Genomic DNA, 115,343 nt, shown 5'->3' on the forward strand with positions numbered 1-115,343 from the left:
AACTAGATTTAGAGCACGATGAAGTCTATTTATATTGGCATCAACGCCATCATAATGACCCTGTTTGCCAATGGTTTAGAGAGCTAGTTAAAAGCAAAGTATTTAAAATATAAATAACCGCTATTCATTATGAGCATATTCTTTGAATTGCCATTCACCATTACGATCTATTTAATACGAATCATTCTTAATAATGTTAAAAATTAAATAAAAGATCAACAATGATAAATATGCTCCCATTTAATAAAAAGTCTCTCCCTCTTATTGTCAGTACTTTATGCGCCAGTATGTCATTCGCTAGCCTGGCCGAACAAGCTCCCGATACATCAGAAACAATCGAAGTTTGGGGCACAACTATTACTAACAATTCGTTATTACAAGACGACATTGAAAGAAAACAAGCAAATCACTTAAGCGACTTATTACGCGACCAAGCTGGTATTGACGTGGGTGGCTCGCATTCAATAGTCCAAGGCATTAATATTCGTGGCGTTGACGACTTAGATTTAAATATTACCGTTGATGGAATTAGCCAAAACAACAACATGTTTCATCACTCGGGTAACTTATTAATTAACGCTGATATTTTAAAAGCGGTTGATATAAAAGTAGGTACTAACTCAGTGCTTACCGGTGGCCTTTCAGGCGGTGTTGCCTTTGAAACCAAAGACGCTAAAGATTTACTAGAGCCAGGGCAAGGTTTTGGTGCTCGTTTATATACAAATTTAGGCACTAACGACTATGCTGGAGGCTCTGCCGCATTATATGGCCAACTAACTGATAACGTAGATGCCCTAGCCTACTACACCTCTACAGACAGAAATAATTTTGAAAACGGCAATGGCAAAGAAGTAACCGGTAACGAAGGTCGTACAATTGACGGAATATTCAAACTTGGTTGGGATGTAAACGAAAGCAATCGTTTAGTATTTTCTTACGATAGATATAACGACGAAGGCGATTACTACGTAAAAACTAACTTTGGTGCTGGCTTTGCTGAAGACTCAAACGCTAAAACAGAAGATATTGACTACACTCGCACAAGTACATCACTTGCTTATGAGCTAAATAAAGGCGATGCAATTACTCTGCGTGCCAGCGTTTACCGTAACGAATTGAGCTATATTGCATTAGGCACAGAAGGCAACTCTGAGCATACAGGTTATACAGCACTTGCAACATCAAAATTAGCACTGGCTGGTTTTGAGCATACTTTACGCTACGGCGGTGAAGGCTATGAGCAAGTATCAAAACGTATTGCAAACCACGTTCAAACTAACAAAGACACAGCTGACTCTCATGCTATTTATATTGAAGACGAAATAGCCCTAACCGAACAGTTATTTGTGACCCCAGGCGTGCGCTACAACTATTTTAAAGTAGATATGTACTCTGCTGGTACTAACGATTCATTAAATAAATCGTGGAACGAACTAACGTTTGGTTTAGCTGCTAAATACCTTGTTAATGATAACTGGAGCATAAGCGCAAGCTCTACTGAGTTATTTCAAGGGCCTGGCCTTCGTGAAAGTTACGTTGATTACAGCACTAACTTTGATAAAAACCTAAAAGCAGAAACAGGTGTAAATAACGCCATCGGATTTGCCTTCAAAGAACGTAATGTATTGGGCTTAGATTCTTTAGGCTTTTCACTTAATGTGTTTAAAACCCGCATTGAAGATTACATAGATAACTGGGCAATAGGTAAAGGCCGCCCAGTTGGTACTTATGCTAACTCGGGCGATTACGATATTGATGGCTTTGAATCCACGTTCTCACTTCGTAAAGCGCTCTTTAGTGCGCGTTTAAGCTACTCGAAATCTGATTCAGAACAGTTAGAAACGCATGAACAATTACGCTACGAAGTAGGCGATAGTATTTCATTAAATTTAGGCTACGAAGTCCCTCAGTATGATTTAAAGTTTAACTGGACCAGCCTAATTAACAGAACGGATGATTCGGTATCAAGCGGTGCTGATATCCATAAAGTAGGCTATCAAGTTCATAACATCAGCATGCAGTGGCTACCAAGTCAGCTTGAAGCACTTAGCATGACCTTAGGTGTTGAGAATATTTTTGACAAAACCTATTACTCACACGCGTCATACTCAAGCGACACCGTGCAAGATTACGAAGCAGGTCGCAATGTAAAATTAAGCGCGTCGTACGTTTTTTAATTTAAAAGCTCAGTAATAATTTAAGGCTCAATATTTTATTGAGCCTTTTACTGTTTAAGGAGGGCGTACCTTAAACAGTGGCAATTAAACGGCAATCAATATTAGGGTCATATTATAATGTCTAACTGGAAGCAAAACTTACAAAAATTCCGCTATGTAATGGATGCACTACTCCTTATAAGCTTTATGCTAGTAAGTGCACCACAAGCAACGGGCGTACCTTTACATGAATGGTTTAGTTTGTTTTTTATAGTGCCATTTGCAATTCACTTATTACTACATTGGGATTGGATACAGCGCAGCTTTAAGCGCTTATTATCTAAATTAAGTGCTCGAGAACGTTTTAACATAGTGTGGGATTACCTACTTTATATAATGATGTTATTGGTATTTGTGAGTGGCTTTTTAGTGTCGGTTGCTTTACTACCAGCACTTCACATTAGTTTAAACATTCAAGATTTTTGGTCAAAGATGCACCACGATACAGCCACCTTAATCATGCCAATGTTAGGCGTACACTTAGCTCTTAATTTGAGCTGGATTGTAAAACTAACCAAACGTATGTTTGCCAAGGAGGCTAAATAATGAAGCACTTAAAACAACAGTGGAAAACCCGCACCAGCATCGTTTTAATTGTATCTGTTTTAGTGAGCCTGATATTGGTGACTTTGGAGCGAACAGATTGGGCTATGCAAATAAACCTACAAGGTTATAGCCACGGCTCACCTGAAGGAGAAAAGCCAAATATAGCACCGGTATTGATGTATATTTTACCATTTGTAAAAGAGCTTATTTTAATAGGCGTACCGATGTTACTTACTTTAGGGGTAGCCAAACTAGCAGGCTTAATAAAAGGAATGTTTAAAAACAAAGCCTGAATACGAATGCAACATATATCAAAATCCGGCGTTTATAGATACATTGAAAAATTAGTATGTCTATAAGCGCAGCTTTTTATGAATTATAAACCAAGTATTAACACACACCAATACACCTATTTTATATTTATCGCGTTCATAATGTGGACGGCTTTAATTAGTTTTAAAGCCAATGCTGAAACGCTCATTCCTTTTCAGTCGCAGTGGTTAAAAAACCACTATGGCGAGCGCACAGCGCACTTTAAGCTGCAACCTTTACGTAAAGGCGATATTGTATTTGTTGGTGATAGCATTACTGAGCAAGGATTGAATTGGGCCATTAGATTTAACGACCTACGCGTAAGAAACCGCGGTATTAGTGGCGATATGACCTACGGTGTTTTAGCGCGTTTAAACGAATTAAAAGCAGCCCCTCCTAAAGCTATATTTTTAAAAATTGGCGTAAACGATATTTTTAATTTTCACTATATAAAGCAAGTAAAAAACCTATCGTCGATAAGTGAAAATATCGAAAAAATAGTGACTCAGCTCAATGAGGCGCTACCTAATACACAAATTTATGTACAAAGTATTTTGCCAGATCATCGCGATTTTATAACTCAAATGGCGCAAACGGTTAACAAGCAAATTAAAGCAATTAAGCACGCACGATTTACCTACATAGACTTACACCCAGCATTTTTAGGCGCACAAGGCACGCTTAATGAAGCGCTCACTACCGATGGTACCCATTTAAACGAGGCAGGCTATGCCCTTTGGGCTAAGCAACTTGCACCTATAATGAAGACATTAAAATGAAGTACTTATTAATTGGTATGTTAATGGCGGTAAGCTTTACTTGTACAGCCAATAAAGTGCCTGCAAAAAGCTACCCTAACGGCGCGACTAAAGCCGTTATTTTTAGTTACGACGATGGCGTTACACAAGACAGAAAGCTCGTGGCGCTATTTAATAAATACCAGGTTGTTGGCACATTTAATTTAAACTCAGGATTATTTGCTAAAAAGCTACCATGGATGAAAGCCTTTACCGGTAAAGAAGGCGAATATATTAAACAAAGTGAAGTAAAAGCACTTTATAAAGGTCATGAAATAGCAAGCCATAGTTACTCACACCCCGGCTTTGCGGACTTAGATACAGCAGAGCTGAAATTACAATTAGCCCGTGATAAGCAAATTTTATCGCCAATTAAAGGCAGCCCTTTGCAATCATTTGCGTACCCTTTAGGCTCGTACGATAAAGCTGCGATGAAATTAGTAAAGCAAGCTGGCTTTACTAATGCCCGAACAGTAAACGACACCCTTAATTTTGAACTCCCTACTAACTACATGGCGTGGCACCCAACCGTTCACCACTCAAACGCAATGCCATTAATAGAGCAATACTTAGCGCTAAACAGCAATAAACTCACTGTGATGATGATTTGGGGCCATTCGTGGGAGTTTGATAAAAATACAAAAAACAATAACTGGGATTACGCCGAGCAGCTTATTCAGACACTCTCAAATAAAGATGATATTTGGTATGTATCGGCTGGAGAGTTCATCGCGTTTTTAGAGGGTAAGTAAGCGTACGGAGCTTTTAGTGCTAAGTAAAGCTCACATAAGCACATTCAAATGTAGTAAGAGTAATTAATTCATCCAGCGGGCTGGCTCGCACCGACACACCTTTCGCTAGGGGGTTTTGAATTCCCCACGCCTACCACTTTCATCACGCTGGCGTCATTTTGCTTTAACTTTCTAAACACGAGAAGATAAAGACAAACCACTTTAGAGCTAAGGATTATTTATATGCCTTCGTCTCTATGCCAAGAATTATACAAACAATGGCGTCAGCAGAAAGCCTTTTATAACATTAGCAATTAAACCACTCATGTAATAATGTTTGTCTGTTTTCACTGCGTTAATTGCACTTAGCTTTATCTAGGCTTTATAAGCATTCGCATTTTTAATGCTATCAAAATCGTTAAAGCGCACGTTATGCTGCGCCATTACTTTAAGTATTTTTTTACTTAGCATTTGGCGTAAATAAAACGGCTGATTTGGCACAAAATGATGAATGGTATGTGTTTTACCAAAGTTAAAACAAAATAAGTGAAACGGCATAAATAAACGACTCGTTAGTACATGAGTTTGCTCAAGCATGTTATTAACGCCGCCATAGTAATGCATGCTTGAGGTAACAAAGTTAAGCGAGCTTGAGCGAATAATATTAGGCACAATGAGCACAACCATCAAAAATTCGAACACGTTCATTATACTTAGTACCCAGCTAGGCGAATTAAGCGAAAGTGGTATAAATAAATCAACAATATGAAATACAATAACGCTATATAAAATAGCGAAATACGCAGTCGCTATCGGAAACCCCGCATTAAAAACACTCGAAAAACTAAAGCCATTAATTTCTTTTCTAAAACGTTTAGTAGAAATAATTAGCCCTAATAACCCATCTACAATAACTAGCGCACGTAAAAATGGATTTTTAATACCGTTTCCCACCAAGCGTTCTTCTAGGTCTTGTTGTGTGCCTGAGGTTTTGTGATGGTGTAAATGCATTTTACGTCTGTACCATGGGCTAATAGTATTTGGCCGCATTAACCATACTGTTAGCATCATAAAATTATGCATAAACGGCTGATTGCTAAAGTATTGTTTATGTATAAGGTCGTGCTCTAACTCATGGGAAATAGACGCAGCAATAGCCGCAAGCACTATACACACCCAAGCGGGTATTAGGGCTAAATAATATAAAACACCAACACCAATTAATGCGCTAAGCGACAGCAATAAAATAATTAACCCTAAGGTATTTTGATGTGCAAGTAATGGGTATTTTTGACGAAGTAATGCTTCTTCCGCTTTTATGGCTTTCACAATCGCCTGAATATTTTGCTTGGCACTTAATTGAGTCATATCTAATATCTTAAAAGCCTTGTTGTACAAATAATACCTGAATTAAACGCAAAATCGGCATAAAGCAGGAAGAATTATTATAATACGATTCACTATTATCAATAGTTCAATTGCTTATTTATTCAATCGCATAACAGTTTAATAGCACTCATAACCCAAAATATTCGCTTTATATATCAGCCCAAAAAGACTTAAAAAATTTACCGATGGAGTCTCCTTGCTATAAACGATTAATTATCAACCAGTTGTTTATGCAAATAAAAGAAAAGGCTTGCCGCCCCCTCTTTTGTTTGTATAATGCGGATACAGAATAAGAGGTATATAAGTATCCTTTTTATTTTAAGTGGTTTTTCTTTATCTTTTTATGCTTAAAAGATTAAAGAAAAATTATGCCAGCGTGATGAAATTGGTAGACATGGGGGATTCAAAATCCCCTTCCGAAAGGAGTGCCGGTTCGAGTCCGGCCGCTGGTACCACTTTTTGAACCTCAGCTAATTATTGGCTGAGGTTTTTTTATGCCTAAAATTTAACTAGTAATCTATACCAATTCGCTTTACTAAGTGAGCTACTTTTAGTTAAGAAAACCGTGTCGATAACAAGGTAAAACCTAGTTAAGCTGAAGCAAAAGCCACAAGCCACAAGCCTTCCATTAAAGCCATCAACGTAATTAGAAAGGTACATAAATCTAATTAGCATGCGAGTTATGCGTCTTGCTCTTGATTTGTTATATTCCCAATTCGATTATTTAACTCTTCGTCACTAACATCTTCTTTATGTGTACCAATGATCCATATATGACCAAATGGGTCTTGTAGCGTGCCGGTCCTATCACCATAAAACTGATCATGTACGGGTCTTATTAGTGTTGCACCAAGCTCAATTGCTTTTTTAAATACGGTATCAACATCTTCAACATAAAGCATAAGGCTTAGCGCTGTACCACCGAGCTCTTTTGGGTTTTTTAAATGCTCTTCAGAACCATTATCTGAAAGCATAATATGCGAATCACCAATTATTATTTCTGCATGGGCTATTCCACCATCAGGTAAAGGCATCTGCATTACGTGTTCAGCATTAAATGCATCACAATAAAAATCTATCGCTTTTTGTGCGTCATTCATAATTAAATAAGGTGTAACTGAATGAAACCCTTTTGGTATTGCTGAGACTGCCATAATATTATCCTTTACTTACGCGGTGATTTTTAATATTTAATTAACTAAATATGCGTTTAATTGCCCCTAAATTTAAGCTTAGCTCATACAAAAAATTGCGTTACTTTTCGAGGTTTAAACGCTTATGCCAAGCAGCAATACTTTCATCAGGGTATTCTTCAAACTGCTTGTCACCTTTATTAATGGGCGCATTTACCCAATTTGCTTTACTACCAAGCATTAAATGAGTGCGCTCTGGCGGTATGGGTAACTCACTATCTATTGCACCAGCAAAGGGATGAACTTGCTCAGGCCAACGTGCATCGTATAACCACAAGTTAGCACTACAATGCTTACAAAAATGACGCTCTGCAGGGCTGATTTTATCGCCTATTTTTGCATGATAAATAGTTATGTGTTCACGCCCTGTAACCTCAAGCGTGCTGTATTGCGCGTTTAAATTAATAACAAACCCGCCGCTCCCTGCGGTTTTACGGCATATAGAGCAGTAACATAAATTGTAAGGATAAGGGTGTTTTGAGTTGACCGTAAATACCACTTTGCCACAGTGACAAGCGCCATTAAGCTTCATAATATATCCAATTTTTTATTGTTGGCTTGAACTAATACCTTAACTAGGTGAGCTTAAAAAAACCACAACAATTACATGCTGTGGTTTTTTAATTATTGAGCTTACTAACGTTTCCAATATCTTAAATTACGTAATGTATTTATAAATTTATCGCCTGAATGTACCTCTAAATCTATCCAACCATCATCTGCTTTTCCATCAAGGCCTGCCGCTTTAAATAAAGGCTTAGCCTCATTTGTAAAGCCTATAAATTTCATATGTGCGTACGCATCACTTACAAAGTCTTTAGCTTCTGCAATGGCAGCTAGTTTTTCAGCTCCATCTTCGGTGGTGAGTACAAGTACCGCATCGTATAAAACCGATGGACCACCATTAATAACCTGATCAGCTTTAAAGTGCTTACCTTTACTGCATTTAGCACCGCCAACTTGTGGGGCAATAATTTCAAAGTTTGCACCTTCACTTTTAAGTGCATTGGTAACCGATTCAAAAATTTCTGCATTAAAGCCATCACTTACTAAAATACCTAATTTACGGCCTTTAAAGGTATTAGGCGCATTTTTCAAAATACTTAACGCATCAGATACAGGTAAGTCTTTACGTGTTGGCATTGCTGCTTCAGCTGGGTCTGGCATTTCTTGCAAGCCAAGTCCTTCGGCAACTTTATTTGCGAGGGTTTCGTCAATATTTAACAAGTGCGATACCAAACGTTCTCGTATTGGCAAATGCTCAACTTTAGACAGCTCAAACACGTACGCAGATTGAATATGCGCCTGCTCTACCTCTGTTTGACTTAAATAAAATTGACGAGCTTGACTGTAATGATCGCTGAATGTTTCTGAGCGATAACGCAGTTTGTCACCGCCGCTTACTTCAGGTTCCTTTGAGCTTTTAAAGCCATGTACTGGGCATTCGCGCGGGTTTTTTTCGCCTGCGCTCCATGAATTTGGCTCATAATTAACACGCCCTTTTGGATTGTGCATTGCCATGTGGCCATCTTGCTGAAAATGACGCATTGGACATTTAGGCGCATTGACCGGAATATGCGTAAAGTTAGGACCACCTAAACGCTTGGTTTGAGTATCTAAGTATGAAAAGTTACGACCTTGCAGTAGCGGGTCGGGTGTAAAGTCGAGCCCCGGTACAATGTTTTGAGTACAAAATGCTACTTGCTCTGTTTCTGCAAAAAAGTTGTCTACAACACGGTCAAGCACCATACGGCCAACAATTTGCACTGGTACTTGCTCTTCAGGTATAAGCTTGGTGGCATCAAAAACATCAAATTCAAATTCATCAGCAAATTGCTGATCAAACACCTGTACACCTAGCTCCCACTCAGGGAAGTCGCCGTTGCCAATAGATTCCCACATGTCTCTGCGATGAAAATCAGGGTCCGCGCCGTTTAGCTTAAGTGCTTCGTTCCATACTACCGATTGCATACCGCCTTTTGGTTTCCAATGAAATTTAACAAATTTTTCATCACCTTTGGCATTAATAAATTTAAAGGTATGAACACCAAAACCTTCCATAAAGCGCAAAGAGCGTGGAATAGCTCTATCAGACATTGCCCACATAACCATGTGCATTGACTCAGGCGATAAGCTCACAAAATCCCAAAAGTTATCATGTGCTGTTTGCGCTTGTGGAAAACCACGATCAGGCTCGGCTTTAGCTGAATGAACTAAGTCTGGAAACTTCATCGCATCTTGAATAAAGAATACCGGTATATTGTTACCCACTAAATCCCAGTTTCCTTCTTGGGTATAAAATTTTACCGCAAAACCACGTACATCACGTGCTAAATCTGGAGACCCTTTATTACCTGCAACCGTAGAAAAGCGAGTAAATACTGGGGTTTTTTCACCTTTTCGCTGAAAAATATCTGCACAGGTTAAATCTTCAAGCGTGTCGTAAGTTTCAAAATATCCGTGTGCACCATAGCCTCTGGCGTGCACTACACGCTCAGGAATGCGTTCGTGATCAAAGTGAAAGATCTTCTCGCGCATTATGTGATCTTCTAATAATCCTGGGCCACGCTTTCCTGCACGTAATGAGTTTTGATCGTCACTTACAGGGCAGCCCTGCGCGGTGGTCATGGTAGGGTGTTCATCCGACGCTTTTTGATGCAATTCACCGCCATGCCCTTTATTACCTGCGTATTTAAATGATTCAGCCATGTTTAGTCCTTCATACAGTTTGATTTAATGGGTCAATAGTTTTTATGAGCTTTAAAGCTAAAAGCGACTATGCAAATGCAAAATAAAGACCAGCCATCCAACCTAGTAAAAAAGGGCTGTACAGATAACAATGTAGTATTTGAGGTGATTTATAAAAGAAAAGGTTACACAGGTATGTAACTTTTTCACACAAAAAAAGAGCACTTAAAAGTGCTCTTAGGTTTATGCATTTTTAAATTTAATTAATCTTTGCTTTCGTTAACTAAAATAACTTTACGATGTGGGAAAGGTATTTCAATGTTGTTTTCATCAAGTGCTTTTTTAATTAACTCTGGCACCGTGTAAAGAATATCGAAGTAATGCTCGCCCTTACAAAATGGCCTTACTAAAAAGTCTACTGAGCTGTTGTTAAGTGTTTCTACTTCAACAAAAGGAGCTGGATCTTTTAATATGTGTGGGTGCGCTGCAAGTACGGCATCTATAACTTTACGTACAGCCGTTGTATCTTCACCGTAAGCAACACCAAAATGCATATCAACACCACGAATTGGATGATGTGAATGGTTTATAATTTGCGCGCCCCAAATTTGACTATTTGGTATAATAACCTGTTGATTATCGAACGTTTGTAAAATAGTAGTAAACATATCTACTTCTGTTACTTTACCAAAACGCCCTGCAGCCTCAATAAAGTCATTTACTTTATAAGGTCTAAATATTAGCAACATAACGCCTGCTGCAAGGTTCGACATTGCACCTTGTAACGCCAAGCCTATAGCAAGTCCCGCAGCACCTAGCAAAGCAATAATAGAGGCTGTTTGTACACCAAAGCGATTTAACACAGCAATAATAACGAACGCTAATATGATGTAGCGAGCCATGCTGCCTAAAAAGCGAAAAAGCGTATCATCTAGATGAGTGTATTTGTGGCATAACCCAATAATTAAATTGCGTACTTTGCCCGCTAACCATAAGCCCGCAAGTAAAATTGCAATTGCTAGTAATATGTTGGTTGCCCACGTAATTGCAGCGGGTAAATATTGATTAATATCAATGTTGTTTATTATGTCTTCCATTGTTTTTCCTGTTTTAAAAACTTTTAACTAATTTTAGCTAGTTTTGCTATACCAAGCGCAACAGTTTAACAAAAAATTAACCAGAGTACGAATATAGGTTCAGTTTTACATGTATAAGCACTTTGAAGGAGGGATTTCTTAACTACTGCTTTTAAAACGATGGATTAATAAAATATAATTTTAAGCCCTATTTAGCACCAATATTTAATTAAAGATTATACCCAGTAATATCTTGCTATAACGCAGTTTGACTCATATAGTCAGCAAATTATCACACCTTATTTTTAACATCTTTGTTTATGAAATCTTCTGCTCCTGTTAGTGATTTTGGTACTTTATTAGGTTATGCACCTGGTAATGTTGCTGTTTACTCATCTGATTATGATACGGCTGACGAAAGCATTTATCCTAATCGTAGCGCCTATCGTAGTTACCTAGACGGTATTTACATGGGCTATAAATGGCAATGCGTTGAGTTTGCCCGTAGATGGATGTACCTCAACCATGGTTATATTTTTGATGACATAGCCATGGCTTACGATATTTTTGAGCTGCGTTCAGTACGCGATGTAAATAGCCAAAACAGATTGCCACTAAACGCGTTTAAAAATGGTGCTAAACATCACCCTCAAGTAGGTAGTTTACTTATTTGGGAAGAAGGCGGCGAATTTGAAGAAACAGGCCATGTTGCTGTCATTGTTGAAGTGCATGAAGATAAAATACGTCTTGCTGAGCAAAATGTAGGGCATCAAATATGGCCAACAAATCAAAACTGGTGCCGTGAACTAAAAGCAAAAGTAACTAAAGATGGCGACTATTGGATTGAGTGCTCTCACAGCGACGCCACTATTTTAGGCTGGATGACACAAACTGATGAAACAGAATATGCTGAGCCAACGTCTGATCTAAACACTGATTTATTTATTATAGAAGCCCATAAAGCAGTAGATACAGGCCAAGCAAACAAGTCATGGTTAAATATTGCGAATGACGATGAAGCTGCCTACGTAGAAATGATGCAAGGCCATAAACTTACATCAGTAGATGAGGATCAACATAATTACTTTGCAATATCTCAAACGGCGCAGCAAAGCATTGAGCATGCAACAAATGAGCTGCATGGCTTATTTATGCATGCAACCGACTATGTATTGCAGCACCCTGAGTTATTAAAAAAGTTTAATTTACCCGATGTTGTGCTTAATAAAATTCGCCAATCGTGGGATAACCGCTTAAACCAATTAATTACCAGCCGGTTTGACTTTGCCTTAACAGCAGCAGGTTTAAAAGTTTACGAATACAATTGCGATTCGGCATCGTGTTACATGGAAAGCGGCAAAGTTCAGGGTAAATGGGCAAAACACTTTGGCGTTAAAACAGGTGTAGATGCAGGCCAAAATTTATTTAAAGACCTCGTAAAAGCATGGCGTAAAAGTGAGGTAAAAGGTCTTGTTCATATTCTGCAAGATGATGAACCAGAAGAACATTACCACGCATTATTTATGAAAGAAGCTATTGAAGCCGCAGGCTTTGAATGTAAGTTAGTAATTGGCTTAAGCACACTTAGCTGGAATGAGTCAGGCAACATAGTAGATGCAGATGGCGCACAACTGAGTTATGTGTGGAAAACGTGGTCGTGGGAAACCGCACTTGATCAAATTCGTGAAGAGTGTGAAGCTGACCAATCATTAGGTGATAACTTTGAACCACAATTCAAAGCTGGTGAAACGCCACGCTTAGTCGATGTATTACTACGTAAAAATATCATGGTGTTTGAACCACTGTGGACATTAATTCCAAGTAACAAGGCTATTTTGCCAATACTGTGGAGCTTATTCCCTAATCATAAATATTTACTTAATACCGCGTTTGAGCTTAACGACGAGTTATTACAAACCGGATATGTAGTTAAACCAATAGTGGGACGCTGTGGCGCTAATATTCAACTCGTTGATGAGCAGCAACAAGTTATTGAAAAAACAATGGGGCACTTTGCCGAGCAAGACCAAATATACCAACAACTATTTGCACTGCCTAAAGTAGATGACTACTTTGTACAAATATGTAGTTTTACCGCCGCCGGAAAATACTCTGGTGGTGGCGTGCGTGTTGATAAAAGCATGATCATAAACGGCCATAGCGATTGTATGGCGCTGCGTATTAAATAAATAATACTAAGCCCGCAATTTTGCTGCGGGCTTAAGTTTGTGTAGCCCTTCCCTCTTTTAAATTTTATAGCTATCTCGAGCGAGTTACTCCTGATAGAGTAAATTTATTAAACACCACAAATTAAGGTATTTCATGGCGAATCAATTTAATGTACTCGGCACACGCTTAAAACTATGTTGCGGTAATGGTGGCTACACACGTGAAGGGTTTTGTTATGTACCAGAATCAGATCTTGGCAATCACAGTGTGTGTGCAATTATGACTGATGAGTTTTTACAGTTTTCAAAATCACAAGGTAACGATTTAATAACCCCGAACCCTCTTTACGATTTCGAAGGTTTAAAAGCCGGTGATAAATGGTGCTTGTGTGCAGTAAGATGGCTTCATGCTATTTCAGCAAACGTTGCGCCACCGGTGGTACTTGAATCCACAAATAAAAAATCATTAGAAATAGTGCCGCTCGATGTTTTAAAAGCGCACGAATATAAAGCCAACGTTTAAATACACTTAAGCGTTATTAAATTAAAGTCTGCAGATTTTACAAATGTATGCAGGCTTTTCAAAAACCCAATCACCCCTCCAGCTTCTAAAATCTCAAATAAAAACATAACCCCATGTTTTTAAATTACTTTTAAAAACAATCAACTTACGGCATAACAGTTGCTTCATTAAGTTTAAGTCATGCTCATAACGCAACATATTATATGAGCAACACATTACTTAATGTAGGAGAAATTATGAGTAACAATAACGAATCAAACAAAACAACTAAATTTACCGCGCCAGGTATGAGTGACGAATCAGCCCAAAAAACAATAGCTACCCTCGATAACCGCATGGTTGCATTGATAGATTTACAGCTTACTTTAAAGCATATTCACTGGAACGTAGTGGGACCTAACTTTATTGGCGTACACGAAATGATAGACCCACAAGTAGACATTGTGCGCGAAATGACAGATACAATTGCAGAGCGAATTGCGACTCTTGGTGCAGTACCTGTTGGCACACCAAAATCAATTGTAGATCGCCGTACTTGGGACGAATACTCTGTAGGCAAAGGCCTAGTCACCGAGCATTTGGCTGCGCTTGATAAAGTATATAACGGCGTTAATGCCGATCACCGTAAAGCAATTGAGACTCTTTCTGAGCTAGATCCGGTCTCTGAAGATATGATCACCAGCCAACTAGCCGATTTAGAGCAATTTCAGTGGTTCATACGAGCACATTTAGAATCATCTACAGGCGAATTACAGAGCTAATACATCTAAAGTAAGAAAGCCCAGCATTATTATGCTGGGCTTTTTTTTGCGTAAAAATCTATTTATCGCTACCTAGTGTATCGCCCCCACCCCAGCTAGTACAAAATCAATATAAAAACAATAGAGAATTGGTATTACCAAAATGATTTTTAATTATTTTAACCTCTCCACTATTTCGCAAATTTATAAATCATTTAGAACTTTTAATGGTCGCTCTTCCAATTCAATATCACTTAAAAAGTAAACTAAACACGTATAAAAGTACGGCATAAAATTTAAAAATAGTACTAACAAATGTATTAAATAGTACAAATAATATATAAAAATGCCTTTGGTAAAGATACTTCAATAAAATTCATTCAAAATACAAAAAATAAAAACACACTATAAGCCATTAAATTTATTAAATATAAGAAAAATAAAAGAGGTTTTTGTAATACATATTGTGAAATTTTGGTAAACAAAGGTTGTAAATAAAGTTGAATTGGATTAATTTCAACCATACCACCTGTATGACACACTACAGGAAAGAAACAGTTAAATTGGTTAACCAAGCCAAGTAACAACACACACACAATGACGCAAGTCGTACCCAAACGGGAGAGATACATGAAACTCAATCAAATTACTTCAACATTAATTAATAAACATAAAAGAAGTAGCTCTACAGCAATCAGTGCCGCAGCCCTTTTACTAATGGCTTCTTCAAATATTGCAGCGCAAGAGGCTCCCGCAGCTTCAGAAACGGCAGCTGCAGACATTGAGGTTATTGAAGTAAAAGGCATGCTAGGTAGTATGAAAGCCGCCGCTATGCTTAAGCGTACTGACGGACGTATTGTAGATGCAATTGTTGCTGAAGATATTGGTAAGTTACCTGATAATAATATTGCAGAAGCACTGCAACGTATTACTGGCGTATCTATTAATACCGATTTTGGTGTGGGTGACAGTGTTTCGATTCGTGGCTTACCTCAAAACCGTGTTGAATTAAATGGTCGCTCTACTATTGGTGACTCTCGTGACGGCATTAGCTTGCAAGATTACCCATCAAGCTTCTTAAAAACAGTAGAAGTAGTTAAGTCTCCTACTGCCGATATGATTGAGGGTGCATTAGGCGGAACAGTTAGTTTAAAAACAGTTCGCCCATTAGAGTTAGATAAACTAACAGGCGCAGTTTCATTAGATGGTGAATACGCTGATAAGACAGAAAATGTAGCTCCTATTTTTAGTGGTTCAATTGGTAACAACTGGGACTTTGATGAAATGGGTACCTTTGGTGCCATTGCTATGTTTTCATTCCAAGATCGCGAAATTCGCCAAGATGAAACGTCTAGCCGTGTTAAACCTCAAGATATCGAAATTAATGGCCAAGAAGGTAATACACCTAGTGGCAACGCTATCGTAAGAGACGAGCACAGTGTTGAACAATATGTAGAACAACGTAAACGAACTGCTGTAAATTTATCTCTTCAATGGGCACCACAATCTGGTAATGGCATGGTGTATCTTGATTTAAGCGGCACAAAGCGCTCAGGTGAACAAGCTGGTAACTCTATTTTAGGTGTCGCAGGTTCGTTATCAACAGATGCAAATACAACTCAAGATGCTAACGGCGTAAATAATTACACGTTAACAAACGAGTTTGGTATTCCTAAAACATACAGTGACTTTCGTGAAACTGACTCGTTTTCAAATGCACTTGGTGCAGAGTGGAATCTTACTGACAGCATCAAAATCTCTGGTGAAATTGCGGTAGCATCATCAGAAAGCGTAAGACCTGATTCTGAATTTACACTTCGCCCAATCGAAAAATCAACATTTGAAGCAAGTGGCGGAACTCAGCTAACAAATCATTTATATGATGGTGCATTCTCTCAAAACGGTAATAAATTACCAAGCATCATTCATTCAGATCCTAATGCATTTACTGACCCACAAAACTTAGCACTTCGTACGTTTAAAAGTGAAGATAGAAGAACAGACAATGACGAAACAGCTATTCGTTTTGATGTTGAAATGTTTGAACCTCTCAGCAGCTTAAGCTGGGTATCTAAAGTAAAAGCGGGTGTACGTGTTACTAACCGCGATTACGAATATGAGCAATACAAAGTAGAAATTAAAGACATTTATAAAAATGCATTTAACGACTCAGACGGTTCGTTAGCCACTTTATGGGTTGATGACTACAACGCTGCTTTTTCAAATAGCTTTACAACAGTTAGCCACGACAACTCTTTTGACCAACTAGGTCATTCGGGACAAAACGACCTACTAACCTTTTTAAGCTACAACGGTTTATCTAACCCGGCCAATACTTACGCTCAACTTCAGCAGTTACTTGCAGGTACTAACCTAGCGTCAACGGGGAGTCTCTCAGATAACCAAGAGTTCCAAGAAAGCGCATACCGCAACGTAGTTGAAGATACAGCTGCCGTGTATATATCAGCGTACTTAGACTTTGATAACATCACTGCGATTGTGGGTGGTCGTTATGTAACTACAGATTTAGAATCTAGCGTATTTCTTAATGGCGAAAAAGTAACTGGCGACAATGACTACAGCGACTTTTTACCAAGCTTAAACGTTACGTATAACTACTCAGACGAAACATTATTCCGCTTTGCTGCTGCAAAAGTTATGCGCCGCGCTGACTTTAGCGAACTAAGCCCTGCATTTGACGTTAATAACGACATTACAGGTGCAACGCAAGGCTCTATTGATTTAGAACCATATCGTGCAACGCAATACGACTTATCTGTAGAGCATTACTTTGACCAAGGTAACGTAATTTCTTTCGCAGTATTTTATAAAGATGTTGAATCTTTCTTAAGTAACGAAAGTAGCTGTGTAGCTGCATCAAGCACTTCAACAGGTCAAAACGTAACTCAATGGAACCAAGTATGTCAGCTTGACGTTGCAGGTGTTTCACAAGATAACCTAGTTTACTCGGATGCAACTGACTTCCCAGTAGATGCTGATGGCTTTAACCATGTTGCAGGCTTACGTGACGCAGGACTAACGGGTATCGATACTGTTAAAAATGTAAATGGTGAAAACGGCTCAGTACAAGGCTTTGAAGTTGGTTATCAACAGTTCTTTACAGACCTACCTGGTGCATTTTCTGGCTTAGGCATTAACGCAAACTACACATACGCAGACAGCGAACAACCAAACGGTAACCCGTTATTAGATATTTCTAAAAATACGTATAACTTACAAGTATTTTGGGAATACGAAGGTTTCTCTACTCGCCTAGCTTATAACTACCGTGACAGTTTCTTAGATACTGAAAACGAGAAACGTGTAGAAAATATTAACTCAGACGGCAGTATTTCAGCAGAAGGTACTGTTTACGGTAATAACTACCGTGACGACAGAGGCCAGTTAGACTTCTCAGCAAGCTGGGACATTAACGAAAACGTGACCTTAGTAGGTAATGCGACCAACTTAACGGGTGAGCCTTCTATTTACCTATCTGAACTAGGTGGTGCTTGGAAGTACACTGAAGCGGATCGCCGTTACAGCTTTGGTATTCGCGCTAAATTTTAATTTTCCCTAAAAACTAAAGCCTGCTTTTATGCAGGCTTTTTTACGTCTATAAAAAAGTGGCTTTATATTACGTAAAAAACACACCCACCTAGCTATACTTATTTGAATATTAAATTTACTATCAAAACGTTGTAACTATTAGCAGGAAAACTAAAGTGCTGTCGCGTTTATATAATTTTATGCCCGGTTTAAATACATTGCTGCACTATGAACGCCAATGGTTTGCTGATGATGTAAGGGCGGCGCTATCAGTAGCGGCAGTGGCTTTACCTGTTGCCATTGCTTACGCACAACTAACCGGTGTTAACGCCGCCGTAGGGTTATACTCTTGCATACTGCCAATGATGCTATATGCACTTTTTGGTACTTCAAAACAATTAATAGTCGGCCCTGATGCCGCAACCTGCGCCGTTATTGCCGCTGTAGTAACACCTCTTGCTGCAGGTGACAGCTTTAAGCATTGGCAACTTGTTGTCACCATGACCGCTATGACCGGCTTTTGGTGCTTTATAGCCAGTAAATTTAAGTTAGGTGTATTAGCCGACTTTTTATCTAAACCTATTTTAATGGGCTTACTAAACGGCGTAGCCATCACTATTATTGTGGGTCAATTTTCTAAAGTATTTGGTTTTACTTTTGATGAGCGCTACTTACTTGAACGCCTCGGTGGTGTGCCCACGTACCTAGCGCAAACACACGTTCCAACCTTATTAATGGCTTTGTTTACACTGGTGGTCTATTTTGCCATGAAACGGATAAAGCCCACGTGGCCTGCATCTATGTTTGCTATTACCTTTGGTGCGCTTTTGGTATGGATTTTTGATTTAAAACAATTTGATATAAAAACCATTGGCACCGTAACTGGCGGGCTTCCCGTTTTTAATACCCCTGTTTTTGATTTAGGGATTATTCGTGAGCTGGTGGTACCCGCACTTAACTTAGCCATCGTGAGCTTTGTTAGTATGATGCTAACTGCCCGCAGCTTTGCTGCTAAAAATGGCTACGACATAGACGCCGATAAAGAATTTAGAGCGTTAGGTATTGCCAATATAGCGTCAGCTCTTTCGCAAGGTTTTGCCGTCAGTGGCGCCGACTCACGCACCGCTGTTAACGATGCAACAGGTGGTAAAACGCAGTTAGTATCAATAATTGCAGCGGCCATTATTGCTGTCATAGCTGTATTTTTAACAGCCCCACTTGAATTTATTCCAAGCGCAGCGCTAGGTATTGTACTTATTATTGCCTCTGTACACTTACTCGATTTAAAAGCTGTTTGGCAATTAAAACGAAAAGACAAACAGGCATTTTATCTCGCCTCAGCCACCTTACTTGCGGTGTTATTTATTGGCATTATACCAGGGATCACACTTGCTGTATTACTAGGGTTATTTCAATTTATTCGCACTGTTATGCGCCCAACAGACAACATATTAGGCGTAGATGTTAACGGTGTAGTAAGAAGCTTAGACGCCACAGATAAAGCAAAATCGGTGCAAGGCGTGTTTATCTATCGCTTTAATTCACCTTTAACTTACTTTAATGCCAGCTACTTTAAACGCAGATTACTTGAGCAATACGCAAGGCAAAAAGACGACACTCAATGTGTAATAATTGACGCTGTGCCCTGCTTTACTCATTTAGATTTAAGTGTAATGGCCATGCTTGCAGATCTCGACGTTATATTTAAAAAGCGCGATATAAGGCTTGAGCTTGCAGGTAGAAAACGTCAGTTACTTTCGTGGTTTGATATTGCAGGAATGAAGTCAGGAAAAGAAGGTATATATATTCACTCAGACTTATACATCGCCCTAAAAAGAAATAGCGTAAGCCAGCACACGCAAGAGGTTAGCTTGTTTGAGTCAGACGAAAATAAAGAACCGCTCACACAGCAATAAAATACAATAAGCAGATCAGCTAACTGATCTGCTGTTTAGTATTAATTACTTTTTATACTTTTGGGTAGTTTGAAGGAAAAAACGCTTTTTTAGCGTCTTCATCAAACTCTTTTTTAAAGGCTATATCTGTACCAATTGCGCGTGCACGTGCAACCGCTGGGCGGCTATCAATGCTTTCAAACCAACGCTTAAGATTTGGGTACGGTGCTAACCCCTCTTCACCTAATACAACCGGTGCTTTATCAATCCAGCCCCATGCAGATACATCAGCAATGGTATACGTATCACCCACAATAAAGTCACGACCTTCAAGGTGCGTATCAAGTACTTCGTAATGGCGCTGCGCTTCACGTAAATAACGATTAACCGCGTAATCAAGCCCTTCTGGCGCCATATGTCTAAAGTGAACACTTTGCCCTGAATACGGACCTAAACCCGATGCGATAAACATTAACCACGACAGCATTTCAGCGCGGTCATCGCCCTTGCCTTCAAGCTTCCCATATTTTTCAGAAAGGTACATTAAAATAGCATTCGAATCGAACACACGCGTTTCACCATCAACAATTGCTGGCGCTTTAGCGTTTGGATTAATTGCTTTAAATTCAGGTGTATGTTGCTCACCTTTTAAAGTATCAAGAGGAACAAGTTCAAACGGTAAGCCTGTTTCTTCTAAAAAGAGCGCAACCTTCATTGGGTTAGGAGTATGGTGAAAATAAAATTTAATCATATAAAGTTCCTCAATAATTGAGCAACGATTAAAGCACAACTTGAGCGGGTGTTCAAATTAAGTTTTAACTAAGTAAAATACACAGTTAAAACGTGATTTAATTGTGAGTATTTCGTGATACTTCATTCGTAAATATCATTTAGGCTGAATGCAATATCAGCCTTTGCGAGAAGTAACATGCCTTTTAAAGCACTATCCCATCCATTTTTAATCTCACTTGTTGGGTTAATAATTTTTTGCTTTCAAAGCCAAGCTGCTGAGCAAGTAACTATTTCTAGTACAGCTAATCCGACTACCTTTTTAGAGCTTTACACATCGCAAGGTTGCAGTAGTTGCCCACCAGCAGAGCGCTGGATTTCAACGTTTACAGATGATGAAAAACTATGGACTGATTTAATCCCTATTAATTTTCATGTTACTTATTGGGATTATTTAGGATGGAAAGACCAATTTGCCTCTGCTGTTTTTAGTAAAAGACAACGCACGTATAAGGCACTCGGTAAAAGTAGGATTGTAGCTACTCCAGGATTTATGGTTAACGGCAAAGGGTGGCAAGGTTGGTTTTATAAACAAGCTATTCCTGTAGCTAAAGCCCGTTATTCAGGTAATTTAAAAGCGACTATAAACAACAGTAAAATTAATCTCGAATACGATACTGTTAATACCGAAGATAATACTAACCAAAACTTAATAGCCCATGTAGCTCTATTAGGCTTTGGCATAGAAACACAAATACACAGCGGCGAAAACGCAGGCCATAAGTTAAAACACGACTTTGTTGTTATTGGCTACGAGCAAAGTGACATGCAGACCAAGCAGCAATTATCATTAACTGACTTGACCATGCCTCGCGCTAAAAAAATATCGCCAACAAAGCAAGCCTTAGTGTTTTGGGTATCTAAAAAAGGCGACCCTACTCCACTACAAGTTGCAGCCGATTGGTTTTAAAAATTAAAGTTAATTGAATAAAATTACTAATTAACAACTCAGCGCGCAATAAATGTCCCTGTATATCAACTATAGAAAAAGGCTTTCAATAATTTAAAAACTAATGAATTAGCATTGTTATTACAAAGAATTTATTCTTTTTTATTGTGTGTACCTGTATAAAACATAAATAACATTGTATTTACATCGACTTTTGTTTATAAAGTAAGTTGAATGGACTCTTGAAATAAGTAATTGACTTATAAGTATAAAAATCAAGCGCCTATCAATAAAAACTTCTGCAATTATCTATATGGACAAAAATTTATGCGAATTAACCAAAGCCACATTAAAACAATTGTAATCGCTGCAATTACAGCTTCCTCTTTAGCTGGGTGTGCTACAACATCATCAAAAGTAATAGAAACACCAGCTGTTGCTAGCTATAACACAACCTACTCAGGTACAAAAAGCAAACTAGTCGTAGGTCAGTTTGTAAACCGTTCGAGCTTTCAAAATGGTATATTTTCATCAGGCCAAGACCGTTTAGGCAGCCAAGCAAAAACAACACTAATGAGCCACTTACAACAAACAAATCGCTTTAGTGTGCTTGATCGCGACAATATGGCAGCCCTTGCAGAAGAAGCAAAGTTAACAGGTACAAAACAAGTTCTTAGCGGTGCTAAATTTGTTGTAACTGGTGATGTAACAGAGTTTGGCCGTAAAGCCATTGGCGATCGCCAGCTTTTTGGTTTATTGGGTAAAGGTAAATCGCAAATTGCTTATGCTAAAGTAACGCTTAATGTTGTTGATGTTACTACATCAGAAGTTATTTATTCAGTGCAAGGTGCTGGTGAATACAGCCTATCAGAACGTGAAGTTATTGGTTTTGGTAGCACAGCTTCATACGATGCCACATTAAATGGCAAAGTACTTGACCTAGCTATTCGCGAAGTCGTTAACAAGTTAGTTACTGGTCTTGAAGCTGGCCAATGGGGCAATAAATAATGAAAAAGCTAATTACCTTAGCATTTGTTTGTATAGCCCTAACGGGTTGTAACTCAACGAAAGAACCTATTTACTATTACGGTGACTATAGCACTGCCGTATACGCCTATTTAAAAGCAGATGACGTAACAGCCGAAGAGCAAATTAGTATGCTTGAGCAAATTATTGCCGATGCCGCAAACAAAAGTAAGAATGTTGCACCTGGCCTACATGCTCACCTAGGTATGCTGTACTTTGAAACGGGTAATCCTTCATTAGGCACTACTCACTTCGAAACTGAGAAATCACTTTTCCCAGAATCAGTTCATTACATCGACTTCCTTCTAAAATCTGCGAAAGGCGCTTAATATGCTTAATTTAAAATCATACACAGCGATCGCATTAGTCGCATTACTCGCTGGTTGTGTTTCACCTCCACCAGCACATGACTACACAGCATTTAAACAAGCAGACCCTCACTCAGTTATTATTTTACCTCCGCTAAATAATACACCTGAAGTAATTGCACCATACAGTGTGATGACTCAAATGGTCGCGCCTATAGCTGAGTCGGGTTTTTATGTTTTTCCTGTAGCTTTAGTTGATCAAACCTTTAAAGGTAATGGCCTCACTGTTGCAAGCGACGTACACCAAGTACCGGTGAATAAATTACATGAAATTTTTGGTGCAGACTCTGCGCTTTACATCACTATTGAAGAATACGGCACTAGCTATGTTGTAATTTCTAGCGAAACAGCTGTAACTGTGTCAGCCTCACTAGTTGATTTACGCACTGGCGAGCAATTATGGCAAGGCAAAGCAAGAGCCTCTTCAGCTGAACAACAAAGTAATGGCGGTGGTGGCCTTGTAGGTATGCTTGTTATTGCAGCAATCAATCAAATTGCTGAAACGGTAACCGATAAAGGCTTTGAAATCGCAGCAATGACTTCAACACGCTTACTTTCTTCAGATGTTTACAACGGCTTATTATATGGACCTCGTTCACCTAATTATGGCCAACCAGCACCAAGCGAAAAGAAAAAATAACTCTTATTGTTATTAACCTAAATCTTAAAAAGGCCGAATCATTAAATGGGATTCGGCCTTTTTAATAAAAGCTTACCTAGCTAAAAACCTTAGCAAAGTTACTTTTAAGTATTTAGAGCAGATTTTAAAAACTAAAATTAATAGCAACAGAAAAAATAGTTTTTATAATAATACTAACTAAAAAAGCCACCATAAAAAACATAGCAAATGCAGAAACAGCCCCGCCACCGGTATACCCTGCTTTAGCTTTTTCCACCATCAATACATAAATTCCTAATCCTACGCTTACCTTAAACCATAGCCAGTAATCGTTGCTAAAAAGAGGAATTGCAGCAAAACCTATTATGGGCACTAATATTTTGCCCTCTTCGTTTTTGTGTAATAAATAAAAAGCCATAATCGCAATATAAAATAGAGCCGTTATATCAGGCATATAAATAACTTCCTTGTAAGAAAATAATAAAAACCAATAAACGCGGCGATTATACCTATTACTGAGTCCCTATAAAATCTGATAATTGTGTTTACTTTTTAGCTGTGCAATATTAATTCACTAATAAGTACAAGGATTGCTAAACCTATTTACAGGTTTGGTATAAAAACTAAAAGGATGAATATGATTAAGCCATTTTACGCTAGCTGTTTGTTAGCCCTCTCGCTATTAACACCCAGCCTTGTAAAAGCAAACCCGACAGCCTCGCAGTATCAGGAAATTCTTAACGAGAGCCTAGTTGAAAACGAGCCCGGGGTATCGGTAATTATAAGTAAAAATGGCAAAGTACTTTTTAAAGGAGCGCGCGGGCTTGCCAACCTTGAGCATAACATTGCACTTAATGAGCAAAGCGTTTTACGTTTAGGTTCTATTTCAAAACAATTTACTGCAGCTGCAATTATGATGCTGCAAGAGCAAGGTAAGCTAGCGGTTACCGATGATATTCATAAGTATGTTGCAAGCTTTCCTACTGAAGGCAACCTCGTCACAATCGAAAACTTATTAACCCACACCTCAGGCATCGCCAACTACACAGATGACGACGATCTCTTTGATAAAGAAATACAAGTACCCACCAGCGTTGACGATGCGTTAGCGAGATTTGCCAAACACCCAATGGTGTTTAAACCCGGCGAAGCGATGGCTTATTCAAATACCGGCTATTCACTGCTTGGTAAAATAATTGAAGTGGCAAGTGGCCAGTCTTACAAAGACTTTATTGAACAACACATATTTAAAAAGCTAAAAATGAACCAGAGTAGTTATGAAGGGCAAGAACTTGTTGCCCATCGCGCATCTGGCTATGAGCAAACAGAGCAAGGATTTATCAACACCAGCTACATTAATATGGATTGGCCATATGCCGCTGGTGCGCTTATATCTACTCCAACTGACTTAAACATTTGGTTTAGTGCCCTATCGTCTGGCAGGCTCATTAGTAAAGCAAGTTATGAGAAGATGGTCAGCCCTTTTAAACTCAATGACGGCAGCTTTTCATCCTATGGTTACGGATTAATTATTAAGCCTTTGAATGAATACACCGTAATTAAACACACTGGCGGAATAAATGGCTTTTTAGCACATGCACGCTATATTCCAGAGCAAAAGCTATATGTTGCAGTACTGGCTAATTCAAACCACATAACCCCTATTTTTATCAACGAAAAACTCACAGCCAAAGCACTGGGTATTGCGCTCCCCGTGTTTAAAAAAGCAGATGTAACAGCGCAGCAGTTAGCGCCCGTATTGGGTGATTACCGTATTGATAAAAACACCTTACGCAGCCTAATTTTTGAAAATGACGTTTTGTACTCTAAGCGCACCGGTGGCGATAAAACAAAACTAATTACCATGTCTAAAAATAGCTTTTACTATCCTAATTCAAACAATTACTTAGTAATAGAAAAAGACAGCCAAGGCCAATTAGTAATGAAGTATTTTAGTGGATTATCAACAACGCCCACTGAGGCGATTAAAATTTAGCGACAAGTTTGAGCGAGGCACACAATGCTTCGCTCTTGCTAAATAGCTCTCTCTAAAGCTACTTTGATTTATTAAGCATCGCTTTTAAATCGGCAAATGGAGAATGCGTTGCAGCCTCAACTTTTCGCTCTGTAGTCGACCCGCCATACATAATATGTTCGTGGTATTTATTGTGCTCATTGTCGTGGCAATAAATACACAATAACTCCCAGTTACTGCCATCCTCTGGATTATTACTATGGTTATGATCTATATGATGCACCGTTAACTCACGTAAATTAGAGTACTCAAACTCACGGGCACAACGCCCACATACCCAAGGGTACAATCTTAAGGCTTTAATTCGGTACCCTTCCTCTTGCTTCACATAAGCCTGAGGCACTGCGTTATTCTTACTCATAGTATTCCTGATAAATTTACTATTTCGGTGATCAATACTAAAAAAACTTAATTACTGACAAATCACCAAAAGAAGTATCTATATGCCGGCCTGTTTGCTCCCACGCGCGTAGTACGACCATAAGTTTTTTATTGTCGGAAGTCCAAGAAATTCCACCGCCGTATGCTTCAACTTTTTCGGCGCCCGAATCTTTTAACCCCAGCCCAGGGTTTGTGTTTTGAATATGCCCTTTACCTACTTTGTATTCAGCAAATACGTGAACATTATGCGGTAACGAAAATGATAAAAGCGAGCCAATACTCGCCCCGTACGAATTAGAAATTAACTTAGTGACCTGTGGTGCAGACGAATTTAAAAAATCAGCCTGAAACACAATATTATCTTTATTCTCAAGAGATACATGCTTGAAAGACCACGCGCCAACAATACTTAACGACATATCAAATTTGCTGCTTAGCTTTGGCCTATTAAGAAAAAAATGCTCAAACAAAGACGCTTTATTATTGAAGGTATAAAAGTTGTGTTGGCCAGATAACTCAAACTTGGTTGAACGTGTATTTTGCGAGAAAATTTGATCTGTTTGATTGCCGCTTAAATTGCTAGCCGTGCTTTGCAGCCCTTCAAGCGTTTGATAGTTAAATGTGATTTTAGAATTTTTAAATTTTCTATACGAGAGCAGTATATCTTGTGTTTTTGTTTCAACATCATCTTCAAAAATATCGGCTGAGTAACCAATTTCAATGTCGTTAATATCAAAAAACACACCCACACGCTGGTTATTTATGGGCTCTAACGAAAACAGTGTTTTTTGATTACTCCCAGCCAAGTCGTCGTATATTAGCGCGTGGCTAGTGCTTGGGTTTGAAATAGTGGTTCGTACCGATTTTAAGTCGAAGTCAAAAGCTAATACAGAACCAGATAGAAATGCCGATAAAACGGCAAAGCCCACAATAACTAAGTAATTGCGATTCATTAAAAACACTCAAAAATTAATTTGTATTAGAGTAGCGTTTTTTTCACCTTAACTTATCACAAAAGATTAACAATTGATGAAAAATTTAAATAATGCGCTTTATGCCATTTTTTGGGGTGCTTTCAAGGTCAAACTCACTTACATGCTTAACCAGCTCCGGAAAAAACGTTAAAAACACGGCTTCTAATTCATTGTAGTTACGCGTTATATCATCAGCCGCGCCCGCAAAAGTGTTCGTAAAACGAATGCGTTTGGCTATATTATCGAGCGCAAGCCCTACTCCCTCAACGGTTTCGTACTCTTTAAACCAATCGTTTTTAGTCATACTTGTTACAACATGCTGCATTCGCGCTGGCATAACAGGTATACGGTTATTTAAAAGCTGATAGCTGGTGTACTTAAAATCACTTAAAGGTTGCTTGCTAAATCGTTGCCAATGCACAATTAAAAAGTGATCAAACACCACATCAATAGCCACACCAGCAAAGCGTTTACGCTCGGGTGAAAAGTATTGTTTAGCATGTTTTACTACTGGGTGAGAGTCGGTAAATTTATCAACTAAATAATGGTTATCGAGGCCATTTTTAACCGTGTTTGGTAAGTGCTTTACATGTCTTTTTCCACCAAAGTCACCCAACAGGTTCCCAAAATGAGAATCGGCTGTGGGCTGCGCTAAATAAAGATGAGCTAAATAATTCAAAGTGTTCTCTGATTGGCTAATACAAATAAATAATAACGCAAATTTAAACCAAACTCACATTCGTGTTTAAAGCAGTACTTATGGTTTTTCTTACCAGTTTTTACTCAAACATACTGCAAAGTATTGTATAAACATCGCAACTATAAAACGTTTATATAAAAAGCCGCTATATCAGCTATGGCGGCTTTTTAATGCTTCAGCCTTGTTGTTAGTTTGATCAAAACTAATTACTCGACTTTACCCAATTTCCATTATCATTTTTGCTATAACTATTTTTAACCGCCGACCAAGCTACTTTGTGCGCTGTTGTTTCGCGGTCATCATCGTTTTTTCTATCGCTAGGGTCCTTATAGGTATCCCACGCACTATTAAACGCCTCTTGATATATCTCTTGAGCATGTTTAGGTAAGTTACTCTTTACCGACTCAGGTAATTCATCACGATTTTTATATGGCATAACTTGCTCCTTGTATTTACTCAATTACGCCACAAGCAACACGTTTGCCACCGCCGCCTAATGGCTTTGGCTTATCTGCATAGTTATCACTTCCTTCGTGAATCATTACTGCGTGTTGTTTAAGTTTTTCAAGCGTGAGCCTTGGTGCTAAAACAGGCGATTTAGCTTGGCCACTTTCATTTACATACAACGCCGGTAAATCGCCTAAATGGCTATCCCCCCAAGGAGCATCATGATGCTCGCTAGCTTTTGGATCGAAATGCCCACCAGCGGCGCCCCCCGGCACAACTTTATCGCCTTTTTTCTTGGGTTCACAACTAGCAAATTGGTGAACATGAAAACCATGCATCCCCGATGTTAAACCTTTTAAACTTGGTGTAAAAACAACACCGTTATCATTTTCTGTTAGTGTAATAGTACCTAGTGATTGCCCTTGACCTGACTTAGTTACTTGGTGCATTTGAACTTTTACATTAGCCAGTGCGCTATTTTGTAGTAACACACCGGTAAGTAGTATCGCAAAAGCTGGTTTTAAAACGCGGGTTAAAGGTCTTTTAGCGTTTGAATCAAACTGCAAACAATTCATCATCATCTCCTCGTTAGTATCAAATTAATAAAGCAATAACGCTAAATTAAGCGACTATTAAACAAGTAGTTTCAATGTATATACCAGCCCTACGCGTAAACATGATTTTATGTATTATTTATTTTTAATTTATTGATTAAAAAGTAAATTTATAGTTTTTATTACGTTTAAATAAATAGCTAATTAATTAAAAAAACTGACTTTCACCCAAAAGTTAAGCAAAAACCAAGGCATATTTACAAACAGAATGGCAACTTTACAAAACTCATAAAAGAAGATTACCGACGATCCAACCCAAAAAGACAAGCCAAGTTAAAAAGTAGCTATTAAAAAGGCCATTATTATATAGGCGGTAGTCTCGAGAGTTGGTGTTGTTAGGGAGGCCTTACGACATGTAATAAAAAGCGCCTATCTAAATAAGTCTTTTCTATAATCAAAGCATGTTTAAAACCAATTTACTTATATATGGAGTTTATTTAATGACAAAAAATTACGTTAATATTTATAATTGCTCCGCCGTTAAAAACGAAAAAAAGGTGAAACTAAGTTTCACCTTTTTAATTAATTTTGAAACTAATTAGTTAGCATTAAGCCGTAGAAACGTTACTTGCGCCTGCATTGTTAAGTATTTCTTCAATAGCGTTTTTGTTGTCACTATCGTACTTAACACCAATTAATATAGAGCCCTTTTCAATGGCATCTTCATAATACTTAATTTCGTGCTCAGGAATAAATGCACCAATTGCAGCACCTAAAGTACCACCTACTGCGGCGCCTGCGCCACCAGCAGCACATGCTGCGACTAATGGTCCGGCAACTAATAAGCCCGTACCACCTGTTGCTACAGTACCTACTGCAGTAAAACCGCCAATAATTGCAGCAAGAATACCACCTGAAGCCGCGCCTACAAGGCCACCTTCAGCGGCTTTTGTACCTTCGTCTACAGCAAAATCTTCCTTTGCGTATGAGTCGTTGGCTACAATGCTTATGTCAGCTTCATTAATACCTAAAGCTTCTAATCTATAAATTGCGAGTGTTGCTTGTGATGCACTTTCGAACAACCCAGTAATAACGGTACTCATAATAACTCCTTTATTTTATTTAAGAAAATACACTTACTACTAAGCAAAACCCAAACCACAAATTTAACTGTTAAAAATCAACACCTTACACAGGCAATTGTATCGATTTACTTGTTTAAAAGGTAAAAATTGCTAAGCTTTGTAAAAAACTCCTACTAATATAAGAAAACTTACTAGTAAGCAGTACGCAGCTTTAAATCAAAATAAATTATTACTTACTCCACGTAATTTCAGCTAATTGGTTGGTCGCTGTTTGATGAATGATCAGCCCATTATTCCCCATGCGCATATGCCTAATTAAGCCAGAGTAGACTCCTTCTTTACTCGGAATTTGCCAGCTCTGCATAGTTTCGGTACTAAGGTCGAACCTTACTAGGGTTTCAGGACGCTTGGCTGACTCGTTAAACCAAATGGCCTTATCGGCATATTCAATTGCATACGGGTGACTGTTTTCACCACTGGGATTATCCCACTGCGTTATTTTACCGTTTTTGGGGTTATAGCGGCCAAGTTTACCCATACCAGAGTTAACATAAAAAACCATATCGTCAGGCGTAATGGCTAATCGCCTAGTATGCGTTTTAGCGCCTGGGAGTTTAATCTCACTAAGCTCCATGGTATTTTTATCAACTTTAACCAAACAGTTACTACCATTACACGACACCCACGGCGAACCGTTTGAATCGAGCTTAATACCATATGGGCGTGAGCCTTTAGTGGGTAAAGTAGCCAATTGAATATCGCCAGTTGTAGGGTCTAGCTTGCCAATCATATTGCTATGCTGGAGGGTAAACCAAAATATTCCGGCTTCATCAAATACACCAGTATGCGGGTCGCGGGCATTTTTATTTGGCATTTTATACACTTTAAATTTTTCGGTTTTTAAGTCTAAATATCCAACCGTGCCATTTTTATTGCCTAAAAACCAAGGGGTTTGATTTTTATCAAGCGACACACTGTGCGCATAGGTACCACTTGGCAGTGTGTACTCTTTCATATCGCCGGTTTGAGGGTCTAACCTGCCTAAAATATTACCCCACTGGCCAACCCACCAAATAATGCCATTTTTACCTTGCACCGGATCGCGAGCGCGCTGCCCAAGCGTTGGCACTTGCCAGTACTTAAAGCTAAGCTTTAAATCGCCGGAAACAACCTTAGACTCGCGCTTAGTGTTTACAGGATAATGCTCCGCTAAATAAGCACTTATATCTTTATTAAGCGCGGTATCTGCGCCCGCATCAACCATATAGCTTATTAATGTTTGCCAGTCCTGCTGGCTATAACCCGCGCTGCGCTCAAGGTTAGTTAAACTATGGCAACTAGCACAAAGCTGCTCAACTACTGGCCCCTCATCCTTGCCATAAACAGATAGCGGTGCAAACAAAGTGCCCGACACAGCCATTACCAAAACGTATTTATTAAATAAAAATCGATTTTTACTCATAACGCCCTCCCTTGTTTTTTAATATTAAAGCATAGGGTGAAAGTGTTTACTATCTGTACAGCAATGAGTGCGATAAGCCGCCTAGAAGGTAAGTTAAATTGCAGAGTTAATATCTAAAAAGAAGATTTTGAGCAGAGTTGCGCACGCTCTACAATGGTTATTTAGCTTGTGTGTAAATGTAGTGAAAGTGTGATGTGAGTGTGGTTTTAAACGACTAATTTGCATAAAACAAGAACGCCCTGATTTAAAAGCGCCTCAGCCTATCGGTACATAAATTGCTGTTATTAATATTCTTACTTAAAGAGTTATACATAAATAACGCTGCCGTTATTTATAAAAAGGAGAACATTATGAGTAATAAACAACTAATTACGACAATAGGTATAGGTCTCGCCGCTGCATCTGCAGGTATGTTAACAAGGAAAACTTTACAAAAATCGTGGGAAAAGGTTACCAACGAACCAGCTCCAAAAGATAGACCAAGCGAAGAAACAGATCTTAAAGAGGCCGTTACATGGGCAGTAGTTTCAGGTATTGGCGCGGGTGTTGCAAGAATGGCCGTACGCTACGTACTAGACAAGCGCCGCTCCAAATAAACCTACCCAATTAATACCTCTTATAAGTATTAAGCGTAATACGGTAAGGCTCTAAAGGCGGCTTGCGACAACCACTCCCCAGTTGTCGCAAGCAACTTGGCAAAAGCTTAGGTTAAGATTACTTAACTATTGAGCTAAAAAATATATTAATACCCAAATCGAGGTTCAGTGGTGAAACTTAAAAAGTCGGATGGCACGGCTGCGCCGCTTATCCAACCTACATAGGTTGAAAAACTGGAGGTGCCTTGCAACATGACCCTTTATTTTAAGCAGATACACTCTATTAAACATTAACTCTCTTTCAAAGTTGTTGCCTGCCTACAAGCTTGCGTATAATGCACGCATTCCGGCTGCATTTTTTAGCCGCTAACTTGGATTTTAATAATGAAAAAACTCTCTGCAGTGCAAATAAAACAGCAAGCACTTGTACTTAATACTGCTGAAAAATTAGAAGAACAAGGCCGTGCTGAGCTCCCAGGCATGCTGCAATGCTGGTTTGATGTGGAATACCACTTATTTCCAAGTACACTACTGCTGTGCTTTCAGTTTGAAAACGAGCAAGCCTTAGCGGCCGCAGAGCCTGACTTATTAAAGTGGCAAAAACGCTTAAGCGGCGCAATGCTTAAAAAGGGCGTGATTTTAAAAGATATGCGTAAACATTTAGTGTTTACCTTAAAAGGACCTGACGATTAATAGAGGGTTTTAAAGGGATATAAGGCCTTTCGCTCGTGTAGCCGAAGCGCATAAAACCATAATGAAAAGCCGTTGCATTGCTGTAACGGCTTTTTACTTTTATCAGAGCTTAAAGTAGTACCTATAAAGATCAATTTTTGACTCAGGGATTTTTATTAGCCGATGATACTAATTGGCCGTTAAACAATACTAATGCACGGCAAAAGCAAATATTAGTTGATTCAACGTTAATTGGTTGCCCTAAGTTAGCAATAGTAGGATAGTAAATTACACATAAAACAATAGCTTTATCTTAGGAGTATTATGATCAAAGTATTATTAGCGACCAGCTTAATTGCCTCTTCATTCGCTGCTTTAAGTAATCCTTTAACTGTTGAAGAACAGCGTATCAACAAAGCCCAATCAGCAATGCCAAATGTTTTAAATACATTTACCCCACAAGTATCAAGTTTTGAGCAACAATTTAAAGAATTAAACGACTTTAAAAGTGCAAAAGCATTAGTACAAAGCTTTAGCTTTGAACTGTGGGAAAACGCAAAACAACGCATAATAAAAACCAATAACTACGACGACCGAGAGCTTTACTGGGCACGCCTGCTTTCAAGCAAAGTAATACGCACAACTCCACCTAAATTTTCAATTACGCAGGCTCAACTAAATACTTTACTAACCCTACTTGAGGAAGGCAGTAGAGGCCGTACCGATCTTGCTTTTTCATCAGGCAGCACTAAAAAAATATTACTCACAGGCTTTGACCCTTTTTTACTCGATAAAAACATAAACCAAAGTAATCCTTCAGGTGTTGCGGCGTTATTACTCGACGGCCAAGTTATTAATTACAACGGCATAAGCGCAGAAATTAACACCGTTATGGTGCCTGTACGCTACGAAGACTTTGATCAAGGCATAATAGAGTCGCTACTTGCCCCCTACTACGCACTTAATAATGTAGACATGGTAGTCACCGTAAGTATGGGCAGAACAGAATTTGATTTAGAGCACTTTCCAGGTAAACGTCGCAGTGTAACCGCCCCCGATAATGCCAATATTGTGTATGGCGGAACGCAAACAAACCCAGTAATACCAAAGCTTAATGGCCGACCACTCCCGGGCAACGAGTTTGTAAAATTTAGCTTGCCTGTAACTTACATGCAAAAAGCCAAAGGCCCTTATAAAGTTATCGACAATCATGAAGTCACCACGCTTGAAAAAACCTATAAAGCGGGTTCGTACGGCGAGCTTAAAAATAGTATTGCGGTAAATGGGGGCGGCGGTGGTTACTTGTCTAACGAAATATCGTACCGAAGTATTCGCCTGCGCGATGCGCTTAATTCAAGTATACCTACAGGGCATATTCATACCCCACGTATACAACAATTCGAACCTGAAACAGAAGCTAAAATAGTAAAACAAATAAAGACAATGCTAGAGCAAAGCTTAGTAGCGCTATAGTTTATAACAACCAATTTAAGCGCGTAATAAAGGGCAATAATATTGCCCTTTATTTTCTCATGCACTCTCCCACGGTTAATCACATGGTAAACGCATTCTTAAACTCTACTCGTCGTGGTCTAGACAGAGTAATTGACTCGATGAGCAATAAACTAAAAAGCTAGGTATTTGATGTGTAATAAAAATTTAGTGCCTTTGGTTTTACATTGGTTTAAAACGTGGGAATGATGTCAGTGAATCACACAAGTTAACTATGGCCCTCTTCTTTTTTGAGAATATACTCTCCATCCTTGAATATCTTAATATTAGCCTTTTTCAATTCATAGCTATTCAATTCATCTGTACTCATGCTGGTGGCAACTATCACTTGTCCCCCAGAGTCCAATAATGAACTAGACTTATCTAATAGAGATGCAAAGCTAGATTTATCAGTCTCGTGCTGTCTAGGTTCATCAAAGACTACAAAACCTCCATGTTTCACACTGCTTTGACTGATACCTAACTCTAATAATGCAAGGGTATAGGACCATATTATCCGGATATAATCACTAGCAGATGAATCAGCTACAATGTCGTAACCATCAAGTTCGGGGCGCAAGGTTTGCTCTGATATTTGAAGAAAATGCTGATTTGCGGTTTTATAACCGAAAGCAGTTAAGTTTTCAATTAAGCGGGTTTTTAATACTTTAAGAACCTTAAATGAAACATCATCTGTACTTTTCTTCTTCAATTTTTTCAATTCTGATGTATATCTTAGCCATTGCTGATGAAGATCTTTAGCTCGCTCATTAAAGTCAGTCTGTTTCGATACTAGTTTTATTAACCCATTAATCTCATTTTCTAATTCAACTTTTCTTTTAAGGTCTTTTCCATAAAGTTCAATAAATGCGGCTTCATCTGTTTTAAGCTCATCAATACTTGACTGAATTTTAATTATTGAAATTTGTAATAAGGCTTGTTCTTTTTCTATTTTTTTTAAGTCTTTTTCATGTCTTTTTTTAATGCCGGAATAGAAGTCAACTTGATTTTTTAAGTAACCTATATTTTGTTCAACAGTTAAAGGCTTACTTTTTACTGGTACTTTAGCCAAGCTATCGTACATATCTGAATCGCAAACTGGACATGAACCAATTTCCGCTTCGAAGTTAACCTCACTTCCTACATCATGTAACCGTTTTAATTGTCTATATCGGTCTAACTCTAAAGCAATATTTGAAACCTTATTTTCCATCTTCTGGATCGAAATTAAAAAGCTCTCTTGTTTTTGCACTAGAGAATCAAAATCTCTGAGTAATGTTCTCTTCTTCGCAGTTAGCTCTGAGACGTCATTATAATGAGGCCACGTTTTAATATTATTTTTGATATCAATTAATACAGCTTTCAGTCCACCCAAATAAGGCGTGATCTCAGTAAACTGATCTTGTTGAGGTACTAAAAAAGATATTAAAGGAAAAAAGCTCTCTTTTTCCAAAGTACAATCCAATTGTAATTTCATACCACCAAATTCAGCTAAAGAATCGGCTGAACTAATAATTTTTTCCCAATCTCTTTCAATGCTACTCGTTATCGCATTCAGTTCCGCTAATCTATTTTTTTTACTATAATTTTCTACTCCTAAACAGAACTCTAGTGCGGCTTTTTTCACTCCCTTAATACCATAATAAGTCGGTGTATTAGCCTGTAATTCTGACCAGCCTCTTTTTTGCTCAATGAAGAATAAAGGAAATACACATTCGAGATAAAGTCTTGTTGGTTTACCTTCATGAGTTACTAAATTTGGTAAATTCCAACCTAGGTATCTTTCAAGCCAAAAGTGGAACCCTTTTTCGCTTTTTGCTGATCCTACGCTACCTGCACTACCCAGAAAATAATCTTCAAAAGTGCCTTTTTCATCAAAGACTGTAACTTTATCCTTATCACCTTCAACATCTCTTTTGAACTTTGCATATTGCCCAGTTGCATTTTCTACTTCTAATTCAACATATGACTGACTTACAAAATGCGGTGTGGCATCAACCTTTGATGATTCTAAAAATTGATGCATAGATCTTGGAAAAGGTTTTCTTCTACTTGGACCTAAGATGGCATCTAAAGCTAAAGCATAAGCTATTGAATTAATACAAGTAGATTTACCCGATGAGTTTTCTGCACGTATGATGTTTAATCCTTTATAAAAAGGAATTTCAGTTGAATAAACTCCATCATTTGTAACAGAAGTTACTTTTAATTTTTTTAAAGTTAGTCCTAGCATTTTTAGTGTCCTAAAATCCTTTTTATATAATTTTCTGTAACCTTATTTTTTATTGAATGTAGGAATTCAACTTCATTGTTAAATAAGCTTAGGTCGTTTACCAAATGTAATAATTTATACCCCTCTTCTCCTAATATTAAGGTTTCTGAGTCTAGTTGCAAAAAACCTTTTGCCATCGCTAGTTCTATCGCTTTGTCTGTTGACTTGTCAGATGACATTGACAAAACCGAATTAGAATATGAATGTAAAGAATCATAATAATCACTCCAGTTTTGAGGCCGTATTAACATCCAAAGTAGCACTCTCATTTTGGTGAGTTTCAATGATATACCACCTGTACCTACTACATTAATTGCAATACACATTAAGCCAATACGCCATATAGGTCTCAATTCAATAGGTAATGGGTAGCTAGTATCACTAAAGATAGCTGTAGCTGTTTTATGTTGAAGTTCCTTCTCGTTATTCATTGATAATAAAGTCCATCTTACATTCGGCTAACCACCGAGCTATTAAGCCACTAGAAAATATCTCTATATTATTGTTTGAGATTGATTGCTCTATAGTTTTAATAGAATCTCTATTTTTTTGTAAAAGCGACATTAATATATTTTTAGGCTCATCTCTTACAAATAAGCTTTCATTTTTTAAAGCTTCCAAATTAACTATAGCTATAGAAGTTACTTCCGTATACAAATCAGGAAATTGATCTCTATATGCATCCATCAATTCTTCAACCTGCATATACTGTCGAATCAGGCTTGTTCTAAGCCTTTCAAGATCGCTTTCACTAAATTTATTTGTTTTCCTACAAATATTGTCAAAAAAAGTACTATTCTCAGATTTCCATATCTCTGTTATTTCAGTATTTATATCAGATATATCAACATTTATTTCCTCTCCAATGTATCTCCTAGAGAAAATAGATCCCGATGGAAATGAGTCGTCAGTTTCTATTTTTACAGAAATGCCTTTCGGGATTGAATATGATAGTTGTGGGATTTTTTTCTCTTTTGACTTACAGTATTTGAGTAATTCTTTTGTTCTAACTTCAGGGATAACGAGTACCCAACAAGATATTTTGATATCGCCAAGCATTTTTTCAATTTCTGATTCATGCTTACTTAACTTTTTAAGGTCTTCATTTATTTTTTTTTTGAACATGCCTTCTATACTCATCCATTGAGTACGAAGGGTCAGGATAGTAACACTGAAAAATGACACCACAATTTGTAAAAAACTCTATTCCATGATCGCCTCTGTCATGGTGAGGAACACTAGTAAAATTTTTCCAAGTGAATTCGTGCCGGAGCATCCTCTCACAGAAGCTTTCCCAAAGAGCACCATTCATTTTCAGTTTGAAGTTCAATCTCAATTCCTTTGATATTTTTGACTATCTTTCAATGTCTTAATTTAACAATAATGGGTAGATTAATTCAACAAGTAATATTTAAATATAAATAGAGCAATAATATCAGGCCTTGCATTCCCCCAAGACCAAACACCACTTTCACGTTTAACACCCTTCCCCCGTCATCACGCCCTGAAAATAAGCAATTGATGAGTAATGCATTTCATAGATGAAATGAAAGCCATGCTTGCACATGGATGTGCTTTCATGGCGTTTACGTTCACATCGATTGTGGTTTGAAGGATTAAGCGTGATGCTCGGGTGCGCTGAGAGGTGACGAATAACCGAAGCGCAGCTTCGCAGTATGAGGAAGTGAAGGCATGGATGCCGACAGTAACCCAGCTTCATGGATGAATTACTTGCAGCAGCGTTAAGTTTGAAAATCTATAGCCCCACATTGGCTCACCAAGCCAGCGCGACAAAACCTTGAATAAGGTTTCTAATTTATAGAAGTGTGAAACGCGAAACGCATTCACATTATCGGTGACGATAACCTCAAACACCTATTCAAATACTTATTCGGGCTATCGCCCGCGCGTCAGCAAGCTAAACGCCTACAACTAGTAACATATACTCTTGGCTTTTGAGCGAGTAAATATATTTGTGATTGGTTGGGTTTCGTTTCACTCAACCTAGAGGAAATACAGAAGGTCAAACTTGCTTCTTGCCAAGACCAAACACTAACCTCACGTTTAACACCCTCCCCCGTCATCACGCCCTAAAAATAAGCAATTGATGAGTAATGTCGCGCATGGATGCGCGATAAGGCGGAACTAGGCCATGGATGGCCTATCTTCGCCATTTATGTTCACATCAATTGTGGTTTGAAGGATTAAGCGTGATGCTCGGGTGCGCTGAGAGTGTCCAGAGAGGGACCAGCGGCAGCCCCTCTTTGGCTGCCGTCGCCAGCGCGACAAAACCTTGAATAAGGTTTCTGATTTCTAGAAGTGCAAAACGTATTCGCGCTATCTGTAATAGTAACCTCAAACACCTATTCAAATACTTATTCGGGCTGTCGCCCGCGCGTCAGCAAGCTGTACGCCTACAATAAATAATACATATTCCTGGTTTGTGAGCGAGTAAGTATATTTGTGATTTGTTGAGTTTCGTTTCACTCAACCTAGAGGAAATACAGAGGGTCAGTCTTGCTTCTTGCCAAGACCAAACACTAACCTCACGTTTAACACCCTTCCCCGTCATCACGCCCGAAAATAAGCAATTGATGAGTAATATCGCGCATGGATGCGCGATAAGGCGAAACTAGGCCATGGATGGCCTATCTTCGCCGTTTACGTTCACATCAATTGTGGTTTGAAGGGTTAAGCGTGATGCTCGGGTGCGCTGAGAGTGTCCAGAGAGGGACCAGCGTCAGCCCCTCTTTGGCTGCCGTCGCCAGCGCGACAAAACCTTGAATAAGGTTTCTAATCCCTCAATGAGCCAAAAGCAAACAAAGTATGCGCCTTCAATAATTAAACACCTTTTGGGCTGCGCCCAACACGCCAGCAAGCTGTGCGTCTACAATGTTTAAACACACACAAAAAAGCCGCTACATTGCTGCAACGGCTTTTTCAATTTTATAAATTCCCAATCTTTAATTGGAAATTTTAAAAATTATCAATCTCTATATGTCTCAACCGCTGGGCATGAACATACTAAGTTACGGTCGCCGTATACGTCATCAATACGTGTAACGGTTGGCCAAAACTTGTTTTTAGCCACGGCAGGCACTGGAAATGCAGCGTAAAAACGGTCGTACGCGCGGTCCCATTCGTTACCTAACACGTCGCCTTGTGTATGCGGTGCAAACACTAGCGGGTTGTTTTCGATTGACCATTCGCCAGAGATTACTTTTTCGATTTCGCCTTTAATTGACACCATTGCTTCGATAAAGCGGTCAATCTCACCTTTTGATTCAGACTCAGTTGGCTCAATCATTAATGTGCCAGCTACTGGGAACGACATAGTTGGTGAATGGAAGCCGTAATCTTGCAAGCGCTTAGCTACGTCCATTTCAGTAATGCCTGATTGCTCTTTAAGCGGGCGTAAGTCAACAATACATTCATGAGCAACACGGTTGTTACGACCACGGTATAAAATTGGGAAGTGCTTGCTTAGCTCATGCGTTAAGTAGTTAGCGTTCACAATGGCCATTTCAGTGGCTTGTTTTAAGCCCTCGCTCCCCATCATGGTGATGTAAGCCCATGAAATAGGTAAAATAGCGGCTGAGCCGTAAGGCGCTGCCGATACCGCACCGTTACCGATGTTAGTACCTGGTACGTTAATTACGCTGTGGTTTGGCATAAATGGCGCAAGATGCGATTTAACACCAATTGGGCCAACACCTGGACCACCGCCACCGTGTGGAATACAAAATGTTTTATGCAAGTTTAAGTGCGATACATCTGAGCCAATAAAGCCTGGGCTTGTTACGCCAACTTGCGCGTTCATGTTTGCGCCGTCCATGTAAACTTGGCCGCCGTGTTCATGAATAATGTCACAAATTTCGCGAATTGTTTCTTCGTATACGCCATGCGTAGACGGGTATGTGATCATGATGCACGATAAGTTTTCAGACACTTCTTCTGCTTTCGCTTTAAGGTCGTTCATGTCTACGTTACCGTTTTTGTCGCAGTTAACTACTACAATTTTCATGCTCGCCATTTGCGCTGATGCAGGATTAGTACCGTGCGCAGAGCTTGGGATTAAACATACATTACGGTGTGCATCGCCGCGTGACTCATGGTATTTACGAATCGCGATTAAGCCTGCGTATTCACCTTGCGCGCCAGAGTTTGGCTGTAGTGATACTGCATCGTAACCGGTAATGTTTACTAGCCAGTCGTGTAACTCGTTAATCATTATTTGGTAACCCTCTGCTTGATCCAGCGGGCAGAATGGGTGAAGGTTTGCAAACTCAGGCCACGTAATTGGGATCATCTCAGCAGTCGCGTTTAGTTTCATGGTACATGAGCCTAACGAGATCATTGAGTGATTAAGCGATAAGTCTTTGCTTTCTAGTCGCTTAATGTAGCGAAGCATGTCTGTTTCGCTGTGGTAGCTGTTAAAGTTTGGATGCGTTAGTACTTCGTCATCACGTACTAAACTTGCAGGAATTGACTCGCTGCCATTTTCTTCAACGTCGGCTGCAATAGCGTCAACACTTAGGCCATGCCCTTCGCCTAAAATAATATCGAATAACTCAGTAATATCGGCACGTGTTGTTGTCTCTGATACCGAAATTGAGTACTCGCCTTCGTGGTTTGTTGCAAAGTTTACGCCTTTTGCAATTGCACGCGCTATTACGTCGTCTTTGCTATCGCTTACTACTGTTAGCGTATCAAACCAAGTGCTGTGCTTAAGTGCGATGCCTTTAGCTTTAAGGCCACTTGCTAAAATATCAGCAAAGCGATGTATACGCTGCGCGATAGTTTTTAAGCCTTGTGGGCCGTGGTACACCGCGTAAAACGCTGCCATGTTGGCAAGTAATACTTGTGCTGTACAAATGTTTGAGTTGGCTTTGTCGCGACGAATGTGTTGTTCGCGCGTTTGCATTGCCATACGTAGTGCGTCGTTACCTAAACGGTCTTTAGATACACCAATAATACGACCTGGTAATGAACGTTTGTATGCGTCACGTGTTGCAAAAAATGCAGCGTGTGGACCGCCGTAACCCATAGGTACGCCAAAACGTTGAGCCGAACCAAGTACTACGTCTGCGCCTAGTTTACCCGGTGCTTTTAATAGTAATAAGCTCATTATGTCGGCAGCAACACAGGCAATGGCCTTTTTGCTTTGTACGCCAGCAATTAGGTCAGTTATGTCTACCACTTCGCCTGATGTAGTTGGGTATTGGAACAATGCGCCAAAAATGTCGTGGTTTACGGCATCTTCTGCTTTACCTACAATTACTTCAAAACCAAACTGCTCGGCACGCGTTGTTACTACGTCGATTGTTTGTGTGTGTACGTCGTCGGCAATAAAAAAGGCATTTGCTTTTTTAGCTTTTGATACGCGTTTTGCAAGGCCCATAGCCTCTGCAGCGGCTGTTGATTCGTCAAGTAGTGATGCACTTGCTAAATCAAGACCAGTTAAATCTAGGGTCATAGTCTGGAAGTTTAATAATGATTCTAAACGCCCTTGTGCAATCTCTGGCTGATACGGTGTGTACGCTGTATACCAACCTGGATTTTCTAGTACGTTACGTAAAATTACGTGCGGTACGTTAGTTGGGTGGTAGCCTTGGCCAATGTACGATTTGAAAACTTTATTTTTGCTTGCTACTGATTTTAAGTAGCTTAGTGTTTCAACTTCAGTACGGCTTTGTCCAACTGTTAGCGGTTGCTCTAGACGAATGCTAGCCGGTACAGTTTGGTCAATGAGCTCTTGCACACTCGATACTTCTAAAGCACTTAGCATATCGCTTACTTGTGCTGGGCTTGGCCCAATATGGCGGCGAATAAAGTCTTGCTTTTGCTCTAGTTCTTCAAGAGATTTGGCGTTTGACATGTGTCCAGATTCCTATGATCCAAAAAATGTGGCTACTGCTGATGGGTAAACAGCAATAACTTAAAATTCTTATAATTTAACAGCTTACTTTGTATGGAAAAGTTAACTGTAAAATCATAAAAGCCCCGATATCTAAATAAAACACGCGGGGCTTTTAGTTATCTACAAAGAATAATTATTCTTCGTCGATAGTGTGCGAGTAACCTTCAGCGTCTAATAAGTTGTCTAGCTCAGACTCGTCAGATGCTTTAATACGGAATAACCAACCGTCGCCGTAAGCGTCGTTGTTTACTGTTTCTGGTGAGTCTTCAAGTTCTTCGTTAATAGCAACAATTTCGCCACTGATAGGTGCGTAAATGTCTGATGCTGCTTTAACTGACTCTGCTACTGCACAGTCTTCGCCAGCGTCTACTTCGTCGCCAACTTCTGGTAATTCAACAAATACCATGTCGCCAAGAAGCTCTTGCGCATGCTCAGAAATACCAACAGTAAATGTACCGTCGCCTTCGTTACGAACCCACTCGTGTGAAGGTGCGTATTTTAACTCGCTAGGAATGTTGCTCATTTTATTTGTCCTTTGGTTTATATTGGGAGGATATCAATCACTGTAATTACACTGATTGATATAACCAAATTATTTAAATTATTGATTTACCGTTACGTACAAAGCTAGGCTTTACTACTTTAACGTTGACTAATTTTTTACGCATTTCTACTTGAGCTGTATCGCCTGTTGAACGTGGTACACGTGCAAGGGCTACACTAAAACCAAGTGTTGGTGAAAAAGTACCTGATGTAATAATACCTTCACCACCATCAACAATTACTTTAGAACCGCTACGCAAAACGCCTTTTTCTTCAAACACTAAGCCAACTAGTTTGTCAGTGCTTTTTTCTGCGCGTTGCTTAACAAGTACGTCACGACCAATAAAGTCACGATCTTCTGGTTCCCATGCAATGGTCCATGCCATGTTAGCTGCAAGTGGTGATACGCTTTCGTCCATATCTAGGCCGTAAAGGTTCATACCTGCTTCTAAACGTAGCGTGTCGCGTGCACCTAAACCAGCAGGCTTAACACCTGCGTCTAGCAGTTGTTGCCATAAATCGGCTGCTTGGTCGTTCGGTACTACTATTTCGTAACCGTCTTCGCCAGTATAACCCGTTGTGGCAATAAATAAATCACCTACTTGAACACCAAAAAACGGCTTCATACCTTCAACAGCAGCTTGTTGCTCAGCATTTAAAAGAGTGGCTGTTTTTGCTTTAGCGTTAGGGCCTTGCACTGCAATCATTGCAAACTCTGGGCGCTCTGTAACAGTTACGTCAAAGTCGCTCGATACGTTAGCCAAATGCGCTAGGTCTTTTTCGCGCGTTGCTGAGTTAACAACTAGGCGGTAAAACGTTTCACTAAAGAAATAAATAATTAAGTCGTCTATTACACCGCCTTGCTCGTTAAGCATGCCTGTGTAAAGCGCTTTGCCTGGTACGGTTAATTTTGCAACGTCGTTAGCTACTAGCTTACGTAAAAATGCTTTTGCTTGAGGCCCTTCAATATCAACAATAGTCATGTGTGATACGTCAAACATACCTGCGTCGGTACGTACGCTATTGTGTTCTTCTATTTGTGAGCCGTAGTTGATTGGCATTTCCCAGCCATGAAAATCAACCATTTTTGCGCCCGCTTCTAGGTGCTTAGCATGTAGTACAGTTTTAGAAGTCATAACATTCCTTCACGTTTAAATTAACCCTGTTTAGGGCGTGGCTTAAATAGATATAAAAACAGGTAAACATTGTTATGCTCGCCTGTTGTTTTTATTCGTTATGCGGCTTCACTATGCATAAGTGCAAAACCTTGCGCTTGCATGTAGCTTTGCCATTTTTGTAATTCTTGTTGTTTAGCTACTAATACAAAGTGTTGTTCGTCGTTTTTATCAATGACGGTAATAAATACATCACCGCTTTGTGCACCGTAGCAAAGTTGCGCGTCAGAAAGGCGCAAACCTGGTGTTAATTTAAAAGCATTAACTAGGGTATCAAATGCGTTGTCGCCACTTAAAATAAAGCTTGCTAGGTCGGTGCGTACTACATAATCAATATCAAAACGTAATTGCTGCTCGTTTATAAGCGCTTGTAGTTGAAGGCTTGCGTTGTGTGGTAGTACGAATCTAAAGGCGGTTTCGCTAAAGTAATAAACAGCAAAACTGTAGTCAGAATTATAGTCGCCATCAAGCGTGCCTTTTAAGCCTAAACCGCTGGCGGTAAGCTTAGTTAAATCAAGGCCTAAAATAGTGCTTAAAAATACACTGGTTTCGGTGCCGCTAAAATCCATTACAACGTGATTGTTGTTAGTTTGCAAAGCGTTAGTAACCGCACTACTTGCGTTGCTGTGGCGGGCAAACATTATTGGGTTAAAAGTCATAACAAACACCTGTGTATTTTCGATTACAAAAGTATATTGCCCACGCCTATCAACAACAAATTGTAATTATTTATCAATTGATAAATAATACTTATATATATGGCTATATAAATTGTAATTTTAAATATGAAAAACATATCAACAGACGGTTTACGTACTTTTGTAATGGTAGTTGAAATAGGTGGCTTTGCTAAAGCAGGCGATTTACTTGGCCTGTCGCAACCTGCTGTAAGTTTGCAAATAAAGCGCTTAGAAGACGTGCTTGGCTATAAACTATTTAAAAAACAAGGGCAGCGCCAAGTATTAAACCAGTACGGCGAGCTATTATTGCCTATGGCAAAACAAATGATGCAACACAACGATGCTATTTTGCAGCAGTTCACCTCAGAAAACATCGCAGGTAAAGTGCGCTTGGGTATTCCGAGCGAATTTGCAGCGCGCATACTACCTTCTATTATTGGCGACTTTGTGGCGCTCTACCCTGAGGTGTCGTTAGAGGTTAAGTCGCGTTTAAGTAAGCATTTGCTTTCGGCCTCAAGGCAAGATCAGTTTGATTTAGTACTTGCGCTAAATGAGCGACTCAACTCTGATAAGTTTCCTATTTTTATGCAAGACGAACTAGTGTGGGTGGGCGACCTGTCACTTGCGCATAATGAGGTGGTTACCCTAGTTACCGCACCAGAGGGGTGTATTTATCGTCGCCGTGCTACTGATGCATTAAAAAGTGCAGGCATTAAATACCGAATAGTTTATAGCAACGCCGATTTAACCGGCCTTATAGCTGCACTAAAAGAAGGCTTAGGTATTACGGTACTTGCTAAAAGTACAGTACCGAGTGAGCTTAACTATCAGGTTCAAACCAAGCATTTACCGGCTCTTGGTAATATTGGTATTAGCTTGGTTAAAAGTTCGGGTGAGTCGGAAAATGCGGTAGATAAACTCGCTGAATTTATAGCTCTACGCTTGGGCTAGCGCTTACGTAGCACATATAATTCGTTCAGCCTTTATAGTTAGTAAAGTAATTACAAAATAATACAAAAGAAACAATTTAGTTAATTAAGTTGCATAAGCAGGTGTTTTTAGTTCTATTAAACTGAATAATTAAATAGTTAATAACATTGATTCGTATTCGTTAACGTGCTCAAATTACGCCAATTAAGATAATTGACATGATTAGGAACACAATGAACCCTAAGTTTTTAGTATCTACTTTGGCAACTGCGGTTGCTTTGTCTTTTAGTGCTACTGCAATAGCAAAAGACACCAGCAATAAAGAACAACGCTTTGAACAAATCACTGTTATTGGCTCTCAGCAAGCAATTAACGATATTCCTGGTTCAGCTACGTTTATTTCTGAAGAAGAGCTTCAAAAATTCCAGTTTACCGATATTTCTCGCGTTTTAGCGTCTGTTCCGGGCGTTTACGTGCAAGAAGAAGACGGTTATGGCCTTCGTCCTAACATTGGTATGCGCGGTACAGGTACTGGCCGTAACGATAAAATATCAGTAATGGAAGACGGTGTATTAGTTGCACCAGCACCATATTCAGCACCTTCTGCATACTACTTCCCTACTATGGGTCGTATGGAATCTATTGAAGTATTAAAAGGCGCAGCCTCAGTTAAGTACGGCCCGCGTACTACGGGTGGTGTTTTAAACTTACTTTCGCGCAGCTTACCAACTGAGCCAAATAGCTCAAAAGGTATGGTAGATGCAGCCCTTGGTAGCGACGGTTACTACAAAGGCCACGCTTACTTTGGTAAAGAAAAAAATAACACAGCAGGTTTAATTGAAGTATTTACTTACGGCGCAGACGGCTTTAAAGAGCTGCCAGTAGGCAATGACAACACCGGCTTTGAAAAAACAGATTTACTATTAAAGTTTGGCCATACGTTTGGTCAAAACGATGCGCATAATCTTGAGCTAAAAATTAAGTACTCTGACGAAACATCAGACGAAACATACATGGGCTTAACTGACGAAGACTATCAAGAAAGTCCTTATCGTCGTTATGCTGCATCGCAAAACGATGAAATGAATACGCGCCACAACGCATACCAACTTAACTATGCATACCGTTTTGGTGATGGCTATGAGTTTTTAGCTACGGCTTACTTAAACGATTTTCATCGTAACTGGTATAAAGCCAGCAAAGTAAGCGAAAGCTACCTTGAGCAATACAGTGAATTTGAAGCAAACCCAACAAGCGAAGGCATTGAAGGTATTGGCGTTAAAGCTAATAACCGCGACTACCAAGCTAAAGGTATTCAGTCTGAATTACATATTCCTGCAGGCGATCACTATGTGACTGTTGGTGTACGTTACCACGAAGACGAAATGGATCGTTTTCAATGGGAAGACAAATACACACTTAATCAAGACCTAAGCTTAACACTTACAGAGCAAGGCGTTCCGGGCTCTGATAGCAACCGCGTAGATAGCGCAGAAGCAAGTACCTTGTTTATTCAAGACGAGTGGACAATTGATGCATTAGTAGTAAGTGCAGGTCTTCGTTATGAAGACATTACTATTACGCGTGAAGAGTGGTCTAAATCAGATCCAACACGCAGCAACGGTTTAACTAAAGATGTGTCGAACGACACTGAAATTTTAGTGCCGTCACTAGGTGCTACTTACACACTTAACGAAAACGTAACGCTACTTGCGGGCATTCAAAAAGGTTATGCACCAGCAGCACCTGGTAATGCTGACCAAGAAGAAGAAGAAAGTGTAAACATTGAGTTTGGCTCTCGCTTCAATATGGATGGCTTTAGCGGTGAAGTAATTGCCTTTTACTCAGATTACGACAACATGCACGGTAACTGTACTGCAGCGGTTGGTTGTAGCGACGACAACATTGGCGACCAATACAACTACGGTGAAGTAGAAGTAGCGGGCTTTGAATTTAGTGCAGCACGTACTTTTGCAACTGATACAGCTATGTTCCCAGTTAAATTAACGTACACCTACACAGACTCTGAGTTTAAAAACGATTTTGATTCAGAAATTTGGGGCGCGGTAGAAAAAGGCGATGCAATGCCTTACGTACCAGAAAACCAAGTAGCGTTATCGTTAGGTGCTGAGTTTTCTGCGTTTGTAGTTAACAGCCAAATACGTTACGTATCTGATGCGCATGCTAACTTAACTGAGGCGGGCTTAAACGCAATTGATAGCCGCGTAGTATGGGATTTAGCTGCTAAATACTTAATCGATGAAAATCAAAAAGTATACCTAAGCGTTGATAACTTGTTTGATAAAACATACGTTGCTAACCGTTCAAACGGTGGCATTCAACCAGGTAAGCCGCGTACTGTACAGATGGGCTACACTTACTCATTCTAAATTGAAAGCTGGTTAAACGGTTCACTAACAGCGTTAATAATTTTTTATGTAAGACCAAAAATTATTGCCTTGTTTTTAAACCGTTTACCAAAGCTTACAAAGTTAAAGCGTAAATTACAGACACAAAAAAGCCGAGATTGAATTTCAATCTCGGCTTTTTAATACATAAAACTTATCGTTTTATATATTAGTTATTTGCGTTACGTTGGCGTAATACTTCAAACAAACAAATACCCGTGGCTACCGATACGTTTAAGCTTGAAACAGTACCCGCCATTGGAATTTTAACAAGCATATCGCAATGCTCACGCGTTAAGCGTCGCATGCCCTCGCCTTCTGCGCCCATAACAATAGCCATTGGCCCCGTTAAGCTTGCATCAAATACGTGGTTATCAGTTTCGCCAGCGGTACCTACAACCCATACGCCTGCATCTTTAATTTCGCGAAGCGTACGTGCAAGGTTAGTCACTTGAATAAGCGGTACTGTTTCGGCTGCGCCACAGGCCACTTTACGTGCGGTACCGTTAAGCTTAGCCGACTTATCTTTAGGTACAATCACAGCGTGAACACCTGCCGCGTCTGCACTACGTAGGCATGCGCCTAAGTTATGCGGATCGGTAATACCATCAAGCACAAGTAAAAACGGTGTGTCTTCACGAGCGATTATCGCATCAAGATCTTTTTCATTAAACGTTGGCGCTGCTTTTACGTTGGCAATAATACCTTGATGCTGCTCACCCTTTGATTTGCTATCAAGGGCTTTACGCTGCATAAACTGTACTGAAATACCAAATTTACGTGCTTCATCAATAATCGGAGTTGAGCGTTTGTCGTCACGACCTTTAAGGGCGTAAATTTCTACAAAGCGCTCTGGTTCGCTTTCTAAAATTGCTTCAACAGAATGAAAGCCAAAAATTAATTCATTACTCACGTATTGTCTGCTCCTGGGCTAGTACGTTTGCGGGCATTTTTGCCTGCTCTTTTAGGCTTTTTAACGGCCTTCTTCTTCGGTTTTTTCTTTACGGCAGTGTCTGCTGCTTTTTTATCTGCAGATTTTGTTGCAGACTTATTTGCAGGCTTGCCTTTATCTTTATTTGCTGGCTTTTTTTTACCTTTTGGTTTGTCATCGCTGTGCGACTTTTTACCTGGTACTTTGCCTGCTTTTAATTGCGAACGCACACTTGCTGGCGCATGCTCAGACTTACCTGAACCTTTTTTTGGTGCACGACGACGTGAGTATCTGTCTTGTGCAACATCGCCTTTAAGCGTTAAGTTTATACGGCGATCGTCTAAACTAACCGACGCAACTTTTACTGTTACTTTATCGCCAAGGCGATAAACTTTGTGAGAGTGCTCACCTATTAGGGTGTGTTTTGCAGCATCATGCGCAAAAAACTCGTCGCCTAAATTAGTAACGTGTATAAGCCCATCAATTTGTAAATCATCTAAACGAATAAACAAACCAAAGTTAGTGACCGATGAAATAACACCATCAAACTCTTCACCTACATGGTCTTGCATAAACTCACATTTAAGCCAATCAGCTACTTCGCGAGTTGCATCGTCAGCACGACGCTCTGTTGTAGAACACTGCTCACCTAGTTGATCAACTTCGTCGTCGGTATAAGCATATTCGCCAGACGTTTGCTGACCTTGTGCTTTTATTACTGCTTTAATAGCACGATGCACGACTAAATCTGGGTAACGACGTATTGGCGATGTAAAATGCGCGTAAGCCGATAACGCTAAACCAAAGTGACCAATGTTATCTGGCTGATATACAGCTTGTTTCATTGAACGCAGTAACATAGTTTGAATAAGTTCAGCTTCTGGGCGGTCACCTAGTCGCGCTAATACTTGCGTTATTTCTTTTGGTGTTGGCTCGTCGCTTAATGTACTTTCAATACCTAACTCGCCTAAAAACTTAGTAAAGTTACCTAGTTTTTCTTGATCTGGTTCGTCATGCACACGATAAAGCGCACTCGCTTCATGCTTTTCAAGAATTTTAGCCGCTGATACGTTGGCTAAAATCATACATTCTTCAATAAGTTTGTGCGCGTCGTTACGAATAACAGGCACTATTGATTCTATTTTACGCTGAGCGTTAAATACAAAACGTGTTTCTAGGGTTTCAAACTCTATGGCACCACGGTCTTGGCGTGATGCTTTAAGTGCCATGTACATTTGCTGTAAATCAGTTAAATGTGGCACAACGGCTGAGTATTCTTCGCGTAGTTTTTCGTCGTTTTGTAAAATGGCATTTACTTTGGTGTAAGTTAAACGTGCGTGCGAGTTCATTATCGCTTCGTAAAACTTATAACCCGAAAGTTTGCCCGCGCTCGACACGGTCATTTCGGCAACCATACATAAGCGATCTACTTTGGGATTAAGCGAACATAATCCATTAGAAAGCACTTTTGGTAGCATCGGAATTACTTGCTCAGGAAAATACACTGAGTTACCACGCAAAATTGCTTCTTTGTTAAGCGGCGTGTTCATTCCTACGTAATGCGATACATCGGCAATGGCAACCCATAAGCGCCAGCCACCTGATTTTTTAGGTTCACAATATACGGCGTCATCAAAGTCGCGTGCATCTTCGCCATCAATAGTTACAAGTGGTAAATCACGTAAATCTACACGACCTTGTTTGTCAGCTTCTTCAACAAATTCACCTAGATGAGCAACTTGTGCTTCAACTTCTTCTGGCCATACATGTGGAATATCGTGATTGCGCAGTGCAACTTCAATTTCCATACCTGGGGCTAAATGCTCACCAAGTACATCTATAACTTTACCTACCGCGTTCATGTTACGGCTTGGGTTTTGCGTAATTTTAACCTGCACCATTTGGTTATGGCGGGCACCGTTTTCGTTGCCTGGTAAAATCATTATATCTTGCGTTATGCGCGGGTCTTCAGCGACTACAACAGCAACACCGTGCTCAACAAAGTAACGGCCAACAATTGGCGCGCGCTCGTTAGTAAGCACTTTTATAATACGTGCATCGCATTTTGAGCCAGAACCACGTTTAGTGCCTTTAGCTAGTACAATGTCGCCATGTAACACCATATTCATTTGGTGCTTAGCAATAAACCAATCTTTACTCTCGCCTTCAACTTCTAAAAAGCCGAAACCGTCTCTGTGGCCTATTACTTTGCCTTTGGTTAAACCGGCTTCGTCAATTAGGGCGTAGCATTTAAATTTATTGAAATACAGCTGTCCGTCACGCTCCATAGCGCGAAGGCGGCGTTTAAATGCTATTTGGCGTTCGTCATCGTTTACTGCTAGTTCTTCACATAATTGCGCGTAGTTAGCAGGCTTTGAACGCTCTTGAAGGTGAGTAAGTATAAACTCACGACTAGGGACTGGGTTTTCGTACTTTTCTTGTTCTCGACTGAGATTTGGATCTTGGTTTGACATTCACTATCTTGTTAGTTGGTTATGTAGGTATTTTAACCCATATAGTTATAATGAGACAGGTAAAAGCTATTAAACTTTTAAGAAAGCACTTTTACCTTGCTGTATAGTTTAAAAATCTAGCGCAATGGGGCTTAACGATCCCTTAACTGCAAAGTGTTTAGTTATCTCGTAGCAATGCTAAAACCTATACTATTTTTTTTGTAGGTTTTTCCACTGCAGTTTACTTATATTATCAATAAAGCTTGGGTCTTCTTCTTTCATCGTAAGTAAAATCTGCTTATTCATTTGTGTTTTATTTTGAGCGTAAATCCAACGATTTTTATTAAATTGCTGGGCAAACTCAAGTACACCCGCTTGTAGTTCGTCGTTATTTGCAAACACAGCTTCAACTACTTTGTTCTCTAGCAACTGCTGTGCACCAACCCGCTCCCCTGACATAGCTAGGCGATTAAAGAAGGTTTGCGAAATTGCCTTATTAATTATAGGAAACATCGACGGAACAAATGGCACCATTACATCCACTTCAGGAAAACAAAAAAAGCCTTTGTCTGATTTCATAAATCTAAAGTCGCACGCACACGCAAGTACAGAACCATTACCATAGGTATGCCCGTTTAACGCAGCAATAATAGGCATAGGAAAAGTAACTATACGTTTAAATAAGTCACTTATTTGAATCATAAAGTCAGAAATTGCTGCAGGTAAAATACTTGGATTAGACATCCATTGAAGGTCGATACCCAATGACCAGTTTTTATCACTTGAAGACGTTAAAATAACTGACTTAATATTTTGTTCTGCTTCAATGTGGTCTAGGTGTAAATTAAACTCAGCCAAAAACGCTGGGTTGTGGCGGTTTTCAGCGGTATTCATGGTGAGTATAGCGATATTATTTTTAGTTGTTAGTTCTATTAAGCTTGCCATTAAAACCTCTTTTAGCGCTTTTTAAGCTAATTTTAAGCGCTGTTCGTTACTTTTACATATCATAGTAATACTTTGCTTATAATTTATAAACCCGCTAATTAAAGCCACCCTTTTTGTTTAGCTATACGTGCAGCATCTATGCGGTTAGTGGCGTTTAATTTTGCAATGGCATCCGATAAATAATTACGTGTAGTCCCTTCGCTAATAAATAACTGCTTGGCTATGTCGCTTGTTTTAAGGCCATCGCTTGCAAGTTTAAGAGCTTTGCGTTCTTTATCGGTAAGTGGATCTGCGTAGTCTAATGCATTAATAGCAAGCTCTGGGTCAATTACCTTTTGTCCCTGCATTACTTTTTTAAGTGCATTTATTAACTCTTCACTCGGTGCTTCTTTTAAAATAAAACCTTTAACGCCAGTCGTAAGCGCTCGCCTAATATAACCCGCACGAGAAAATGTAGTCATAATAACCATTTTTATAGTAGGAAATTTAGCGGCTATTTTTTCGCTAAGCTCTATACCATTCATGGTTGGCATTTCTATATCGGTTAAAATTATATCGGGATGCAAATCACTATCAAGCGCCTCAATTGCATTAAGTGCATCTTGCCCGTTACTTGCTTGCCCAATAATCTCAATATTAAAATCAAGCCCTAACAATGCTGCTACTGCGTCGCGCACAAGCGCCTGATCTTCCACTAAATATACTCTGATCATTATAAATCCTTAGCTGTAATTGGCAGCACTACTTTTAAAGTAAAATTATCGCCACAGGTAAATGCTGCACTGCCATTTAGTTGCTCTGCTCGCTCTTTAATACCATTTAGGCCATTGCCCGAATTCAATGTACTACACGGACCATGGTCAATTACGGTTATAAGTAACTGCTGCGCTGTTTGTTCTATATTTATTTCGCAATTTTTTGTGTTGCTATGGCGTAATAAGTTAGTAACTGCCTCTTTAATTATAAGGCCTGCTATACCCTCTACTTTAGCGGGCAGAGCATTTAAAACCACATTAAATGAAACGTTAAACCCTTGCTCTATTAACCTTTGCTTTAACTGCGCTACTTGGCTGACAAGATTAAGCTGTTTTAAATCACTTACGGCGCTTCTTACATCGCTAAGTAACTGCCTTGCCAAATCGGCCACTTGTGCAATTTCGCTATTTGCTTGAGTGTAGCGCTCTCCTTGATTTAATTTATTAGCAAGCTCAGCCTTTAAAGCAATAGATGATAATGAGTGGCCTAAAATATCATGCAAGTCGCGAGCTATTCGTTCTCGCTCTGCAATAGCTGCTAATTGCTCTAGTTGGTTAGCGCTTTCTTGTTCGCGCTTTTTGTATAAGCTTTCTCTTTTTGCTGCAATACCGTAACTAAATAATGTGGCGCATAGAATCAAAGCAACGCCTAAAAAGTATTGAACCTTACCTATATCTCCAATATATGTGCTTAATAAAACCGTGAATATAATTGCGATCGCAGCATAAATTCTTTGACGGGAGCTGTAAGAGTAGCCTGCTATATAGGCTACGAAACCAAATAAAGTAGGCGTACCTGTGGTGTAAAAAGTAGCGCAAAAACAAATTAAGAGCATGGCTAAAAATAACTTAGTCACCCCTGCACTTTTACAGTTTATTGCTTTTATATACAAAAGAATAAAGGCAATATAGAAGGCTAAAGACATAACAATTTGGTTAACTGTAAAGCTCGCAAAATTAATTATTAGCGGGAGTAAATAAAAGCCGGTAAAAATTAAATGCCCATATTTCCAAAAACCTTTATCGCTTTGTTGAGAAAAGCTGCTTAACGAGCTCATACTAATACCTCAGGCATATTATTTTTACTTATAGCACTATTTTTATTAATAAATATAAATAACATAAAAATGCATACCAGCATAAAGCAATCTGCATACGTAACCGTAAAACTTAACGCCTCTAGCACTTCATTAATAGTTAAGCTGATTAAAATTAAAGAATTCATAATTATCTCCTGTTGAGTAAGGTAACTATGCCCGCGTACAAAAATAATAAGAGTGTGAAGTGTCATCAACTTTAATGACTTTTGTCATGCGGAAAAAATTCATCTTAAGAATTTTTAAGCAATGTTAATATATTCAAAAAGTACAACAAGGAAACTAAATGCAGCCTCAGCAACAAAGTTTAATTTATTTACACATAGCGGTATTACTTTTTGGCGGGACCGCTCTATTTGCCAAACTTATTGGGTTAAATGCTTTAGATATTACCGTTTACAGAACTGCAATTGCAGGAATGGCTATTTTAGCCATGCTGTATTTTCAAAAAAAACAAATTAAACTCAACAAACCTAAAGACTATCTTATTGCATTATTTTTAGGTGTTGCGGTGGGTATTCACTGGGTTACCTATTTTGCTGGTATGCAAATGGCCGGTATAACTATTGGAATGCTGGCATTTTTTAGCTATCCCGTAATGACGGTGTTTTTAGAACCCTTATTTAATAAAAGCAGGCCAAAAGCAAAAGATATAATAAGTGCAGCGGTGGTTGTTTTAGGTATTTACTTATTAGTACCAAGTGCAAACTTAGGCGATGATGTAACACTAGGTGTAATAACAGGTGTGATATCAGCATTGTTTTTTTCAATAAGAAACATTACTCATAAGCGCTACTTTAGCCAATATGGCGGGCCGCAAACGATGTTTTATCAAACCTTAGTGGCAAGCATTATGTTGTGTGCATTTATAGAAGTACCAGTGTATGAGGTTAGTAATCACGACCTGATTTTAATTGCTGTAGCGGGTGTTATATTTACAGCTACACCGCACTCGTTATTTGCAGCAAGTTTAAAGCATTTATCAGCGGCAACCGCTGGGTTAATTTCTTGCTTGCAGCCACTTTATGGCACCATACTGGCTATAGTAATTATTCATGAACGTCCTACTATTATGACGTTAGTTGGTGGAGCACTCATAGTGAGTGCCGCTTGTTTTGAAACGTGGTCAATCACTAAAAAGGCTCGACAATGAAAGTATTTGCACACCGTGGTGCCAGTGGGGATTTTCCTGAAAACACCAAAAGCGCTATTTTAGAAGCGTTAAAAGTAGATGTTGATGGTATTGAAGTAGATATTCAAAGTTCCTTAGATGATTACATGGTAATACACGACTCATGGCTTGATAGAACCACCAGCGGTAAAGGTAGGGTGAGTAACTTTACCGCTCATGAGCTCTCTAAGCTTGATGCTGGAAATGGTGAAAAAATCCCTACTCTTCAGCAGCTGTTTGATTGGAATAACAATAAATCTTTATTAAATATTGAGCTTAAACACACGTTTGCACTAGAAAGGTTTGTGGCTCAATTAGAACAAAACATTGAAGCTAAAAAAATATCGAAAGCCAATATTTTAGTATCATCGTTTGATCATCATCAACTACAGTGGCTTAAAAACAAGCTACCATGGCTTAAAATAGGCGCCCTTACTTCTTCTATTCCAATTAACTATGCAAAGTTTGCTAGTGATTTAAACGCTTATAGCGTACATGCAGATAAAACCTTTATAAATAAGGCTTTTGCAGAGGATGCAAAAAAAAGAGGCCTAAAGATTTATGCTTATACAGTCGATAGGGAAGAAGATATAGCGCTAATGCTTGAGTATGGCATAGACGGAATTTTTACAAATTACCCAGCGCGAACCAAAGCTTACTTGTTGTCGTTACAAAAAGGCTAACTTACATTCCCCTCACTTAAATAACAATCGTAGGGCTTGAGCATAATGAGTGGTTTTATGAAAATTTACAACTATATAGAGCAAACATTCTTTTTTACGTTAACCCGTAAAATAGTCGGTAACTTAAGTTTTGTATTATTGTTCCAAGCAATTACGTTATTTTGGCTGCATCAGAGTTTAAGCGAACAACAGCAAAGTACAGGGCTATTTTGGCTGCTTACGCTTGTGATTATATCTGGTTTTATTTTTACTCTTTTTTATATGCGTTTTTTAATTGTTCGCCCTGTTACTGCTATGCGCGATACTTTGATAGAAATAAACCAACAAGATGCAAATTTAGCAGCAAAACTTCCCCACTTTTCGTATGACGAATTTAAAGATTTAAGTTCACAATACAATATATTTACTGCCCATTTAAGTGAGTTACTCAGCACAACATATAACAGTGCTCAAGCTAGTGCACACAGCAATACACAAGTCACTGAATCGATGAAAAATACTGAGCAATCAAGTGAGCAACAAATACAGTTAAGCCACAGTATTATTAATGCCAGTATGCAAATAACCCAAAGCTTACAAGACATAGTAAATAATACAGATAGCGTACATAACGTTAATAATGAACACCTTAACTTTGTAAAACTATCTGCGTCAGAACTCGCTGCTTTAGTAGAGCAGGTAAAACTTATTACTAATATGCTAGGTAGCTTTTCAAATACAATTGCGGGACTGAAAGAAAACAGTGAAAACATTCGTAGTATTTTAAAAATGGTTGAAGAGTTTTCTGATCAAACTAATTTGTTAGCCCTCAACGCCGCAATAGAAGCAGCTAGAGCGGGTGAAGCAGGTAGAGGATTTGCCGTAGTTGCAGACGAAGTACGCACGCTTTCAATAAAGGTAAGTGGCGCAACTAGGCAGATTAGCGACTTTATAAGTCAGATGAATGATTTGGTAAACGAGACAAATAAAGAGTCAGAGCAATTAATGAATCACTCTAATAACGCACAAAGCTCAATTAGTGCAACCTGTGATGGCTTTACTAAAATGCTTAGTGAGTTTGAGCACAACCAGCAGCAGCTGCAGCAAATAGCCAGTGCTGTACATTTGCTTGAGGGCACCCAAAGTACGACTCACCAATCGGTAGAGCAAATCGTAGCTTTAGGGGAGCAAGCTAAACAGCAAATAGATACGGCATTAGCCGATAGCGAGCAATCTCAACAGTTAAGCTTGCAAACCCAACAACAGTTAAAGCGCTTTGTGCACTAAGAAGCGTTTTCGGGCTCAGAGAAATATGGTAAATTACGCAGCTATTAATTTAAGTGTGTAAAGCGTGTGAGCAACCCTACCCCAGACTATGAAAAATTAGCCCTACAAATAAAAACCTGGGGGCAAGAGCTTGGCTTTAGCGAAGTGGGCATTACTGATATTGACTTATCTAAGCACGAAGCCCAATTGCAACGTTGGCTTGATGCAGGCTACCACGGCTCGATGGATTATATGGCTGCCCACGGTATGAAACGCGCCCGCCCTGCTGAATTAGTACCTGGTACACAGCGTGTTATATCCGTAAAAATGAATTATCTGCCTCCCGATGCTGGCTTTGCAAAAACCTTAAAAAATAAAGAAAAAGCATATATAAGCCGCTATGCATTAGGTCGTGATTACCATAAATTAATGCGTAATCGTTTAAAAAAACTCGGCCAAAAAATAGAGCAAGAAATTGGCGAGTATGGCTTTAGACCCTTTGTAGATTCAGCCCCTGTACTTGAGCGTCAACTTGCCGAAAAAGCCGGTTTAGGGTGGCGTGGTAAGCATTCTTTATTAATTAACCAAGAAGCTGGGTCGTGGTTTTTTTTAGGCGAGCTATTTATTGATTTACCTCTACCAATTGATGCAGAAAACACCTTTGAAGGCTGCGGTAAATGCGTTGCTTGTATTACTCTTTGCCCAACAGGTGCAATTGTAGAGCCCTACGTTGTTGATGCACGTAAATGTATATCGTATTTAACCATAGAACACCAAGGGCCAATACCAGAGCAATACCGAACTTTATTAGGCAATCGTGTTTATGGTTGTGATGATTGCCAGTTGGTATGTCCTTGGAATCGTTATGGACAAATAACTGACGAAAATGATTTTCATCCTCGCACTCAATTAAAAGATAAAGATTTACTTGAGCTGTTTGCTTGGGATGAGCCTACATTTTTAAAAAATACCGAAGGCAGCCCTATTCGTCGCATTGGCCACGAACGTTGGTTACGTAATTTAGCAGTTGGTTTAGGTAATGCAGAGTTTAGTCCCGCTATTATTAATGCCTTACAAGATAAAAGCCAAATATGCAGCGAACTTGTTTTAGAGCATATTGAATGGGCACTTGCTCAGCAAAACGATAAACAACGATTACAAATTCGTAAAACAGCTAGGTTAATTAGAATTGTAGAAAAAGGCTTACCAAGGGATGCATAGCACCGCTTAAGTAAACCTTTATATTGCGAAGTAACTAGTTTTTCAAAAGTAACGATAGATCTTGTTCTATCTCTGTAAAGGCTGCTTTGACTTGTTTAACAGACTCTTCTCTTGCTACTGAGTTTTGGATAGTTTCATCTACTTTTTTATAAATAAACACCTCCTGATCTTCATCCAGTCCCATTGATGGGATACGTTCTTCGAGCTCTTCTTGTAACTGTTTAAACACTTTTTCGTTGTTTTGACGGTTTTCATTCAACAAGCTAATTAAGCTATGAAACTTACTATGAACAGTACTTGCTACAGCATTAAGTTTCGCTCGTTGTGATTCAAGCATTTTCTTGGTCATGATGGCGCGTAGCTGCTGCTCGGTAACACTGACAATAAAACATACGTGGTCGCGTATACGGCCATGCTTATCAGGATCATGATCGGGCATATTTAAAATAAGTAAGCTAATCAATTCATAGTTAACTAAAATTCGGTGCGAAAACTCATGTAAGCGCCCTTTGTTTTTCAGCATTTCAAATAGCTCCACCACAATAGGTGAACACACGCCGTTTAGTGCAAAGTGGCTAATTTCATTATTTTCTCTAAATTCTACATTGCTTTGTAAATCAAAAGACTGAAGGCAATCTACAAGCGCTTTACCTAACTCTTGAGGATCGTTAATAAAGCCAATGTTTTCAACGTAGTTAACTATTTGCCCCATTTCACTGCTATTGGCCATTGCATTAAATGCAGTTGATGTTGCATCTTCAACTTGCTTTTCTAGGCTTTGCTTTTCAACGAGTACTTGATTTAAATTTTTAAGCTTAGATTTAAGTTCGTCATGGCCAAAAGGTTTTACAATATAGTCTTCTGCGCCAACAGAATAGCCTTCCATGCGTTCTTCAACAGTGCCGCGAGCAGAAACAAACATAACAATAATGTGTGCGGTATTTGGATTTGCTTTAAGTGCTTTACATACTTCATAGCCGTTCATTTGCGGCATACTTACGTCGAGTAATATAACCTGAGGCATATAACCTTCAACCATGTTTAAACACTCAGGACCACTTGTTGCTACTTGTAATTCAAAATCAAGCTCCTCTAAAATTTCCTCAATAATTTCAAGGTTAAAGGGTTCGTCATCAACGGCAAGTATTTTAGTTAAGGCCATAATTTATCATCCATTCAAATTCTTTAAAAAGTTACTTGGTATGCCAAAAAACAATTAATTACTGTGTTGTATTAACTGATCTTCAGCTAAATGCTCGTCTAAGTTTATTTCTAATGGCACTTGTATAGATATAGTTGCACCACCATTTTCGTTGTTACGTGCAGTGATTTCACCTTGGTGTAAAGATACAAACTCTCTACACAATGCAAGGCCTAACCCTGTGCCACCAGCACCACTATTTGTTTTACTGCTTTGCACAAACTTAGTAAAAATATGCTCCAACTCATCTTCTGGTATACCGACCCCATTATCGGTAACCTCTATAGTAGCAAGCTTATTATCTGACTCTAAATTTACCCGTATTTTACTTTTAGGTTCGCTAAATTTAAGTGCGTTACCTAGTACGTTTCGAAGTAACTGGTTTATTTGCTCTTCATCACATTGTGCAATTACAGGTAATGGCTGTGCGGTAAATATAACCTCAATTTCTTTTTCCATTGCCGTACCAGACACATCGTCAATACTTGTTTTAATAATATTCGCTAAATTATAGGGACGAGGGTTAAATGGAAACTTACCTACATCTAGCTTAGATAGGTCGAGTAAATTATTTAGTAACGACAGTAAACGCTCACCACTACTCTCTATTCGCGATAAATACTTAATGAGTTTTTCTTTTGCAAAATCTCCAGCTTCTAATTTACTTAAACCAAAACGCGAAAAGCTTAAAATAGAGTGCATAGGTGTTCGAAGTTCATGCGACATGTTTGCTAAAAATTCTGATTTACTTAAGTTTGCAGCCTCAGCCACATTTTTAGCATGCTCGAGTTGTGAAGTACGCGCTCTTACTTGCTCTTCAAGAACATCTTTTGCTTCAAGTAATAAATCCTCTTTTTGTTTAAGATGGGTTACATTTTTAAATATGACCGCAAGTGCTATTTCGCCATGGTGATCTATCTCATTAAAAGAGCCAACTAAAGGTATATAACCTCCGGCTGTTTTAGATAAACGTAAATCGCAGCTAAATTGTCGATTACTATTTAATGTCGAAATCTTATCTTTAATACCTAAAATTGAATCATCATCTAAAAAATCAAATACTGATTTACCTTCGAGTTCATTAAACGGTAAGTTAAATAGTCTCAAGCAAGCATCATTAGCTTCTATCACTCTACCGCACTTTTCAAATAACATAATTGCATCGGGCGTATGTTTATAAATAACCTGAAGTAGGCTGTCTTTTTCAATCAGGGCATCAACCGTATCTTGTAGCCTTTCTACAAGCTCTGCGTTATGACGTTTTAATAACTCTGTTTGCCATAATTTATGTATTGATTGTAATAGTGAGCTATCGTTTAAAGGTTTAATAAGTACATCTTCTACGCCTTGACGAATTGCTTCGATCATTGAAACTTGATCAGGGCGTGAGGTAAATAACAAACAACGACAATGCGGTTGGGTTACTTTTAAATTTGAAAAAATTCCTAAACCTGTTCCGTCATCTAAAACAAAATCGCTTATCAGTATATCTATTTGCTTTTCTTTACTAATTTCTAAAGCTTCTGCGGAGGTTGTTGCAGTATGAGTCTCGATATGAGCACCGATTAAGCTATTTTTCATTTTTTCGAGACGTTCAGGAACATGGTCGACGAGTAAAATAGTAGGTAATTGCAAAATATGGTTAGAGCCTAATTCTAATAGGCTCTCTAAAAGAGAAGTAATTTCTTTATTAGAAAAAAATGGGTAGACCACGGTTGCGTCAGGCGCAATATGATTTAGCTCGCTAAACGCAGTTAGTTGTTCACCGCTTTGTGCTTTTGGCGCAAGCAGCATAAAGCGCTCTTGCGCTACTTCGCTTACAAGCGGTTTTATAGAATCAACAGGCACACCATGGGCAACAACAACTAAGTCGTAATCGCCTATATTGGTATACATGTCTAGCATGCTGAAATGAATTAATTCGACCTCACACCCTATTAATTCTAAAAGCACTTTCACACGCATCGCGATGACACTACTACTATCAATAATTAATATTTTTCGAATCATCAAGCCACACTTCAAATTAATAAACTTAATATCCTAATAGCGTAGTCTATTTTTATTTAATTGGCATAAAGCCCTATCGTTATTTTGTAAAAAAATATTACAAGCTTTCAAAAAACAGTTTATTTAAGATGCTTTCCAAAAATAGTCAGGCTGTAGGGCTTGTTATCCATTATGGCAACGCTTGGCAGCTCGCCCCATATTTCAAAATCAAAATGCTTAAATAATTTAACACTGGGTAAATTATGACTAAAAATAAAACCAAGCAATACTTTAATATTTAATTGCTTAGCTTGTGTTTGAGCAAATATCATTAGCTTTTTACCAAGCCCTTTACCTTGTGCTTTACGGGTAATGTAAATGCTCATCTCTACTGTGCCATCGTAAGCAGGACGCCCATAAAACGATTTATAACTTACCCAAGCAAGTACTTGGTTATTTTCGCAGTAAACATAAATAGGCCTTTTATCGTTATGGCTATTAAACCAGTCACGCTTTTCGTCAACAGTAACTTCTTCGGTATCTGCAGTTACCATTCGCCCTGCAATGGTTTCGTTATAAATGGCTACAATTTCATTAAGATCATCAATAGTTGCTAAACGGGTTGTCATAGGTCATTCAAAGGTTGATCAATTTGTTTCATATTAGCGTATGATTATCCAATCAAACAATTGAAAAGTTTAGGTAATGTAATGCTAAAAAAAATTATAATAGGATTAATGGCTTTATTTATTAATGCCCCACTCCACGCTGAAACATCATCAACTATCAACCAAACCTCTACCCAAGACTGTCAAGATTTTACCAATGTCGATATTCGAAAGCTTCGCTCAAAAGAATCTATTAATTTATGCCAATTTAAAAATAAGCCTTTATTAATAGTAAACACGGCAAGCAACTGTGGTTTTACACCCCAATTTAAAGGCCTTGAAGCGCTATATCAACGATACAAAGAACAAGGTTTAGTCGTATTAGGGTTCCCTTCTGATGATTTTTTTCAAGAAGAGGATAGTGAAAAAGAAACTGCAAAAGTATGCTTTGTAAATTATGGTGTAACCTTCCCTATGTTTGCTACAAGCGAAGTGCGTGGTAGTAAAGCGAATCCAATTTTTAAATATTTGAATGAGCAAACTAGCTCTCCAAATTGGAACTTTTATAAGTACTTAGTGTCTGCTGATCGTGAGACGGTTTTACGGTTTAACAGCAAAGCAGCACCTGATTCAGAACAAATGATTGCTGCAATTGAAACTGTGCTTTCTGATAAATAAGTTTATACTGGTACAATTAGTTGAAACTAACTAGAATGATATTTTAATTCGGTTAAAAAAACACCACACTATACTCGGGAGATTTTATGACAGTAGCAAGCGCACGACATATACTTGTAGACAGTGAAGCACAATGCTTAGACTTAAAAACAAAAATTGAGCAAGGCGAAGACTTTGCTGAATTAGCCAAAGCGCATTCAAACTGCCCATCAGGTCAAGATGGCGGTGCTCTTGGTGAGTTTGGTCCTGGTATGATGGTTCCAGAGTTTGATAAAGTTGTGTTTTCAGCTCCAATTAACCAAGTACAAGGCCCTGTGCAAACTCAATTTGGTTATCATTTACTTGAAGTTACTAGCCGTTCAGAATAAATTTAACTGTATCGTAAGTAACGTTTTATAAAAGCCGCTTATGCGGCTTTTTTATGGAGTAATTATGCAATTAATTGGTTCTGTACCTTCACCTTACGTGCGCCGAATTAGAATTTGGGCACAACAAAACAACTGTAAACTAGAGCTTGTGAGTCTTGATATATTTTCTGAGCAAGATCGCCCTACTATGGCCAGTAAAAATCCAGCTCGAAAGATTCCCATTCTGGTAGATGGCAACTTAACACTTAGTGACTCTAATTCTATATTGCGCTATTTACTTGAAAAAACAGGTCAACCAAAACTAACTTGGCCACAAGAGCACTTACTTACGACTATAAATGCCTGTAACGATTCGCTAGTAGAAATGCTGCTATGTGAACGCTCTGGATTTGACACCAAAAGCGATAAACTCTTTTTTAATTTGCAAAATGAACGAATTGAACAAACATTAAGCTTTTTAAATACCCATTTAAGCGATGAAGAATTTAAAAGCTGTGAATACCTCAACATCAGTTTATACTGCCTGCTTGATTGGATTTGCTTTCGTGAATTAACTGACTTTAGTCAGTATTCAGAGCTTGTTGCTTTTCATAAGCAATATGGCAAGCGTCAAGCAGCAATAGATACTAATCCTCGTCACTAATTTAAAAAGGTAAACACATGAGCGATATCGAAATTGAATCACAACTAGTTAACTTTGTAGAAAAAGTACGTGTTAGCGAAGTAATTTGGGCACTTGGTGCAGAAGATAATGGCTTTGTAGTGTGCGATTCTAACCAATTTGACGAAACTGACGTACTACTGCTTTGGGAAAGTGAAGAAGCAGCTAAAGCGCAATGTAAAGAAGAGTGGAAAGACTACAGCCCTGTAGAAATAAATCTTGATGAATTTTTAGATGCATGGGTTGAAGATTTAAATGAAGATAACGCACTTGTTGGCATTAACTGGAATGATGACCAAGTATGTACAGAGATTGAACCTACTGGTTTAGCTCGCGCATTAAGTGAATAATACTTTATACGCTTTATTTTAAGAGCGGATAAAACCCGACTAGCATCTACTGCTAGTTGGGTATAAAATAAAACACATCATTATTTTCAAGGTATTACGTTGAAAACCCATCTTGGTCGCCGGCCCTTTTCAGCCATGGAACTGCACACTCTTTATAATGGATATATATACGGTGATTTTAAAGTTGCACGTGAGCAACCAAAACACTGGCATTTTTGGCTTCCTCTAATTGCATATTACAGTGGTGCATATAGCGATGAAATTGGCTATCTAACGCTTGATGATCTGTCTCTTGAAAAAGATGTCTTATGTTTTAATTTTCATACTCACGGTAAGATAAAACCTCGCTTAGTTCCTGTGCATCAGGCACTTATAGATGCCGGGTTTAATGAATATTTAGCATTCATAAAATCACAAAATCAACAACGATTAATGTTCGACTTACCCGCTAAAACTGGCAGATACAGTGAAAAAGTCCGTATTTGGTTTTCAGGTGAAGGTGAGCGAGCCGGCTATTTACAAAAGTGTGATATACCAAACGTTGATCAACTCGGTATGAAAACAGCCGTAAGCAGCCTTCGTCTTAACTTTGAACAACAAGTGCGTATACATGCTCTGCAAGCCAACTCTAAAGACGCCTTTAATTACCTCATGGGATTTAACGAATACCCACATAATGAATTTAAGGACGTGCTTTTATTAAATAACGTGATCCAAAAAATACGTATTATTAACTCACACCTGCATTGGCAGCGTTTTATAACACGCGAAAGCCACTGACAAACTTTGTTACTATTTCCCCTTAAAGTCACCGTTATAATCAATTACTCTATTTAAAAAAACTGTTAGGATATCTAACCCCCTAATAATATGAGCATAAAAAAGCCTATTTAGGGTAGTTTCTAACAACAACAATCTAGGGATCACTATGTTTCTTAAAAGCCTCTTAACAGTGAGCGTTGCTTTGGCAATGGGTGCTGCAAACGCTAACGAATTCGTAATTGAAAAACTCGCAAAACCAAGTTCTCAACAGGTATCGTTAACACTCGATCCGAGCCAAGATACATTCACAGGGATGACTGAGATTTCCCTAGAAGTACTAAAACCAACAAAATACATTGAATTAAATGGCGTAGCTTACGCTGTTAAAATGGCGCAACTGCTTGGCGACGAAAACTGTGACTTAAACAACGAAATGCTTAAAACAGGTAAAGTTAAATTTAGCTGTGATGAGCAAATCCAACCAGGTAAATACACCCTTAAAGTTGATTTTTCAGCGCCATATAACCGTCAAAGTGTTGGTTTATACAAAACGTTAGACCAAGGAACACCTTACTTATTTACTCAATTTGAAATGAGTGATGCACGCCGTGCATTTCCTGTTTTTGATGAGCCAAGTTACAAAATTCCATTTCAGTTAACGATTACTGCACCTACATCACAAAAAGTATATTCAAATACGCCTGAGCTTAAAGCAACTGTTGATGGCGATATGACCACACACTACTTTGATAAAACGCCGCCAATTCCTTCATACTTAGTCGCAATGGCTGTTGGCCCATTTGAAGAGTTAGATATTAAAGGCATGCCAATTCCTGGTCGTGTAATTACCCCTCAAGGTAAAATTCACTTAGCCCAATACGCAAAAGAAAACATGCCAAAAGTACTGGGCGCACTTGAAGCGTATTTTGGTATTCCTTACGTTTACAAAAAATTAGACTCAGTAGCGGTACCAGAGTTTCCATTTGGCGCAATGGAAAACTCAGGCTTAGTAACCTACCGAGAAGATATTTTATTAGTTGATTTAGCTGCAGCAACACGCAGTAAAAAACAGCGTAATGTATCAATTATTGCTCATGAACTTGCTCACCAATGGTACGGTAACTTAGTAACTATGAAATGGTGGAACGACTTATGGTTAAACGAAGCGTTTGCTAGCTGGATGGCTGCAAAAATTACTAAGCAGCTTAACCCTGAGTTTGAATCGCACTTAGACCTGCCACAAAACAACGTAATGGCACTTGATGCACGTCTAAGCACCAAGCCTATTCGTAAGCCAATTAAAACCGAAGCCGACATTATGGACGGTTTAGGTCTTGCTTACAGTAAAGGGAGTTCAGTACTTGCTATGGTTGAAAACTGGATTGGCGAAGATGCATTTCAAAAAGGTATTCAAAGCTACTTAAAAGAGTTTTCATATAAAAATGCTGAAGCAGCCGACTTATGGGAAGCACTTGGTAAAGCGTCAAATAAAGACGTAGCGAGTGTTTTAAAATCGTTTATTGAGCAATCTTCTTTCCCACTAGTTAAAGTAACTCAACAAGGTAGCAAAGTAACTATTTCACAAAGCCGCTTTGTAAACGCAGGCGTTGATGCGCCAGAGCAGTTATGGAATGTACCAGTTGCAATTAAATATGGTGCTGGCGATAAAGTAAAAACAGCAAACGTATTACTTAATAAACAAAGCCAAACACTAGATTTAGACTTTGAACCAGAGTGGATTTATCCTGACCAAGGTGCATTAGGCTACTACCGCTGGGTAATGGATGATGCACAATTTAGCGCGCTTATTAAAAAGGCGCCAAGCGTACTGAGTGACCGTGAACGCTTAGCGTTACTATCGGCTACTGATGCGCTACTTGATGCTGGTGTTATATCTGCTGCTAAGTTAATGCAAACACTTGAAGTGTTCGTAAGCGATAGCCACCCTCGCGTAGCAAATACTGCACTAGGTTACTTAGTATCGCAACAGCGCACTTTTAAAGACGATAGCAATAAAGACCTATGGCCTGAATTTATTCGCGGTGCAGTAACGCCTGCTGCTAAAAAATATGGTTTAGAAGCAAAAGCGGGTGAAGACGGAGCTATTGCACAACTTCGTGCAGCCGTTGTATCACGCTTAGGTTTTGATGGTGAAGATCAAAACGTCATCAATAAAGCCAAAGAACAAACGCAAGTTTATTTAAATGATCCACAAAAAGTAGACCCATACTTAGCGGGTACGTACTTAACTCTTGCTGCTTTTCATGGTGATAAAGCACTGCTTGATCAATTCATGACAACGTTCAAAACGACTAAAGATCCGCAAGTACGCACAAACATGCTTGCAGCTATGGGCTTTTTTGGTAAACCTGAGTTACAAAAAGCAGTATTAGCTTATAGCTTAACGGATGAAGTAACGGCATCTGACATGCGTACTATTTTGTCAGGTCAAAGTTACACAGATGAGCGCCAAGCATTATTTATTGATTGGGTTTACAGTAACTACGATAAAGTAACAGCAAGTTTACCGCCGTTCTTTATACCTAACTTGCCGTACTTTACAACTGCAAGCTGTGATGCAGAAAGCTTAGCGACAACAAAAACCTTCTTTAACGAAAAAGTAGCTGATGTAGCTGGTTACGCTCGTACACTAAGTAAGCTTGAAGAAAGCACAAATGATTGTATCGCGCTTAAAACACGTGAACTTGAATCGGTTAATAGCTTTTTAAAAAGTAAGTAATTATTAGGTTTATTGAGCTATAAAAATACAAAAGCCGCTGAATATAAATTCAGCGGCTTTTTACGTTTATGTTTACGTTTATATTTTTGCTTTATTAATTACCGATAATCATAGTTAGCTTGGCTATAAAATCTTTGGCTGCTTGCTCAGAATTTATTTTAAACGCTACACCATAGTGAATAGGTTGGGCGCTTTTAAAAATGCGCGTAGGAAAGCGTGTCATCTCACTGCTATGGAAGTACCCTTGCGCACGTGTTACGCCATCAATATCATTAAAATCATCGCTAAATACTTCAAATGCTGGGCGAATTACTATTTTACCCTTGCCGCTTTCGCTGTGGGTATAAAATGCTTCTTTAGAGTTTACTAACATGTACTCTGCAATATTTTTAATCTTAAAATTACTTCTGCACTGTAATTTAATGAGCTGTTCTGTCAGCTCGTCTGCACTATAAGCCACGTGTAATCCCTATTAGTTAATTTGCGTATTAGATTAACGCATACACACAATAAAATCTGAATTTATTTGCCTGCTTTACTTTGTTATATCACATACAAAAGCGAGTTTTTCATTGTTGTAACTCATTCTTGTTATATTTGTTTCGCAGTAGGTGCTTAAATTAAGCCATTGCGATACTTCATCACTTCCATCAAGTTTACGCTGATAAACGCGGTTTTTAATAGCATAAGCAATGGTCGTATTATCTTTTAAAATAAAATCTTGAACTTGAGCCGGTAACCTTAATAGGTCTTCAACTTGTTTATCTTGTGGATTAAAACTCGCTAAAATGTGTTGCTCGTTTTTAGTGTAACTAAATAAAAATGCAGCCATTGAGTTGTTATAAATAAGCGTTCGGCCAATATTACTGGCAGCTATTTCCCCCTTCGCTTGTGCAACAGAAGTATATTGAAGAGTGTGAGGCTTTCCTAAAATAAACATCACTAAATCATTTTGGACACCCCATGCATGGTATCCAACAGGTTCAATCCAATCAAAAATACGACTTGGCGCATCTTGATTTTTGAGTGGGTATTGCCACAATTTTTGCTTACCGTCAGCTTCTACAACAATCGCTGATATCGCATCACCACTTGGCATAACCGTTGGTGAATATTCGCTTACAGGAGAGTTAGTTATATTGGTAACTTTTTTTGACGTGAAATCATAATAAGCAATATCAGTTTGGCTTTGCCCCTTATTAATTACTTCATGAGTAAAGTATAAACCTGTACTTGTTAAGTGCGGTTGGTTGTTATAACTATTTTTATCGCTCACTATACTAACTTGTACCCCGAAAGGTGTATTTAAATCAGCAAGTAATACTTGGCTTTTTGGCATGCTAGCCTGCACCACTATTGGGCTCAGCGCTGCTATAGAAAATAATCCAAGTAATGGTTTAATAAGTTTCATGCTTTCTCTCGTTTTAATTTTAAGCACCTCATGATAACGTTATTTGCTGATGGCGTCACTTGAGCTAAGTCAGTCAACTCTTAAGATACCCAAACGACTTAAAATAATGTTAAGTTTAGTCTGGTTATAAAACCTGGTCCTAAAAAAGAGAATTAACATGTCAGCTAAAAATCCTATTATTGCGATTACGGGTTCATCTGGTGCGGGTACAACCACCACAACGAATGCAATTAAACATATTTTCCGTAGCCTTAATATTCAAGCGGCTTTTGTCGAAGGAGATAGCTTTCATCGTTACACTCGCCCCGAAATGGATAAAAAAGTTCGAGAAGCACAACAAGAAGGTAAACATATTAGCTACTTTGGCCGAGAGGCCAATGACTTTGGCGCTTTAAAAACGCTGTTTGAAAACTATAGCGAAACAGGTCAAGGAAAGTTACGCCGCTACTTACATACCTTTGATGAAGCCGTTCCGTACAATCAATTACCTGGTACATTTACACCTTGGCAAGATCTTGACCATAATACTGACATTTTGTTTTATGAAGGGTTACACGGTGGTGTAGTTGATCAAGATGTAGACGTTGCAAAGCATGTCGATTTATTAATAGGCATGGTTCCAATTATTAACCTTGAGTGGATTCAAAAATTAATACGCGATACATCCGAACGAGGCCATTCTCGCGAAGCGGTTATGGGCTCTATTGTGCGCAGTATGGATGACTATATAAATCATATTACCCCGCAGTTTTCTCGTACCCATATTAATTTTCAACGCGTGCCGACCGTTGATACATCAAACCCATTTAGCGCCAAAGATATTCCATCTCTTGATGAAAGCTTTGTAGTTATTCGCTTTAGGGGTATTGATGATGTTGATTTTCCTTATTATTTACGGATGATCGAAGGCAGTTTTATGTCTCGTATTAATACGCTTGTAGTACCAGGGGGCAAAATGGGCTTAGCTATGGAGCTGGTTCTTACTCCACTTATTAAAGATATTATTTTGAAAAAGCGTGCACTGGAAAACTTAGCACCTTTGGATATACCTATTTAACTCCTCTTCTAAGATTGAGCTCTCTCACGTACACTGCTGATTTTAGTAACAATAAGGGACATTGTGTTGTACTCATTAAAAATTATTGTGGGTTCTAAAAACCCTGTAAAAATTAACGCTGCTAAACATATTTTTGCAATGTATTTCCCTGAACATGAAATTGATTGCCAAGGTGTTGATGCTCCATCCAATGTGCCAGATCAACCTATTGGCGAAGAAGAAACACGTGTTGGCGCACAAAACCGTGTTAATTATTGCAAAGAGCATTACCAAGCTCACTACTACGTGGCAATGGAAGGCGGTGCAGAGCAATTTAGCTATGGTGCAGCAACCTTTGCTTACGTAGTTATTGATAATGCCTTAAATCAGGTTGTAGGGCGCAGCAGCAACCTCCCCTTGCCTCAAGTGCTTTATAACGCATTACTTAATGGCGAAGAGCTTGGCGATGTAATGGACAAAGCATTTAATACCACCAACGTTAAACAAAAAGGGGGCGCTATTGGGTTACTTACAAACAATCACGCCACGCGCGAAAGCACCTACACACAAGCACTCACTTTAGCCATGGCGCCCTTTCTACACGTAGATCTCTACAGCCAAACAAATTAATTTAGGAAGTTTAATGAAATACAACTATGTATTGTTTGATGCAGACGAAACCTTATTTAGGTTTGATATTTTAGCGGGCATGACTCGCATGTTTAAAGCTTACAACGTAGATTTTAGCCAAGACGATTATGTTCATTATCAAAAAACCAATAAGCAGCTGTGGGTTGATTATCAAAATGGCACTATTAGCGCAGATTACTTACAAGTAACACGCTTTAATGAGTGGGCTTCAAAACTTAATGTGCCCGCAAAAGAGCTAAACGATGCTTTTTTAGATGCTATGGCGCAAATTTGCGAGCCATTACCTGGTGCTATTGAGCTTTTAAATAAACTTAAGCCAAATGCTCGATTAGGTATTATTACTAACGGATTTGCCCGCTTACAAACCGTACGCCTTGAGCATACTGGCTTAAAAGATATGTTTGAATGGTTAGTAATATCTGAACTTGTGGGTATAGCAAAACCAAATAAAGCGATTTTTGAGCACACATTTGAGCTAATGGGTAACCCAGATAAAAGCGAGATACTTATGGTGGGTGATACTGCTGCAAGCGACATACTTGGCGGCAACAATGCAGGTATTGATACTTGCTGGTTACAACACCCTGGTGAGCAATTAGCCGAAGGAATAAAGCCAACCTATACAGTAACTCATTTAAATCAGTTACAAGCTCTTTTAGAGTTATAATAGAGTAAATTTTACGCAAAAAAATGACGCTAATTAGCGTCATTTTTTATAACTGTTTGTGAGCTGTTCTTTTACTGCTTTTAGGCTGGAGCTAACTCAAGACCGGGTGCAGGCATCGTCACAGGCGTTTCAAATGTTGCCCACTCCCATGCTGACTCTGTAGCCATAATTTTACGTAGTAATTTATTATTTAAATCATGACCCGATTTAAATGCTGTTACTTTACCTAAAAGATTATGACCTGTCATAAACATGTCACCAACACAGTCTAATATCTTGTGCTTAACAAACTCATCGCTATAACGTAAGCCATTAGGATTTAAAACTTTGAATTCATCAAGTACCACAGCACTATCCATGCTACCACCTAGCGCTAGGTTGTTTGCATGCATGTATTCAATATCTTTCATAAATCCAAAAGTACGCGCACGGCTAATTTCTTCAATAAAGCTTTGCGTTGTTATATCCAACCCAATACGTTGGCGACTTTCATTGATAGCTGGGTGGTTAAATGCAATCTCAAAGTCGATATGAAAACCATCATATGGTTCAACTTCAGCCCACTTACCATCTTCTTCAATGCGTACTTTTTCTTTAATACGGATAAAGCGTTTAGCAACGTTTTGTTCTTCAATTCCGCCTTTTTGTAACAGATATATGAATGGTAATGCACTACCATCCATAATCGGCACTTCTGAGCTGTCCAATTCTACAATTAGATTATCAATGCCCATTGCAGCCACGGCGGCAATAAGATGCTCAGTAGTTGATAAGCGAACACCATCTTTGTTAATTAAACAGGTACACAACTGCGTATCACCAACGGCTTCAGGTGTTGTTTCAAAATCAACAACCGGATCAAGGTCGACACGACGAAATACAATCCCAGTATTTGCGCTCGCAGGTCGGAGAGTTATTGTGACCTTCTCACCTTTATGAAGTCCAATTCCTATGGCTTTGACTACTTGTGCAATCGTACGCTGTTTAATCATAGGTATGCTCACTTTTAAATCAGTTACAGTTAGACGGTGGAGTTTAACATAAATCCTTTTGCCTTTCAATATTTGTACATATTTCAAACAAAAGTATTATTAAATGTTAATCTGCCTGCTTACGTAAAAAAGCGGGAATATCAAAATAATCACCACCTTCTGATTTATCTGCTTTTTTACTATTTTGCGCTGAAGAACTTGAACTACTTGAACTCGTTGAAGGCGCTTTTTCTTTGCTTTGCGCTTGCTCTTTAGTCGTATTTTCTTCAGTGTTTGTATCTTGGCTTGCAAAGCTTGGTACGTACATACTGCTCGTTTGGTTTGATGTGCTTGCAACATCAGAACCTGATGCTTTTTTAAAGCCGTTATCAACAATACCAAACTGTGGACGACGATCGCCGCCTAAACCAGTTGCAACAACCGTTACACGTAGCTCATCAGTCATTTCTGGGTCGATTACCGCACCAACAACAACCGTTGCGTTTTCTGACGCAAGTGCTTTAACGTGATTACCAACAATTTCAAATTCTTCAATCGCAATGTCCATACCAGCGGTAATATTAACTAAGATACCTTTAGCACCTGTTAAATCAACGTCTTCTAGTAGTGGGCTTGAGATAGCAGCTTCTGCAGCTTCTTGTGCACGATCAGGACCTGACGCAGACGCCGTTCCCATCATTGCAGTACCCATTGCAGACATTACAGTTCTAACATCGGCGAAATCCACGTTAATTAAACCAGAACGTGTAATTAGCTCTGCTATACCTTGTACCGCACCAAATAATACGTCATTAGCTTTAGCGAAGGCATCTAGAAGTGTAGTCCCTTTCCCTAAAACTTTAAGCAATTTATTGTTAGGAATTGTAATAAGTGAGTCTACAATTTCTGACAATTCATTAATGCCTTGTTCAGCGGCGGCTGCACGTTTTTTACCTTCAAAATCAAAAGGACGTGTTACAACTGCAACAGTTAAAATACCGAGTTCTTTTGCAATTTTAGCAACTACCGGTGCTGCACCAGTACCTGTACCACCGCCCATACCGGCTGCAATAAATACCATATCGGCGCCTTCAAGGCTGGCACGAATTGTATCTGCATCTTCTTCAGCCGACTTACGGCCTACTTCAGGGTTTGCGCCCGCACCCAACCCAGAGGTTATTTGCGTGCCTAGTTGAACTGTGATATCGGCAGCAGAGTTACGTAATGCTTGCGCATCCGTATTAGCGGCTATAAAACGCACGCCTTCTATTTGTTGTTTTACCATGTGCTCAACAGCGTTACCGCCACCACCGCCCACGCCGATTACTTTTATTACAGCTTCTTCGCTGTGTTGTTCCATTATATCAAACATGTTTACTCTCCGACTTGAGTCTTAAAACTCGCCTTGGAACCATTTAGTAATGCGGTTCCACCAATTATTGTTATCCTCTGCTTTCGACTTTTGTGCATTCATCGATTGCATGGTACGCCCGTATTGTAACAAACCAACAGCGGTTGCGTACGAAGGATCATCTACATAGTCTGTCAAACCAACCATCCCGATTGGTTTGCCTATTCTTACTGGCATTTGGAAGATGTCTTCTGCCACTTCCATCGCGCCAGTCATTTTAGCAGTTCCGCCTGTTATAACGAGACCTGCCGCAATTTGGTCTTCTAAGCCTGAACGACGAATTTCTTCCATCGCAAGCTCAAATAATTCTCTAAAACGAGGCTCTACCACCTCAGATAATGTATGGCGCGACATTAATCTTGCTGGTCGCCCGCCTACACTTGGTACTTCAATTGTGTCTTCGCTACTTGCCATTTGGCTACTAGCACATGCGTATTGTACTTTGAGTGACTCTGCATGTGATATAGGTGTGCGAAATATTTTTGCAATATCACCAGTAACTTGGTTACCCGCTACAGGTATAACGGCAGAGTGACGAAGTGCGCCATTGATATAAATGGTGATATCCATAGTACCGCCACCAATATCAAGTACTGCAACACCTAGCTCTTTTTCGTCATCTGTTAGTACAGAATAACATGACGCAAGTGCAGTAAAGATAAGTTGATCGACTTCAAGACCACAGCGTTCTACACATTTTTCGATATTTTTTGCCATGTCGTTTGAGCACGTAATGATATGTGCACGCGCTTCCATACGAACGCCGCTCATGCCTAGTGGGTTTTTAATGCCCTCTTGCATATCAATGCTGTATTCTTGTGGCAATGCATGCAGCATTTTACGCTCTGCTGAAATAGGCACAGAACGCGCAATATGTATTACGTTTTCAATGTCTTCGTCAGTGACTTCGGTGTTATTGATTGCCACCACGCCACTTTCGTTTTGACACTGTATATGTTTGCCAGAAATACCCAAATACACAGAGCTTATACGACAATCAGCCATTAACTCGGCCTCGTCTATTGCTCGTCGAATAGACTCAGACACTAAGTTTAAATCGTTAACGCCGCCTTTATCCATACCATGAGATACTTGGCTGCCCACACCAACAATGCTGAGCTTGTTATCTGCGGTGATTTCACCTACCGTGGCAACCACTTTCGAGGTGCCAACGTCTAATCCTATTACTAGGTTTCTTTCTGCTGACTTAGTCATGCCTTACTCTTATTTTGTAATTGTTCTTCTTGCATTGGCTTAAAGCTTACTGCAAGGCCGGTATCATACCGTAAATCGATTGTATCTACTTGTGCATCTGCACGTTGTTCCATTCGTGGATAAACGTCTATAAAACGTTGTACACGCTTGGCTTTATCTTTACGCCCTAAATTTAAGCGAATCCCGTTATCTAGCCAAAGTTGCCACGAAAAACGTTCCGATAATGCCAAACTTGTTAATGTTAAACCATTAACTCTGAGCATTTCATCAAATTGCTTAAAAGCAACCCACGCCTCTTCTTCGCTACCTTCTGGGCCATATAACTGTGGTAAGTTATCATCTAACTTATCGCTGCTGGCTTGAAATGCTTGGCCACTTTGGTTGAGCAACAAGTCGCTATTCCAGTGAGCAACTACTTCATGTTCAACTACATAAACCTGTATAGTATCAGGCCATTGTTTACGTACCGAAGCGGTAGCAACCCAAGGCAAGTCTTGAACTAGCTGCTGCACGTGCTTAACATCAAGTTCAAAAAAACTACTTAAATCGGCTTTTTTAATTGCTTTTATAATTGCCGTTTCATCTGTGTATTTGGGATGCCCTTGCACTGTAAGGTGCTTAATTTGAGCATCTTTATTTTCAACTAACCAATCAGATACACCGGTGGTTACTTGTACTAAGCCTATAACCACAACCAGAAAAAAACTCACTCCAAAAATCAGCGACCAATTAAAGTTAAGTTGCTGTTTTAGTTGTTGAGCTTTTTCTAAAAGGGGATGCATATTAAAGCGTTTGCTCTAAAATGCGAACAACTAATTGCTCAAAAGTTGCCCCGTTCGCTTTTGCAGCCATCGGTACTAGTGACTTTTCAGTCATGCCTGGTACTGTATTTACTTCAAGCAGGTAAAAATTCCCTTGCTCGTCTTGCATAGCATCAACACGCCCCCAACCACTTGCACCCACTAAATCAAACGCATCTAGCGATATGGCTTGTAAGTACTTAGTATCTTGCTCTGATAAATCTGCAGGGCAATGATACTGGGTTGTATTTGATTGATACTTAGCTTGGTAATCGTAAAAACCATTAGGTGTCGTCATCTCAATGACTGGTTGTACATCGTCGCCAAGCACCGTGATTGTAAACTCACGACCAGTGATCCACTGCTCTACAAGTACTTGGTTATCAAACTTAAATGCATTAGCTAGTGCATCTTCAAGCTCTTGTGTTGTACTTGCTTGCGCCATACCTATGCTTGAACCTTCATGCGATGGCTTAACCATTACCTTTTTAAACTCATCCATAATGGCTTTAGCATCAAAACCTTTTTTAGCATCAACTACGGTATAAGGTGCAGTACTTAAACCCGCTGATTTAAATAAGTGCTTACAACGTACTTTATCCATAGCAAGTGCTGAACCGAGTACATTACTGCCCGTGTAAGGCAAGTTCATAAATTCAAGTGCACCCTGCACTGTGCCGTCTTCGCCACCACGGCCATGCAAAGCGATAAAAACGCGATCTACATTTAATTCTTTTAACTCCCACAAAGAACGACTTTGTGGGTCAAATGCAATTGCATCAATACCACTATTTTGCAGCGCATTTAAAACAGCCTGACCCGATCGTAAAGACACTTCACGCTCTGCTGAGTTACCACCTAGCAGTACCGCTACTTTACCAAATTGTGTGTTTACCTGAGTCATACTTCACCTTGCTTAAGTTTTTCTATCGACATACCCGTTGCAGCTAATGTTTTAACTAACTGACCTATATTACCAGCGCCTTGGGTTAATACTAAATCATTGTTTTGTAAATTTGCGGCCAAAACACCTGCAAGCTCAGCATTTGTTGCTACGTGCAGCGGCTCTTTGCCACGTTGGCGAAGGCTACGGCATAAGCTTTTGCTGTCGGCCCCTACAATAGGATCTTCACCAGCGCTATACACATCAAGCAATAGTAACTGATCTACATCAGCAAGAACTTTTACAAAATCTTCGTATAAGTCGCGTGTACGAGAAAACCTATGAGGTTGATAAACCATTACTAAACGCTTATCAGGCCAACCTTCACGCACTGCTGCAATTGTTGCTGCAACTTCTGAAGGGTGATGCCCGTAATCATCAACTAACATCACGTTGCCCCGCTCGTTTTCAAATTCACCATAGTGCTGAAAACGACGACCAATGCCTTCAAACTTCTGCAGCGCTTCTAAAATTGCATGATTCGCAATGTTTTGATCTTTTGCAACAGCAATCGCAGCGGTTGCATTAAGTGCGTTGTGTCTACCTGGCATATTCAATGTGGCAGTTAAACACTCACCTTGTTTGTTAGTTACTGTAAATGTGCACGTATTAGCTGATTGGCTAAAGTCGCTCATGCGATAATCAGCATCCTTCGATTCACCATACGTAATAACTGGGCGACCAAAGCGAGGGATAAGCTCTGCAGCAACTTCAGAATCAATACATACAACAGCTAAACCATAAAACGGCAAGTTATGGATGAAATCTACATACGTGTCTTTCATTTTTTCAAGACTGCCGCCGTAAGTATCCATGTGATCTTCTTCAATATTTGTGATCACCGAGACCATTGGCTGCAAGTGTAAAAACGACGCATCGCTTTCATCAGCTTCTGCTATTAAAAAATCACTTTTGCCTACTTTTGCGTTACTACCTGCGCTATTTAACAAGCCACCAATAATAAAAGTTGGATCGAGCCCTGCTTGTCCATAAATACTTGCAATTAGGCTTGTTGTCGTTGTTTTACCATGCGTACCCGCAATCGCTATACCGTGGCGAAAACGCATTAGTTCTGCGAGCATTTCTGCGCGGCGCACAACAGGGATTCTTGCGGCTTTAGCTGCAATAATTTCAGGATTTGTTTCATCAATCGCGCTTGAAACAACCACTACATTGGCATCTTTCACGTTATTTTCATGATGGCCAATAAATACCTCAGCACCGGCTTTAATTAAGCGATCTGTCATAGCGCTATGAGCAATGTCAGAACCTGTAATACGGTAGCCTTCAAAAGCGAGTACTTCAGCAATACCGCCCATACCGGCTCCACCAATACCAATAAAGTGAATGGTTTCTATTCGGCGCATTGCTGGGCGCGTGTGTTTTTCTTGTACTGACGTTTCTTTCACTTATTTTCTCTTATTTGTTACTTGCTCACAGTGCGTTGCTACGCTTGCTGTGGCATCTAAAATGGCTTGTTTTTTTGCATTTGTAGCCATTTCAGTAATTAATGAAGGTTGGGCTAAATATGGGCTTAATAGTTCAACAATTGATTGTTTATTAAACTGCCCTTGTGGCATTAATAATGCGCCATTAGCCATCACTAAATATTGTGCGTTTGCTGTTTGATGGTCGTCCACGGCATGTGGAAAAGGAACAAAAACAGCCATTTTACCTGCTGCTGCAATTTCGCTAACAGTTAATGCACCAGCGCGGCAAACAACAATATCAGCCCAGCTATACGCCGCGTCCATATCATCAATAAATTCAGCTATTTTTGTATTACCATCCGCAAAGCCATGCATTTTATAAGCTGTTTCTACAGTAGATAAATGACCTTTACCTGTTTGATGCCATACGCTTATAGGAGCTGTATTATTTAGTACTTTAAATGCTTCTGGTAATGTTTGATTAAGCACTTGTGCACCGAGCGAGCCCCCTACCACTAAAATATTAATAGGGCTTGATACATCGCGTTTGACTATATTCATAACGCTTTGGCGAACTGGGTTACCTACTAGCTCGGCTTGACCCTGTGCAAAAGCACTTGGGAATGCTGCTAATACACGTGTAGCCACCTTAGCTAGCAGTTTATTGCTCATACCCGCTACAGCGTTTTGCTCGTGAATAACTAACGGAATACCTAAACTCTTTGCGGCAATTCCCGTGGGTCCCGTAACATAACCGCCCATTGCGAGTACTACATCTGGACGCTGTTCTTTCAATACCTTACGCGCTTGCAATACTGCATTAACTACCATGAATGGGGCTTTAATAAGACGTTTTAATCCGTTACCACGAACACCTTTTACATTAATAAAATCAATATCTATATTATGCTTAGGTACAACGCTTGCTTCCATTCGATCTGGTGTGCCAATCCAGCTAACTTGCCAGCCTTGCTGTTTTAAATAATCAGCCACTGCAATACCAGGAAAAATGTGTCCGCCAGTTCCACCAGCCACTACTACTAATTTTTTACTCATCGCTTGCCTCCACGTGAGGTGGCTTGTTTGGTTGCCATTTTGGTTTCAAAATCTACGCGCAATAAAATACCCGTGGCAATGGTCATAATTAACAAGCTTGAACCACCATAAGAAATAAATGGCAGGGTTAAACCCTTAGTTGGCAAAATACCCGCGCTCGCACCTACATTCACCATGGTTTGAAATGCAAACCAAATACCAATGGCAAACGAAAAATAGCCTTCGTATTCTTTGCCACACTTAAGCGCTTGTTGGCCTATTAATAACGCTCTAAATACTAAAGTAGCTAATACCATTAAAATACTTACAACGCCTATTAAACCAAGTTCTTCACCTATTACAGCAAAAATAAAATCGTTATGCGCTTCAGGTAAATATTGCAGTTTTTGTACACTGTTACCTAAGCCTTGGCCAAACCAACCACCTTGGCTATAAGCCATTAGCGATTGAACCAACTGATAACCTTTACCAAAAGGATCATCCCAAGGGTCTAAAAAGCCGACAACACGCGCCATTCGATATGGTTCAACAATAATCAGTAATACAACCAGACCGACGCCAGTTAGAATAAGTACAAAGAACTGCCATAATTTAGCGCCAGCTAAAAACAGTAAACCAACCGTTGTTACAAACATAACAACCACTGTGCCTAAATCAGGTTGCAGCAAAATAAGCAGCGCATACACTGCAAATACAGCTATTGGCTTTGCAAAGCCTTTAATATTTTCTTGTACTTCTTCGCGTTTTCTTACCAAATAACCCGCAATATAACTAAAAAAGTATAATTTAGCGGCCTCAGCCACCTGAAAACCAACAGGGCCAATAGGTATCCATCGTTTAGCACCATTCACTTCACGCCCAACAATCAATACCGCTATTAACAGCACCATGCCTAGTATTAATAAATAAGGGTTGGAACGTTTCCACCAATCCATTGGCACACAAACACTTATCCAAAAAAGCACAAAAGACATTGCCAAAAACATGCTGTGGCGAATAGTAATATGGTATGGGTCATCAAATAACCGCTCTGCGGTCGGCATTGAAGCGCTGGTTACCATGATAAAACCAACACCAATTAACATAATTACGCAGTACAACAGCGGTACATCATACAACTGACCTGAAGGTTTTGGTGTTAATGCATCTCTTATATCGGAAAAAGCAATCATAGTTGCCCTGCCATAACACATTGAATAAAGTCATCACCGCGTTGCATATAGTTGTTATACATATCAATGCTGGCACATGCAGGTGCTAACAAAACAATATTGCCTGTACTACTCAGTACATTGGCCAAAGCAACGGCTTCTTCCATGTTGTTAGTTAAATAGCTCTTATTGGTAATCGCAGCTAAGTCACTTGCATCTTTACCAAAACAAATTAATGCTTTTACATGTTGTTCTATGTAGGGTTTAAGTGCGTTTAAATCAGCGCCTTTAGCATCGCCACCTGCAATAACAATCAGGTTTTCACCATCACTAGCCAAGCTATCTATTGCTGCAATGGTCGCTCCAACATTCGTTGCCTTTGAATCGTTAAAATACTTTACACCGTTAAGCTCAGCTACAAATTGGCAGCGATGAGCCAACCCATTAAATTGACCTAACGCGTTCTTATATTGATCTTTACTTACTTCAAACGGACTTAAAAGCGCCATTACTGCAAGCGTATTTAAATAATTGTGCTTACCCACTACCGCAAGCGTATCAACAGGTAAAAAGGCATCGCCTTTAAGCATAAAATGAGTTTCGCCATTATGCTGCGCTAAATGGTAATCACCTTGTTGAGCACCAAAGCTGATTAGGGGAGTTGTACCGCGCTCAACTGGATGTGTTTGAATATCGTCTGCATTGACAACAATAAGCTCTGCACCGTCATAAATACTTAGCTTTGAGTCTATATAAGCTTGGTAACTGTCGTATCGGTCAAGGTGATCTTCTGACACATTTAATACCGTTGCACTTACAGGTTTTAAACTCGTTGTGGTATCTAGCTGAAAACTAGATAACTCAAGTACATACACATCAAAATCATCGTTGAGTAAATCAAGCACCGCTGTGCCAATATTCCCACCCAAAGCAACTTTATAGCCGGCTTCTTTTAATACTTCATAAGCGAGCGTAACCACGGTTGATTTACCGTTAGAGCCCGTAACAGCAACAACTGGTTTTGTATTAATACGAGCAAATAACTCAACGTCGCCAATCACTTCAACACTTGCGTTAATTGCATTTGCAACAGCTGGTATTTTTAAGCTAAGCCCAGGGCTTATAATAATCATATTGCTTGAACAAAGCTCAGCGTCATCTAAATTACCAAAGTGGGTATCTAGATTTGGCGCATGCTCTTTTAACCAATCAATCCCCGGCGGGGTTGCTCGGCTATCAACGACCTTGGGGGCGAGGCCATGAGATAATAGAAAACGCACAATGCCCAGACCGGTTACACCGAGTCCGAGCACTGTTATTTGTTTGTTTTTTATCTCGTTTAAATACTGCATTTATCGAATCTTTAAAGTAGCTAAGCCAGCAAGCACTAGCACAACAGAAATAATCCAAAAGCGCACAATAACGCGAGGCTCTGGCCAACCTTTTAATTCATAATGATGATGAATCGGCGCCATTCTAAAAATGCGTTGTCCGCGTAATTTATACGACCCCACTTGTAATATTACCGATAGTGCTTCCATTACAAATACACCGCCCATAATAATAAGCAGTAATTCTTGGCGTACTAAAACAGCAATAATACCTAATGCACCACCAAGTGCTAATGAGCCAACATCGCCCATAAATACTTGTGCTGGGTAAGTGTTAAACCATAAAAAGCCAAGCCCTGCGCCCACAATGGCAGTACACACAACCACAAGCTCACTCGCTAGCGGTAAATGTGGAATATGTAAGTAAGCCGAAAAGTTAATATTACCTGTTAAGTAAGCAATAATTGCCAATGCTGCAGCCACCAAAATAATTGGCACAATCGCCAAGCCATCTAAACCATCTGTCAGGTTTACCGCGTTTGATGTACCTACTATGGCAAAATACGTAAGCACAATATAAAACAAACCTAATTGTGGTAATACGTCTTTAAAAAATGGAACAACAAGAGATGTCTCAGATGCTTGAGCACTGGTAAAGTACAAAGCAGTAGCTACAACTAATGCAATGACCGATTGCCAAAAGTACTTCCACTTAGCAATTAAACCTTTTGGGTCTTTACGAATAACTTTACGGTAATCATCAACAAAGCCAACAATACCTAATGAGCCAATTACAAACAGTGTTGCCCACACATATTTATTTGATAAATCGGCCCAAAGTAGCGTGCTTGTAAAAATAGCCGCTAAAATAAGTAAGCCACCCATAGTCGGTGTACCCGACTTAGACAAATGCGATTGCGGACCATCGTCGCGAACTGTTTGACCTATTTGCATACGTTGCAAACCACGAATTAACTTAGGCCCTAAATAAAGAGACATAATTAACGCAGTTAAAATACCTAAAATGGCACGTAGCGTTAAATACGAAAAAACATGAAAACCACTAAAATACTGTGTTAAATACTCTGCCAGCCAAACTAACATTATGATACTCCATTGATGGCTTGTTGCTGGCCATTAACTAAATCGGTTACTAATAATTCCATGCGAGAACTGCGCGATCCTTTCACTACTATTGTTGTTTTTTTATTCACTTTATTAATACTTTCTTGAATTTTTTGCTGCATCTGTTCGCGGCTCGAAAAGTGGCGATTAGGAAGTTCAAACACATCACTTGCGTATTTACTTAACACGCCTAATGTAAATAACTCATCAATCCCTTGTTCAAGTGCATACTCGCCAACTTCTTGATGGTACTTACGTGCATCTTCACCAAGCTCACCCATATCTCCGAGTGCTAAAATGCGGTGACCTTGCATATCACTTAACAAGTCAATCGCAGCCTTTACCGACTTAACATTGGCATTATAAGTATCATCAACCACGGTAAGTAAATCAGACACTTCAATTAAATTAACGCGCCCTTTTACATCACCCATTGTGGCAAGTGCATTGGCTATTTCTTCAAGGGTTACATCAAATTCACTGGTCAGCGCCGCAGCGATAAGTGCATTACTAATATTATGCTTACCAGGTAGTGCCAAAGTAACAGGCACTTGCTTGTTTTTAGTGCAAAGCGTAAAGCTTGCACGCGCATTGCCATCAAGCGTGATGTTCTCTGCCCAAATATCTAGTTTTTCGGTTGTAGAAAAGCGTTTAACATTACGCCCTTCAAGTTTATCTAACCAATACTGGCTAAATTCACTATCGCAATTAACAATGGCAACACCGTCATTTTTTAGGCCATCAAAAATCTCACCTTTAGCTTTTGCAACGCCCATTAAGCTACCAAAACCTTCCAAGTGAGCTGCTGCAACATTACATACAACGGCCACATCTGGTTTTGTCATTGCCGTTGTGTAAGCAATTTCACCTAAGTGATTTGCACCTAGCTCAATAACAGCAAAACGATGTTGAGGCTCTAAGCGCAATAACGTAAGTGGGACGCCAATATCGTTGTTAAAATTACCTTTAGTAGCTAATACATCACCGTGAACCGACAAAATTGCCGCACACATTTCTTTTACGGTGGTTTTGCCTACACTCCCTGTAATTGCAATTGTTTTAGGCGCCACTTGCGCCATAACCGCAGTGCCAATTGCACCTAGTGCAATACGTGTATCGCTTACTATAAATTGTGGAATATCTACATCAACTTTGTGCTGAACAATAACGCCAATAGCGCCTTTTTGTTTAGCCTCAGCTATAAATTTATGGCCATCAAAATTTGGCCCTTTCAGTGCTAAAAACACTTCGCCATCGCACACTGTACGAGTATCAGTATTTATATTTAGCACGTGTTGATTATCACCTTGATAATCGGTTGTTAGCACATTAGCTAACCAATCAAAATCCATTGGGATCATTGTGTTATCCCTCTTACTGCTTTTTTTAGTTGTTCTTGTACATAGCGGCGATCGCAAAAGTCGATCCGCTTATCGCCTATAATTTGATAATCTTCGTGGCCTTTACCTGCAATCAAAATAACATCATCAGCTGTAGCGTTTTCTATAGCAAAACGAATTGCAGCTGCTCTATCAGCCTCTAAATGTGCATTTTGAGGATGGGTTAGACCGCCTGCTACATCTGCAATAATGTCATCAGGATTTTCAGATCGAGGGTTATCACTGGTAATAATAATTTTATTAGCGTTTTGCTCAGCAGCTTGCGCCATTAATGCGCGCTTACCTTTGTCTCTGTCGCCACCACAACCAAATACACAACTTACACCACCTGGCACATGCAACTGCAATGCTTGTAATGCAAGTGCAAGTGCATCGGGTGTATGGGCGTAATCAACAACACACGTTGGCATGCCAGCTTGACTAAATGCTTGCATTCGACCAGCGACTGGCTGTAACTGCGCACAACCAGCAACTAGCTGCTCAAGCGGATAACCTAGCCCTAGTAATGTAGCGAGCGCTGCCGTTAAGTTATATAAGTTGAATTCGCCAAACAGAGGCGATTTAATTGAAATATCACCCCAACTCGTCGATAACTGCGCCGAAATACCTTCACTTGAATATTCTACATCAGAAAAATAAACATATCGGGCATTCTTAGGTGCCAAGTTTTTGCGGCCATAACAAATTAGGTTATTAAAATCATACTTTTCAAGCCATTGCTCAGCTTGAAAGTCATCTTGATTGAGCACTACAACTTGCGGCTCAAAATCACGGAAAAGCATTAATTTCGCATCACCGTAACTTGCCATATCCCCATGGTAATCTAAGTGATCGCGCGAAAGATTAGTAAACACAGCCGCTTTAAACTGACATTTAGCAACGCGTTGTTGCACTAACCCATGAGATGATACTTCCATGGCTATCAGCTTTTTATGCTGCGAATTTAAATCGCTCAAAATATGCTGTAAATCAACTGTTGAAGGCGTAGTGTTTATCAGTGGAATTAAGTTATCAGGATGGCCATAACCTAAAGTACCTATAATAGCCGACTCAGTACTACAAAACTGTGCTAAGTGGGCAATCATTGCTGTGGTGGTCGATTTACCATTTGTACCTGTTACACCAATTAAATCAAGAGTCTGACTTGGTTGGCTATAAAAGCGACTTGCTAATTCTGGAAGCTTTTTATCAAGCTCCGAAACTAAATACAGTGGCTCAAAACTGCTTTCAAATTCACATAATCTGTCAGCAATGATAGCTATTGCGCCATTTTCAATTGCTTTATTAATAAATTGTCCGCCATCAAGTGTATGGCCTTTAATAGCAACAAATACATCACCTGGCGTTACTTCACGGCTATCAAGGCGTAAATGCTTAACCAGTTGCGAGGGCGCATCTATTTCGATGTATTTTAAAATATCCTTTAAATCACGCATCGTTATCTTTACCTTGTACGTACGCAACCTCTTCCTTGTCAGGCGCTACGTTTAATATTCTTAATGCGTTAGAGATGATTTCTGCAAATGCAGGGCCAGCGGTGGCACCTCCATAGTACACATCACCACCTGGTTCATTAATCATAACTACCACGGCTAAACGAGGATTACTTGCCGGTGCTACACCTGCAAAGTAACCTACATATTCATCACCATAACCACCTGCTACGGCTTTTTTAGATGTACCTGTTTTACCAGCAGCACGATACCCATCAACTTTTATGTTGCGAGCAGTACCGTCTTTTTCAAATACACTTTCCATCATGTGGACTACGGCTTCTACGTCTTTTTGTTTAAAAATACGTTCGCCTTCAGGTATATTATCTTGCTTTAAAATAGTCAGTGGTCGATTAACTCCACCAGCGCCTAACATGGTATAAAAGCGCGCCATTTGCGCAGTACTTACCGAAATTGCATAACCAAATGATAAAGTTGCAATTTCAAAGTCAGACCAACGACGATTTGGATAAAACAAACCACTGCTTTCACCTACCATTCCAGTACCGGTGTCACTGCCAAAGCCTACTTTTTGATATAAGCCTACAAGGTAATCTTTAGGCACTAACTGAGTAACCTTCGCAACCCCCATATTTGAGGAGTACTTTAGTATTTCGCGCAGTGTTAGTTCGCCGTGATTACGAGTATCTCTAACTAAACTACCACCTAAACGCATCCAACCTGGGTAGGTATCAATCGTGTCATCTGCCTGAATGGCGCCGTAGTCTAGCCCAGCTAAAATGGCTAGAGGCTTAACAGTTGAGCCTGGTTCAAACAAATCTGTAATTGCGCGATTACGACGCTTATGAGGTGCAGCATCGCTTAAGTTATTTGGATTAAATGAAGGACTATTTACCATTGCCAGCACTTCACCGGTTTTAACATCAACTACCATAGCTGAGCCCGATGTGGCTTTGTAAGTCAGTACAGCTGATTTTACAGCTTTGTAGGCAATAGCTTGAATTCGTTGGTCAATACTTAGTTCTATACTTTCTGGCTCTACGCGCTCACGCTCGTCAAGCACTTCTACTTCACGCCCTTGTGCGTCTTTACGTATAGTGCGGCGGCCTTCCTCGCCCGTTAAAGCGTTTTCGTATAGCTTTTCAATGCCTTCAATGCCTTTACCATCTATATTAGTAAAACCAATAACATGCGCGGTAACCTCACCGGCGGGGTAATAGCGTTTAGATTCATCTAGTAAATGAATACCTGGTAGGCGTAAATCGCCAATATAATTTGCTACAGCAGGAGTAACTTGGCGCTTTAAATAAACAAAGCGACGCGAGGGATCGTTTAATAGTCGAGAGTTAATCTTCTTAGGATCAATACGCAATACATCAGCAAGCTCACGCCAGCGTAAATCGTTTTTATAATAAAGTGCAGTACGCTTATCAAGCTCAGCGGTATTTTCAGCTAAAGATAAATGATCTTCGCCGCTTTTACGTGCTTGTTTAATTACTTTAGAGACTAGCGACTTGTGCAATGCTTTAGGATCAGCATATACACTTACAACAGGCACACTTACCGCTAACTCTTTACCATTACGGTCAAAAATCATCCCGCGTTGCACATGTAGTTTTTCAACGCGCACGGTACGTTTGTCACTTTCTGAACGTGCTTTATCAGGTTCTATTACTTGTAAATAAGCAGCGCGAGATACGAGTGTTACAAACACCATAAACACAACTGCACACACCAGCATAAAGCGCCATGTGATTAAATTAGTGACTGGTTTTTTGCCTCTATTTCTCATTGTACTATTATTACCTGCTCATCTTGACTCGTAGGTCTTTTCATTTTCAATTGTGATGTAGCTACTTCTTCAATGCGTGCATGTTGCGAATAAAATTCTTCTTCAACAAGTAAGTAGCGCCACTCTAAATCGAGCTCATCGCGTTCTTGTAATAATTGATCTTGCTGTATAAGTTGGCCACGAGCTAAGTGGGTTGTTTGCACAACAGCTAAACTAGAAGCGAATATCACAACCAACAAGGCCGAGGTTAGCTTATTAGCTCCTAGGCCTTTTAATATTTCAAAGAATAAATTAGGTTGCCGATAGCTCGCTTTTTTACTCATCCCAACCTCTGTGCAATCCTAAGTACAGAACTACGAGAACGTGGATTACGCTCTACTTCTGCAGCACTTGGCTTAATAGCTTTACCCACTGCTTTTAACGTCAGATTTTTATTTATTTGTGCATCAGTTAAAGGCAGACCTCTGGGTAATGCTTCTCCCTTACTCTGTTTTCTAATAAACTGTTTTACAATACGGTCTTCTAAAGAATGAAACGAAATCACCACTAAACGTCCGCCTGGCTTTAGCACTTTAACTGCAGACTGTAGCGCAGTTTGAATCTCTTCAAGCTCACTATTAATGTAAATACGAATAGCCTGAAAAGTACGGGTAGCTGGGTGTTTAAACTTATCTTTTACCGGTACAGCTTCATCAACAAGGTCAGCAAGCTGCTTGGTAGTTGTGATTGGCGTGTGCTCACGAACTTCAAGTACTTTGTGTGCAATGCGTTTACCAAACTTTTCTTCGCCCAATTTTTTAATTACGTGGGTAATATCATCCAACTCAGCCTCTGCTAACCACTGTGCTGCACTGCGACCTGTTGTAGGGTCCATACGCATATCGAGTGGGCCGTCTTTCATAAAACTAAAGCCACGCTCAGCGTCATCTAGTTGTGGTGACGAAACACCAATGTCTAATAAAATGCCATCCACTTTACCAATTAGATCGTTTTGCTGTGCTACTTCGTATAAGTTTGAAAAGCGAGTATGTGCAATTGCAAAACGTGGGTCATCAGCAAATTTTTCAGCTGATTGTATTGCTTGTGGATCTTGGTCAATTGCTTGCAGGCGACCTTCATCACCAAGGCGTGCTAAAATTTGCCCAGAGTGGCCACCACGTCCAAATGTACCATCCATGTATATACCGTCTGGCTTAATTGCAAGGGCATCGATGGTCTCATCCATTAATACGGATACGTGTTCAAATTGCGCTGTCATTAGCTATTGTGTGCCTTTTTTTGTGCCGTTAGAGTGTAAAATTATCTAAATCTTGGTTAGGTTCAAAATCACCAAGCCTTTCAAGCTCAGTATCTTGCTGCATTTGCTCGTGCCAACGCGCCTCGTCCCAAATTTCAAACTTATTCATCAAACCAACCAGCATGATTTTTTTGCCAAGAGATGCATGGGCACGTAATGACGGCGCAAGCAAAATTCGACCATTTTTATCAAGTTGATACTCTGTAGCGTTACCTAGCAACATACGTTGCATTCGTCGAGCTCGTGGATTCATATTAGATATTTTCGCTAAACGGCTTTCTATTTCGAGCCACTCAGCCAATGGATATAACCATAAACACGGTTCATTTAATGCGACGGTACAAATAACTGTCCCCTGATCTTCAGACAACAGAGATTCTCGGTACTTTGTCGGTACCGCAAAACGCCCCTTATCATCCAAACTCAGTGAACTCGCGCCACGAAACATAAAAAACCTACTTTGAAATTGTTTTATTCAATTTTTTGTTTATTTTATCCAATGAGATCCACTAAAAACCACTTTTTACCACAGTGCTCCAGTTTAGGGCTTGACAAGCCATTTTGTCAAGTAAGCTGACCAGCTTTAGTGAGTCTCAAAGCTAGAAAAAATAAGGGCTCAAGCGAAGCGTTTGAATTACGTGGGAAAAAGTGGGATTGAGGTAAAGAAAAATATCAGCTTTGCTTTTATAACTTTCTGTTTACATGCATTGCTTACTGAATAACCAATGAATATTTACAATTTTTAAGGCGTTTTTATCCTCTTTGTAAAATTTACCTAGCCGTGTAGTAATAGTTACTGTTTATTTTAAATATACTACTTATCAAAAATTAAAAAACACAAACAAAACCCATCAAATTCAGTCAGTTAAAATAAATAACAAGTTTGGTTTAATCATTGCATCATCTAAATCACTATTTAAATTTTTAACTTATTAAGGATTGATTATGGCTACTGCAACGAATACGAAACCAAATACAACTTCAGATGTTAAGCCTGACGTTAAACTAACAAATACTGAGTCTCCTCTTACAGAGAAAGCAACATCAGCGGCGCACGATGCTGTAGATGCACTTTCTAGCAAAGCTGCAACAGCTGAAAGCAGTGTGCGTAAAGGAGCTTCTAGCTCAGCAGATGCATTAAGCGAAAAACAACTTATTGCACGTGAAAAACTAAGTGAATGTACTGCAAAAACTCGTGCTTTTGCTTCTGAAAACCCATTAGCAACTGCGGGTATTGCTTTTGCTGCGGGTATGTTAATCACATCACTACTTCGTCGTAAGTAATTAGTGATGAGTAACCCACAAACAACAGCAACCAAGGATGGTAATGTGCAAGACCAAACTACTGAGCAACATAGCCATAAGGACGATTGGCAAGATCATGTTGCAATGCTTTTAGAGTATTCTAAGCAGCTCAAGGATGATTACCAAACTCAAGGAAAGATCACTCACCAGCTTGCTAAAGCTGAATGGCGGTTATCGCTTAGATCGCTTGCATTGATCACTATATTTTTAGGATGCTTTGCCAGTGGTTTGGTTTTGTTGTGGGCAGGATTTCTAGGTGCTGTTGGATACGGTGTATACGATGTTTTTGGGTCGGTATGGCTAAGTATTGCAACAGCTACTTTACTACAAGTTGCTTGTTTAATATGGCTTTGGAAAAATACAGTTTACTTAAGCAATAAAATTGGCTTTAGTAAAACGCTTAAAAGTTTAAAGCAGCTATTTAACCTACAAGGAAATTAGTATGTTAGTTAACTACTTAATTAAAGCACCTAATGAAAACGTTGATGCTCTAAGTAAGCAAATGGATACGCGCAGTGAATTGAAACGCCAACATCATGCAGCGTTCCAATATAGACTAAAGCGTTTTGCCGCAACCAAAGTTGGGCTTTCAAGTGCCTTTATCGCAGGTGCAGCAGTACAAGCGGGTAAAAGCGAAACTAGCTTCGTAAGAAAATACGGCTGGCTAGTGAACTTGATAGCTTAAGCGCTAAACATTTCTACCGTGATCTGATAAGTAATCAATACTTGGACCACTTGGCACAACTTGTGTTGGGTTGATCATTGTGTGACTAAAATAGTAGTGACGCTTAATATGATAGAAATCAACTGTTTCAGCCACTCCTTTAACTTGATATAGCTCCCTAAGGTATCCACTTAATGCAGGATAGCTTTCAATTGTGCGTAAATTACATTTAAAATGGCCAACGTACACACTATCAAACCGAATGAGAGTAGTGAATAATCGCCAATCTGCCTCGGTGAGCCTATTACCTGTTAAATAACGCTGCTTGCTCAGTATCCCTTCTACTTTATCGAGTGCTTTGAATAAATCGTTAAACGCCTCTTCGTATGCATCTTGAGTTGTTGCGAATCCCGTACGATAAACACCATTATTTATATTTGGATAAATCAACGCATTTAATTCATCAATTTTTGGTCGTAGTGCCTCTGGATAGTAGTCATCGTTATTACCTGTTAACTCATTAAACGCACTATTGAACATACGTATAATATCGGCAGACTCATTACTGACAATTTTATTTAGCTTTTTATCCCACAATACAGGTACGGTGACTCGCCCGGAATACTTAGGATTATTTTTTGTATACACTTGATGTAAGTAGTTACTATTAAATAAAGCATCACCAGTACTGTGGTTTTGCGTATCAAAAGCCCAACCACTATCAAGCATATCAGGGCTAACAACCGACACCGTAATTAAATCTTGTAACCCTTTTAACGCTCTAAATATAAGCGTTCGATGCGCCCAAGGACACGCAAGTGATACATATAAGTGATACCTGTTCGCTTGTGCTTTAAATCCGGCCTCGCCCGTTATTCCGGCGCTACCATCAACAGTTATCCAGTGACGTAACTGCGCCGTTTCGCGTTCAAACTTACCGTTACTTGAATCTGTGTCATACCATTTATCTTGCCATTGGCCGTTAACTAATAATCCCATAAAACTCTCCTAAAAATACCGTTATATTTTGCCAAACTCGCCGTTTTGATAATCACGTACCGCTTGCTGTACTTCAGCTTGCGTCGTCATTACAAACGGCCCCATATGAGCAATTGGCTGATTAAGTGGATCGCCTGCTAAAACCAAAACACCAGCGCCGTGCTCAGAGCTAATATTAATATCACTGCCTGGTTCTAAAATAAGTAACTTGCCCGCTGGTATTGTTTGATTGTCGCTCATTATTAGTGAGCCGCTATGAATATAAAGCATTACTTTTTGTTGGCTAAGAGGCTCTAAATAAGTGCTTTTACCAGCAGGTAGTGTAATATCAGCGAGCGCCGCATTAGCAGCTAAACTTTGCAGCTCGCTTGCAAGCGTTTCACCTTCGAACTGCCACGATCCCGCAAGTGCTTTTAACGTCACGCCTTGCGTATTTGTAAAACTAGGAGCTGGGTTTTTAGTCGTATCTTGATAACGTGAATCACGCATTTTTTCTGCGCTTGGCATGTTTATCCAAATTTGAAAGCCATGCAGACCATCTATAGCATCAGCGAGTGGCATTTCACTGTGCATGACGCCGCGCCCTGTGCTCATCCATTGCACATCGCCTGCTTTAATTGCTTCTTTGTTACCCATTTGGTCACGATGTTCAAAGCCACCTTTTAGAATATAAGTAAACGTTTCAATTCCTCGGTGCGGATGCTCAGGAAATCCTCCCATATAATCTTTTTTGTCATCTGACTTAAGTTCATCAATCATCAAAAATGGATCTAAATATTTACCATCAAACCCAGGTATACGGCTAATGCTCACGCCATCGCCATCTTGAGTTGCATAAGCTGTAAGTATTTTTGATATTTTCATTTTTTAATTCACTCTAAAGAATAAGTTTATGAGGCTATTAAATCATTCATTAAACAAAACAACTATGTCTTTAAATCGAGCTTAAGGTTCTAAAAAATAGAACAACATTGATTCATTGGTTATATTTTCAACCTTATAATTACTATGGTTATTTGGAGTGAATTTGGCTACAATTGTTATTGCAAAATACGAAACTAAGGAATGGTTATTTCTACTTATTCTCTCAAACATCAGCTTTATCGTTTGCTCATACTGCTAAGTATTCCGGGCACCGCTGTAATTATTTTTACTCTGCTGCTTGAACGCCACCACTCTATTGAGCAAAGTGAAAAAAAAGTAGAAAACATTGCTAAGCAATTAATTTTACAGCAAAAGCACTTAGTCGATGATATTGACCGTTTAGCGCGTTATTTGGCTAAAGAGGAAAGTAAAAAAGAAAATTTAGCAACGTCCTGCCCTAATTATTTTAATCAATTTAGAGCTATTTATGCCCATGTTGCCAATATCGGGATTATAGATCCAAATGGCATTGTCATGTGTACAACAAGCGGACTAGCCAAAACAATAAGTATTGCAGATCGTGCGTATTTTCAAAATGCCTTAAAAAGTAACCAATTGTCGGTAGGTTATTTTCAGCACGACCGAAGCCTGCAAAAAAACACCCTTAACTTTGCGTTGCCTATCATTAATAAAAAAAATGTAATTCAGGGCGTTGTAGTTATCGTTGTTGCGCTTGACTGGTGGAACAATGCTTTTAATAATATTGAACTGCCACCTGGCTCTATTGCTGCAATCGCTGATTCTAATGGAAAAATTTTAGCGCGTTACCCACCAACAACTGCAGCCCTTGGCGATAATATTGCAAAGACTTTATTAGCAACTGATTCTTCGATTGATAATGAGGCATCAACAAAAATAAAATCTATTGAGGGTGAAGATCGAATGCTTCATCACTCTATTATTTATAAAGATCCGAGTAATAACAGCTTAAATATACATATTGCACTTCCTATTACTCATGCTTTAAAGCAAATAAATAATAATTTTTTTATAGCGATTGGTGTGTTTATTTTATCACTGCTAGTGCTATGTTTAATTGCCCGTAAGCTGCTTAAAACCAGCATTATCGACCCAATTAATAATCTAACAAATGCAACAAACGTGTTGGCTAAGGGCGAAATGCCGTCACAAAAAATACAGCCAAATAATCCAGAGCTAAATACTCTCTATCAGCGCTTTAAATCAATGGCGCAAACCAGGTTAACAGCCGAGGCTAATTTAAAAAACAAGCACGATGAGCTTACCAGCTTGCTTAATACTCTACCCGACAGTTACGTTAGAATTAACATCCATGGCGATATTCTCAACATAACGGGGCAATTTAAGCCTCAAGTAAACCCAAACAGCACTGCAGCACCTCATTTATCATCAATACTTTCTCACAACAATGTGCAGCTTTTGTTATCGCAGTTATCTAAGCTTGATGTTTCGAGTAATTTAGAATTTACACTCGAAAAATCCAATCCTAAACGCAGCTTTGAAGCGCGTATTAGTGCAATGCAAAGTAAAAATGAATACGTTGTTGTACTAAGAGATATAACACAACGAAAAATAAATGAAGAAGCACTCCACCTTGCCTCGCTAGTATATAACAACAGTAGTGAAGGCATGGCAATCACCGATCCAACGGGAATAATATTTGATGTAAACCCTGCGTTTTGCAAAACAACTTTATATAATAAAGAAGAAGTTATTGGGCGCTCCTCTTCAATTCTTTCATCAGGAAAACATGATAAGAATTTTTACAATAAAATGTGGTCTGAATTACAGCAAACAGGCCGCTGGCAAGGCGAGGTTATTAACCGTAAAAAGAACGGGCAGCTTTACTCTGAGTGGCTCACAATCGATACGGTTTATGATACAAACAACGCACCTATTCGTCGAATCGCGATATTTACAGACCTCACTGAGAAAAAACAAGCCGATGAAACAATTTGGCGACAAGCTCACTATGATCACCTAACTGACTTACCAAATCGTTTAGAGTTAAAGGAGCGATTAAATCAACGATTTTCAAACGTTGTTACTCCCGACAATCAATTGGTTGTCATGCTTTTAGATATTGATCACTTTAAAGATATTAATGACACATTAGGCCACCACTATGGCGATAACTTATTAAAACTCGTATCGCAACGCATAGTTCAGTCGGCAAAAAATGCTGAGTTTGTGGCACGTATTGGTGGTGATGAGTTTGTTATTGTATTTAATCGTATAAAAAGTACGCGTCATATTAATCAAATTGCCAGTAATATTTTGCTTAGCCTATCGTCTGCTTTACATCTTGAAAACGAAGAATTATTTATTAGCGCCAGTATGGGCATAGCATGCGCCCCTAATGATGGTGAAAATACTGAACAGCTTTTAAAAGCAGCCGATCAGGCTATGTATAAAGCAAAAAGTAATGGTCGTAACTGTTTTGAATTTTTCTCTGCTGACATGCGCGAATATGCACACGCACGCATGGTGCTATTAAAAGACTTACGAAGTGCCATAGAACTTGAACAGTTTGAGTTATTTTATCAGCCCATAGTTGCTTTGAATGATTTACATATTCATAAAGCTGAAGCACTTATTCGTTGGCAACATCCCGAAAAAGGCCTAATTAGCCCTGTCGCATTTATTCCTCTTGCTGAAGAAACTAGGCAAATAAATGCAATTGGCCAATTTGTATTTGCTCAAACCTTGCAAACGCTTAACGATATAAAAACCCTAACCGATGATACTTTTCAAATAAGTGTAAACGTGTCGCCAGTACAGTTATCCACACCAGAGAGTGGTATAGATGAATGGTACGATATGCTAAAAGCTGCAAAATTACCTGCATCCTCAATTGTGGCAGAAATAACTGAAGGCCTAATGATTAACCCCGAAGCATTAACGCAACGTCGCTTAAAAGAAATAGTAAAATCAGGTATGCAGCTTGCCCTTGATGATTTTGGTACAGGATATTCGTCACTCGCTTACTTACAAGAAATGGATACCGACTATTTAAAAATAGATAAACGTTTTGTTGATAATATCCAAGTAGGCAGTCAAGAACTTGCACTGTGTGAAGCAATAATTGTTATGGCGCATCAACTGGGCTTAAAAGTAATCGCCGAAGGAATTGAAACTGAATTACAAATGCAGCTATTACTTGAAGCCGGATGTGATTACGGACAAGGTTATTTATTTTCAAGACCTTTAAATAAAAGCAGTTTTATGGCACTTCTAGCTGATAAAAAAGTCGCTTTATTTAAATAAATAAACAAAAAATCACTGTTACGCAATAAATAATGCGTCTGCGCGGTCAAGTTAAGCAATCAGATATAAGTAGTAACAGGATTTAAAAATGGCAAAAGCAACATTAGAGCAATGGCGAATGTTTAAAGCGGTTGTGGATCACGGCGGATTTGCAGGCGCAAGTGCGGCTGTACATAAAAGTCAGTCAACCGTACACCATGCTGTTCAAAAACTTGAAGCCGCCTTGCAAATTAAGTTGCTTGAAGTAAAAGGTCGTAAAGCATTTTTAACCGATAGCGGTAAACTAATTTTACGCAGAGCTGAATTTTTAATTGAAGAAGCAACTAAAATAGAATCGGTAGCAAGTACACTAAGCGAAGGCGTAGAAAGCACGTTAAAAATAGCTGTTGATGAGGTTTTTCCACACACCATTTTATACCAGGCACTTGCTAAAACGAGTGAACTTTACCCGCTTTTAAAAATTGATTTAGTAGAAAGCGTGCTAACCGGTGCAAACGAATTATTACATAACTCAGTGGTTGATTTAGCCATTTCATCAATTCCTATCTATGGAATTAGTTGCAGTACGTTATGCGATATAGAGTTTATAGCCGTTGCGCATAAAGACCATGTATTACACCAACAAACTGAACAACTCAACTTTCGCGATTTAAAGCTACACCGGCAAATAGTAGTTCGCGACTCAGCAACCCACACCAGTCACAATGATGGCTGGTTAGGTGCTGATATGCGCTGGACAGTCAGCCATTTACGCAACTCTATTGATATGGTTAGTCAAAATTTGGGTTACGCTTGGCTGCCAAAAACACAAATAGCACATTTAATTGAAGATAAAACGCTCGTCCCACTAAATTTAGACCAAGGTACAACCCGTACCCTTAATTTATATTTAATGTGCAACGACAACGACAGGCTTGGTCCTGCAGCACAAGAGTTTAAAGAGCAGCTTACGGCTCTCACTAACTTAGCTAGCTAATGGCTATTCGTTTTTTACATCGAGGTGATCTGCCACATAGGCGCCTCGCTGCCCACGCTCTTTAGCTGGTCCTATAGTACTGTCTTTACCTGTTTGCTGTTCAGTTGCAGCATTAATAACAGCACCTAATGTGATTATATAAGCGCTGATGTACAACCACATCAACATGATCACTACACCACCTAGTGAGCCGTAAGTTTCGTTGTAACTAGAAAAACGCGACACATAAAAAGAAAAACCTATAGATGCCAAAATCCAAAGCACAGTAGCAATAGACGACCCCATCGTGATCCAACGCCATTTGGCCGGTTTACGATGTGGGGCATAACGATATAAAAGTACCAATGCAAAATTAAAGGTAAAAGCTAATAATGGCCAAGAAATGAGTTTAATTAATAAATCTATACTTTCTTTTAGTCCCACTAAATTAAGCACAATAGGTAAAATACCAATAATTAGTAGCGCAAAAATTGCGACAACAATCGCCCCTACTGAAAATAAAAAGCGTACTAATTGAGCCTGAAAAAATGAACGCTTTTCATATTCACGATAACTAATATTACACGCAGTAATAAGTGCTTGGCTGCCCTTAGAACTACTCCAAATAGTAAGTATAAGCGTACCGATTGCACTTAAGCTCAAGCTGGCACTTGATGTTTTTGCAAGGCTAGAAACCTGAGATAAAATTAGCTCACTGGTACTTGGTGGGAGCAAAGTAACTATTTTACTTAAATGATCACTTATATCTGCAGGGGATGAAAAGTACGCATACACAGATACCATCGCCGCAATGGCCGGAAAAATAGCAAGTAACGCATAAAATGCCACACCCGCTGCCACTATAGATAAGTTATCTTCACTCATTTGCTTAAAAATGCGCTTAACAATATCCCACCAACCTATAAAAGGGATATGACCAGGCTGCTCAGCTTGCTGTCCTCGTTTAGCTTCTTTCATTCTAAACCTCAATATTTGTATTACATTACTACAGCAAAATGTTTGCCAAGTTAAATAAAGTATTTGGTACTAAACTTGCTGTTACCTAGTATTAACGATTATAAAAATCAAACACGGACGATAAGCCATGCCTAGTAGCCAATCAAACATTATAGCTTTAAACAATACGCCTCCCAGCACGCAAAGTTTTCAAGGCGATGTGTTTACGTGGCAGTTTTTTCATGAACAAGCTGTGCAATTACTTCATGCAACAGCGCAAATATTACCCACACTATTACTCGGTATAATACTTTTAGCATTAAGCTATTTAATTGCAGGGCCACTTTCTCGATTGCTTATAAAGCCTATTGACTACATGACTGACAGTAAACTAGTTCATCTAGTTGTAAGGCGCAGTATAAGCACTTTAATTATTTTATTTGGCGTGTACTTATTCCTGCGTTTAGCAGGGCTTACCGAGTTTGCTGTTGCCATTATGAGTGGCACGGGACTAATAGGACTTATATTAGGTTTTGCCTTTAGAGACATAGCTGAGAACTTTATCGCTAGTTTATTACTGAGCATACAAAGGCCTTTCAAAATCGACGATGTAATTGAAGTAGACAATCGTTTAGGTGTTGTTAAAAAAGTAACCGCAAGAGCAACCACACTTGTTGATTACGATGGCAATCATATTCAAATACCCAATGCGACGGTATATAAAAATACCATTAAAAACCTGACTGCCAATCCAAAAATGCGCGGAAAAGTAGAAATTGGTATTGGCTATGATAACGATATACGCAGCACACAAACCCTCGCCCTAGATATTGCCAATCAACAAAATGCGGTGCTTAGCGATCCACCCGCGCAAGTTTTAATAAAAAACTTAGGCTCATCTACTATTAACTTCGTTTTGTATTTTTGGGTTAATAGCGAGCAACACAGTCCATTAAAAGTAGCTTCCCAGCTTATGCGCGAATTAGTCAATGAGTTCACAAAACAAAACATCAGCATGCCTGATGACGCACGAGAAAGAATTATACTCACCGACCCTAGTGAAAATGTTTCTAATTTAGAGGAAAAACAACCATCGCAAGTGCAAAGCGAAAAAAGTGAAACAGTTGATCAAACTAAAACACTTGATGATGTGAGCAGTGATACCGACGAAATACGTGAACAAGCAGAGCAATCTCGCGATCCAGAACAAGGTAAAAATATTATTTAATAATGCTTAAATTGTATATATTTAGCTCAATATAAAATAAGCAGCGCTCTCGACTCAATAATTAAATAACCAACTAACGTTAATATGTATTAATGTTAGTTGGTATCTAAAATACTTGTTTTATATTTAGCAATAGAGATCTGCAATTTGCTACAGTAATCAAAATTCAAAAAGCCTACTGTCTAATATTATGTTATAAATCTAAGCTCCCATAAATAAAGGACTAACTACATGTGCATAACGCCATTTCTTGTAAATTACGCTACAAATAGAACATCAATACCACAGGATTTAACCGGTCACTATTGCAGTAATAAACAAATGTGGATCAATGGAAAGACTCAAAAACCTATAATTGATACTTCTGATTTAGCCGAACTCATGACAAAAACAAAAGTTAATGTTGAGGAAGACGACCACTCAGTGCATGCGTTAGAGTTGATGACTAAAACTAATCTAGATTCTGAAAGAGATGACTCAGATACAAGGCTAAGCCACTTACATCAACTCCTCACAAAAACAGATGTAGTTCAAGAATCAGATGATACATGTGCTGATGACTTATTTTGGTATCAAAGTAAATGATTCTCCTATTAACTAATAAGCGCGATTTAACTATGGATTACATAGTTAAAGAGCTAAGCAAAAAAAATATACCTTTTTATAGGCTAAATACAGAAGATCTTCCTAAATATAAAATTGTTTTTGGTATAGCCGATATCAATGACTGGACTATCAGTCTAAAAGAAAAAGAAATATCAGGTTTTGAGGTTAAGGCTGCATATTTTAGAAGGCCTGAAATTCCTCAAGTTATGCCATCCAGCCTTAATCTTAGTGATGCAGAATACATACAAAATGAGTGGCTCTCAGTATTAAAAAACCTTTATTGGCGGCTAGATAAAAAATGGCTCAACTCCCCAACCAGTATTTTTCTGTCTGAAGACAAAGCAAAACAGTTAGTAATAGCAAAGGAAATTGGCTTCAAGATACCAAATACATACATTACTAATGATTATTACTCAGCAGTAAAATTACAAGTTGAAAAAGGAATAATAGCGAAGCCATTAAAACATGCACTCTTATCTGGAACTAAAGAGAAAGTCATTTTTACTAGTAGGTTAAAGCCATTAAAAGCTAAAGATTCAGCTGCAATTTCAATGGCACCAATAATTTTTCAGAATGAAATAAATAAAAAATTTGATGTCCGCGTAACCGTAGTCGCTGACAAGGTTTTTGCGGTAGGTATTTGGTCTCAGGTGACCAAAGAGACTACTGTCGATTGGCGGAAAGGAAGTAAAACAGACTTAAAGCATAGCGTTATTAACTTACCGACTGATGTGGAGAGTATGTGTTACAAACTTCTTAAAGAACTCGATTTAAAGTTTGGTGCTATTGACTTTATATGTGATGGAGAAGATAACTTTTGGTTTTTAGAAATAAATCCTAATGGGCAATTTGCTTGGATAGAAAATAAAACAGATTTACCCATTTCAGAAACTATCGTTAATGAGTTAGTTAAAATAAGTCAGGGAGAATAAATATGAATCTAGACTTGTTCTGGCCTCACCTTATAAAGGAAAGCGCTACTGCTAAGAGTAAAAATCAATCTATTGATTTAGCTGCAATTAAAGATATAGAAGCGTCGAAAAATAAAAGAAATAGAATGCTATCTTTTTTTCAAAATGAAACAGACAATGGATCTGATCTACTATTAGAAGAGGCAAGACGGCTATATGATCAGGAAATAGGTAGGAGAGCATCTGCTGATAATAAAGCTGGAGTTTATATTGCAGCGGTCCTAGCCCTACTCTCCATATTAATTACTCAATTACCAACAGTGCTTAAAAATGATATTTATTTATTTACACAAATATTAAGCATTACATCTCTAAGCTTAGGTGTAACCAATCTTCTAAGAGCATTGATGTGGGCACAAAACGTACTAAAGGTATCTGCATTTCATACTTTAAATTCATTAGATTTACTCGAGTGCAGAAAAACAAATGAGCCGTCATTAGAGCTTGCAAAATATACACTAACAGCTTTACGTAAAAACTATGACCTCACTAATGACAAAGTAACATATATTAAAATGACACATGCACTAATGATCAGTGCTTCATTTTGGCTTTTAGTTTTATTGGTAACACAAGTTGCAACTCACATATTTCCATTATTAGCAGAGAAATTTGAAACGATAGATTTCTTAAAAAATATTGTTCTATGCTTTAATTTTGAATAGCAAAGAATATTTGATTACGAATTGAATAAGTAAGTCTTATTTTAGGTTAAAGTCGCAACGAATATCCCCATTAAATATGGTTAAATTTGGTTTTGGCAAGCTAAGATAAACTCCTAATTTATGAATAATTATCACTCGGTAATTTAACTTGGCATTATGTCAACACGAAAAGTAACGATATTAAAGTATCTGTTGCGCATATTAAATATTAATAACTTACAGGGATCGATCATGGCAGAAGACTGGGCTTTAAGACAAAGAAGAACTAATAAGCTAGTGAGAAAGCTCGCTAGTTACATGTTTAAACAAGATAATATCACTCCAGCTCAGCTCTACGGCTTATCAAAACTTTCATGGATAACTAATAGCTACGAAGGGGACAATGCCAGCTATATCAATAGCACAAAAATTCCCGCCTTAGAAAAGATATTCGATAGTAGCTTTAAGAACATACCTCATGATGAAGTGTATATAAAAATAAGTGAAATTATTGGTGATAATACTGTTCTCAATCTATTGCAAAGCCATACTGGTTTCACAAATTTCTATAAAGCTTATAGAAATAGTGTATTCAACTGGGTAAATGACAATTTCACCGAGTTACTCCCACTATATAAGGCTGCATATAGTGCAAAAAATTCAACTGATAGAAAAGCTATAGTTGAATCTATCGCTGTGTTACCAGGTATCCCTAAAGCAAATCACCCAGGTTCTTTAATGAGCCCTGAATACTTTCTGACTCCAGCTTTTTTCCTACTCGATGTAGATATTAAGTTCCCCCTAATAAACGGTAATAAAAGTGTTAAAGCTTTATTAAAAAAGCTTGGTGTAGGAAATAGCGAATTAGTTACACAATATTCAGCAATGGTAAAACTCTATGGTACTGGAGGTATACAAGATGCTGCGGATCTTGATCAGGTTACTGGTGAGCTTTCAGATTTTATCGGAACAGCTAGCGAGCCAGCTAAGAAAGCTTTGCTTAAAAAGAAAGAAACAAATAACGAGAACGAGCTACCGTTGAAAGATGAAGACGACGTTGAGGCCATTTGGGAAGCAGGAAAAATAAAACAAAGAAGGATTCATAATCAGTTAACTAACAAGCTTAAAAACTCTCTTTCGAATTACACATTACTTGAAGGCTGCAACCAATCCTGTATGTTTGATGCTTTGATTCCTAAATACAATGAAGATAAAGAAGACCTACTTATAGAGGTTAAAAGCTCAACCGAAACACCGCATATCCGCATGGCAGTAGGTCAACTATTCAATTACTGGTATGAATTAAAAGGGGGTACTTCTCCAAATATAGCGATTTTGCTCCCTGAGCGACCAAGCCAAAGTATTGTAACGTTTTTAGAGTGGATGAATGTAGGGTTAATGTGGTTTGAAAACGACCAACTTTGTACTGTCAATGATTGGCTCAAACATCTAACGAGCGAAAGATAATGTGCCAATGGGGTCAAATCTTGACTTCATACATCATAATTTCTCACTGCCCGGTTATCACTCTTTGCTGAAATTCTAACGAGTACTGCAAACAGATAGTCAAAAACTAATACTTATCCTAAAATTTAGACACAAAAAAGCCCGCAGCGTTAACTGCGGGCTTTTTATTGAATGAGTGAGTCAGCCTATAAGCCGGGTTTTGTCCTTTCCGAAGAAAGTGATAATCATTCGTCTAGGCCATAAATCGCTCTATGGCTCAAGCAACCTACCCGGTTCTCACGTGGGCCACGCGTTCATTATTTAAAATGATAGAACCCTATTTGGTCTTGCTCCGAGTGGAGTTTACCTTGCAACCGACTATTACTAGCGGCCCGGTGCGCTCTTACCGCACCCTTTCACCCTTACCAATCCGAAAATTGGCGGTCTCCTCTCTGCTGCACTTGTCGTGGGCTCACGCCCCCCAGCCGTTAGCTGGCACTCTGCCCTATGGAGCCCGGACTTTCCTCCCCCTGATCATTTTCGTCACAGGCAGCGATCATCTTGGCTGACTCGGCGCGCAGTATACATGAGGCTAATACCAAGCGCAGTAAAATTTACTCTTTTTCTTCAATAATTGTTTTGTATAAAGCGTTTTTCTTCATTCCAAAGTATTCAGCTACAACGCCACAGGCTTTTTTCATTGGCATTTCACTTTCAAGAAGTGCCAGCATTTTGCGCGCTTCAGGCGGAACATCGTCTATTTGCTTTGGTTTGCCCGCAAGCATCAGCACTATTTCGCCGCGCTGCTTAGTAGGATCATCAGTTAAAAACTGTTTAAGCTCACTTACACTACCATTAAAAAATGTTTCAAAGGTTTTGGTTAGCTCTTTAGCAAACACAACTTGCTGCTCATCACCAAGGGCTAGTGCTAAATCATCAAGGCTTGCCATAATACGGTGCGTACTTTCGTACATTATGCTGGTAATGCCTGAGTTAACAGCTTCGGTAAAAAAATCTTGGCGAGCTTTGCTTTTAGCTGGCGTAAAACCAATAAACTGAAAACGGTCGGTTGGTAAGCCTGAACAACATACGGCTGTAATTGCAGCACATGCACCTGGAACAGGTGTAACATGAGCGCCTTGTTCGCGACATAGATTTACAACCGCATAGCCTGGATCACTAATTAGCGGTGTACCAGCGTCAGATACTAAAGCAATATTTAAACCTTGATTAAGTTGATCAATAATTTGTTGTGCTTTTTGCTTTTCGTTGTGGTCGTGTAATGCAAACGTTTTTGCCTTAATTCCAAAGTGGCTAAGTAGCTTGCCGGTATGGCGAGTGTCTTCAGCAGCTATTAAGTCAACTTGCGATAATGTCGCAATGGCACGGTGACTTAAGTCGTCATAATTGCCAATTGGGGTGGCAACAATGTAAAGAGTGCCAATTTTCTGTGAATTCTCCTCATTTAACATTGAGGTCTCCTGCGTCAGTCAGTAATATAAGCAAATCGCGTTAACGTATTGGGAAATCATTGTGCGACTTAAACTAGTTAGTCTATTAATTATATTGTCAGGGTTATCGGCGTGTAGCACAACCGAAAAACCAACTAAAAACAGCGATAACGTAAGTAACCGCACTAATGCACTGCAAAATCAGGCAACCAGTGCGCAATCTATCTACCAATTGGCGCAAAACCGCCAAGGTGCCGATAAAATACAGTTATTGTATAGCGCCCGTGATGCTGCAATTAGTGAGCAAAACTGGCCTTTGTTAGAGAAAATTGGTAATGAGCTTGAATTAACCGCAAGTGTTGATCAAATCCAAAACCGTCTTTATATCGCATTTGCACAAAAACAACAGAATAAGAATGATCAAGCTTTGGTGATTTTACAATCGCTTGACGGACAACTTACTCAACCTGAGCATTTTGCTTGGCATCAGTTTTTAACAGCCAGTATTTATGCATCGCAAAATTTTCCTAAAAAAGCTGCCCCCTATTTCTTTAGAGCCTCTGAAACAGCAACAAAAAACAATATAGAAATCCCTCAGCTCAATCAAAATTTGTGGGATAACTTAAAACAGCTCTCTTCATATGCGCTTGAACGTTTTAACCGTGGTTCGGTTATCCAGCAAGGCTGGGTAAACCTTGGTCTATACTATCAAGTATATGCAAGTAGCGGCGTGGAGCTAGACCAAGCAATTAATAATTGGCGCAGGCGCTATATTGGGCATCCGGCTTTTTCTGTATTACCTGAACAAGACGAAATGCTTACTGAGCTCGCCCCTATTAATATAGAGCGTTTAGTTGTGTTGTTTCCACAATCAGGCCCTAACGAACGCTTAGGTGATGCGCTTAAAGCGGGTGTGTTAGCTGCACTTGATACGCAAACTATCAACGACACTATTTTTATTGATGAAAACCTAAGCACTGAGGAAATCGCAGCGCAACTTGAAGAAATAAAGCCTGATTTTGTAATTGGTCCTCTACTTAAAGCAAATATTGATAAACTAGCCAATGCACAAACTCTTATTGATACTCCGGTACTGCATTTAAACACCTTTGATGGTGAGCGCATTTCGCTTCAGCATTATTACTTTGCATTAAACCCTGAGCACGAAGTACAGCAAGCTCTGGAACACTTTTTAACTAAGGGCTATCAAAAGCCTATGCTGCTTGCGCCAAATAATGCAAATGGCCAACGTTTAGTTGATTATTTTAACCTACAGTGGCAACGCTACAGCGAAACCAAACCACAAATCGGTTTTTATAACGATAAAAAAGATATGCCAAACACAATTACCAGCTTATTAGAAGTTGATAAGTCAAAAGATCGCATACAAACAGTTAAAGCATTATTTAAGCAAGAAGTAGAAAACGAAACGCGTTCACGCAGTGATATAGACGTTATTTATATTTTGGGTGATGCAATAGAAACTCGCTTAATTAAACCTTACCTTGATGTAAACGTCAGTACATTTGCTGATCGTATCCCACTTTATGCAAGCTCTAAAAGTCATAGCAAACAAATTGACAGTACAGACAAAGGCGATTTAGACGGCCTATACTTCACAGAATTACCGTGGATGCTTGATTCACAAATTAAACAACATAATTTACGCCAGCAGTACAACTCTCTATGGCCAGAGCAAATTGATATTAGCCAACGCTTATTTGCAATGGCATACGATGCTGTATCAATATTACATGACATTAGACAGTTAAGCGTAATGCCAGGCAATCAATATAGTGGTTTAAGCGGTAAGCTATCTGTTAATACCAGCGGCCATATAGAACGTATGCTCGACTGGGCTCAATATACAAACCGTCGCATTAAGCCTGTGCAATTAGAAACACAACGCCCGGTACCATTGTTTATGCAATCAGCGGGTGATATACAAACTATAAATTAAACTTTATTAAGTTAAGGGGGCGGCATGTCGTGGTTTAAAGAGCTGTGGCACAATAGTCGCGAAAAAGGCCAGTATTATGAGCTTGAAGCGCAAAAATACTTAGTTACTCAGGGCTTAACACCCATTGAACGTAATTATTACTGCCCCTTTGGCGAGCTTGATGTCATTATGAAAGAAGGCGACACCCTTGTATTCATTGAGGTCAAGTTTCGCAAAAATAATGCCCGTGGCGGTGCCAACTATGCACTTAGCCCACAAAAACAAGCTCGATTAAAACGTAGTATTTATCATTACTTAGCAGCTAAAAATTTAACTAACCAAGCACTAAGAATTGATTATGTAGCCATTACAGGAGAAGCATCTCCTAATATTAATTGGCTTAAAAATGTATTTTAAACGCAAATACAAAGATAAATTATTGGTAGGCTATGCAAGACACAATTAAAGAAATTTTTACAGAAAGCATTCAAGTTCAAATCGCTGCTGGTGAAGTGCTACCTAGTGCGCTTGAGTCAGCTGCATTTACTATTGCACAAAGTCTGATCAACGGAAATAAACTCATTTGCTGCGGTACTGCTAATTGCCACATGCTCGCCCAGCACATGGCGGGTGTATTGGTTAATCACTATGAAACCGAGCGTCCTTGTTTACCCGCAATTGCTCTATCGCAAGAAAACGTTAACCTTGGACAAAGTACTCAGGTAGACGATCACGATACATTTGCTCGCCAAGTCCGCGCTTTTGCTCAGCAAGGTGATTTATTGCTTGTACTGGCTATTAACGGTAACGAAAAACATGTTATTTCTGCCGTTGAAGCTGCACTAACTAAAGATATGAAGGTCATAGTTATGGTTGGTGATGATGGTGGTGAGTTGGTTGGCCTACTTGGCCCTAACGATGTTGAAATTAGATCCCCATCTAAACGCCCTAGCCGCATTATCGAATCCCATTTAGTTAACTTACATTGTTTAAGCGAACTGGTTGATTTAACGCTTTTCCCTCAGGATGAAAATTATGTTTAAACGCTCTCTTATTGTTTTAGGTACTGTTGTATTACTACAAGGCTGCGCAGCTGCTGTTGTTGCAGGTACAGCCAGTGCAGTAACTGCAGCGAACGATCGCCGTACCATTGGCTCTCAAATTGACGATAACAATATTGAAATAAAAGCCAGTATTGCACTTAGCGAAGTAGAACGCCTTGAAAAGTTTGCCAATATAAGCGCTGTAAGCGTTAACGGTATTGTTTTACTTGTAGGCCAAGTATCTAATGAAGAAATGAGAAACGAAGCACAGCGTACCATTGAGGGCGTTTCAGGTATTCGTAAGATACATAACCAAATTCGTATTGGCTCAAATATTGGTATTACTACACAAACGCATGACTCTTGGTTAACTTCTAAAGTAAAAGCTCAGCTACTAACAGCAAAAGACATTAGCAGTAATAACATTAAAGTAGTTACTGAAAACGCTGAAGTATTTTTAATGGGTTTAGTATCTGACTCTGAGTCTACTCAAGCTGTAAACATTGCCCGAAATGTATCTGGCGTAGAGCGTGTAATTAAAGTATTTGAATATATGTAAAGTAAAATACAGACATAAAAAAACCGCTTATTAAGCGGTTTTTTTTTGCATTTACTTATTATTTAATAACGCGTAAATGAGAGCCTTTTTTCTTCTGTGGCTTTTCTGGTGGTGTTTCATCAATAAATTCAGCTGATGAATCAACACTTTCAAGCTCAGGCACAAAATCGTCTTCGTCCTCTAAAAACTCATCTGCAGTAAAGACTGTTCCTTCGCCATTTTCACGCGCGTATATTGCAAGCACAGCACCTAGAGGCACATACACTTGCATTGGCTGACCACCAAAGCGCGCATTGAAGCTAAGTTGGGTTAAGTCTAACGAAAACTGTGTGACCGCTGATGGACTTATGTTTAAAACAATTTGTCCGTCTTGAACAAACTGTGTTGGCACTTGTACATTTGCAAACCCAGCGTCTACCACTAAATGCGGTGTACACTCGTTATCGACTATCCAATCAAAAAAAGCACGTAATAAATAAGGACGATTAGGCGTCATTATAAACGGATCTCACGCTCAGCTTCAGTTAAAGAGGCTTGGAATGACTCACGTTCAAATAAACGGATCATGTACTCTTTAAGCTCTTTAGAACCTGCACCATTAAGCTCAATACCAAACTCTGGTAAACGCCATAATAGTGGAGCTAAATAACAATCTACTAAGCTAAACTCTTCACTCATAAAGTAAGGTGCTTCGCTAAAAATAGGTGCTACAGCAAGTAATGCTTCTGTTAGCTCTTTACGAGCTTGAGCAGCATCTGACGTGTTGTTACTGATTTTGTCAGCTAGGCTGTACCAATCAGTATCAATACGATGCATCATTAAGCGGCTACGACCACGCATTACCGGGTAAACAGGCATTAGTGGAGGATGAGGAAAACGCTCATCAAGGTATTCCATGATGATGTTTGCCTGGTATAAACCAAGCTCACGGTCAATCAGTGTTGGCACTGTGCCGTAAGGGTTAATTTCGTGAAGTGCTTCTGGCAAGTTATCTTTTTCAGCCAAATGAATATCTACACTTACACCTTTTTCCGCAAGTACAATACGTACTTGGTGGCTATACATACAGTTAGCACCAGAAAAAAGGGTCATTACAGGGCGCTTATTGGCAGCTACGGCCATGCCTATACCTCCATTAAATAACTAAAACAGCAAAAGGGGCTTAAGCCCCTATTGCAAAATTACCTTTAAAAATGTTCAACTTAATGAACATCTCTCCAGTATTCTTTCTTAAGCATAAATGCCAAGATAAATAGAATTATTAAGAATCCTATTACCTTAATACCTAGCGCTTCCGATTCAAGACGTGAAGGTTCACCCACGTACTCAAGGAAGTTTGTTAAATCACGAGCCGCTTGGTCGTATTCATCTACGCTTAATTCACCCGTACCATCAGTTTCAGTAGCAATAACTTTGGTCACAGTGTGGCCATGTTCTTCTACTTCTTTAGTGATAGGCGTTGGTAAACCTTGTAGTTCTTGAAGAACATGAGGCATACCTACCGATGGAAAAACAATATTGTTAACTCCAAACGGGCGAGATTCATCTTTATAAAACGATTTTAGGTACGTGTAAATATAATCTGGTGATTTTACACGTGCAATAAGAGTTAAATCCGGCGGAGCCGCACCAAACCATTTTGCTGCATCGTCTTTTGTAATTGCGTTGGTGATATGGCTACCTACTTTAGAGCCGTCAAAAATTAACTGCTCTAAACCAACTTCTGTTGGGATACCGATATCACGAAAAGTACGTTCATAACGTTGATACTGCATTTGGTGACAACCAAGACAGTAGTTCATGAACAACTTTGCACCGCGTTGTAAAGATGGTTGATCAGTAAGGTCGTTATTCGCTTCCATTAAAGGAACCGACGGACCTGCTGCCATAACCATGTTAGACAACAAGTTTACTGATAAAGCAAATAAACCAATAATAAGCTTCTTCATCATTTCGTTAACCTCTCTGGCAATGGCTTAGTTTTTTCGTTCTTACTGTATACAAACAACAGCACGAAGAACATAAAGTAAGTCACAGTACAGATTTGAGAAATAATCGTTTTCATATCAGTTTGTGGAGTTGCACCCACCCAACCAAGAAGAACGAAAGTTACAACAAAGCCTGCAATGTTCCATTTATGGAAACCACAACGGTAACGAACCGATTTAACTCTACCACGGTCTATCCAAGGTAGTAATGCAAGTACTACAATCGATGCCCCCATCGCCGCAACACCGATTAACTTATCAGGGATTGCACGTAAGATTGCATAGAATGGCGTAAAGTACCAAACCGGGAAAATATGCTCAGGTGTTTTAAGTGGGTTAGCTGCCTCGAAGTTTGGACCTTCTAAAAAGAAGCCATTCATCGCCGGCATAAAGAACACAACCCAACAAAACAGTATTAAGAAACCAACCACACCCACAATATCTTTAACTGTGTAGTAAGGGTGGAACGGTATCGCATCAACAATGTCTTTTTTGTTAGTGTAATACTCATGGAATTTAAATTTAGGCTTATCTTCTTCAGCTACTGAGCCTTTCTTACGTTTAATCTCAATACCTTCAGGGTTATTTGAACCCACTTCGTGTAGAGCAACAATGTGTAAGAAAACTAAGATTACAATAACCAGTGGTAGTGCAATTACATGTAATGCAAAGAAGCGATTAAGCGTTGCACCTGATATTACGTAGTCACCACGGATCCAAAGTGTTAAGTCATCACCAATAACCGGAATAGCACCGAATAATGAAATGATTACTTGTGCGCCCCAGAACGACATTTGGCCCCATGGTAATAAGTATCCCATGAATGCTTCAGCCATTAGCGCTAAGAAAATGAACATACCAAATAACCACAGTAATTCACGCGGTTTTTGGTAAGAACCGTAGATCATGCCACGGAACATATGCATATATACAACGATGAAAAACGCTGATGCACCTGTTGAGTGCAAGTAACGTAGTAACCAGCCATATTCTACATCACGCATGATGTACTCTACCGAAGCAAAAGCACCTTCAGCAGACGGAACAAAGTTCATCGTTAACCAAATACCTGTTAGGATTTGGTTTACTAGTACTAACATGGCTAGTGAGCCAAAAAAGTACCAGAAGTTAAAGTTTTTAGGTGCTGGATACTGTGCAATGTGCATGTTCCAAACACGTGTCATTGGGATTCGGTCGTCTATCCAACCAATAATCTTACCAAACATTAGGCTACCCCTCTTTCTTCGCCCACTAAAATAGTGGTGTCATCTAGAAAAGTATAAGGTGGTATTTCTAAGTTTAATGGTGCAGGTACCGATTGAAATACTCGACCAGCCATATCAAATTTAGAACCGTGGCACGGGCAGTAGAAACCGTCATCAGTCCCTTCTACTTTCTCACCAAAATTACCTTGTAAAAAGCCTGGTGAACATCCTAAATGCGTACAAATACCTACAGCCAAAAATATTTCTGGACGTAATGAACGGTAATCATTTGTTGATGATTCTAATTGTTGTGGCTCTTGCGATTGCGGATCACGAAGTTGACCTTCATGTTCTTTCATCTGCTCAAGCATTTTTGGGGTACGTGATACAACCCATACAGGTTTACCACGCCACTCGACACGTATTAATTGTCCAGGCTCAAGTTTGCTGATATCTACTTCTACAGGCGCACCCGCAGATTTAGCTCGCTCACTTGGATTCCAAGACGCAATAAAAGGAACAGCAGCCCCAGCCGCACCAACACCACCTACAACAGAGGTAGCTATGGTTAAAAAGCGACGTCGGCCATTGTCTACAGGCGCATTGCTCATCCACTTATCTCCACTATGATTCTCAACACTTGCTATATTGAGAACATCAGTTACAGCAGGTTAATTATTCGAAATTTTTAAAATAGAAGCGATCATAATTAAAACCCTTGATTAAAACAAGGTTATTCAAAGCCCCATGCTCGAATAAACCTGACTTGATCAAAAATTTGATTAAGCTAGCTCGAGAATAAAGCCGAACGACTATAATAACGCTTCTGTAAAAACAATATACTGACCGAGATCAACACCACTAAGAGGAAACAGTAAAAACTGTACATAGTGTCGTTAAACTCACTCATTTTACTTCCACGCCAATTGTAGCAAAAAATTCCACCAATTAACTGATGGATTTAAACTAATTACGATAATTATTTAACTTTTTTGCAGCTATCTGAGTGTTTTTTAACTTTCGTTCGATTAATACGCAGTTATTGATAAATTTGATCATCATTAATTACAGCAATACCAAGTATGGCGACCGCTATAAACAAATTTAAATTAAGTAGCAAATGTAAACTTTTTGATTTGAAAACAAAAAACCCAGCATAAGCTGGGTTTTTGAATTCTTGATAACGTATAGATTAACGTTTTGAGAACTGTGGACGCTTACGCGCTTTCTTAAGACCCACTTTCTTACGTTCAACTTTACGTGCATCACGTGTAACAAAACCTGCTTTACGAAGTTGTGGACGTAGTGACTCGTCAAACTCCATAAGTGCACGAGTGATACCGTGACGGATAGCACCAGCTTGACCAGTTGTACCACCACCAGAAACGGTGATGTAAAGGTCAAATTTTTCAGTCATATCAACTAGCTCAAGAGCTTGATGAACAACCATGCGTGCTGTTTCGCGACCAAAATACTCTTCTAGAGAGCGTTTGTTGATTACGATGTTACCAGTGCCTGGGCGTAAGAATACGCGAGCACTTGAACTTTTACGACGACCTGTACCGTAGTATTGATTTGCCATGATGGTGCTCCTTAAATGTCTAGAACCTGAGGCTGTTGTGCAGCATGGTTATGCTCAGTACCTGCGTAAACTTTAAGTTTACGGTACATAGCGCGGCCTAAAGGACCACGTGGCAACATGCCTTTTACAGCTTTCTCGATGATCATTTCAGGCTTTGCAGCTTGAAGTTTATCAAAAGTAGTAGACTTAAGGCCACCTGGAAAACCAGAGTGAGCGTAGTACACTTTATCTTTGAATTTGTTACCAGTTACAGTAACTTTTTCAGCGTTGATAACGATGATGTAATCACCAGTATCTACGTGAGGAGTGTATTCAGCTTTATGCTTACCGCGTAGGCGGTGAGCGATTTCAGTAGCGATGCGACCTAAAGTTTTACCTTCAGCGTCAACTACGTACCAGTCACGTTTTACTGTTTCTGGTTTAGCAACAAACGTTTTCATTTATAAAAATCCAATGTTTTTCAATTAAAACCACAAGTAGTTAATATTAACTACTGCTCTAAGTTTGCTATAACCCCTTCGAGTTTTAGACTTTTGCGCCGCTCACAAGTGGCTAGACTATATGAGGACATAGAACGCAACGTGGCAGACGCGGGAGTATACCAGCACTTAAAACACATTGCTACTCGCCGGTTGTTTTTTCCACAAGAAATTTCAGAAATAAGAAGTACTATATATGTACCTCTTTTTTTATAGTTGCCCTATTACACATTTACTTACTTATTTAAACTAAATGCTCTCTAGCTAAATATTCTAAGGATTGCATTTCTTGTAAACGACTAATACAACGCTTAAATTCAAAGTTTAAATTACCTTGGGTATAAAGTTCGGTAATAGGTTTTTCAGCCGATATAATTAAAGTTACATGGCGCTCATAAAATTCATCCACTAAAGCAATAAAGCGTCTAGCAGCATCATCATTAGTTTGCCCTAGCTGTTTTACGTTAGAAATAATCACCGTATTGTATAAGCGGCTAATCTCCATGTAATCGACCTGGCTACGTGCTGTTTCGCACAATTCACTAAACTCAAACATCACAACGCATTTAGCTACTTTACGCGTTTTGATTTTTCGCCCTTCTATCTCTATCGGCTCATCTAATTGCCCAGGCTCTGGCGATAACTTATCGAAGTACTCAAATAGGTTCTTATCCGCATCTTCATCTAACGGACTATGAAAAATTTCAGCTTGCTCTAAAGTACGTAATCGGTAATCAATACCTGAATCTACATTAACTATCTCGGTATTTTTTTTAACAAGCTCGATTGCTGGCATAAAACGCGCTCGCTGTAAGCCATTTCTGTAAAGTTCATCTGGCACTATATTAGAGGTTGCTACAAGTACTATGCCCCGTGCAAATAGCGCTTCCATTAAGCCACCTAATAGCATGGCATCAGTAATGTCTTGTACAAAAAACTCATCAAAGCAAATAATGTCTGTTTCTGCTTTAAAAGTGTCAGCAATTTTTTCTAATGGATTAGCCGTATTATTTAGCTTTTTAAGCTCATTATGCACTCGGTGCATAAATCGATGAAAGTGCACACGCATTTTACGTGTGCCCGGTAATGATTCATAAAAAGTGTCAACTAAATAAGTTTTACCACGCCCTACTCCCCCCCAAAAGTACAAACCTTTTACAGGCGCAGGTTCTTCTTTACTAAATAGCTTAGCAAAAAAGCCTTTTTGTTTTGGCTTTGTCTGAGTTAGGTCATCGTATAGACGTTGTAAATGGCGCACAGCATTTTCTTGTGCTGCGTCGTGTACAAAGTCATCTCGCTTTAAGTCTTGTTGGTATGTTTGCCAAGGAGTCATATCTATTTACAGTTAAAACACAGTTTAATTTGCAAAGCATATTAACACGCATCATAACTCGGGGTATATTACACTTAGTATGATTTATAATTGAATCGGCATTCGTTAGTTATTTTCCCAAAGGGGTAGTTTTTATGGGCACAGTTATGTGGGTAGGTTTGATTGTTATTGTTGCTGTTGTAGCATTTTTTATTGGCGCATTTGTTACTAAAAAACAGTTCAAACAAGATGAATTAAAAGAGCAAGCAGAGCAAGCTGAAAATGCGTTAGAGCAGTATCGTCAAGATGTAGCTGATCATTTAGCGAATACTGGTAAGCTCGTAAATAAAATGAAAGAAAACTATGATCAACTGCTTAGTCACGTTGAAGAAACAAACCAGCTTCTTCTAGAAGATAGAAATAAAGCACCAGCTGAACCATTCTTTTCAAAAGAAACAACAGAACAACTGCAGGCTTCATTAAAAGAGCGTCAATGCGATCGTTCTACAGCCGCAGCACAACCAGCTGATTATGTATCAGGTGAATCAGGTTTATTTGCTGGTCAAAATAAAGTTTCAGAACATTCTAAAGCATCTTGATGAACTTTTTTTTGACCCCATAGTCTTTAGATATAACAGCTTTGTTGTTTTATCTTAATAAACCGAAAAGGGCTGCTGTAAAGTAGCCCTTTTTGTTTTGCTTTATCTTAAGTGGAGTTACCCCAGACTATGAAAATGAAATTATCACTTATCAGCGCAGCTATTCTATCTACAAGCTTGTTAATGAGCCCTGTAGCGTCTTATGCAAAAATGCCAATTGCAGTAAATGGTCAACAACTACCAACTCTTGCCCCCATGCTAGAGAAAATATCTCCAGGTGTTGTAAGTATCCAAGTTTCAGGCTCAAAAGAAGTACGCCGCCGTGCAGATCCGCTTGAATACTTTTTTGGACAGCAACAGCCTCGCAGTCAAAAGCGTCAATTTAGTGGATTAGGCTCTGGGG

The 115,343-nt window shown here is 39.2% G+C and carries 110 protein-coding genes, 1 tRNA gene and 1 other RNA gene (2 of these 112 running past the window's edge); 51 read left to right on the forward strand and 61 right to left on the reverse strand.

Annotated features, from left to right (window positions below; genetic code table 11):
* The 6 genes from QT16_RS02115 to QT16_RS02140 form a co-directional block, all read left to right on the forward strand.
* On the forward strand, nt 1–113 hold the end of the coding sequence (locus QT16_RS02115) for a LysR family transcriptional regulator (RefSeq protein ID WP_039485164.1). Its footprint begins 802 nt before the window's first position; 113 of the gene's 915 nt are visible here — the last part of the coding sequence; the start codon falls outside the window, past its left edge; it ends in the stop codon at nt 111–113.
* 174 nt (nt 114–287) lie between these two features.
* Entirely contained in the window at nt 288–2,177 is a 1,890-nt protein-coding gene (locus QT16_RS02120; RefSeq protein ID WP_039485167.1) for a TonB-dependent receptor domain-containing protein, read from the forward strand.
* Between the two features lie 117 nt (nt 2,178–2,294).
* Nucleotides 2,295–2,762 carry a DUF4405 domain-containing protein gene (locus tag QT16_RS02125; protein WP_007581488.1) on the forward strand — a complete coding sequence of 156 codons (468 nt, stop codon included), beginning with the start codon at nt 2,295–2,297 and terminating at the stop codon, nt 2,760–2,762.
* Complete coding sequence (locus tag QT16_RS02130) at nt 2,762–3,055, forward strand: hypothetical protein (RefSeq protein WP_039485170.1); 294 nt, start codon at nt 2,762–2,764, stop codon at nt 3,053–3,055. The genes QT16_RS02125 and QT16_RS02130 overlap by 1 nt, the downstream gene beginning before the upstream one ends.
* 78 nt (nt 3,056–3,133) lie before the next feature.
* Nucleotides 3,134–3,853, forward strand: a complete 720-nt coding sequence (locus tag QT16_RS02135) for a GDSL-type esterase/lipase family protein (protein ID WP_052201191.1) — start codon at nt 3,134–3,136, stop codon at nt 3,851–3,853.
* Nucleotides 3,850–4,623: a polysaccharide deacetylase family protein gene (locus QT16_RS02140; RefSeq protein ID WP_039485172.1), complete on the forward strand. Its 774-nt coding sequence runs from the start codon at nt 3,850–3,852 to the stop codon at nt 4,621–4,623. The genes QT16_RS02135 and QT16_RS02140 overlap by 4 nt, the downstream gene beginning before the upstream one ends.
* 354 nt (nt 4,624–4,977) lie before the next feature.
* On the opposite strand, the gene QT16_RS02145 is transcribed toward QT16_RS02140, so the two are convergent.
* Nucleotides 4,978–5,970: a fatty acid desaturase gene (locus tag QT16_RS02145; RefSeq protein WP_039485175.1), complete on the reverse strand. Its 993-nt coding sequence runs from the start codon at nt 5,968–5,970 to the stop codon at nt 4,978–4,980.
* A gap of 391 nt (nt 5,971–6,361) precedes the next feature.
* Between QT16_RS02145 and QT16_RS02150 the strand changes: the two genes are divergently transcribed.
* Nucleotides 6,362–6,446 (forward strand) — tRNA-Leu (locus QT16_RS02150).
* A gap of 225 nt (nt 6,447–6,671) precedes the next feature.
* Here QT16_RS02150 and QT16_RS02155 read toward each other — a convergent pair.
* The 4 genes from QT16_RS02155 to QT16_RS02170 form a co-directional block, all read right to left on the reverse strand.
* Nucleotides 6,672–7,145: a VOC family protein gene (locus QT16_RS02155; protein ID WP_039485178.1), complete on the reverse strand. Its 474-nt coding sequence runs from the start codon at nt 7,143–7,145 to the stop codon at nt 6,672–6,674.
* 100 nt (nt 7,146–7,245) lie between these two features.
* Nucleotides 7,246–7,716, reverse strand: a complete 471-nt coding sequence (locus QT16_RS02160) for a GFA family protein (protein WP_039485181.1) — start codon at nt 7,714–7,716, stop codon at nt 7,246–7,248.
* A 104-nt stretch (nt 7,717–7,820) separates the two neighbouring features.
* The gene (locus QT16_RS02165) at nt 7,821–9,893 is read right to left on the reverse strand and encodes a catalase (RefSeq protein WP_039485184.1); all 2,073 of its coding nucleotides are present in this window, start codon (nt 9,891–9,893) and stop codon (nt 7,821–7,823) included.
* Nucleotides 9,894–10,135: 242 nt separating this feature from the next.
* A complete protein-coding gene (locus tag QT16_RS02170; protein WP_024590253.1) occupies nt 10,136–10,969 on the reverse strand; it encodes a mechanosensitive ion channel family protein in 834 nt (277 codons plus the stop codon).
* Nucleotides 10,970–11,268: 299 nt separating this feature from the next.
* On the opposite strand from QT16_RS02170, the gene gss reads away from it, so the two are divergent.
* From gss to QT16_RS02195, 5 genes are all read left to right on the forward strand, one after another.
* On the forward strand, nt 11,269–13,137 hold the full coding sequence (gene gss / locus QT16_RS02175) for a bifunctional glutathionylspermidine amidase/synthase (RefSeq protein WP_039485192.1): 1,869 nt from the start codon (nt 11,269–11,271) through the stop codon (nt 13,135–13,137).
* A gap of 133 nt (nt 13,138–13,270) precedes the next feature.
* Nucleotides 13,271–13,639 (forward strand): DUF2237 family protein, encoded by a 369-nt coding sequence (locus QT16_RS02180; protein WP_039485194.1) that lies wholly within the window; start codon nt 13,271–13,273, stop codon nt 13,637–13,639.
* 236 nt (nt 13,640–13,875) lie between these two features.
* Nucleotides 13,876–14,400, forward strand: coding sequence for a DNA starvation/stationary phase protection protein Dps (gene dps / locus QT16_RS02185; RefSeq protein ID WP_024595435.1), 525 nt, complete (start codon nt 13,876–13,878; stop codon nt 14,398–14,400).
* A gap of 609 nt (nt 14,401–15,009) precedes the next feature.
* On the forward strand, nt 15,010–17,949 hold the full coding sequence (locus tag QT16_RS02190) for a TonB-dependent receptor (RefSeq protein WP_039485198.1): 2,940 nt from the start codon (nt 15,010–15,012) through the stop codon (nt 17,947–17,949).
* Between the two features lie 155 nt (nt 17,950–18,104).
* Nucleotides 18,105–19,844, forward strand: a complete 1,740-nt coding sequence (locus QT16_RS02195; RefSeq protein ID WP_039485201.1) for a SulP family inorganic anion transporter — start codon at nt 18,105–18,107, stop codon at nt 19,842–19,844.
* 52 nt (nt 19,845–19,896) lie between these two features.
* On the opposite strand, the gene QT16_RS02200 is transcribed toward QT16_RS02195, so the two are convergent.
* The gene (locus QT16_RS02200; protein WP_039485204.1) at nt 19,897–20,574 is read right to left on the reverse strand and encodes a glutathione S-transferase family protein; all 678 of its coding nucleotides are present in this window, start codon (nt 20,572–20,574) and stop codon (nt 19,897–19,899) included.
* A 177-nt stretch (nt 20,575–20,751) separates the two neighbouring features.
* Between QT16_RS02200 and QT16_RS02205 the strand changes: the two genes are divergently transcribed.
* From QT16_RS02205 to QT16_RS02220, 4 genes are all read left to right on the forward strand, one after another.
* Nucleotides 20,752–21,522 carry a DUF1223 domain-containing protein gene (locus QT16_RS02205; protein WP_039485207.1) on the forward strand — a complete coding sequence of 257 codons (771 nt, stop codon included), beginning with the start codon at nt 20,752–20,754 and terminating at the stop codon, nt 21,520–21,522.
* 306 nt (nt 21,523–21,828) lie between these two features.
* Nucleotides 21,829–22,509, forward strand: coding sequence for a CsgG/HfaB family protein (locus QT16_RS02210; protein WP_039485209.1), 681 nt, complete (start codon nt 21,829–21,831; stop codon nt 22,507–22,509).
* A complete protein-coding gene (locus tag QT16_RS02215) occupies nt 22,509–22,856 on the forward strand; it encodes a DUF4810 domain-containing protein (RefSeq protein ID WP_008165258.1) in 348 nt (115 codons plus the stop codon). The genes QT16_RS02210 and QT16_RS02215 overlap by 1 nt, the downstream gene beginning before the upstream one ends.
* Nucleotide 22,857: 1 nt before the next feature.
* The gene (locus tag QT16_RS02220; protein WP_008165257.1) at nt 22,858–23,535 is read left to right on the forward strand and encodes a DUF799 domain-containing protein; all 678 of its coding nucleotides are present in this window, start codon (nt 22,858–22,860) and stop codon (nt 23,533–23,535) included.
* A 124-nt stretch (nt 23,536–23,659) separates the two neighbouring features.
* Here QT16_RS02220 and QT16_RS02225 read toward each other — a convergent pair whose 3' ends face one another.
* Nucleotides 23,660–23,932 (reverse strand): hypothetical protein, encoded by a 273-nt coding sequence (locus tag QT16_RS02225; protein WP_238719403.1) that lies wholly within the window; start codon nt 23,930–23,932, stop codon nt 23,660–23,662.
* Nucleotides 23,933–24,151: 219 nt separating this feature from the next.
* On the opposite strand from QT16_RS02225, the gene QT16_RS02230 reads away from it, so the two are divergent.
* On the forward strand, nt 24,152–25,510 hold the full coding sequence (locus QT16_RS02230; protein WP_039485215.1) for a serine hydrolase domain-containing protein: 1,359 nt from the start codon (nt 24,152–24,154) through the stop codon (nt 25,508–25,510).
* Between the two features lie 58 nt (nt 25,511–25,568).
* Here QT16_RS02230 and QT16_RS02235 read toward each other — a convergent pair whose 3' ends face one another.
* From QT16_RS02235 to QT16_RS02265, 7 genes are all read right to left on the reverse strand, one after another.
* On the reverse strand, nt 25,569–25,910 hold the full coding sequence (locus QT16_RS02235) for a YajD family HNH nuclease (protein ID WP_024604747.1): 342 nt from the start codon (nt 25,908–25,910) through the stop codon (nt 25,569–25,571).
* 37 nt (nt 25,911–25,947) lie between these two features.
* Nucleotides 25,948–26,883, reverse strand: a complete 936-nt coding sequence (locus tag QT16_RS02240) for a hypothetical protein (RefSeq protein WP_039486026.1) — start codon at nt 26,881–26,883, stop codon at nt 25,948–25,950.
* An 85-nt stretch (nt 26,884–26,968) separates the two neighbouring features.
* The gene (locus QT16_RS02245) at nt 26,969–27,583 is read right to left on the reverse strand and encodes an acyl carrier protein phosphodiesterase (RefSeq protein ID WP_039485225.1); all 615 of its coding nucleotides are present in this window, start codon (nt 27,581–27,583) and stop codon (nt 26,969–26,971) included.
* A 223-nt stretch (nt 27,584–27,806) separates the two neighbouring features.
* Nucleotides 27,807–28,040, reverse strand: coding sequence for a ChaB family protein (locus QT16_RS02250; RefSeq protein ID WP_039485228.1), 234 nt, complete (start codon nt 28,038–28,040; stop codon nt 27,807–27,809).
* A gap of 16 nt (nt 28,041–28,056) precedes the next feature.
* Nucleotides 28,057–28,626, reverse strand: coding sequence for a superoxide dismutase family protein (gene sodC / locus QT16_RS02255; protein WP_082007341.1), 570 nt, complete (start codon nt 28,624–28,626; stop codon nt 28,057–28,059).
* Between the two features lie 587 nt (nt 28,627–29,213).
* Complete coding sequence (locus QT16_RS02260; RefSeq protein WP_039485231.1) at nt 29,214–29,708, reverse strand: general stress protein; 495 nt, start codon at nt 29,706–29,708, stop codon at nt 29,214–29,216.
* Between the two features lie 211 nt (nt 29,709–29,919).
* Entirely contained in the window at nt 29,920–31,152 is a 1,233-nt protein-coding gene (locus QT16_RS02265; RefSeq protein WP_039485235.1) for a Vgb family protein, read from the reverse strand.
* Between the two features lie 350 nt (nt 31,153–31,502).
* Between QT16_RS02265 and QT16_RS02270 the strand changes: the two genes are divergently transcribed.
* From QT16_RS02270 to QT16_RS02280, 3 genes are all read left to right on the forward strand, one after another.
* Complete coding sequence (locus tag QT16_RS02270) at nt 31,503–31,748, forward strand: DUF4235 domain-containing protein (RefSeq protein ID WP_002958040.1); 246 nt, start codon at nt 31,503–31,505, stop codon at nt 31,746–31,748.
* Nucleotides 31,749–32,132: 384 nt separating this feature from the next.
* Entirely contained in the window at nt 32,133–32,441 is a 309-nt protein-coding gene (locus QT16_RS02275; RefSeq protein WP_007579961.1) for a hypothetical protein, read from the forward strand.
* A gap of 303 nt (nt 32,442–32,744) precedes the next feature.
* The gene (locus QT16_RS02280) at nt 32,745–33,893 is read left to right on the forward strand and encodes a PA0049 C-terminal domain-containing protein (protein WP_039485243.1); all 1,149 of its coding nucleotides are present in this window, start codon (nt 32,745–32,747) and stop codon (nt 33,891–33,893) included.
* Nucleotides 33,894–34,140: 247 nt separating this feature from the next.
* On the opposite strand, the gene QT16_RS02285 is transcribed toward QT16_RS02280, so the two are convergent.
* The 7 genes from QT16_RS02285 to QT16_RS02320 all read right to left on the reverse strand — a co-directional run bounded on the left by QT16_RS02285 (nt 34,141) and on the right by QT16_RS02320 (nt 44,480).
* On the reverse strand, nt 34,141–36,144 hold the full coding sequence (locus QT16_RS02285) for an ATP-binding protein (protein WP_039485248.1): 2,004 nt from the start codon (nt 36,142–36,144) through the stop codon (nt 34,141–34,143).
* Nucleotides 36,145–36,146: 2 nt separating this feature from the next.
* Nucleotides 36,147–36,614, reverse strand: coding sequence for a hypothetical protein (locus QT16_RS02290; RefSeq protein WP_039485251.1), 468 nt, complete (start codon nt 36,612–36,614; stop codon nt 36,147–36,149).
* The gene (locus QT16_RS02295; RefSeq protein WP_039485254.1) at nt 36,607–37,308 is read right to left on the reverse strand and encodes a hypothetical protein; all 702 of its coding nucleotides are present in this window, start codon (nt 37,306–37,308) and stop codon (nt 36,607–36,609) included. The genes QT16_RS02290 and QT16_RS02295 overlap by 8 nt, the downstream gene beginning before the upstream one ends.
* A gap of 1,861 nt (nt 37,309–39,169) precedes the next feature.
* Nucleotides 39,170–42,061 carry an aminomethyl-transferring glycine dehydrogenase gene (gene gcvP, locus QT16_RS02305; RefSeq protein WP_039485262.1) on the reverse strand — a complete coding sequence of 964 codons (2,892 nt, stop codon included), beginning with the start codon at nt 42,059–42,061 and terminating at the stop codon, nt 39,170–39,172.
* Between the two features lie 175 nt (nt 42,062–42,236).
* Complete coding sequence (gene gcvH / locus QT16_RS02310; RefSeq protein WP_002958029.1) at nt 42,237–42,626, reverse strand: glycine cleavage system protein GcvH; 390 nt, start codon at nt 42,624–42,626, stop codon at nt 42,237–42,239.
* 73 nt (nt 42,627–42,699) lie between these two features.
* The gene (gene gcvT / locus QT16_RS02315) at nt 42,700–43,782 is read right to left on the reverse strand and encodes a glycine cleavage system aminomethyltransferase GcvT (RefSeq protein ID WP_024590230.1); all 1,083 of its coding nucleotides are present in this window, start codon (nt 43,780–43,782) and stop codon (nt 42,700–42,702) included.
* A 98-nt stretch (nt 43,783–43,880) separates the two neighbouring features.
* Complete coding sequence (locus QT16_RS02320; RefSeq protein WP_039485272.1) at nt 43,881–44,480, reverse strand: hypothetical protein; 600 nt, start codon at nt 44,478–44,480, stop codon at nt 43,881–43,883.
* A gap of 126 nt (nt 44,481–44,606) precedes the next feature.
* Here QT16_RS02320 and QT16_RS02325 point away from each other — a divergent pair, with 126 nt between their 5' ends.
* Both QT16_RS02325 and QT16_RS02330 read left to right on the forward strand, forming a co-directional pair.
* Nucleotides 44,607–45,452, forward strand: a complete 846-nt coding sequence (locus tag QT16_RS02325) for a LysR family transcriptional regulator (RefSeq protein WP_002958025.1) — start codon at nt 44,607–44,609, stop codon at nt 45,450–45,452.
* Between the two features lie 212 nt (nt 45,453–45,664).
* Nucleotides 45,665–47,821, forward strand: coding sequence for a TonB-dependent receptor family protein (locus tag QT16_RS02330; protein ID WP_039485275.1), 2,157 nt, complete (start codon nt 45,665–45,667; stop codon nt 47,819–47,821).
* 187 nt (nt 47,822–48,008) lie between these two features.
* Here QT16_RS02330 and rlmB read toward each other — a convergent pair whose 3' ends face one another.
* The 6 genes from rlmB to QT16_RS20855 form a co-directional block, all read right to left on the reverse strand.
* Nucleotides 48,009–48,752: a 23S rRNA (guanosine(2251)-2'-O)-methyltransferase RlmB gene (rlmB, locus tag QT16_RS02335; RefSeq protein ID WP_002958023.1), complete on the reverse strand. Its 744-nt coding sequence runs from the start codon at nt 48,750–48,752 to the stop codon at nt 48,009–48,011.
* Entirely contained in the window at nt 48,749–51,244 is a 2,496-nt protein-coding gene (rnr, locus tag QT16_RS02340) for a ribonuclease R (protein ID WP_039485278.1), read from the reverse strand. Before rnr ends, rlmB begins: the two co-directional genes overlap by 4 nt.
* 189 nt (nt 51,245–51,433) lie before the next feature.
* The gene (locus QT16_RS02345) at nt 51,434–52,168 is read right to left on the reverse strand and encodes an enoyl-CoA hydratase/isomerase family protein (protein ID WP_039485279.1); all 735 of its coding nucleotides are present in this window, start codon (nt 52,166–52,168) and stop codon (nt 51,434–51,436) included.
* Nucleotides 52,169–52,266: 98 nt separating this feature from the next.
* Nucleotides 52,267–52,881, reverse strand: coding sequence for a response regulator transcription factor (locus QT16_RS02350; protein WP_039485282.1), 615 nt, complete (start codon nt 52,879–52,881; stop codon nt 52,267–52,269).
* Nucleotides 52,881–53,981, reverse strand: a complete 1,101-nt coding sequence (locus QT16_RS02355) for a sensor histidine kinase (RefSeq protein WP_039485286.1) — start codon at nt 53,979–53,981, stop codon at nt 52,881–52,883. The genes QT16_RS02350 and QT16_RS02355 overlap by 1 nt, the downstream gene beginning before the upstream one ends.
* The gene (locus QT16_RS20855; RefSeq protein WP_167334955.1) at nt 53,978–54,148 is read right to left on the reverse strand and encodes a hypothetical protein; all 171 of its coding nucleotides are present in this window, start codon (nt 54,146–54,148) and stop codon (nt 53,978–53,980) included. Before QT16_RS20855 ends, QT16_RS02355 begins: the two co-directional genes overlap by 4 nt.
* 158 nt (nt 54,149–54,306) lie before the next feature.
* Between QT16_RS20855 and QT16_RS02360 the strand changes: the two genes are divergently transcribed.
* The 4 genes from QT16_RS02360 to queG all read left to right on the forward strand — a co-directional run bounded on the left by QT16_RS02360 (nt 54,307) and on the right by queG (nt 58,340).
* Nucleotides 54,307–55,173, forward strand: coding sequence for a DMT family transporter (locus tag QT16_RS02360; RefSeq protein ID WP_002958018.1), 867 nt, complete (start codon nt 54,307–54,309; stop codon nt 55,171–55,173).
* Nucleotides 55,170–55,874, forward strand: a complete 705-nt coding sequence (locus QT16_RS02365; protein WP_039485289.1) for a glycerophosphodiester phosphodiesterase — start codon at nt 55,170–55,172, stop codon at nt 55,872–55,874. The genes QT16_RS02360 and QT16_RS02365 overlap by 4 nt, the downstream gene beginning before the upstream one ends.
* Before the next feature lie 45 nt (nt 55,875–55,919).
* On the forward strand, nt 55,920–57,140 hold the full coding sequence (locus tag QT16_RS02370) for a methyl-accepting chemotaxis protein (protein WP_039485292.1): 1,221 nt from the start codon (nt 55,920–55,922) through the stop codon (nt 57,138–57,140).
* Between the two features lie 66 nt (nt 57,141–57,206).
* Complete coding sequence (gene queG / locus QT16_RS02375; RefSeq protein ID WP_024594635.1) at nt 57,207–58,340, forward strand: tRNA epoxyqueuosine(34) reductase QueG; 1,134 nt, start codon at nt 57,207–57,209, stop codon at nt 58,338–58,340.
* Nucleotides 58,341–58,374: 34 nt separating this feature from the next.
* Here the strand turns inward: queG and QT16_RS02380 are convergent, their stop codons facing one another.
* The 3 genes from QT16_RS02380 to QT16_RS02390 form a co-directional block, all read right to left on the reverse strand.
* Complete coding sequence (locus QT16_RS02380; protein ID WP_002958014.1) at nt 58,375–59,502, reverse strand: response regulator; 1,128 nt, start codon at nt 59,500–59,502, stop codon at nt 58,375–58,377.
* A 54-nt stretch (nt 59,503–59,556) separates the two neighbouring features.
* Complete coding sequence (locus QT16_RS02385) at nt 59,557–61,551, reverse strand: hybrid sensor histidine kinase/response regulator (protein ID WP_039485297.1); 1,995 nt, start codon at nt 61,549–61,551, stop codon at nt 59,557–59,559.
* A 119-nt stretch (nt 61,552–61,670) separates the two neighbouring features.
* Nucleotides 61,671–62,159 carry a GNAT family N-acetyltransferase gene (locus QT16_RS02390; protein ID WP_039485299.1) on the reverse strand — a complete coding sequence of 163 codons (489 nt, stop codon included), beginning with the start codon at nt 62,157–62,159 and terminating at the stop codon, nt 61,671–61,673.
* An 81-nt stretch (nt 62,160–62,240) separates the two neighbouring features.
* Here QT16_RS02390 and QT16_RS02395 point away from each other — a divergent pair, with 81 nt between their 5' ends.
* From QT16_RS02395 to QT16_RS02420, 6 genes are all read left to right on the forward strand, one after another.
* Nucleotides 62,241–62,816: a glutathione peroxidase gene (locus QT16_RS02395; protein ID WP_002958010.1), complete on the forward strand. Its 576-nt coding sequence runs from the start codon at nt 62,241–62,243 to the stop codon at nt 62,814–62,816.
* A gap of 86 nt (nt 62,817–62,902) precedes the next feature.
* Entirely contained in the window at nt 62,903–63,184 is a 282-nt protein-coding gene (locus tag QT16_RS02400) for a peptidylprolyl isomerase (RefSeq protein ID WP_002958009.1), read from the forward strand.
* A gap of 64 nt (nt 63,185–63,248) precedes the next feature.
* Complete coding sequence (locus QT16_RS02405; protein ID WP_039485301.1) at nt 63,249–63,827, forward strand: glutathione S-transferase family protein; 579 nt, start codon at nt 63,249–63,251, stop codon at nt 63,825–63,827.
* A 17-nt stretch (nt 63,828–63,844) separates the two neighbouring features.
* The gene (locus QT16_RS02410) at nt 63,845–64,195 is read left to right on the forward strand and encodes a DUF2750 domain-containing protein (protein WP_002958007.1); all 351 of its coding nucleotides are present in this window, start codon (nt 63,845–63,847) and stop codon (nt 64,193–64,195) included.
* A gap of 99 nt (nt 64,196–64,294) precedes the next feature.
* Complete coding sequence (locus QT16_RS02415) at nt 64,295–64,975, forward strand: site-specific integrase (RefSeq protein WP_002958006.1); 681 nt, start codon at nt 64,295–64,297, stop codon at nt 64,973–64,975.
* Nucleotides 64,976–65,123: 148 nt separating this feature from the next.
* Entirely contained in the window at nt 65,124–67,697 is a 2,574-nt protein-coding gene (locus QT16_RS02420; RefSeq protein ID WP_039485304.1) for a M1 family metallopeptidase, read from the forward strand.
* 94 nt (nt 67,698–67,791) lie between these two features.
* On the opposite strand, the gene QT16_RS02425 is transcribed toward QT16_RS02420, so the two are convergent.
* Nucleotides 67,792–68,157: a hypothetical protein gene (locus QT16_RS02425; protein WP_007376965.1), complete on the reverse strand. Its 366-nt coding sequence runs from the start codon at nt 68,155–68,157 to the stop codon at nt 67,792–67,794.
* A gap of 75 nt (nt 68,158–68,232) precedes the next feature.
* Nucleotides 68,233–69,108: a TolB-like translocation protein gene (locus QT16_RS02430; RefSeq protein ID WP_039485307.1), complete on the reverse strand. Its 876-nt coding sequence runs from the start codon at nt 69,106–69,108 to the stop codon at nt 68,233–68,235.
* Nucleotides 69,109–69,265: 157 nt separating this feature from the next.
* Here QT16_RS02430 and QT16_RS02435 point away from each other — a divergent pair, with 157 nt between their 5' ends.
* The 3 genes from QT16_RS02435 (at nt 69,266) to yjjG (ending at nt 71,462) form a co-directional block, all read left to right on the forward strand.
* Nucleotides 69,266–70,165: a phosphoribulokinase gene (locus QT16_RS02435; protein ID WP_002958002.1), complete on the forward strand. Its 900-nt coding sequence runs from the start codon at nt 69,266–69,268 to the stop codon at nt 70,163–70,165.
* A 63-nt stretch (nt 70,166–70,228) separates the two neighbouring features.
* Nucleotides 70,229–70,774: an inosine/xanthosine triphosphatase gene (gene yjjX / locus QT16_RS02440; RefSeq protein WP_100218333.1), complete on the forward strand. Its 546-nt coding sequence runs from the start codon at nt 70,229–70,231 to the stop codon at nt 70,772–70,774.
* Between the two features lie 13 nt (nt 70,775–70,787).
* Nucleotides 70,788–71,462, forward strand: coding sequence for a pyrimidine 5'-nucleotidase (yjjG, locus tag QT16_RS02445; RefSeq protein WP_039485309.1), 675 nt, complete (start codon nt 70,788–70,790; stop codon nt 71,460–71,462).
* Between the two features lie 80 nt (nt 71,463–71,542).
* Here the strand turns inward: yjjG and lpxC are convergent, their stop codons facing one another.
* From lpxC to mraZ, 16 genes are all read right to left on the reverse strand, one after another.
* The gene (lpxC, locus tag QT16_RS02450) at nt 71,543–72,454 is read right to left on the reverse strand and encodes a UDP-3-O-acyl-N-acetylglucosamine deacetylase (RefSeq protein ID WP_002957999.1); all 912 of its coding nucleotides are present in this window, start codon (nt 72,452–72,454) and stop codon (nt 71,543–71,545) included.
* Between the two features lie 106 nt (nt 72,455–72,560).
* The gene (gene ftsZ, locus QT16_RS02455; RefSeq protein WP_002957998.1) at nt 72,561–73,805 is read right to left on the reverse strand and encodes a cell division protein FtsZ; all 1,245 of its coding nucleotides are present in this window, start codon (nt 73,803–73,805) and stop codon (nt 72,561–72,563) included.
* A gap of 21 nt (nt 73,806–73,826) precedes the next feature.
* Nucleotides 73,827–75,059 carry a cell division protein FtsA gene (gene ftsA, locus QT16_RS02460; protein ID WP_007582937.1) on the reverse strand — a complete coding sequence of 411 codons (1,233 nt, stop codon included), beginning with the start codon at nt 75,057–75,059 and terminating at the stop codon, nt 73,827–73,829.
* Nucleotides 75,056–75,841, reverse strand: coding sequence for a cell division protein FtsQ/DivIB (locus QT16_RS02465; RefSeq protein WP_039485315.1), 786 nt, complete (start codon nt 75,839–75,841; stop codon nt 75,056–75,058). The genes ftsA and QT16_RS02465 overlap by 4 nt, the downstream gene beginning before the upstream one ends.
* 1 nt (nt 75,842) lies before the next feature.
* Nucleotides 75,843–76,763, reverse strand: coding sequence for a D-alanine--D-alanine ligase (locus QT16_RS02470; RefSeq protein ID WP_039485318.1), 921 nt, complete (start codon nt 76,761–76,763; stop codon nt 75,843–75,845).
* Entirely contained in the window at nt 76,760–78,211 is a 1,452-nt protein-coding gene (gene murC / locus QT16_RS02475; protein ID WP_039485322.1) for a UDP-N-acetylmuramate--L-alanine ligase, read from the reverse strand. Before murC ends, QT16_RS02470 begins: the two co-directional genes overlap by 4 nt.
* The gene (murG, locus tag QT16_RS02480; RefSeq protein ID WP_039485324.1) at nt 78,212–79,288 is read right to left on the reverse strand and encodes an undecaprenyldiphospho-muramoylpentapeptide beta-N-acetylglucosaminyltransferase; all 1,077 of its coding nucleotides are present in this window, start codon (nt 79,286–79,288) and stop codon (nt 78,212–78,214) included.
* Nucleotides 79,285–80,460, reverse strand: a complete 1,176-nt coding sequence (gene ftsW, locus QT16_RS02485; protein ID WP_002957992.1) for a cell division protein FtsW — start codon at nt 80,458–80,460, stop codon at nt 79,285–79,287. Before ftsW ends, murG begins: the two co-directional genes overlap by 4 nt.
* On the reverse strand, nt 80,457–81,791 hold the full coding sequence (gene murD / locus QT16_RS02490) for a UDP-N-acetylmuramoyl-L-alanine--D-glutamate ligase (protein ID WP_039485326.1): 1,335 nt from the start codon (nt 81,789–81,791) through the stop codon (nt 80,457–80,459). The genes ftsW and murD overlap by 4 nt, the downstream gene beginning before the upstream one ends.
* Nucleotides 81,792–82,874 (reverse strand): phospho-N-acetylmuramoyl-pentapeptide-transferase, encoded by a 1,083-nt coding sequence (gene mraY / locus QT16_RS02495; protein WP_002957990.1) that lies wholly within the window; start codon nt 82,872–82,874, stop codon nt 81,792–81,794.
* The gene (locus QT16_RS02500) at nt 82,874–84,256 is read right to left on the reverse strand and encodes a UDP-N-acetylmuramoyl-tripeptide--D-alanyl-D-alanine ligase (RefSeq protein WP_039485329.1); all 1,383 of its coding nucleotides are present in this window, start codon (nt 84,254–84,256) and stop codon (nt 82,874–82,876) included. Before QT16_RS02500 ends, mraY begins: the two co-directional genes overlap by 1 nt.
* On the reverse strand, nt 84,253–85,731 hold the full coding sequence (murE, locus tag QT16_RS02505; protein ID WP_039485331.1) for a UDP-N-acetylmuramoyl-L-alanyl-D-glutamate--2,6-diaminopimelate ligase: 1,479 nt from the start codon (nt 85,729–85,731) through the stop codon (nt 84,253–84,255). The genes QT16_RS02500 and murE overlap by 4 nt, the downstream gene beginning before the upstream one ends.
* Entirely contained in the window at nt 85,724–87,541 is a 1,818-nt protein-coding gene (locus tag QT16_RS02510; RefSeq protein ID WP_002957987.1) for a peptidoglycan glycosyltransferase FtsI, read from the reverse strand. Before QT16_RS02510 ends, murE begins: the two co-directional genes overlap by 8 nt.
* Nucleotides 87,538–87,864, reverse strand: coding sequence for a cell division protein FtsL (gene ftsL, locus QT16_RS02515; protein ID WP_002957986.1), 327 nt, complete (start codon nt 87,862–87,864; stop codon nt 87,538–87,540). Before ftsL ends, QT16_RS02510 begins: the two co-directional genes overlap by 4 nt.
* Nucleotides 87,861–88,799, reverse strand: a complete 939-nt coding sequence (gene rsmH / locus QT16_RS02520; protein ID WP_024606338.1) for a 16S rRNA (cytosine(1402)-N(4))-methyltransferase RsmH — start codon at nt 88,797–88,799, stop codon at nt 87,861–87,863. The genes ftsL and rsmH overlap by 4 nt, the downstream gene beginning before the upstream one ends.
* Before the next feature lie 28 nt (nt 88,800–88,827).
* Nucleotides 88,828–89,286 carry a division/cell wall cluster transcriptional repressor MraZ gene (mraZ, locus tag QT16_RS02525; protein ID WP_007582904.1) on the reverse strand — a complete coding sequence of 153 codons (459 nt, stop codon included), beginning with the start codon at nt 89,284–89,286 and terminating at the stop codon, nt 88,828–88,830.
* Nucleotides 89,287–89,783: 497 nt separating this feature from the next.
* Here mraZ and QT16_RS02530 point away from each other — a divergent pair, with 497 nt between their 5' ends.
* Genes QT16_RS02530 through QT16_RS02540 form a run of 3 tightly spaced genes read left to right on the forward strand, consistent with a single transcriptional unit; the run spans nt 89,784 to nt 90,828 of the window.
* Nucleotides 89,784–90,122, forward strand: coding sequence for a hypothetical protein (locus QT16_RS02530; RefSeq protein ID WP_002957982.1), 339 nt, complete (start codon nt 89,784–89,786; stop codon nt 90,120–90,122).
* A 6-nt stretch (nt 90,123–90,128) separates the two neighbouring features.
* Nucleotides 90,129–90,584: a threonine/serine exporter family protein gene (locus QT16_RS02535; RefSeq protein WP_039485337.1), complete on the forward strand. Its 456-nt coding sequence runs from the start codon at nt 90,129–90,131 to the stop codon at nt 90,582–90,584.
* A 1-nt stretch (nt 90,585) separates the two neighbouring features.
* Nucleotides 90,586–90,828, forward strand: coding sequence for a hypothetical protein (locus QT16_RS02540; protein ID WP_039485339.1), 243 nt, complete (start codon nt 90,586–90,588; stop codon nt 90,826–90,828).
* Nucleotides 90,829–90,831: 3 nt separating this feature from the next.
* Here QT16_RS02540 and QT16_RS02545 read toward each other — a convergent pair whose 3' ends face one another.
* Both QT16_RS02545 and QT16_RS02550 read right to left on the reverse strand, forming a co-directional pair.
* On the reverse strand, nt 90,832–91,806 hold the full coding sequence (locus tag QT16_RS02545; RefSeq protein WP_039485341.1) for a glutathione S-transferase family protein: 975 nt from the start codon (nt 91,804–91,806) through the stop codon (nt 90,832–90,834).
* Between the two features lie 21 nt (nt 91,807–91,827).
* Nucleotides 91,828–92,670 carry a pirin family protein gene (locus QT16_RS02550; protein ID WP_039485342.1) on the reverse strand — a complete coding sequence of 281 codons (843 nt, stop codon included), beginning with the start codon at nt 92,668–92,670 and terminating at the stop codon, nt 91,828–91,830.
* A gap of 201 nt (nt 92,671–92,871) precedes the next feature.
* On the opposite strand from QT16_RS02550, the gene QT16_RS02555 reads away from it, so the two are divergent.
* A complete protein-coding gene (locus QT16_RS02555; protein WP_039485344.1) occupies nt 92,872–95,976 on the forward strand; it encodes a bifunctional diguanylate cyclase/phosphodiesterase in 3,105 nt (1,034 codons plus the stop codon).
* 88 nt (nt 95,977–96,064) lie between these two features.
* Complete coding sequence (locus QT16_RS02560; protein WP_039485347.1) at nt 96,065–96,952, forward strand: LysR family transcriptional regulator; 888 nt, start codon at nt 96,065–96,067, stop codon at nt 96,950–96,952.
* A 3-nt stretch (nt 96,953–96,955) separates the two neighbouring features.
* Here the strand turns inward: QT16_RS02560 and QT16_RS02565 are convergent, their stop codons facing one another.
* Entirely contained in the window at nt 96,956–97,909 is a 954-nt protein-coding gene (locus QT16_RS02565) for a YihY/virulence factor BrkB family protein (protein ID WP_002957975.1), read from the reverse strand.
* 127 nt (nt 97,910–98,036) lie between these two features.
* On the opposite strand from QT16_RS02565, the gene QT16_RS02570 reads away from it, so the two are divergent.
* The 5 genes from QT16_RS02570 to QT16_RS02590 all read left to right on the forward strand — a co-directional run bounded on the left by QT16_RS02570 (nt 98,037) and on the right by QT16_RS02590 (nt 102,804).
* The gene (locus QT16_RS02570) at nt 98,037–99,116 is read left to right on the forward strand and encodes a mechanosensitive ion channel family protein (protein ID WP_039485352.1); all 1,080 of its coding nucleotides are present in this window, start codon (nt 98,037–98,039) and stop codon (nt 99,114–99,116) included.
* 381 nt (nt 99,117–99,497) lie between these two features.
* Entirely contained in the window at nt 99,498–99,701 is a 204-nt protein-coding gene (locus QT16_RS20930; protein WP_200886956.1) for a hypothetical protein, read from the forward strand.
* A gap of 32 nt (nt 99,702–99,733) precedes the next feature.
* Nucleotides 99,734–100,654: an MvdC/MvdD family ATP grasp protein gene (locus QT16_RS02580; RefSeq protein WP_200886957.1), complete on the forward strand. Its 921-nt coding sequence runs from the start codon at nt 99,734–99,736 to the stop codon at nt 100,652–100,654.
* Between the two features lie 2 nt (nt 100,655–100,656).
* Nucleotides 100,657–101,358 (forward strand): hypothetical protein, encoded by a 702-nt coding sequence (locus QT16_RS20400; protein ID WP_052201193.1) that lies wholly within the window; start codon nt 100,657–100,659, stop codon nt 101,356–101,358.
* Nucleotides 101,359–101,589: 231 nt separating this feature from the next.
* Nucleotides 101,590–102,804, forward strand: a complete 1,215-nt coding sequence (locus QT16_RS02590; RefSeq protein ID WP_039485360.1) for a hypothetical protein — start codon at nt 101,590–101,592, stop codon at nt 102,802–102,804.
* Between the two features lie 172 nt (nt 102,805–102,976).
* Here the strand turns inward: QT16_RS02590 and rnpB are convergent.
* An RNA gene (rnpB, locus tag QT16_RS20420) (RNase P RNA component class A) lies at nt 102,977–103,356 on the reverse strand.
* A 41-nt stretch (nt 103,357–103,397) separates the two neighbouring features.
* A complete protein-coding gene (rsmI, locus tag QT16_RS02595) occupies nt 103,398–104,255 on the reverse strand; it encodes a 16S rRNA (cytidine(1402)-2'-O)-methyltransferase (protein WP_024595588.1) in 858 nt (285 codons plus the stop codon).
* A gap of 61 nt (nt 104,256–104,316) precedes the next feature.
* Here rsmI and QT16_RS02600 point away from each other — a divergent pair, with 61 nt between their 5' ends.
* Genes QT16_RS02600 through dolP form a run of 4 tightly spaced genes read left to right on the forward strand, consistent with a single transcriptional unit; the run spans nt 104,317 to nt 107,775 of the window.
* Entirely contained in the window at nt 104,317–106,194 is a 1,878-nt protein-coding gene (locus tag QT16_RS02600) for a penicillin-binding protein activator (RefSeq protein ID WP_002957971.1), read from the forward strand.
* Nucleotides 106,195–106,218: 24 nt separating this feature from the next.
* A complete protein-coding gene (locus tag QT16_RS02605; protein WP_002957970.1) occupies nt 106,219–106,590 on the forward strand; it encodes a YraN family protein in 372 nt (123 codons plus the stop codon).
* Nucleotides 106,591–106,622: 32 nt separating this feature from the next.
* Nucleotides 106,623–107,216 (forward strand): SIS domain-containing protein, encoded by a 594-nt coding sequence (locus tag QT16_RS02610; RefSeq protein ID WP_002957968.1) that lies wholly within the window; start codon nt 106,623–106,625, stop codon nt 107,214–107,216.
* Complete coding sequence (dolP, locus tag QT16_RS02615) at nt 107,209–107,775, forward strand: division/outer membrane stress-associated lipid-binding lipoprotein (RefSeq protein ID WP_039485369.1); 567 nt, start codon at nt 107,209–107,211, stop codon at nt 107,773–107,775. Before QT16_RS02610 ends, dolP begins: the two co-directional genes overlap by 8 nt.
* Before the next feature lie 58 nt (nt 107,776–107,833).
* On the opposite strand, the gene QT16_RS02620 is transcribed toward dolP, so the two are convergent.
* From QT16_RS02620 to zapE, 8 genes are all read right to left on the reverse strand, one after another.
* Entirely contained in the window at nt 107,834–108,271 is a 438-nt protein-coding gene (locus QT16_RS02620; RefSeq protein ID WP_002957966.1) for a ClpXP protease specificity-enhancing factor, read from the reverse strand.
* The gene (sspA, locus tag QT16_RS02625) at nt 108,271–108,897 is read right to left on the reverse strand and encodes a stringent starvation protein SspA (protein ID WP_002957965.1); all 627 of its coding nucleotides are present in this window, start codon (nt 108,895–108,897) and stop codon (nt 108,271–108,273) included. The genes QT16_RS02620 and sspA overlap by 1 nt, the downstream gene beginning before the upstream one ends.
* A gap of 80 nt (nt 108,898–108,977) precedes the next feature.
* On the reverse strand, nt 108,978–109,727 hold the full coding sequence (locus QT16_RS02630) for a cytochrome c1 (RefSeq protein ID WP_039485373.1): 750 nt from the start codon (nt 109,725–109,727) through the stop codon (nt 108,978–108,980).
* A complete protein-coding gene (locus tag QT16_RS02635) occupies nt 109,724–110,989 on the reverse strand; it encodes a cytochrome b (protein ID WP_002957963.1) in 1,266 nt (421 codons plus the stop codon). The genes QT16_RS02630 and QT16_RS02635 overlap by 4 nt, the downstream gene beginning before the upstream one ends.
* Nucleotides 110,989–111,579, reverse strand: a complete 591-nt coding sequence (gene petA / locus QT16_RS02640; protein WP_002957962.1) for a ubiquinol-cytochrome c reductase iron-sulfur subunit — start codon at nt 111,577–111,579, stop codon at nt 110,989–110,991. Before petA ends, QT16_RS02635 begins: the two co-directional genes overlap by 1 nt.
* A 581-nt stretch (nt 111,580–112,160) precedes the next feature.
* Nucleotides 112,161–112,553 (reverse strand): 30S ribosomal protein S9, encoded by a 393-nt coding sequence (gene rpsI, locus QT16_RS02645; protein WP_024595789.1) that lies wholly within the window; start codon nt 112,551–112,553, stop codon nt 112,161–112,163.
* An 8-nt stretch (nt 112,554–112,561) separates the two neighbouring features.
* Entirely contained in the window at nt 112,562–112,990 is a 429-nt protein-coding gene (rplM, locus tag QT16_RS02650) for a 50S ribosomal protein L13 (protein ID WP_002957960.1), read from the reverse strand.
* A gap of 283 nt (nt 112,991–113,273) precedes the next feature.
* The gene (zapE, locus tag QT16_RS02655; RefSeq protein ID WP_002957958.1) at nt 113,274–114,362 is read right to left on the reverse strand and encodes a cell division protein ZapE; all 1,089 of its coding nucleotides are present in this window, start codon (nt 114,360–114,362) and stop codon (nt 113,274–113,276) included.
* A 134-nt stretch (nt 114,363–114,496) separates the two neighbouring features.
* On the opposite strand from zapE, the gene QT16_RS02660 reads away from it, so the two are divergent.
* The gene (locus QT16_RS02660) at nt 114,497–114,940 is read left to right on the forward strand and encodes a Z-ring associated ZapG family protein (protein ID WP_002957957.1); all 444 of its coding nucleotides are present in this window, start codon (nt 114,497–114,499) and stop codon (nt 114,938–114,940) included.
* A gap of 129 nt (nt 114,941–115,069) precedes the next feature.
* A protein-coding gene (locus tag QT16_RS02665; protein WP_024606350.1) for a Do family serine endopeptidase crosses the window boundary here: on the forward strand, nt 115,070–115,343 show its start. The gene runs 1,079 nt beyond the window's last position; only the first 274 of its 1,353 coding nucleotides appear in the window; it begins with the start codon at nt 115,070–115,072; the stop codon falls past the right edge of the window.

The organism is Pseudoalteromonas distincta (assembly GCF_000814675.1).
GTDB lineage: Bacteria > Pseudomonadota > Gammaproteobacteria > Enterobacterales > Alteromonadaceae > Pseudoalteromonas > Pseudoalteromonas distincta.

Excerpts from the sequence above, each read along its gene's own strand:
- rnr (WP_039485278.1), bottom strand. The coding sequence starts at position 51,244 with ATGTCAAACCAAGATCCAAATCTCAGTCGAGAACAAGAAAAGTACGAA.
- QT16_RS20855 (WP_167334955.1), bottom strand. The coding sequence starts at position 54,148 with ATGAATTCTTTAATTTTAATCAGCTTAACTATTAATGAAGTGCTAGAG.
- QT16_RS02510 (WP_002957987.1), bottom strand. The coding sequence starts at position 87,541 with ATGAGAAATAGAGGCAAAAAACCAGTCACTAATTTAATCACATGGCGC.
- mraY (WP_002957990.1), bottom strand. The coding sequence starts at position 82,874 with ATGTTAGTTTGGCTGGCAGAGTATTTAACACAGTATTTTAGTGGTTTT.
- QT16_RS02395 (WP_002958010.1), top strand. The coding sequence starts at position 62,241 with ATGCTAAAAAAAATTATAATAGGATTAATGGCTTTATTTATTAATGCC.
- QT16_RS02355 (WP_039485286.1), bottom strand. The coding sequence starts at position 53,981 with ATGAGCTCGTTAAGCAGCTTTTCTCAACAAAGCGATAAAGGTTTTTGG.
- QT16_RS02165 (WP_039485184.1), bottom strand. The coding sequence starts at position 9,893 with ATGGCTGAATCATTTAAATACGCAGGTAATAAAGGGCATGGCGGTGAA.
- QT16_RS02360 (WP_002958018.1), top strand. The coding sequence starts at position 54,307 with ATGCAGCCTCAGCAACAAAGTTTAATTTATTTACACATAGCGGTATTA.
- QT16_RS02250 (WP_039485228.1), bottom strand. The coding sequence starts at position 28,040 with ATGCCATATAAAAATCGTGATGAATTACCTGAGTCGGTAAAGAGTAAC.
- QT16_RS02160 (WP_039485181.1), bottom strand. The coding sequence starts at position 7,716 with ATGAAGCTTAATGGCGCTTGTCACTGTGGCAAAGTGGTATTTACGGTC.
- murD (WP_039485326.1), bottom strand. The coding sequence starts at position 81,791 with ATGCAGTATTTAAACGAGATAAAAAACAAACAAATAACAGTGCTCGGA.
- zapE (WP_002957958.1), bottom strand. The coding sequence starts at position 114,362 with ATGACTCCTTGGCAAACATACCAACAAGACTTAAAGCGAGATGACTTT.
- QT16_RS02235 (WP_024604747.1), bottom strand. The coding sequence starts at position 25,910 with ATGAGTAAGAATAACGCAGTGCCTCAGGCTTATGTGAAGCAAGAGGAA.
- QT16_RS02280 (WP_039485243.1), top strand. The coding sequence starts at position 32,745 with ATGATCAAAGTATTATTAGCGACCAGCTTAATTGCCTCTTCATTCGCT.
- QT16_RS02330 (WP_039485275.1), top strand. The coding sequence starts at position 45,665 with ATGAACCCTAAGTTTTTAGTATCTACTTTGGCAACTGCGGTTGCTTTG.
- QT16_RS20930 (WP_200886956.1), top strand. The coding sequence starts at position 99,498 with ATGACAAAAACAAAAGTTAATGTTGAGGAAGACGACCACTCAGTGCAT.
- QT16_RS02170 (WP_024590253.1), bottom strand. The coding sequence starts at position 10,969 with ATGGAAGACATAATAAACAACATTGATATTAATCAATATTTACCCGCT.
- rsmH (WP_024606338.1), bottom strand. The coding sequence starts at position 88,799 with ATGACAGCGCAATTTGAACACGTATCCGTATTAATGGATGAGACCATC.
- QT16_RS02265 (WP_039485235.1), bottom strand. The coding sequence starts at position 31,152 with ATGAGTAAAAATCGATTTTTATTTAATAAATACGTTTTGGTAATGGCT.
- QT16_RS02555 (WP_039485344.1), top strand. The coding sequence starts at position 92,872 with ATGGTTATTTCTACTTATTCTCTCAAACATCAGCTTTATCGTTTGCTC.
- QT16_RS02325 (WP_002958025.1), top strand. The coding sequence starts at position 44,607 with ATGAAAAACATATCAACAGACGGTTTACGTACTTTTGTAATGGTAGTT.
- QT16_RS02390 (WP_039485299.1), bottom strand. The coding sequence starts at position 62,159 with ATGACAACCCGTTTAGCAACTATTGATGATCTTAATGAAATTGTAGCC.
- QT16_RS02145 (WP_039485175.1), bottom strand. The coding sequence starts at position 5,970 with ATGACTCAATTAAGTGCCAAGCAAAATATTCAGGCGATTGTGAAAGCC.
- QT16_RS02350 (WP_039485282.1), bottom strand. The coding sequence starts at position 52,881 with ATGATCAGAGTATATTTAGTGGAAGATCAGGCGCTTGTGCGCGACGCA.
- QT16_RS02535 (WP_039485337.1), top strand. The coding sequence starts at position 90,129 with ATGAGTAACCCACAAACAACAGCAACCAAGGATGGTAATGTGCAAGAC.
- QT16_RS02240 (WP_039486026.1), bottom strand. The coding sequence starts at position 26,883 with ATGAATCGCAATTACTTAGTTATTGTGGGCTTTGCCGTTTTATCGGCA.
- gss (WP_039485192.1), top strand. The coding sequence starts at position 11,269 with ATGAAATCTTCTGCTCCTGTTAGTGATTTTGGTACTTTATTAGGTTAT.
- QT16_RS02430 (WP_039485307.1), bottom strand. The coding sequence starts at position 69,108 with ATGAAACTTATTAAACCATTACTTGGATTATTTTCTATAGCAGCGCTG.
- QT16_RS02135 (WP_052201191.1), top strand. The coding sequence starts at position 3,134 with ATGAATTATAAACCAAGTATTAACACACACCAATACACCTATTTTATA.
- murG (WP_039485324.1), bottom strand. The coding sequence starts at position 79,288 with ATGAGTAAAAAATTAGTAGTAGTGGCTGGTGGAACTGGCGGACACATT.
- QT16_RS02550 (WP_039485342.1), bottom strand. The coding sequence starts at position 92,670 with ATGAAAATATCAAAAATACTTACAGCTTATGCAACTCAAGATGGCGAT.
- dolP (WP_039485369.1), top strand. The coding sequence starts at position 107,209 with ATGTTTAAACGCTCTCTTATTGTTTTAGGTACTGTTGTATTACTACAA.
- QT16_RS02500 (WP_039485329.1), bottom strand. The coding sequence starts at position 84,256 with ATGATCCCAATGGATTTTGATTGGTTAGCTAATGTGCTAACAACCGAT.
- rplM (WP_002957960.1), bottom strand. The coding sequence starts at position 112,990 with ATGAAAACGTTTGTTGCTAAACCAGAAACAGTAAAACGTGACTGGTAC.
- QT16_RS02180 (WP_039485194.1), top strand. The coding sequence starts at position 13,271 with ATGGCGAATCAATTTAATGTACTCGGCACACGCTTAAAACTATGTTGC.
- gcvH (WP_002958029.1), bottom strand. The coding sequence starts at position 42,626 with ATGAGCAACATTCCTAGCGAGTTAAAATACGCACCTTCACACGAGTGG.
- gcvT (WP_024590230.1), bottom strand. The coding sequence starts at position 43,782 with ATGACTTCTAAAACTGTACTACATGCTAAGCACCTAGAAGCGGGCGCA.
- QT16_RS02285 (WP_039485248.1), bottom strand. The coding sequence starts at position 36,144 with ATGCTAGGACTAACTTTAAAAAAATTAAAAGTAACTTCTGTTACAAAT.
- QT16_RS02220 (WP_008165257.1), top strand. The coding sequence starts at position 22,858 with ATGCTTAATTTAAAATCATACACAGCGATCGCATTAGTCGCATTACTC.
- QT16_RS02590 (WP_039485360.1), top strand. The coding sequence starts at position 101,590 with ATGGCAGAAGACTGGGCTTTAAGACAAAGAAGAACTAATAAGCTAGTG.
- QT16_RS02275 (WP_007579961.1), top strand. The coding sequence starts at position 32,133 with ATGAAAAAACTCTCTGCAGTGCAAATAAAACAGCAAGCACTTGTACTT.
- ftsW (WP_002957992.1), bottom strand. The coding sequence starts at position 80,460 with ATGATTGCTTTTTCCGATATAAGAGATGCATTAACACCAAAACCTTCA.
- mraZ (WP_007582904.1), bottom strand. The coding sequence starts at position 89,286 with ATGTTTCGTGGCGCGAGTTCACTGAGTTTGGATGATAAGGGGCGTTTT.
- QT16_RS02385 (WP_039485297.1), bottom strand. The coding sequence starts at position 61,551 with ATGATTCGAAAAATATTAATTATTGATAGTAGTAGTGTCATCGCGATG.
- QT16_RS02130 (WP_039485170.1), top strand. The coding sequence starts at position 2,762 with ATGAAGCACTTAAAACAACAGTGGAAAACCCGCACCAGCATCGTTTTA.
- rsmI (WP_024595588.1), bottom strand. The coding sequence starts at position 104,255 with ATGTTAAATGAGGAGAATTCACAGAAAATTGGCACTCTTTACATTGTT.
- QT16_RS02545 (WP_039485341.1), bottom strand. The coding sequence starts at position 91,806 with ATGGGATTATTAGTTAACGGCCAATGGCAAGATAAATGGTATGACACA.
- yjjG (WP_039485309.1), top strand. The coding sequence starts at position 70,788 with ATGAAATACAACTATGTATTGTTTGATGCAGACGAAACCTTATTTAGG.
- ftsA (WP_007582937.1), bottom strand. The coding sequence starts at position 75,059 with ATGACTAAGTCAGCAGAAAGAAACCTAGTAATAGGATTAGACGTTGGC.
- QT16_RS02630 (WP_039485373.1), bottom strand. The coding sequence starts at position 109,727 with ATGATGAAGAAGCTTATTATTGGTTTATTTGCTTTATCAGTAAACTTG.
- QT16_RS02155 (WP_039485178.1), bottom strand. The coding sequence starts at position 7,145 with ATGGCAGTCTCAGCAATACCAAAAGGGTTTCATTCAGTTACACCTTAT.
- QT16_RS02580 (WP_200886957.1), top strand. The coding sequence starts at position 99,734 with ATGGATTACATAGTTAAAGAGCTAAGCAAAAAAAATATACCTTTTTAT.
- QT16_RS02320 (WP_039485272.1), bottom strand. The coding sequence starts at position 44,480 with ATGACTTTTAACCCAATAATGTTTGCCCGCCACAGCAACGCAAGTAGT.
- QT16_RS02610 (WP_002957968.1), top strand. The coding sequence starts at position 106,623 with ATGCAAGACACAATTAAAGAAATTTTTACAGAAAGCATTCAAGTTCAA.
- QT16_RS02270 (WP_002958040.1), top strand. The coding sequence starts at position 31,503 with ATGAGTAATAAACAACTAATTACGACAATAGGTATAGGTCTCGCCGCT.
- QT16_RS02380 (WP_002958014.1), bottom strand. The coding sequence starts at position 59,502 with ATGGCCTTAACTAAAATACTTGCCGTTGATGACGAACCCTTTAACCTT.
- QT16_RS02215 (WP_008165258.1), top strand. The coding sequence starts at position 22,509 with ATGAAAAAGCTAATTACCTTAGCATTTGTTTGTATAGCCCTAACGGGT.
- QT16_RS02225 (WP_238719403.1), bottom strand. The coding sequence starts at position 23,932 with ATGGCTTTTTATTTATTACACAAAAACGAAGAGGGCAAAATATTAGTG.
- QT16_RS02405 (WP_039485301.1), top strand. The coding sequence starts at position 63,249 with ATGCAATTAATTGGTTCTGTACCTTCACCTTACGTGCGCCGAATTAGA.
- QT16_RS02660 (WP_002957957.1), top strand. The coding sequence starts at position 114,497 with ATGGGCACAGTTATGTGGGTAGGTTTGATTGTTATTGTTGCTGTTGTA.
- lpxC (WP_002957999.1), bottom strand. The coding sequence starts at position 72,454 with ATGATTAAACAGCGTACGATTGCACAAGTAGTCAAAGCCATAGGAATT.
- QT16_RS02345 (WP_039485279.1), bottom strand. The coding sequence starts at position 52,168 with ATGGCAAGCTTAATAGAACTAACAACTAAAAATAATATCGCTATACTC.
- QT16_RS02120 (WP_039485167.1), top strand. The coding sequence starts at position 288 with ATGTCATTCGCTAGCCTGGCCGAACAAGCTCCCGATACATCAGAAACA.
- QT16_RS02470 (WP_039485318.1), bottom strand. The coding sequence starts at position 76,763 with ATGACTCAGGTAAACACACAATTTGGTAAAGTAGCGGTACTGCTAGGT.
- dps (WP_024595435.1), top strand. The coding sequence starts at position 13,876 with ATGAGTAACAATAACGAATCAAACAAAACAACTAAATTTACCGCGCCA.
- QT16_RS02620 (WP_002957966.1), bottom strand. The coding sequence starts at position 108,271 with ATGACGCCTAATCGTCCTTATTTATTACGTGCTTTTTTTGATTGGATA.
- QT16_RS02200 (WP_039485204.1), bottom strand. The coding sequence starts at position 20,574 with ATGATTAAATTTTATTTTCACCATACTCCTAACCCAATGAAGGTTGCG.
- QT16_RS02290 (WP_039485251.1), bottom strand. The coding sequence starts at position 36,614 with ATGAATAACGAGAAGGAACTTCAACATAAAACAGCTACAGCTATCTTT.
- QT16_RS02210 (WP_039485209.1), top strand. The coding sequence starts at position 21,829 with ATGCGAATTAACCAAAGCCACATTAAAACAATTGTAATCGCTGCAATT.
- ftsZ (WP_002957998.1), bottom strand. The coding sequence starts at position 73,805 with ATGTTTGATATAATGGAACAACACAGCGAAGAAGCTGTAATAAAAGTA.
- QT16_RS02435 (WP_002958002.1), top strand. The coding sequence starts at position 69,266 with ATGTCAGCTAAAAATCCTATTATTGCGATTACGGGTTCATCTGGTGCG.
- QT16_RS02565 (WP_002957975.1), bottom strand. The coding sequence starts at position 97,909 with ATGAAAGAAGCTAAACGAGGACAGCAAGCTGAGCAGCCTGGTCATATC.
- QT16_RS02635 (WP_002957963.1), bottom strand. The coding sequence starts at position 110,989 with ATGTTTGGTAAGATTATTGGTTGGATAGACGACCGAATCCCAATGACA.
- QT16_RS02540 (WP_039485339.1), top strand. The coding sequence starts at position 90,586 with ATGTTAGTTAACTACTTAATTAAAGCACCTAATGAAAACGTTGATGCT.
- QT16_RS02230 (WP_039485215.1), top strand. The coding sequence starts at position 24,152 with ATGATTAAGCCATTTTACGCTAGCTGTTTGTTAGCCCTCTCGCTATTA.
- QT16_RS02260 (WP_039485231.1), bottom strand. The coding sequence starts at position 29,708 with ATGAGTACCGTTATTACTGGGTTGTTCGAAAGTGCATCACAAGCAACA.
- QT16_RS02370 (WP_039485292.1), top strand. The coding sequence starts at position 55,920 with ATGAGTGGTTTTATGAAAATTTACAACTATATAGAGCAAACATTCTTT.
- murE (WP_039485331.1), bottom strand. The coding sequence starts at position 85,731 with ATGCGTGATTTAAAGGATATTTTAAAATACATCGAAATAGATGCGCCC.
- QT16_RS02205 (WP_039485207.1), top strand. The coding sequence starts at position 20,752 with ATGCCTTTTAAAGCACTATCCCATCCATTTTTAATCTCACTTGTTGGG.
- QT16_RS02465 (WP_039485315.1), bottom strand. The coding sequence starts at position 75,841 with ATGCATCCCCTTTTAGAAAAAGCTCAACAACTAAAACAGCAACTTAAC.
- QT16_RS02400 (WP_002958009.1), top strand. The coding sequence starts at position 62,903 with ATGACAGTAGCAAGCGCACGACATATACTTGTAGACAGTGAAGCACAA.
- QT16_RS02605 (WP_002957970.1), top strand. The coding sequence starts at position 106,219 with ATGTCGTGGTTTAAAGAGCTGTGGCACAATAGTCGCGAAAAAGGCCAG.
- QT16_RS02365 (WP_039485289.1), top strand. The coding sequence starts at position 55,170 with ATGAAAGTATTTGCACACCGTGGTGCCAGTGGGGATTTTCCTGAAAAC.
- QT16_RS02560 (WP_039485347.1), top strand. The coding sequence starts at position 96,065 with ATGGCAAAAGCAACATTAGAGCAATGGCGAATGTTTAAAGCGGTTGTG.
- petA (WP_002957962.1), bottom strand. The coding sequence starts at position 111,579 with ATGAGCAATGCGCCTGTAGACAATGGCCGACGTCGCTTTTTAACCATA.
- sspA (WP_002957965.1), bottom strand. The coding sequence starts at position 108,897 with ATGGCCGTAGCTGCCAATAAGCGCCCTGTAATGACCCTTTTTTCTGGT.
- gcvP (WP_039485262.1), bottom strand. The coding sequence starts at position 42,061 with ATGTCAAACGCCAAATCTCTTGAAGAACTAGAGCAAAAGCAAGACTTT.
- QT16_RS02190 (WP_039485198.1), top strand. The coding sequence starts at position 15,010 with ATGAAACTCAATCAAATTACTTCAACATTAATTAATAAACATAAAAGA.
- QT16_RS02295 (WP_039485254.1), bottom strand. The coding sequence starts at position 37,308 with ATGTTCAAAAAAAAAATAAATGAAGACCTTAAAAAGTTAAGTAAGCAT.
- QT16_RS02420 (WP_039485304.1), top strand. The coding sequence starts at position 65,124 with ATGTTTCTTAAAAGCCTCTTAACAGTGAGCGTTGCTTTGGCAATGGGT.
- ftsL (WP_002957986.1), bottom strand. The coding sequence starts at position 87,864 with ATGAGTAAAAAAGCGAGCTATCGGCAACCTAATTTATTCTTTGAAATA.
- QT16_RS02140 (WP_039485172.1), top strand. The coding sequence starts at position 3,850 with ATGAAGTACTTATTAATTGGTATGTTAATGGCGGTAAGCTTTACTTGT.
- QT16_RS02125 (WP_007581488.1), top strand. The coding sequence starts at position 2,295 with ATGTCTAACTGGAAGCAAAACTTACAAAAATTCCGCTATGTAATGGAT.
- QT16_RS20400 (WP_052201193.1), top strand. The coding sequence starts at position 100,657 with ATGAATCTAGACTTGTTCTGGCCTCACCTTATAAAGGAAAGCGCTACT.
- QT16_RS02530 (WP_002957982.1), top strand. The coding sequence starts at position 89,784 with ATGGCTACTGCAACGAATACGAAACCAAATACAACTTCAGATGTTAAG.
- sodC (WP_082007341.1), bottom strand. The coding sequence starts at position 28,626 with ATGAATTGTTTGCAGTTTGATTCAAACGCTAAAAGACCTTTAACCCGC.
- QT16_RS02570 (WP_039485352.1), top strand. The coding sequence starts at position 98,037 with ATGCCTAGTAGCCAATCAAACATTATAGCTTTAAACAATACGCCTCCC.
- QT16_RS02410 (WP_002958007.1), top strand. The coding sequence starts at position 63,845 with ATGAGCGATATCGAAATTGAATCACAACTAGTTAACTTTGTAGAAAAA.